A 115343-nucleotide genomic window follows, 5' to 3' on the forward strand; every position below is an offset into this window, starting at 1 on the left:
GCCTGGAAGATCTTGCCACATTGGGACTTGAACTCTACCTGGATGACTTCGGTACCGGCTACTCATCACTGTCTCAGTTACAGGACTTGCCGATCAGTACCGTAAAACTGGACCAGAGCTTTGTTCAGGGTGAGCACAAAGGCAGCCAGGCGATCATCGAGGCCACCCAAGCTATCTGTGAAAAGCTGGATCTAAAGGTTGTCGCTGAAGGCGTTGAAACCATCAACCAACTTCAGTATCTGCAAAACTGTAACTTTGATTTCTGCCAAGGTTACTACCTCGGTAAACCGATGCCATCCTACGAGCTCGAAGAGCGGAACTTCAGTCTGCTCAATGATATTCCGGTTATCCACTGATCAAAAAAGGCCTCAACAAGAGGCCTTTTTACTGGGCATTTCCGCAAGCCGAGCAACACTTTCAACTTATCATATCTCTGTTCACCAACCTTAGATAAACACCTCGTTACACAACAGTGCTCAGATTAAGCAATTGAGACATTTCATCAGCGCTGACGGGGTTGCTAAACAAGTACCCTTGCCCAATTTCACATCCAAGTTTCTGAAGCAGTTCCAATTGTTCGTGTTTCTCAACGCCTTCGGCAATAATTTTATGCCCAAGGTTATGACCCATATCGATCATAGAGTTCACCAAAAGGCGGGTTTTATGATCTGTCAGTATGTCATCAATAAAGTATTTATCGATTTTCAGGACATCAATGTTCAGGTGCTTTAAAGAAGCGACAGATGAATATCCAGTTCCGAAATCATCAATCGCCAATTTAACTCCGAGCTCCTTTAACTGTTCAAAAACAAAAAGGTTCTGTTGATTAGTCTGGACAACCCCCTCGGTAACTTCCAACTCCAAATCATCGGGCAATATTCCGGTTTTTTCGAGAACCCGCGCAATCAGCGGAACAAAGTCTTTATCTAAAAAATGACTAGGCGATATGTTTACCGCCACACGAACAGAGGTCAAACCTGAATGTTTCCAACAGGCTAGCTGCTCACAGGCAGTGTGCAGAACCCATTCGGTTAAAAGAGGAAGCATGCCGATACTTTCAGCTGTGGCAATAAAATCAACAGGGGAAACTTGTCCAAGTAGAGGATGGTACCAACGCGATAATGCTTCAACACCGACAATGTTACCGGAAGTAATGTCTACCTGCGGTTGATAAACGAGGCTTAGCTGTTGCTTTTCAATTGCCTCTCTCAGATACTGTTCGACTTTGAATCGATACTCTGCTTTAGTCGTAAGCTCTTCGTTATAAAAAGCGTAGCGGTTCTTTCCAAGCTCCTTTGCTTCGTACAGCGCGGTATCCGCAGCCTTTAACAAAGTTTGATGAGTTTCTCCGTCTAATGGGTAGTGTGCAATCCCGATACTACAAGAGGGCACTAGCTTCCTTCCCTCGAACTCGACAGGCTCTGAAATAAGCTGAAGACAACGCTGAGCAACCTTCCCAGCACAGTCATTATCTACGACCTCATTGACGATAATGCAGAACTCATCACCGCTAATACGTGCGATAAGATCAACTTCGCGGCAGGCTTGCTGCAAACGTTGTGCAACCTCTTTAAGAAGCCGATCACCGACATCGTGGCCAAGGCTATCGTTTACATTTTTAAAATTATCCAAGTCGATATAAAGTAAGCTGAATCGGAGACTATTTAGATCGAATGACTTTATCATCTTTTCGAGAGTCAAATAGAATTGAGCACGGCTTGATAATTGAGTCAGTTCATCTTTATAAGCTAACTCCCGTATCCGCTTCAGGTTATGCTCTCTCTCCATAACAATACCAGCAAGCCTTGCTGCAGATGTCAGATCACTTGACTCCTCATCATTGGGTAATGCGGGGTGGTTATAGTACATACCAAAAGCCCCTAATACTTTACCGGAAGAACTTTTAATCGGCTCTGACCAGCAACAGCGCATACCGTGAGGAGTAGCAACATGCTTTATATTGGCCCATTTAGGATCGGTTTCAATGTTTTCGACAAGCACGCGCTTGCCCGTATACGTAGATGTTCCGCACGAACCGATATTGGGGCCATTTTCGAGGCCATGTACGGCCTCGCAATATTCTTTAGGCAGACTTGGGGCACCACCGTGGAGTAGCTTGTTGCCTTCCAGCTCCAGCATCGAACATCGTATTCCTGGATGGCGCTCCTCATACAGTAACGCGATTTCATCATAGATCTCTGATGCAGGATTGCCCTTGGCAATCATCTCTAAAATTTTTGCATTACGCTTATCTAAGATTTCTGCTTTTTTTCGCTGTGTTATATCGACATGGGTGCCAATTAAACGGTGGGGATTGTCTGTCGCGTTACATTTGACCTGAAATGCCCGAGAACGGATAAAAAGATAGTGGCCATCCTTATGCCTCATACGCATTTCAACTTCAAATGACGTAACTATTCCAGATAAATAATCCTGAGCCTTTTGCAAGACTCTCACCCTATCATCAGGATGAACTATTGCTTCCCAAGTACTGAGCATATGATCTAACTCATGCTCTTCATACCCTAGCATGCTTTTCCAACGCGGCGAGTAATAGACCTCATCGGTCTGTAGATCCCAGTCCCATAAACCATCGTTGGCACTGCGCATGGCCATAGCGAAACGTTGTTCGCTATTATAAAGCTCTGCGGTTCGTTCTTCCTTAGTCAGGTGTACAGCAGTCAGTTCGGCACGTAACTTCGCGATTTCATCGAGGAGCTGAGCTTTGGATTTGCTTGGCATGCTCACAGGTCTTTTCTCACAACAACTTATCGCGAGGGTATCAGTTGAGATTCTCTGGTTCAATAAGCGAGGAAAAATCTGCCCGTCGTGGTCATATTTTGCGGGCTTTAAGCAAACTGCGGGCTGACGCCCTGCCAGATCGCGATAACCCCAGATACCGAGCACAGTACAAGCAAGGCGTAGCGTAACCATTCAGCCTTGATCAGGTGCTGAACCTTATATGCCAACCAAGTCGCCAGCAAAGGTGCCGGTAGGATCATCATGCCATATTTAAAGTGCCACCAGCTAAAATGCCCTGTTGCTGATAGGGCCATCAACGACAGCACGCAGCTAAAAGCAAAATATCCGGCCAGATTGGCTCGCAACTTACCGGCTTCAGCATGCTGCAGGACTAATGCCATCGGCGGGCCTCCGATACTCGTACTGGTTCCCATGACGCCCGACGCAAACCCAGCCCAAAACAGGGCTTTCGGCGTAGGTTTGAGCCTGACCTTCATCAAACTAATCACCACAGCAAGCAAGACTCCAATTCCAAGCACCAATGCCAATGACTCTGCAGTGATATATAACAGCAAAAATCCGGCAACAACTGTGCCCGGAATACGTCCAATAAAAGCGGCAGTTAGCCCTTTGAACGAGAGCATAGTACGGTACTGCCACATATTTATTAACGCCAGTACCAATCCGACAAGGGTAATAGTACCAGGAACAAAACGGGGCTCGAAAAAATAAACAATCGGCGCTGCAACAATAGCCATCCCAAAGCCGACAGTACTCTGTACAAAGCATCCCGCCGCCAGAGCCAAACCACAAAACACTAATGTGCTGATATCCATGAATTCCTCAATTTACCATTACCCTATCAGGCTGTTCTAGATCGCCCCTACCTTAAATGCAGTTAGGCCAGCAAGATACCAGATTGTTAGTGACAAGAATTACATTCCGTATTGTATAACATTTTTAACAATCAACGAATGGCTATTATGATAAGTATCACCTCAAAAAAATTACAATGTATAATAGTGATAATTTAATTATATAGAATGACTTATCACTTATACTTCAAAGCATATAAAGATTTACACTTTAAACAAAAGCAAATTTATTACACTAATTTATTAAACGTAAATTAATACAACTCATTGTATCGTTCACAAATTAATACCAGCAGTTATTACCTACAAGTAATTATCAAACTGTCTTAAGCCTACAAGTGTCACAAATACGCACAGTGTGTCAATTATTCGCACGTCTAACACCTATCAATAAAGTTTATAAAAACTCAGTCGATTAGCATTTGCCAAATATTATTAACGCCTTACTTTTAAATACCCCCAATCTATCACCTTGGCATTTTCATTGCTTAATCAGCCTTAACCTTATCATTGGGTTTTACAATAAAGGACGTTAACAATGAAAAGAGTCAATATAAGTTCTGTTAATGAAGACCAACCCATCCTTATTCCATCACATGTTAAGCCATTAATTACTTGCATTTGTTTATCTTTGGCTACCATGGTCTCGGCAACGGAAGAGACCCATCTCTCGGGCGCAATCTTCACGACAACGCCGGATGGCTCGATCGTCAATGAAAATGTCAGGTATGAAGGTAAAAAGTATGTCTTCCTGGATGGTGGCCCCGGGCCGAGTGCGTCTCCCTATGCCGCAGCGCTTCCCGCTGGCTACTATTATTTCCAGGTCACCGATCCTTCAGGTAAGTGCTTGCTATCAAGTAAAAAAGAGTACGCCGACGCTAATGGCGGAACCTGTTACGAGAGCAGCAAAAAAAGCGGTCAGAAAACATCAACGTTTATGGCAGAACCCCTAAAGTGCCGGCTCTTTTATTTTGACGGTAAAGGTGGTGTCGAACTTCAACATAGCACCTACACCACCAGAACCAAAGTCAAAGGCCAGTGGGTCGAAACCGTCCATGATTGCCAGCATCAGTTAGGTTCAGAGTTCACTGGAAAATATCCAGACGAATTACCTGACGGAGATACCATTCAACTATTTCCATTTGCCAACACCCCCAATAACGGCGGTGTATATAAGGCTTGGGTATCACCTAAGAGCAAAGTTCATGAAGCTTGTAAATTATATGAATATGATGACATTGGATACTTAACAGGGGAAGAAGAGCAATGTAGAGGATTCTTTGGTTTTGTTCCCCGCTGGTCAAAAACCGATAACTTCAAAGTCAACCTGGAAAAACCCGCACAGTCTTTTGATGTCGCACTGAGAAAGTTCCATGATAAAAACCTCAACTGTACGCTTGATAATTATGAAGAGTATGTCAAAAACTGGGACTACGGTGTAACACCGCCTATGAGCCCATACATGAGAAAAATCTTCACGACGGCAGAGTATGAAAAAAAACCGACTTCCTTCAGTGTCCTTGGCCAAGAATATCTAAAATGGCTCGTCGACGAGTATATGTGGGATGCATATAAATATGGAGTTTACCCATTAAATACCCCATTTACTCATTTCCCAAGCTTTGCTGATTTAAGAACTTATACTCCCTATCATATAAATGGATATGTTGTTAAAGAATTTGACAAGCCCTTTGCATGTACCCCCAATAAGTACACATACGAATATAACGTTTTATCTGGTGGGGAAGTGACAGATTACGGTTTTGTACCCGGTGATTATGGTTCTGCCAAAACCGTCAAGTATGGTGAATATGAAGATCCAGTACTATCCTTGGCCTTTGGTAATTTCGGTGTTGCAAAGCTCAAAGTCTGTAAAATTTTTGCCAACGGCAAAGAAACAAAATATGCATCTCCAATAAAAGGTTGGAAATTCTCACTTCATATTCCTAAAAATGTTCCTATTCCAAGTAACATCAATGAATATGAAAACTACGACACATTTAAACGCTTGAGTCAGGATCCTAACTTTTCTCCAATCTATAATCGGACAGTTACCAAATACGCCGATGATTATGGTTGCGCCACATTTAGTGTATTAGTACCCAATGTTGTAGACAGCAAATATGGTTACCTTGAAAAATACCGTGTAGTTGAACACCCTGCCTATGGCTGGGATATTAATGGCTATGCCAGTTATACGTTTAATGTTGAATCTAAGCTCACCTACGATAGCTATAAAAAGCCAATTATTCGTGGTGAAGTTGTCGATGTTAAAGGCTATAAAGAAAATGACTACACACCTTACGACATGCCGTACAGCTATGATCAAACTCTCTACTTCAAAAACAACTGCAAGATAGTCGCTGATTTTGATACCAAGGGTTACTGGCATAATAAAAATGGCTTAGCAGAGCTGACCTACGAAGATAAATACTATGTAAATTCACTCAAGCCATATCAGTATCCGTCAAAGTACTTCGAAGCCGGTGACGAGCCGTTTGATGGTAAGTTCTATAATGGTACATATGTTGCCGCAGCATTTAGTGCCGATGGCTACGAAGTTTGGAAAGCCGGTACCTGGCAATCAGAAATCTCTCACTTCCTGACCGACGCCAACAGCAATGCCGATGCCAACTACCACAAAGAGCAGCTTGCCCAGCAACTGTTGGCATTTATCTTCAATACACGTCATCGTCCCAACGCATACGGCCTCAGTGACTACGCCCAAATTAACACTTCTGGGGGCTACTACACTGTTGCTCAAATCAGAGATGGGGCAATTGCAGCCTGGTATGGAAACGATAGCGCTAAGATAGAGTACTACACCAAACTTCTCGATGGCTTAAACAATAATGATTATGTACAAATCATCCCTGGAGATCCGAAAGACTGTCCGAAGCCATACTTCGAGTAATGTTATATAACGACCATTTAAACCAGACAAATAGCTATTTGTCTGGTTTTCTCGGCTCTTAGAACTAAAACATTATAGCGAAACCTATACTCCTCAGAGCGTTGACAGGGCTTTGGTTAATTAGGGTAAGTTGTAATGTCCAAAAAAAAATGCACTTGTCTGCTGTACACCCAATCCAAACTGAATAACGACTTTAGAAACACCATTGAGTTTCTGGAATCTGTTGGATGGTCGTTCAGCTCCGTAGCATCAAAACACCACCAGCCAAAACTGGGGCTGGCGATTATCTCTCAAAAAAAAGCCTCAAAGAGGGTGATCACTGAATTACTCGCTTTGGGCGAGAATGTCACTTGGTTTGCTCTGGTTCCAAGTGATTTTTTATCCGATTGCGATAACCTCTATTTCATTGACTTTGTTTATAGCTTTCAAAAAATCAACACAGAACCATTTTGGGTGCATCATGAAATGCACCGTATCGCTGATATAATCGAATTAAAAAATACCGTGCTCAGAGCATCATACAACCAGCATCATTCCCAAAACCCCTTAATGCAAAAAATATACAAACATGCAAAAAAAGTGGCCGTTGCCGATGCCAGCATCATGTTATTGGGGGCATCCGGCGTGGGTAAACAGTATATTTCGACCTTTATCCATCATCACTCCCCAAGGAAAAATGGGCCTTTTATTTCATTCAACTGTGCAGGAATATCCCCGACTCTTGCTAAAGATGAATTATTTGGTCACGAAAAAGGCTCCTTCACCGGAGCAAACAAAACCCATCAGGGTATATTCGAGCGAGCCAACGGTGGCACCTTGTTACTTGATGAAATTGGCGACCTGCCTCTAGAGCTACAGGGCAATTTTTTGCACGTACTGGAGACCAATGAGATCACACGCATTGGAGGACAGAATTCACGTCCTATCAATGTACGAATAATATGCGCAACCAATATAGATTTAGAGCAGAAAATAAAAGAGAAGCAGTTCCGAGCAGATTTATATTATCGCCTAAATGTCATCACCTTACAGATTCCATCACTGGCTGAGCGGAAGGAAGATATTCTTTCGCTTGCTGACGGTTTTCTTCGTCAGTATTCACTTGGTAAACATCACCCGCCAAAGTTATCTGCAAAGGCAATCAGGGAAATAGAAGACTACAACTGGCCAGGAAATATCCGTGAACTGTCAAATGTAATACAGCGAGCCGTTCTTCTGAATGAATCGGGCCTCATTCAGCCTAGCGACTTACTGTTAAGTCTCGACTCTCACTATCGAAACAAAAACAGCCATAACCCCGAGCTCCAACAGTGTATCGAGCAAACCAAGTTTAAGGCTATAACCACAGCCTTGAGTAAAAATAAAGGTAATATTACTCAGGCTGCAAAAGAACTCGGTATATCCCGATACACCTTTTATCGGCAGATGAAATCACTGAACATCAATCAGTAATAACTGGTACACGACTTTCGCTCCCATACTCGGCGTGGATCAGAATATTACGCGGTGTGACAGGTTTGTCGCAGAAAGTGCCGACCGATACCTGATACCCGGCCTCTTCCATAAAACATGCCCGGTCATACACCAGCCACATTTCAAGCGGACGACGGAACAACTGGCGTACAAGCTCCATACGTTCTACCAGAGCAAACCGTAGCTCACCCTGATGCTGCCAGTATCCGTAGTCGATACCGTCATCAGGCAAGATCATGTTTTTCTTTTCAGCCGCCCAACGACAAAATGCAGCAAAGCCATCGTTCAGCAATGCTTTCTGCACATTGGGTACCGGCATATACTCGTCACTGCCATGCAGATGCCTCTGCAGGCTGTCAAACCCGAGGCGAAAACTCACTTCAACAAAACGCTGACGACGAACGCGCTGGCCGGCAGTGACAGTTTCCTGTAGTGGTAAACGAAGATCATGCTTGCTCAGTACCATGTCACTTTGCCGGGCAAGCTGTGATAGCGGTTGGTACGCCTTAGCTCTTATCAGGTGATAGCAACACGGTGAAATACTCACCGCCTGCCCCTGCTTGGCAGCCACCCGCTGCAGCAACGAAACATGCAAGTCACCACAAGCATGAAGCGCAACAGCGTGCTGGTGCGAACAGATATGCTGTTCACTGGCCGGATCAAACGCATCGCCATGAACAAAAGTGATCGGCAGTTTTAGCTGGCGAGCCGCCGCCTCGCCGTCTTCGCAAAGCGTTTGTTGCCACTCCAAGCTGGTTACCGACGTCTGGTGACTCGCAGCCAGCACCCGTCCGAGATGCCCTTTTCCTGCACACCATTCAAGCCAGGGCAGTTGCAAGCTCGGGAGTGCCCCGTTAAAAGCGGTGATCTGCTGCCATTTTCGGCCCGGTATTCCAACGTCCAAGCCTCTCGGCAACTCCTTTTCTTGCAGAGGCAATGAGCCAAGTTGGGCAAGCTGATACAACTCGGGGGCATCCGGGATCCATACCGCTAGCGCTTCAGCCAGAGCCTCTCCATCATCGATAAACTCAGCGATAGCTTCGTCAGTGAGTGACTGCAGCCAATGACAAAGCTCGGGATGATTTGATTGCCAGACCAATTGATTGGCAGCAAAAGGCATGAACTGCCAAAACTCACCGTTGTTCGTTAATAACTCATCAAGACGGCGGAACAAGGGGGAAAAAACGGACATGAAACTACTCTTCAGGCGAAACGGGACGATCGCGCGCTATTGTATACTAAATTATTCATTGCCACTGAAAAGAAAAGGGCTGCAACGATGCAGCCCTTAATAAGCGATTTAGAAATGCACTATCTGACCGGCAAATCCATATTGGCAAACATCGCCTCTATTTCGGAGTTTGTCTTCAGGGCTACTGCCTGATCGACCACATTTCGAGTCAGATGAGGAGCGAAACGTTCCATAAAGTCGTACATATACGTCCGCAGGAAAGTCCCCTTCTTGAAACCAATCTTGGTTGTACTGGCTTCAAAAATATGGCTGGCATCAATCGCCACCAGATCACTATCCGTTGCCGGATCCATAGCCATGCTGGCTATCACCCCAACGCCAATACCGAGACGAACATAAGTTTTGATCACATCGGCATCAGTAGCAGTGAAAACAATTCTCGGGGTCAGGCCAGAACGGTTAAAGGCACTGTCCAGCTCTGAACGCCCGGTAAAACCGAAGACATAAGTCACCAGCGAATAAGCCGCCAGATCATGAATGGTAATCTCCGACTTCTTGGCCAGTGGGTGATCCGCTTTTACCACAATAGAACGATTCCAGTGGTAACACGGCAGCATGATCATGTCCTGATACAGGTGCAGGGCTTCCGTCGCAATAGCAAAGTCCGTTGTTCCCTTAGCCACGGCATCAGCAATCTGAGATGGCGTTCCCTGATGCATATGCAGTGAGACTTTTGGATAGCGAGCCGTAAAACCCTGGATCACAGGGGGAAGCGCATAGCGGGCCTGAGTATGGGTCGTCGCAATATTCAATGTGCCCATTTCCGGGTGAGTGTGCTCACCGGCCACAGACTTAATGCTTTCGACACGCGACAGGATATCGCGTGAAATTCGGACAATATCCTGCCCGGCAGGCGTCACTTTTGTCAGGTGCTTGCCGCTACGCTCAAAAATCTGAATGCCCAGTTCGTCTTCGAGCAAACGTACCTGTTTGCTAATACCGGGTTGAGAGGTATATAGGCTCTCTGCTGTAGAAGAAACATTAAGGTTATGATTTACAACCTCAACGATATATCTTAACTGTTGTAATTTCATGGTACCGCCTAACTTTATAGTCCGTTACATCATATCAGTGCAACCATGTATTTCATCATGTTATATATTGAATCACGCTATTTTCATAGCATTTCTTTACGATTTTACCGCATGTTACCGCGTTTTTTGTCCGAAAAAATGGCCAGCTGAGATTACCCAAAGCATAAGATCATGCCAATGCCTTCCTTTTGGATAAGTAAACGCCATACGGATTATAAGAATAGCCGACAGGGGTAGCAAAATTCACTCTCGTGCTATGCCGGAATTGCCAGATAGTGTATCTTATAAGGCTCGTTCAAAATGCACGGAAGTCAGACATCTCTTATGAGTATACCTTTAATGATTGGCCTCATTGCTTTGTTGTTAATACTGATTGTTGGTTACAACGTCATCATTCAGTATCGCCAACGTTTAGAAAGCGCCAAACACCAAGAACTGGCCAAATTCATTGCCATCATCGATGCAACTGAAGAGCTTATCGGTAATGCTCATCATCTGCCATACAGTAAAGAGCTTCTGGTGTGCCTGAACCAACGCATTTTGCATGCTTTGGAAAACATGAGTGAAACCGATCCTTCAGATAAAAGTTTGCCACCGCGTATCAAAAACGTCGCGGCGCAGATTCGACAGTTGCAAGAGAACTATTCCAATAACGATATTGCCCCGTTTAAGGTTCCAAGTACTGACAAGCAAGCGATTGGTATGCTGCAACTCGTCAAACGTCTAAAAACAGTGATCAAGAATGAGCATAGCAAGGGTCGATTTGCCACTCAGGCTTTTGTTGCCGAAAATGCTCGCCTTGAAGGTATCCAGCTTCGCATCAATATTGAAAACGTGATTAAACGCGCCAATGATGCCCGAATGAAGCGCCAGTTGGGCACTGCCAAACAGCTACTGAAAAAAGGCATCGATGCCCTTGCCAGTAAAAATGATAACTACGCCAATCAGGCACGTGAAAAGCTGCAGATGCTACTCGGAGAAATCGACAGCAGTCAAAACCTCAATCATGAGCAAGAACGACAGCAGATGATTGATAAAGAGCAAGATGAACTGGATGTGTTATTCCAGCCGAAGCGGAAGTGGTAACCGACAACTCAATGCTAAAAAAGGCCGCCATAGCGGCCTTTTTTCATTAACTAGCTTAGGAAAAATCACTTATTTGATGGGCGCAACATAATTGAGCCCCTAGGGAACTAGGCCGCTAATGACTTATTCATCTTGGACTTTTTTCCGCTGTTATCTCCCTCATCCGAATGAGCCTGTTCACTCAAGACTTCAGCCAGTGTCGAACGAGACAGTCTACCCTCAACGTCACCATTAGCATTGATTACCGGTAGCGGGTGCTCGCTATCAAGGGTTTCAGGAATAACAGCTTCCAGAAGCGCATCTGTATGGACAGCAGGCACATCCTCAAGCAACGAAGGATCGATGGCATTGCTGTAATCCTTTTCTTCGACGCTTTCTAATGTTTCCTGAGTGATCACTCCTTGGTATCCCTCATCATTGATGTAGTAGCCATAATCATCTTTGGCTTTTCTCATCTCGGCAACGGCCCCACCAATCGTCTCAGACGATATACGCACGACCTGAGGTTTCATCACTGTTTCAACGGTCAGTGCGCGAGCACGATTAACATCTTTCACAAAGGCTTCGACATAGTCATCTGCCGGATGCAGCAAGATATCGACCGGCCGCCCCTGTTGCACCAATAATCCGTCACGCAGGATGGCAATTCTATCCCCGAGCCGGAGCGCCTCGTCTAAATCGTGTGTGATGAAAACAATTGTCTTATGCAGTTTTTCCTGCAGTTCGATAAGCTGATCCTGCATTTCGCTGCGGATCAGCGGGTCAAGGGCAGAAAAGGCCTCATCCATCAACAAAATATCGGCATCGGTACAGAGAGCTCTGGCGAGGCCAACACGTTGCTGCTGGCCACCGGAGAGATGGGCAGGAAAGTGCTTATCATAACCATCAAGCCCAACCATCTCGAGCCAGTACCTAGCCTGCTTTTCACGTTCTTGCTTCGCCACGCCCTGGATCAGCAGGCCATAGCCAATATTCTCAAGCACCGTACGATGGGGCATCAAACCAAATCGCTGGAAAACCATCGACATCTTATTTCGGCGAAATTGCTGCAATGCCTTTTTATCAAACGACATCACATCACTTCCCTCTACCTCTATTACACCTTCGGTCGGGTCAATCAAACGATTAAAGTGACGTATCAAGGTCGATTTTCCCGAGCCAGAAAGCCCCATTACCACAAAAATTTCGCCCGGATAAATATCCATATTGATATTATTGAGACCTACGGTATGCCCAGTTTCAGCAAGAATATCGTCTTTGGACTGACCGTCTTTAACCTGTTGCAGCACTTGGCTGGCATTCGGCCCAAAGACTTTATAGAGGTTTTTGACCCGGATTAGCGGTGTCTTTATCTCTTCACTAGCCATGATCGCTACCTCCTAGATGCTGCTGGGTACGCTTGGCATAACTCTGGGTTACCCGATCGAAAATAATAGCCAGCGCCACTATCGCCAGGCCATTGAGCAAACCTAACGTAAAGTATTGGTTAGTAATTGATTTCAGTACCGGCTGCCCCAACCCTTTTACACCGATCATAGAAGCAATTACCACCATTGCCAGTGCCATCATGATTGTCTGATTAATCCCAGCCATGATGTTAGGCAGTGCCAGCGGAAGTTGTACCCCAAGCAGACGCTGCGTTGGGCTGGCACCATATGCGGTTGCGGCCTCCAGCACCTCCTTGTCAACCAGTCGGATCCCGAGGTTGGTTAGGCGAATTACTGGAGGAATGGCATAAATGACCACCGCAATGACTCCCGGGATCTTACCGATACCGAGCAACATCACAACGGGGATCAAATAGACGAAAGCCGGCATCGTTTGCATTACATCAAGCAAAGGGGTAACCACCGACTGCACTCTATCTGAGCGAGCCATGGCAATACCGATCGGGATCCCCAAGCCTATTGCTACCAGAGTCGAGACCAGAATAATACTCATCGTCCGCATGGTATTGTCCCACATGCCAAACACACCGATCAGCACAAAGGCAACAACCACACCGAGCGTCAATTTCCAGGAACGACTGGCAACATAGGCAAGTGCCGCCAATACACCGATCACTATCCACCACGGTGTAACTAACAGTAATTTTTCAAAGCCAATAAGAAATGACAGCAAAGGATCAAAAAAAGCCTCGATACTGTCACCATATTCACGGGAAAATGCACGATAGGCACCATCCAGCGTTTTTCGAATCTCCAGTAACTGATGACGATCCAGTTGAGGAAATTCCGTTAACCAAGATTGATCAGACATAAACCTTATCCGCAAAATACAAAAAGCCCAGACAAATGCTGGGCATAAGAGCGATTACAGTTCCTTCAAGGCCTGCTTCACTTTATTTGCAACTTCAGGGCTGACCCACTGCGTCCATGTCGACTCATACTCAGTTAGAAAGTGCTCCATCGCGATATCACCGTCAGCCTGATAGTCTTCCATCCAAGCCAGCAGAGTATTCATCTGGCTGTTACTAAACGAACGGGCAGAAAGGTAAGCCAGTGCCTCAGGGGCACGTTTCGCAAACGTCTCCGTCACAACAGTATCTACCGGTGAAGGTGGGTACATTGTCGGTTTAGGATCCAGACACTCTTCTTTAGTAATACAGACCCGATAATGCTCGACATCAACACCGCTACCAAAATCAACCTTCACCATTTTATATTTGCCCAATACTGCTGTTGGCGCCCAGTAATAACCAAACCAAGGCTCCTCACGCTCGTAGGCTTTGGCAATAGATCCTGCCAGGCCGGCACCCGAACCCGGGTCAATCAACTCAAAGCCGGACTTATCCAATGCCATAGCGTGAAACAGGTTACCGGCAGTGATCTGACAGTTCCAACCTGCTGGACATCCCATAAAAGCGGATTTATCAGGGTCTTCGGGATGCTTAAATAATTTGTGATTAGCTTTGATACCAGCAATCGTTGCCAGAGTCGGATCTTTTTCGACCAGGTAAGCCGGTACCCAGAAGCCTTCTTCACCACCATCAGACAGAGTTGTACCTGCAAAACGTAAGCGTCCTTCATCGACACCGCGTTCCAACGCAGCCTTCATCGAATTACTCCACATTTCCGGCGCAATATCCGGCTCGCCCTTCTCTATCATAGAGGTACCCGTTGGCATGGTATCGCCAGGAACAAGCTCAGCATCACAGCCAAAACCGTGCTGAAGAATAAACTTATCAATACTGGCAATCAGCGTGGCGGAGTTCCAGTTCATATCCGCAATCGTCACATCACCGCATTCATTCGCAGAGGCATTAAATGAGGTAGTCGCAAGCAAAATTGTTGTTGCGAGAAGTTTTCGCATAGTCATGTCCTTATTTCGATTTCTGTTCCATCAGTCATCTAAAGATATGCGCAGCATAACATTTACGCAACACGCATATGGTTTGTATACTAAGCAATCATTAGAATCTTTGCAAAACAATCACCTTGAATAGCAAGGGCAAACAAACAACAAACACAAGCAATTGTTTAGAGCTGTAATGAATACGACCACTCACAAGGCTACCATTTTGTTAAAAGAAAATTTAAAAGCCACTTGGCTCGCGGCCATTTACAAGTTGCATAACGCTCCGCGCAACGTCGACAATTTGGTATACTTGCCGACTAAATACGGTTGCCCTTCAACCAATAACAAATTCAAGACTCAACAGTAATCAGCCCATGACCAACACTCAACGCATGATTGACGAGCTACTCTCGCCAATCAAAGATTTCCTCCAGTGCGATACCCCCGAGAGCTGGATAAAAGAAGCCAGACGACCTGAAAACCTCACCGCTTTACTTGTCGATCACTGTAACTGTGAACTCAAGGCAAGCCAGACGGCAATATGGCTAATTCGCAAATACGCGGTGGATGCCAACAGCGGAAAACAACTACTGGCATGGGCAAAGCCCTATGAAGATTTTGTCTATGGTAAAGCACGCAGTACCGAGGCTTTCCACGGCAAGAAAAACGGCCTGTCTGCCCCTCTTGTTCCCAAAGCAGACTTCGAACACGGGCAGGAGCTTATCGACAAAATGATCCGGTTAATCAAAGAGGAGTTCCATCACTTTGAGCAGGTACTGGAGATCATGGAACAGCGCGATATTCCCTACAGTAACCTGCGAGCCGGACGCTATGCCAAGGGGCTAATGAAGGCGGTACGTACCCATGAGCCTGCAACGCTGATCGATAAGTTGATTGTCGGCGCCTATATCGAAGCTCGCTCCTGCGAGCGCTTTGCCAAGTTGGCACCATACCTGGATGAGGAACTGAAGAAGTTCTATATCTCGCTGCTTCGTTCTGAAGCGCGCCATTATCAGGACTACCTAAATCTGGCAGAGCAAATTGCGGGGGAAGATATTTCCGAGCGGATAAAAGTAATAGGTACCCGAGAAGCAGAGCTTATTAGCAGCCCTGATGACAGCTTCCGCTTCCATAGCGGTATTCCAGCGATGACTGAAGCCTAATGCTCCTCACCCTTTTCAAGGGGGAAGGAACCAATGAATATTCCATAAAAAAACCGCCTTTCGGCGGTTTTTTTATTATTTCTCGGCTTTCTCTTTCTTCGGCTTCTTACGCTTGTCGGTAATTTCCCATTTACCGTCAATATAAAGACCGGTCCAGCCCGATGGCTTACCATCGATTTCAGAGCGAATGTAGTTTTCTTTTGTCTTACGGCTAAAACGAACTACAGTCGGACGACCATCCGGATCTTCGGTTGGTGCGTCAGCCAGATAAGTGAACTTCGGTGACAGGCGATCCTTGAAGCGAGCCAATTCTTCCACTAATGGTGCACGCGTTTCACGTGATTTAGGGAAAGTACTCGCCGCCATAAACAGGCCTGATGCACCGTCACGCAGAACAAAGTAAGCATCTGGATCTTGGGTACACGGAAGTTCCGGCAAGTGCACAGGATCTTCCTTCGGTGGCGCAATTTCACCGTTCTTCAAGATCTTGCGGGTGTTCTTACATTCATCGTTAGTACAGCCCATATACTTACCAAAGCGACCGTTTTTCAGCTCCATATCAGAGCCACACTTGTCACACTCGATCACAGGGCCGTCATAGCCTTTCAGCTTGAACTCGCCTTTCTCTACGATGTAACCATCACAACTTGGGTTATTACCACAAACATGTAGCTTACGCTCCTGATCAATCAGGTAGGCATCCATCGCAGTATCACACTTAGGACAGCGCTTCTTGGCACGAAGGGCAGCGGTTTCAACGTCTTCTTCAAGAACGTTAACAATACCCTCTTCGTCACCCAGGTTGATCGTTGTCTTACAACGCTCTTTTGGTGGCAGTGCATAACCAGAACAGCCAAGGAAAACACCTGTGGATGCGGTACGAATACCCATCGGGCGTTCACAGGTCGGACACTTAATATCGGTTAATACGATATTGTTCGGCTTCATGCCGCCTTCTTCCTCGTCAAGCTCTGCTTTTTCAAGCTTGGCGGTGAAGTCGCTGAAGAAGTTGTCCAGCACACCTTTCCAGTTTGCTTCGCCTTCCGCAATCTTATCCAGGTTGCCTTCCATGCGTGCGGTGAAATCGTAATCCATCAGATCGGAGAAGCTATCGTCCAGACGGTCTGAAACAATCTCACCCATTTTTTCTGCATAGAATCGACGCTGGTCAACACGCACATAACCGCGATCCTGGATCGTAGAAATGATGGATGCGTAAGTTGACGGACGGCCAATGCCTTTCTTCTCTAGCTCTTTAACCAATGCAGCTTCTGTAAAGCGCGCAGGCGGCTTGGTGAAGTGCTGCTTAGGCTCAAGCTCTTCAAGCGTTAAACTGTCGCCTACGTGAACCATAGGCAATGTTGTATCTTCAGTCTTGCCAGAAGGACGCTGTACATGTGTCCAACCTGCAAAACGCATCGTACGACCTTTGGCCTTCAGCGTGAAGTCGCCTGCCTGAACCGTGATCGTACTTGAATCATATTTCGCCGGCACCATCTGACAGGCTACAAACTGACGCCAGATCAAGTCGTATAGCTTGATCGCATCCTGTTCCATACCTTCGAGGTTTTCCGCTTGCACATCCACGCTCGACGGACGGATCGCTTCGTGCGCTTCCTGAGCATTGCCCTTGCTGCCGTAAACATTTGGCTTGGCCGGCAAGTAGTTCTCGCCGTACTCGCTGCCGATAAATTCACGGGCAGACTCTACCGCTTCCTTCGACAGGTTGGTCGAGTCGGTACGCATATAGGTAATATAACCAGCTTCATACAAACGCTGTGCCAAGCCCATCGTACGCTTAACACCGTAGCCCAGACGTGTACTTGCAGCCTGCTGCAGCGTCGAAGTGATGTAAGGTGCCGAAGGCTTGCTGCTGGTCGGGCGATCTTCACGGTCGATAACCTTGTAGGCCGCTTTTTCCAATAGCGCCTTGGCTGCCATTGTCTCGGTTTCGTTAACCGGACGGAAGGCTTTACCGGCCTGCTGGGCAACCATCAGACGCAAGGCATCTTTGCCCGCTGTCTGGGTATTGGCGTGAATGTCCCAGAACTCTTCTGGGGTAAACGCTTTGATTTCGCGCTCACGCTCAACAATCAGTTTTACCGCAACCGACTGAACACGCCCTGCAGATAGGCCACGCGCAACCTTCTTCCAAAGAAGCGGCGACACCATGAAACCCACAACGCGGTCGAGAAAGCGTCGAGCCTGCTGGGCATTCACACCATCGATGTTCAATTCACCCGGCTGTTCAAATGCCTGCTGAATTGCATTTTTGGTGATCTCGTTAAAAACCACTCGCTTGTAACGTTCATCATCGCCACCGATGATCTCACGAAGGTGCCACGCAATAGCTTCTCCCTCGCGGTCCAAATCGGTTGCCAGATAAACATAGTCTGCGTCAGCAGCCAGTTTCTGTAGTTCGTTAACTACTTTTTCTTTGCCCGGAAGCACTTCGTACTGCGCTTCCCAATCGTTATACGGGTTCACACCCATTTTGCCGATCAGCGCCTTACGCTCTTTCTCTTTTTTAATACGGGCTTTCTCTTCGGCACTCAGCCCCTTGGTAGAGGTGGCAGCTGCCTTTTTACCCGTACTACGTGCACCCGTAGGCAAATCACGGACGTGACCCACGCTTGACTTTACAATGAAGTCCTTACCCAAGTACTTATTAATGGTTTTAGCCTTGGCAGGGGACTCCACAATAACGAGAGATTTACCCATAATGACTCTATTACGTCCTCGTGCTCGCAAAACTTTAAAATAAAAACATATAGTTGCACGTTGAAAAACACAAAGTGGCACGGCAACGTTACTAGACCAATCTGATTAAGTAACTAATCACATGACGCTTTCTCTACACGAATAAAGGAGCGTTCAGGATAAGTAGTTACTTAATGTGATTGGTATTTACATATTGGGCTACAATCCAAGAAGGTCAACTGCTTTTTGACGAAAACGAACTGTTTGCTCGTCCCTTCCCCACTTGTTAACAGCTGGTTAATGCCTGCATTCACCTGAATCAACCGTAGCCTAAGTCCCCTTTTTACCACTCTTTATAGTGATAAAGTGGCTGAGGGCGCTAATCATTACCACCTCAACTCGTGTTTGACTATTAAAACCGATAAATTTTTGCCGTCGCTCACATAAATTCCCCGAATTCGGTACTTAACCACACATTCTTTAGTCATTTCTTCGGCATAACCGCAAACTTAGCAAGGGTTTGTTTTATCGTGTTAACTTCAATACACTAATTATCTTCATCGCCCGGATGCGGGCATGAAAGTGATTAATTTCTGATTCAAGAGATAACAGCATGAACGATAAAAAATCTATTTCTTCCGCCGAATTACTGATGATTGCCAACCAGCTAATTCAGGATCATGAAGCCTATTTAGAAGGTATGCGAGCAACCTCTGTCGAAGAAAAAGAAGGTGTTCTGGTGTTCAAAGGTGAGTACTTCCTCGATAGCAACGGTTTGCCGACAGAAAAGACGACCGCCGTTTTCAATATGTTCAAGTTTCTCGCCCACAAACTATCGCCAGAGTTCACGCTGAAAGGCTAAGTGCCGCCCCTAAATAAAACAGCCCCGCAAATGCGGGGCTGTGTGTTATTTCCGATGATAATCATCAAATATCAATCGTCATGGTATCTTTATTATCATCGTTTGAAGGCGGCGTACCGCGCCCCTTGGGATCCTCTCCAAACTGGTTCGGCCCCTTGGTACCGTCTAAGATACCCAGCTCAATAATAACGAAAATTGGTCCGATAATCGGCAAAAATGTCACGATAATCCACCATCCGCTCTTATTTCTATCATGCAGCCGCTTAATGTTCAGCGCCGCTGATGCCCAGAACACAAAGCCAAAAATCACCAGTGACAGTAGATTCAGAACAACATTATCACCGGTATTTTCCGGACTGGTGTAGATCACTACGGGTAGAAAAACCAACATCACCGGCAGACTATACAACCAGTAATCACGACGCCGCATCCTTCCCTGAAAAGAGAACAGTGCCCACTTCTGATTCATACTAAACCCTATACGATTGGTCGTTGGCCACGGCTGATCCATTTAAGCAGTAAACTGTCGGCCGCTTCACCCGTTGCACCAGCTAGCTTCTCAGCCAACTTCTTACGCTGCACGTAGCGAACGTTCAGTACCTCACGCTCTTTACAAGCCTGAGTAATGAAATCATCACTGGTTCCGATAGCGTCAACCAGACCCAGTTCATGCGCCTGCTTGCCAAACCAGTGCTCACCGGTTGCCACTTTGTCCAAATCAAGCTCAGGACGGTGCGCAGTAATAAAGTCTTTGAACAAATCATGCGTTTCTTCAATTTCGGTCTGAAATTTCTCTCGCGCTTTCTCGGTGTTCTCGCCAAACATGGTTAGCGTACGCTTAAACTCGCCAGCGGTAATCTGTTCAAACTCAATATCATTTTTCTTCAATAACTTATTGAAGTTTGGCAGTTGAGCTATAACCCCAATGGAACCAACAACCGCAAACGGTGCCGAGATAATATGATCCGCGACACAGGCCATCATGTAGCCACCGCTCGCGGCGACCTTGTCGACAGAAATAGTCAGCTTGATACCCGCTGATTTCAGGCGATCTAGCTGTGAGGACGCCAGGCCGTAACCGTGTACCATGCCGCCGCCCGTTTCCAGGCGCAAAAGCACTTCATCGCCTTCCATCGCAACCGCCAAAATAGCCGTCACTTCTTCACGTAGTGCCGATACTTCACGGGCATCGATACTGCCATGAAAATCGAGGACAAATAGTCGAGGTTCGCGGGTATGGGACAGATCGCCCGCTTTCGCCGCCTTCTTGATTTCGCTCTGACGAACTTTGTCTTTTTCCTTCTCCGCTTTCTTAGCCGCCTTCTCGCGCGCCTTCAGCAATGGCTTATCGAATAAATGTGACTCTAACTGGTGCACAGTCTCCTTGTATTGCTCAGTTAAATCAGTAACTTCCAGCTCACCTTTTTGCGAGCCATGACGGCCACTCAACCCTTTTGCTAAAACAAGAATACTGACAATCGCAATCACCACCGTGGCGATTTTGGCTAGGAACAGCCCATAATCAAACAAAAAATCCAATGTTGAGTCCTCATTTTGGTATTTTCTTCATTGTAACCAAGTTGCCATTGGTTCGGCTATCGTAATATACCCAAACCACTTCAAGATGCTCGTATCATAGAGGATAACTCGCCCTTTGGGAGTGATTCAGCAAGTCCATTTCTTTGTCAAATAACGTTGAAAGGGCATCACCATTCCTGCCGTCATTTTCCTTGAACTGAACTTGCTGAATTCACTCTGAATCCTGCATTTTGATATGGTTTGGGTATACAATACGAAAACTAAAAAACAAATAAGGAAGTTAGACGTGGAATATCAAATCGCTGCGGATTCTCTGAAAGATCGTGTCATTCTGGTGACAGGTGCTGGTGACGGTATTGGCCGTCAGGCAGCCATCAGCTATGCAGCTCATGGTGCCACTGTTATTTTGCTTGGCCGTACGGTGGCGAAGCTCGAAGCCGTTTACGACGAAATTGAAGCGCTTGGCTATGCGCAGCCGGCTATTATTCCTCTGGATCTGGCTGGTGCAACCAAACAAAATTATGACGACATGGTCGAGACTATCGAGAGCCAGTTTGGCCGCCTTGACGGTGTACTGCACAATGCCGGCCTGTTGGGTGTACTGAGCCCGTTCGACCAGCTTGGTGAAGACACCTTTGACGATGTCATGCAAGTGAATGTGAAGGCCCAGTTCCTGATGACGCAGGCTATCATGCCACTGGTCAAGAAAGCAGAGGATGGCCGTATTATCTTTACATCATCAACCGTCGGTCATGAAGGCCGTGCCTTCTGGGGTGCTTACTCTATCTCGAAATTTGCTACCGAAGGCATGATGCAGGTACTGGCTGACGAGATGAGCAACACCAATGTCCGCGTCAATGCCATCAATCCGGGCGGCACCCGTACTGGTATGCGTGCCAAGGCTTTCCCAGCAGAAGACACTTCCCTGCTGAAAACACCAGAGCAAATCATGCCGCTGTACCTGTACCTGATGGGCCCAGAGAGCAAGGAAGTCCACGGCCAGTGCATCGATGCACAACCGAAGCGCAAACCGGGAGCGGCTTAATCCCACCCTCGCGCTCCCCTTGAAAAGAGGGGAGACAGGGAGGGGTATCGACTCCTAGTTCAAGGAATCCAGACATAAAAAAAGCAGCCAACTGGCTGCTTTTTTAAATTCTACAAACGGCTTACTTGCGCGTACGCGGCTTGGCTGGCTTGTTCTTCAGTGGATTACGGCGATTTGCCGCATTGCCTGAAGGCTTACGTCGGCCTTGTGGCGCTGCTTCCGCATCTTTATTGCGAGAAGAAGTACGACGCTTGTCCTGGCGACCACGACGGCCACGAGGTGAATCATCATTCACACGCTCTTCATGACGACGAACTGCACGGCGGATTTGGCGAACACCTTTCTTGCGCTTCTGGCCTTCAACCGTCAGCATAGTGTTCTCTTCCGGCTTCAGTTCAACCATTTCACGCAGGTAGTTAACTTCTTTAAGCTCAAGCTCGTTCCATCCACCACGAGGCATATCTTTGGTTAGGAAGATATCACCGTAACGAACACGCTTAAGGCGGCTAACCGTTACGCCCTGAGAGTCCCATAGACGACGGACTTCGCGGTTACGACCCTCAGTCAGCATAACGTAGAACGTATGGTTCATACCTTCACCGCCGGCATAAACCACGTCTTCAAAACGCGCCATACCATCTTCCAGCTCAACACCACGAACCAGGTTTTTGACCATCTGCTCGTTGACTTCGCCAAATACACGTACCATGTATTCACGTTCAACACGGTGGCTTGGGTGCATCAGGCGGTTAGCTAGTTCACCATCAGTCGTAAATAGCAGCAGACCTGATGTGTTAGCATCCAGACGGCCAACGGAAACCCAACGACCTGATTCCAGACGTGGAAGACGGTCGAAAACGGTGCGACGACCTTCAGGATCATGACGCGTACATAACTCACCTTCCGGCTTGTTGTAGGCAAGTACACGACACACTTCTTCAGAAGGTGCGACTAGATTGATTTTATGCCCATCAATACGAACAATTGAATCATGACCATCTTCTAGACGATCGCCTAGCTTCGCTACTTTACCATCAATACTCACGCGGCCATTTTGAATCATTAATTCAAGCTCGCGACGAGAACCCTGGCCAGAACGAGCTAGCACCTTCTGTAATTTTTCACTCATTGGATAAACCTTTGTCGCCTTCACAGGCGTCGAAATATCATCAAATATACCAAACAGGCAGACACCCGATTTGCGGGATTAGCTGAACCACCTAGTATCTCGCTTTAAGCCCTCTTAAAGCGACCGGGAATTATGCCAAAAGGTTAAACTAGATACCACCGAAAAGACCGATAAGATGCGTGGCTAACGCAACTATTTTCAGCCGAAAGCACAATCAAATAAGCAACTTGATTAATACTATTCAAACGGCGATGGATCACCGGCACCAACACGCACGATTTCAGTACTATCATTGCTAAAGTCAACGACAGTCGTTGGCTGTTCACCGAGGTAACCACCATGCATGATGAGATCCACCGCGTGCTCCAGTTTGTCACGGATTTCATCCGGATCCGATTCTGCCACATCACTGTCCGGCAGGATCAGCGAGGTCGACATCAATGGCTCACCCAGTGCCTCCAGCAAGGCCAGCGCAATAGCATTGTCAGGAACACGAATACCAATCGTCTTACGCTTCGGATTCATCAGACGACGTGGCACTTCCTTGGTACCTTTAAAAATAAAGGTATAAGCACCCGGCGTATTATTGCGTAATAGGCGGTAAGCCACATTATCGACACGGGCGTAAAGTGATAATTCCGACAGGTCACGACACAACAAAGTAAAGTTGTGCTTGTCGTTAAGGCGACGGATCTGACAGATACGCTCCAGCGCCTGTTTGTTTTCTAACTGACATCCCAGCGCGTAACCAGAGTCTGTCGGGTAAACGATCACCCCACCATTACGAACAATAGCAACGGCTTGGTTAATTAAACGGTTTTGTGGTGTTTCAGGGTGAACATAAAAATACTGGCTCATTCTTCCTCCTTTGATGGTTCCGAGCTGTGCGGAACCTCTTCATCTACCCGCTTCTTTTCAACTTTCCAGTCTTGCCAGACCTCAGTCACACCTTTCGGCAACCAGAGATTGCGTCCAAGTTCGGTCCACGGAGAGGCATAATGGAAATCTGAACCTTGTGAAGCGAGTAATTTATATTCGATTGAATAGTCAGCGAGCGTGCGCCGCTCCTGCTGGGCTTGCTGCGGCTGAGCAACTTCCATTGCATCACCTTGTGCTTCAACAAACGACGTCAGCAGGCGCTTTTGCCATTTCGCTGTCATGTTGTAGCGTCCGGGGTGTGCCAATACTGCCTGGCCACCTGCAGCATGAATTGCTGCCACGGCCTCGGCGATTGAGCACCAGCTCGGCGGTACATATCCCGGATTATTGCGGGTTAGAAACTTCTTGAACACCGACTGCATATTCTTGGCGTAGCCTTCATTGACAATCCACTGCGCAAAATGGGCCCGGGTCAGGGTTGCCTCACCGGCAAGTGCCTTCGCTCCCTCAAGGGCCCCCGGCATGCGATTTTTCTCCAGCCGCTCAGCAATCAATGCAGCCCGCGCGTCACGTCGTGCTGCCTGTTCAGCAATCAAGGTTGTGATTGCCGGATGCTGCGGGTCAATATTCAAACCAACAATGTGAATATCAAAATTTCGCCAAAGTGTCGATATTTCAATACCTTTGATGAGAGTTATCGGCAAACTTTCTGCATCAATGGCCTGCTGCGCCGGTACTAGTCCTGCCACGGTATCGTGATCTGTGATCGCAAGCACGTCAACGCGTCGCTCAACGGCTCTCTTAACCAACGCTTCCGGAGTTAGACGACCATCCGATGCGGTGGTATGGCTATGTAAATCAAACAACATATATTTTATTTCTTGACTTTATTTTCATGAACTAGTTTACTAGTACGCAGTTACCCAGTAATAGAATTACAGGATATTTACATGTTACAGCAAATTCATCATCAGCTCTGCGCTTTCTTTTCTTGGTGGTGGTACTCCCTTCTACGGGTGGTGTGATTTGCTGTGCCTCAAGGCCGAACAAACACAAGCCCGCCAAGTGCGGGCTTTTTTATAGCTAAAGTTTTTCAACACAAAAAAGTCAGCACGATGCGTTTCTTATAACAGCCACATAACGCATTGATGATAAAGGAATAGCTAAATGATTATTGTACTAAAGCCAAATGCGACAGAAGAACAAGCCAAAGAAATCTTGGGCCGTATCGAAGGTGCCGGTTTAAAACCGCTCTACATGCCAGGAGTCGAGCGCATCGTACTGGGCGCATTAGGTGATGAGCGAGTACTGCAGCAACTACACCTTGACGCTTATCCATGTGTGGAAAACGTAAAGCCAATCCTGACCAAATACAAAATGGTCAGCCGCGAAGTCCAGGCTCATGACACTGTGGTACGGTTTGGCAATGCCGCCATCGGCGGCGACAAATTTGCAGTGATTGCCGGCCCTTGCTCGGTTGAATCAGAAGAGCAACTGATGGCCGTTGCCGAGGTCGTTAAACAACACGGTGCCGTTGCACTTCGCGGCGGTGCCTACAAGCCACGAACCAGTCCCTATGATTTTCAGGGCATGGGTATCGAGGGGCTGAAGCTGCTTCATCAGGCCAATCAGCAGCTGGGCCTGCCGACAGTCTCTGAAGTGATGGAGGTCAGCCAAGTTGATTCAATGTGTGAATATGTTGATTGCCTTCAGATTGGCGCCCGTAATATGCAGAACTACGCTTTATTAAAAGCTGTGGGCGAAAGCAAAAAACCGGTCTTGCTCAAACGCGGACTTTCCGCCACTATCGAAGAGCTGCTATTAGCGGCGGAGTACATCTACGATGCTGGAAATCCTAACATTATCCTGTGTGAACGTGGTATCCGCACCTATGAAACAGCAACAAGGAATACCTTGGATCTGAATGCTGTCGCTTACCTGAAACAACGTACCCACCTTCCGGTTGTTGTTGACCCAAGCCACGGCACGGGTGTTCGCGAACTGGTTATCCCACTTTCGCGTGCAGCTGCGGCAGTGGGGGCTGATGGCATCATCGTCGAGTCACACCTCAATCCGTGTGAAGCCTTGTCCGATGGACATCAGGCTCTGACAGGTCCAATGTTTGAACAGTTAATGCAAGAGCTTAAACCGTTTGTAGAAGCGGCAGGGAGAACGCTGTGAATACGACCCCACTAGGTATTGGCGAGCTGGAATTACTCAGCCTTGACGTACCTTATGTAGCGGATCCGACGGAGTTGTACTATTCCGTCTGTGGCAACCGCCCACATAACCTATTACTGGAGTCGGCCGAGATCGACTCCAAACAGGACTTAAAAAGCCTGATGCTCATCGATGCTGCGGTACGTATTGTATGCCGTGGCAAACAGGTTCGACTGGAAGCATTAACCGATAACGGACTCAACGTATTACAAACCATCGAGCAGGCTATGCCTGCCGATATTGAGACTCAACGCGAAAGCCACTGTCTAACTCTGAGCTTCCCAAGTGCCGAGCGCGCAATGGATGAAGATAGTCGCCTGCGCCAGACTTCATCGTTTGATGCGCTGCGCTTGATCCAGCATGCATTTGATACCTCAGGCCACCCTCGTGAAGCATTGTTCCTTGGCGGCCTGTTTGCCTACGATGTCGTGGCTGGCTTCGAGCCATTGCCTGAAGTTGCCGAAGATAACAAGTGTCCCGACTACCTGTTCTATATTGCCGAAACCCTGCTGGTCATCGACCACCAGCGTCGCAGAGGCAAGCTACAGGCCAGTCTTTTCGGTGGCGATGAATACACCTCGAGCTATTTTGAACTAAGCCGTCGCCTGCAGCATATCAAGGAAGCCTGTCTGGAGCCCAAACCACTGCCGGCCGCCGAATACCTTGACCAGTGCGAGCCTGAGGCTAGTGTCAGTGACGATGATTTCTGCCAGACGGTTGTCGATCTCAAACAGCATGTTATCAACGGCGATGTATTTCAGGTCGTGCCATCACGCCAATTTACCCTGCCGTGTCCATCTCCGCTGGTCGCCTACAAAGAGCTGAAAATCGGTAACCCGAGCCCGTACATGTTCTACCTGCAAGATGCCGATTTCACCCTGTTTGGCGCCTCACCAGAAAGTGCATTGAAATACTGCACTGAAAGCAACCAGGTGGAAATCTACCCAATAGCAGGCACCCGCCATCGCGGCAAGAATCCAGACGGTTCGATCAATCTGGATTTAGATGGCCGCATCGAGCTCGAACTGCGCAGCGATATGAAAGAAAACGCCGAGCATATGATGCTAGTTGATCTGGCCCGCAACGACGTCGCCCGGATCAGTGAGCCAGGCAGCCGATATGTCGCCGATCTACTGAAAGTGGACCGTTATAGCCATGTCATGCACCTGGTATCCCGTGTCGTTGGCCAACTACGCGGCGATCTGGATGCCCTGCACGCCTATCAGGCCTGCATGAACATGGGCACGCTAACCGGCGCCCCAAAAATCCGTGCGATGCAATTGATCCGTGATGTCGAGCAGCGTCGTCGCGGCAGTTACGGCGGCGCCGTTGGCTACCTGACCGGCCATGGCGATATGGATACCTGTATCGTGATCCGTTCAGCCTATGTCGAAGACGGTATGGCCAGTGTTCAGGCAGGTGCCGGCGTCGTATACGACTCGGTGCCGCAGGCCGAAGCCGACGAAACCCGCGGCAAGGCACAGGCAGTGATCACCGCGATCCGCAAGGCACACCGTGCCCCAACCCAGACAGTATAAGGAGCAAGGTGATGACAAAAGCGCATATCGTATTGCTGGATAACTTTGACTCTTTTACCTATAACCTGGTGGATCAGTTTCGCTCACTGGGCTACCCAGTCACTATCTACCGTAACAGCCTGACCGCCGAACAAATGGAGCAGGCGCTGGCAGAAAAAGATAACCCGGTGCTGGTGCTGTCTCCGGGCCCCGGCGCCCCCGCCGATGCCGGCTGTATGCCGGAACTCATCAAACAGGTCCGCGGTAAGGTACCAATGATCGGGATCTGCCTTGGCCACCAAGCCATCATCGAAGCCTACGGCGGCAAGGTCGAAGGTGCCGGTGATATTGTCCATGGCAAATCTGCCATGATGAGCCACAACGGCCATACCGTTTTTGGCGAGCTGCCGAGCCCGCTGTCGATTGCCCGCTACCATTCACTGGTTGCAACGCAGGTACCGGACAGCTTGACGACAGTCGCTGACGTTGACGGCCTGGTCATGGCTGTCACCAATGACGATGATCGCGTTTGTGGCTACCAGTTCCACCCTGAGTCTATTCTAACAACACAAGGGGCTCAGCTACTCACCAATACCTTGAACTGGGTGATGTCGACACCAAGCCGCCAGAACGAACGAGTGAAGATTTAGGGAGAAAAAAACTATGGACGCTATCATTTATACCATTGCCAACAAACTCTATGACCAGCAGGCACTGACCCAACAAGAAAGCCAGACCCTGTTTGATGCCATTATCAAGGGTGAAGTTGAGCCTATCCTGCTGTCAGCAATTCTGACCGCACTGAAGATCAAAGGAGAAACTCCGGCTGAGATTGCCGGTGCTGCCAGCGCCCTACTGGCCAATGCCAATCCGTTTCCGATCCCTGACTATGATTTTGCCGATATCGTCGGTACTGGCGGCGACGGGGCCAACACCATCAATATCTCAACCACTGCCGCCTTCGTTGCCGCAGCCTGTGGCGTCAAGGTGGCCAAACACGGTAACCGCGGGGTATCAAGCAAGTCAGGTTCATCCGATTTGCTCGACAAGTTCGGTATCAATCTGGCAATGACCCCGGAAAATGCCCGTGGGGCACTTGATGAGCTGGGCGTCTGCTTCCTGTTCGCGCCGGAATACCACGGCGGTGTTCGCCATGCAATGCCAGTACGCCAAACCCTGAAAACCCGAACGATTTTCAATGTCCTTGGCCCGCTGATTAATCCAGCCCGACCAAACATTGAACTAATGGGTGTCTATGATAAGTCACTGGTTCGTCCGATCGCTGAAACAATGGCAACCATGGGAATGAAACGTGCAGCCGTTGTTCACGGCAGCGGACTGGACGAGGTAGCGATTCACGGTGAAACCACCGTCGCCGAAATCATCAATGGCGAGATCAATGAGTACACCCTGACTCCGGCTGATTTTGGCCTGGAAGCCTACCCGCTTGAGGCGATAAAAGGTGGCGAGCCAGAAGAAAACCGCGCCATTATTACTAACATTCTGACCGGCAAAGGCACAGATGCCCAGCAAGGCGCTGTTGCCGTTAACGTGGCATTGCTGTTGCGCTTGTTCGGCAACGAAGACTTGAAAGCGAATACGCAGAAAGCCATTGACGTTATGCAGTCGGGCAAAGCATTTGAACTGGTTGATAAACTGGCATCACGAGGTTAATCATGGAAACTGTACTTGCAAAAATTGTGGCCGACAAACGTATCTGGGTGGAAGCTCGCAAGCAGCAGCAACCACTCGATAGCTTCATCAACAAACTCACTCCGAGTGATCGCAGTTTCTATGGTGCTCTCTCTGGTGAGCAGGCTGCCTTTATCCTTGAGTGCAAGAAAGCCTCGCCGTCAAAGGGCCTGATCCGCGATGACTTCGATCTTGACTATATTGCCCAGGTCTATAACGGGCATGCCAGCGCGATCTCCGTACTGACGGATGAAAAGTATTTCCAGGGCAGTTTTGATTTTCTGCCGTTGGTCCGTCGCCAGGTCAGCCAACCGGTACTGTGCAAAGACTTCATGGTCGACACCTATCAGGTATATCTGGCGCGTCATTACCAGGCTGATGCCATCCTGCTGATGCTGTCAGTGCTTAATGATGACGAATACCGAAAACTGGCAGGCGTTGCCGAAGAACTCGGCTTGGGCATTTTGACTGAAGTCAGCAACGAGCAGGAACTAGAGCGTGCCATCGCACTGCAGGCCAAAGTCGTTGGGATCAACAACCGCAACCTGCGTGACTTGAGTATCGATCTCAACCGAACCAAAGAGCTGGCACCTCGCCTGCCGGAAGGCACCATCGTGATTTCGGAATCGGGGATCTATAACAACCAACAGGTTCGTGAACTTTCCGCCTATGCCAATGGTTTCCTTATCGGCAGCTCGCTGATGGCAGAGGACAACCTGGAACTTGCCGTTCGCCGTGTTCTACTGGGAGAAAACAAGGTTTGTGGTTTAACCCACGCCGACGATGCCAGTGCAGCCTACCAAAGCGGTGCCGTCTATGGCGGCCTGATTTTTGTCTCCAGCTCACCTCGCAAAGTCGATATCGAGCAGGCTCGAATGGTTATGAGCGGCGCCCCGCTCAAATATGTCGGCGTGTTCCGCAACGCAGACCCAGAAGCCGTTGCCAAAGCCGCAAAAGCATTATCATTATCCGCGGTTCAGTTGCACGGTGATGAATCGCCAGAATACGTACAGGGACTGAAAGCACACCTACCGGCAGACTGTGAGATCTGGAAAGCGCACGGTGTCACCAATGCAATGCCTGAGTTTTCACAATGGAAGGTAGATAAGCACCTATTAGACAGCATGGTGGGTCAGCAATCAGGCGGAACAGGCAAGACCTTCGACTGGAGCCTGATCCGTGATACCGACAAACAGAACATCATGCTAGCAGGTGGTTTAAACCCGGAAAATGCCAGCGACGCAGCCAAGATCGGTTGCAAGGGATTGGATTTAAACTCTGGCGTTGAAAAAGAGCCAGGTAAAAAAGACAGAAAGAAATTGAATGCGGCATTTGCGGCAATCAGGAAGTATTAAGGATAAAAAAACTATGAGCAAACTAGAGGCCTATTTTGGCGATTTTGGCGGCCAATACGTCCCGCAGATCCTGGTACCAGCACTCGATCAACTGGAAGCTGCATTTGTCGAAGCCCAGCAAGACCCAAGTTTTCAGGAAGAGTTCATCAACCTGCTAAAAGAATATGCCGGTCGTCCAACGGCGCTGACTCTTTGCCAGAACCTGACCAAGGGAACCAATACCAAACTGTACCTAAAGCGTGAAGACTTACTGCACGGCGGTGCACACAAAACCAATCAGGTGCTTGGCCAGGCGCTGCTTGCCAAGCGGATGGGCAAAACAGAAATCATCGCCGAAACTGGTGCCGGACAACACGGTGTTGCAACAGCTCTGGCTTGTGCCCTACTGGGACTGAAATGCCGAGTCTACATGGGTGCCAAGGATGTTGAACGTCAAAGCCCGAATGTATTCCGTATGAAGCTGATGGGAGCCGAAGTGATCCCTGTACATTCTGGTTCTGCCACTCTGAAAGATGCCTGTAACGAAGCAATGCGTGACTGGTCTGCCACCTACGACACAGCCCACTACCTACTTGGTACAGCAGCCGGCCCTCATCCGTTCCCGACAATCGTGCGTGAATTCCAGCATATTATCGGTGAAGAAACCAAGGCCCAGATCCTCGAAAAAGAAGGCCGCCTGCCTGACGCAGTAATTGCCTGCGTCGGCGGTGGTTCAAATGCCATCGGTATGTTTGCCGATTTCATCGACGATGAAAGCGTTGGCCTAATTGGTGTCGAGCCGGCAGGTAAAGGCCTAGATACCAATATGCACGGTGCGCCACTGAAACACGGCAAACTGGGAATCTTCTTCGGTATGAAAGCACCGCTGATGCAAGATGAACACGGACAGGTCGAAGAGTCATACTCCGTCTCTGCCGGCCTGGACTTCCCATCCGTTGGCCCTCAGCACGCTCATCTTAATGCAATTGGCCGAGCCGAATACGGTTCTGTGACCGATGACGAAGCATTAGAGGCTTTCCAGTCACTGGCTCGCAACGAAGGAATCATTCCGGCACTGGAGTCGGCTCACGCATTAGCTTACGCACTTAAAATGATTGAAGCCGAGCCAGAAAAAGAACAACTACTCGTGGTCAACCTATCTGGTCGCGGCGACAAAGACATTTTCACCGTACACGATATTCTAGAAGCAAAGGGAGCGCTGTAATGGATCGTTATCAAGCACAATTTGACCGCCTGGCGGAAAAAAACGAGGGCGCATTTGTTCCTTTTGTCACTATCGGTGATCCGAACCCTGAGCAGTCGCTGAAAATTATCGACACCTTGGTCGAGTCAGGTGCCGATGCCCTGGAGCTGGGTATTCCGTTTTCAGATCCTCTGGCTGATGGGCCGACCATTCAGGGCGCGACGATTCGTGCACTAGAATCCGGTACCACACCGGCAATCTGCTTTGAGCTGCTTGCTAAGATCCGTGCCAAATACCCTGAAATGCCAATTGGCCTACTCATGTACGCCAACCTGGTATTTGGTGCGGGCATCGACAACTTCTATCAGAAATGTGCTGATGCTGGTGTCGATTCTGTACTGATTGCCGATGTACCGGTCAAAGAGTCGGAGGAATTTCGGGTTGCCGCTGATAAATATGGCATTCATCCTATCTTTATTGCGCCGCCAAATGCCGATGAAGCAACACTGAAAACAGTCTCTGAGTACAGTGGTGGTTATACTTACCTGCTTTCCCGCGCCGGTGTTACGGGAGCGGAAACCAAAGCGGGAATGCCAGTCAACTATTTGCTGGAAAGCCTGAAGGTTCACAACGCGCCACCAGCATTGCTTGGTTTTGGTATTTCTGAGCCTGCGCAGGTCAAAGAAGCAATCGAAGCCGGTGCTGCCGGTGCAATCTCAGGCTCGGCAGTTGTAAAAGTTATCGAGAATAATCTCGATGACAATGACGAAATGTTAAATCAAATGAGTCAGTTCATTAGTCGCATGAAGGCAGCCACTCGCTTGAGCTAATAAGGCTAGCCACATTTTCATAACCTTCAAAGCCGCACTCGCTGCGGCTTTTTTCTACCACAAAGCCACCATCGTTCAAAAACCAACCAACAACCACAACTAAACCCGTATTAGATCAAAGATATTACTATTTACCCGCCTTAAAGTAGCGAAGTTATAAATGGTAGCTTTTCTGTTACCTTGCATTTCCATGAGAAATAACAATAGAGCAAAATATCAAAACAAATGATTGATAATTATTAAAATTACGTGTAAAAACACACCCGCAAAATATTGGGTTAACATTTTCAACAATAACAACACTTAACCCTAAACAGCATTAACAAACACAACAGAGGTATCTAAGGTGTTAAAAGAAAAAGGAATATTGGGCAATATCGGCGTTCAGGTCGTCATTGCCATGTGTGTGGGTACACTTGTTGGTGCAATGATGGGGCACTCTGCCAGCATGTTTGCACCACTGGGTAGTATCTTTATCCACTTGATCAAGATGCTCGTCATCCCATTAGTTGCGGTTGCAATCATTTCTGGGGCGGCCGGGTTAGGAAGCAGCCATTCGGCAGGCAAGGTCGGTTTTGCCACGCTAGGCTTCTTTGGCTTAACCTCTGCCGTTGCCGTGACACTCGCTCTATTTATGGGTGAAGTTTTTGAACCCGGACTAGGTATTGACCTGACGGGTGTTGAAGGTATGTTCTCCAACGTTTATTCCGACAAAGGTGATCTGCCATCGTTTTGGGCTACCGTTCTTGGGATGATCCCAACCAACGTATTCCAATCTCTGAACGAAGCGAATATTCTACAAATTCTTGTGTTCTGCCTTTTCTTTGGTATCGCTTTATCTAAATTGGAACAAGAGCGCCGTGATCCGCTGATCAATGGTGTTAACTCCATTGTTGATGCCATGGTATGGATGATCAACGTCGTGATGAAGATCGCCCCGTTGGGTGTCTTCGGCCTGATGGCAGATGCCGTAGGTACGTTTGGCTTTAGCGCCCTGATGGTAGTATTTAAGCTATTCGTCGTCTACGTCGCAGCAATTCTGATTTACGGTTTTGTCTTCTATCCGCTGATGATCAAAGCATTCAGCAAGACATCACCACGTAAATTCCTTTCCGTGATGAAAAAACCGCAGGCAGTTGCACTGTCAACGGCCTCTTCAATGGCAACACTTCCTGTAACGATGGAAGCATGTGAAGAAGAACTGGGTGTAAAAAACTCAACCGCTTCATTTGTATTGCCTCTGGGCGCGACCATCAACATGAGTGGTAACGCAATCTACTACGGTCTGGTTGCTATCTTCTTCGCCCAGATGTTCAACGTTGATCTCAGCATGAGCGCCTATGTCGCGATTATCGTTACCTCTACCTTAGGTGCGGTTGGCCAGGCAGGTGTTCCTGGACCATCATTCCTGGTTGTTGCCGTATTGCTAGCAGCCGGTATTCCGATTGAAGGCCTACCACTACTATTCGCCCTTGACCGTATTTTCGATATGATCCGTACTGCGCTAAACATTACAGGTGACGCTGCATGTGCCGTAATTATCGACGACATGGTAAGCAAAAAAGCAGACCAAGTCGTTGAAGATAAAGCTCAAAACGCTTAATCAAATCAACGATTAACTAAGGGCCGCAAGCTAGATGCTTGCGGCCTTTTTTATTCTCGCTGATAGGCCAGGTTATTATTCTGTTTAGTATTATGTTGATTGGTATTATCCCTACGGAGATTAGGTATACTAATAGCAACAACCATTTTCTTCCTGTTAGGCCGATTAACAACAAGGCAGCCCTTTAATGAAACAATTGATCGATTTCATCCCGCTTATCATCTTTTTTACCTTGTATAAAATGCATGATATTTATGTTGCAACAGGCGCCTTGATTGCTGCCACCGCGGTGCAGGTGGTGCTTACCTGGTTGTTATACAAGAAAATCGAGAAAATGCAGCTCGTCACATTCGCCATGGTTGCAGTATTCGGCGGACTGACACTGTTTCTCCATGACGACAACTTCATAAAATGGAAGGTAACCATTATCTATACCCTGTTTGCCGGAGGCCTGCTCGTAAGCCAATACTTGGGCAAACCACTCATCAAAGGCATGCTCGGCAACGAAATCAACTTACCTGAAGCGGTATGGAAACGGATCAATAGCGCCTGGGTGCTGTTTTTCGTTATCTGTGCCATCTCCAATGTCTATATCGCCTTCAGCTTATCCCTAGATGTATGGGTCAATTTTAAAGTCTTTGGCTTATTAGCCTTAACTTTGATTTTTACCCTTGCCACCGGCGGATATATTTATCACCATATGCCCAAAGAAACCGATTCAGAATAGTTGTAGAAGAGTCGAAACATGACTACAGAAAATAATATCCCACGCGGACAGCTGCTGCTCCGCACCTTGGCTATGCCTGCAGACACCAATGCCAACGGCGACATCTTTGGTGGCTGGATCATGTCTCAGCTGGATTTAGCTGGTGCCATTTTGGCGAAAGAAATTTCAGGCGGACGCGTTGTTACCGTTTCCGTTGACAGCATTGCCTTCAAGGCCCCAGTCAGCGTTGGCGACGTTGTATGCTGCTACGGAGAATGCAGCCGTATCGGTAATACCTCGATGAGTATTGCTCTGGAAGTATGGGTAAAACCTGTCGCGATTGAAAGCGTAGGCGAACGTTACCGCGTTTGTGAAGCTACCTTCAATTATGTGGCGATCAACAGCGAAGGACGTCCTCGTCCGATACGAAAAGCGTAAAGCTGTCCTCACAAATAGCCCTAGCCTCTGGTTGGGGCTTTTTTTTTGCTTTAAGATAACGACCAATACCAACTACAAGTCTTTCTTTTATGTTATAGAAACGGCTTGGTCTCATTATTTCACAGGGAGAATTCAGCGAATGTGGTATGTCATTTTTTCTCAGGATGTTGAAAACAGCTTAGAGCGCCGCCTGAGTGTTCGCGAAAAGCATCTAGCCCGACTGAAAGATCTACAAGAGCAAGGTCGCCTGCTAGTGGCCGGCCCTATGCCAGCTATCGATAGCGATAATCCGGGTGAAGCTGGCTTTACGGGCTCAACAGTTATTGCCGAATTCAATTCACTGGCTGATGCCAAAGCATGGGCTGATGCAGACCCGTATATTGAAGCAGGCGTTTACGACAATGTCATCGTTAAGCCGTTCAAGAAAGTTCTGCCATAACTGGCGAACAGATATTACAAGCCGAGATTACTTATCTTATGTTAAAAAAAACGTTCGCATGCATTGCATTACTTGTGCTAGCAGGCTGTGCCTCTACCGATAAGGAAGACGCTGCTATCGCCATGGCCAAAAGCCGAGCGACAGCCATCAACAGCAAAGCACCATATGACAAAATTGACGAATATAAAATCATGAAAGCCATGGCGCGGGAAAAAACTGTCGAAATCACTATCTTATATGGTGGTGGCGGCAAGACCCCACCATCGCAAGCGGTCAAAAATGCAGCCGTTAACTATTGCAACAATGAAGAGCTCAGCCCATTGGTTAGCGAAGGCTTGAACTACAAGATAGTCGTCATGGATATGCGCGGTCGTACCATAGCGGAACAACCCGTGTATGCGGAGTACTGTGCAGAATTAGCGAACTGAATTTATAGATGAGCAATAAAAATACCGCCCAATGTCAGGCGGTATTTTTTTATCTACTGGCTTTAGCTTCTATCAAATACGAGAACTTTTAGGCCACCTTCAGGCTCAATATCTTTAAACTCCGGCGGATTATCTAAGCGTTCCGTAAAGGTTAACTCCGGCGCCTCAGCCGCCATACCATCAATCAGGAACTGGGATGATACAGAAGGATCGTTTACGCATGCCACTACCTGACCGCTTTCAGTCAGCAACTCAGGCAGACGACGCAGTATTTTCTGATAGTCTTTGGTCAGGGCAAAGCTACCCTTTTGGAATGATGGCGGATCGATGATGATCATATCGTAAGGGCCCAACTTACGGACCTTACCCCATGATTTGAACAACTCATGACCAAGGAAGCTTACCTTCTTCAAATCATGCTTGTTCAGATGGTGGTTGTCTCGCCCACGGCTAAGTGCAGCCTTCGCCATATCCAGGTTAACTACATGTTCTGCCCCACCCTCAATAGCAGCTACCGAAAAGCCGCAGGTATAGGCGAACAAATTCAATACACGCTTACCGGAAGCATTACGCATTACCCAGTCACGTCCGTAGCGCATATCAAGAAACAAGCCGTTATTTTGCTTACGACCTAGATCTAGCTTGAAAGTCAGGCCGTTTTCCACCACGTCCTGGTAGTCACGGCTCTCCCCCCACAGAATTTCCATCGGGGAACCTTGGCGGTCACGATGTTGCAGTAGCAGCGATTTTGCACCACTGTTTTGCCACGTTTCACTTTCGGTTAAAGCGATAAGCAATTGGTTCAACGCTGTCAAAAATGACTCGGAGGGCTCTTTAAACAAAGAAACCAAGACCTGGCCACCAAGCCAGTCAACAGTAAGCTGTTCCAAGCCCTGCCAGCAACGGCCACGGCCATGAAATAAGCGTCGAACTTCTGTCGGTGGTGACATTAGCTCATTCAGCAGGTGTTGTTCTAAGGTTGGTAGCGCACTCGTTTCCATAACTCTACAGCGTTAATTGAAATAAGGGCGCTATTCTAATACCAATGCCTCATACCATTCCACACAATAATACCAAACTGAATAATGATCTCGCTGATAGACCAGACCATTATTCAGTTTGGTATTGTCTCCCGCCACGAAGTGTCAGAATTCGAGGAAAATAGCCAAAACGGTATAAGTTGAGAGATCAGGCGACTAATTTTATATTTTCATCAGGAAGGCGATGACTGGCGAGGACGACATATTCTGCGGTGATACGGACTTGTCTTTGACGTTTAACGCGGGATTTGATTTTTTGACGATTACGACGAAATGACGCCAGTCCCCAAAATCGAGATTTGTTCTTTTTCTTCTTCAGTCGCATGCGAAGCGACATAGATCGGGTAAGACGCATTGTAATCCTCAGTCTAGGCATTTCCTAGACGGGTATTATATGTGATCTTTATCAACAATATAATTGCAATTGCTCAATTAAGCACCACTCAGAACAATAAAATTCAGCTTTTTACGCAGTTAGTGTAAAAAATGGCTCTTAACGCTCATTTTAATCACTCTTTTTTAACAAATATGGTTACTGGATAACCATTTATGCTTTTCAAAAAAATTATCTCTTGGAGCCCGAACGCCATTGATGATTTTGGGGCTACTTCTTATTCGGTAGCTTGGGCCATGCCAGATCCCATGGAGATTGCCATTCTCCCAAAGCGTGCTGTACTTCTGGTGTTTGCCATAACTCCCCCTGCTCAGGAGTACAAATAAACTGCTGCAACACACCCTGATATGGGAAGCGTAGCGAGAAAGCATGCAGATAACCTCGGTCAGCGGCCTCGCAACCGTAAATTTCATCACCAGTGATCCCCGATCCGACGCTGCGCAAGGCAACACGAATTTGATGGGTTTTTCCAGTATGGGGCTTACAGAGAAACAGACGACGACCATTACCACCAGCGGTAGAAAAGAACTGAGTCACGGCTGGATTTTCTTTGCTGCCTTCCAGTTTCCAGCTACTTCGACGCGAACGCGTCATGTCGCCGATCACCACGCCCTGCTTTTTCTTTGGTTTTTTTGTACCAATGGCCAGATAGAACTTCTCCACCTCGCGCTGGGCAAAATTACCTGATAGCTCTGAAGCAGCCTGTCGGTTACGACCGAGTAACAATAAGCCCGATGTCATTTTATCAAGGCGGTGAATGAGATAGAGCTTCTCATCCCCGGTCTGTTCGGCAACCGCCGTCAATAACGGCTGCTCATTATCATCTTTATGAACACTCACTCCCGGATGTTTATTGATAACCAGAAAATCGGGATGTTGATAAACCAGAGTGAACATAACCAGACACCATTGAACAAGACAAACAAACGAAACAAAAAATCGAGACGCGGAGTATATACCCAAACAACTTCAATACACAAAAGCCGCTCTAGTGAGCGGCTTTATTTATCATTCAAAGCAGTAATTGGGTATTAAGCGAAAAAAACCATCAACATCATTACCGGACAGACTACGCGTACATACCAAGGCCAAATTTTCCAGAATAGACCTTGCTCCAGCTCAGGGTAACCTTCTTTGATTTCCTGCAGCACTTTGTCACGCTTCCATACCCAACCTACCAGCAGGGCAAACAACATCCCCAGGATTGGCTGCGCATATTCAGTTGTCAGAGAAATCACCAGGCCAAACATCTCGCCGAAGTTGTAGACGATGATGCCAGAGAACAAGGTAATCAAACCACCAATCCACCACACCGCGACTTTGCGGTCTTGCTTGAGCTCTTCTGTTGCGCAGGCAACGGGGACTTCCAGCATCGAGATTGAAGATGTTAGTGCAGCAATAACCATCAACACGAAGAACAGTACGCCAATGAACAAGCCCGCGCCTCCCATCGTATCAAACATTGCCGGAAGGACACTGAATACCAGCGTATCTGATGACAGTAGCGCACCGGTATCACTGTAGATCTCAACACCATTATGCTGAGCGACAAACATCGCCGGAAGGATCAGTAGGCCAGCAATGAAGGCAACGGAAGTATCCAACAACGCCACCTGGGCGGCAGTCTTCGGCAAGTTTACATCTTTCTTTATATACGAGCCGTACACCATCATCGAACACACACCCAGCGACAATGAGAAGAATGCCTGACCCATAGCACTGACTACCAGACCGGGGTTCAAGTGAGAGAAGTCCGGTACCAGGTACATTTTCAAGCCATCGATTGCACCGTCTTGGGTCAGGATATACACCACCATCACCACAAACAGTACCAGCAGTACTGGCATTAGCCGGGTAGACCAGCGTTCGATACCGTTAGCAACACCATTGCGTACCACAAGGATTGTCAGCACCATAAAGAAGACCATCAGCGCCAGGTTACGGCTGGCACTGAATGACTCCAACCAGTTTGCAGCTGTTGTCATGCCAATCGCATCGAGGATCGGACCAACAAGGAAGCCAAATAACCAACCCGCGACAATGGCGTAAAAGCTCAGGATCATCGATACCGCAATCATACCGGCAATACCCAGTAGCGTCGCAATTCCTCGCTGCTGCGGCCATACTGCGCGTAACGACTTAATTGGGTTCGCGCTACCGTAGCGACCAATGGTCAGCTCAGCAACCAGCAATGGATATGCCAGAGCAAATACCATCAGGAGGTAAACCAACAAAAACACAGCACCACCGTTGCTTGCTGCCTGAGTCGGAAATCCCCAAATATTCCCGAGACCAACAGCAGAGCCTGCTGCTGCTAAAATAAAACCTATCCGTGAGCTGAACTGCGCTCTTGATCCACTTTCCATAAGACTTCTCTAACTAATTATGAGTACTGTTTAGTTGTTGGCTCATTTCAGGTGTAAAGTTATATGTACAACTCAAAAAGTATTAATCACACCGTCAATATTGGCAAGTAAACCAGTTTAGGAATAGAATGTGAAGCCCGCGATTCTATTTTTTGATCTACCACTACCATTTAGCCAAAAACCATCCCTTTTTGAACGTATTTTAATCAAAATCCGTCAATTTATTTCATTCTTGTTAAATTTGTTAGCAGAAGTCGCTATCAAAAGATAACGCTGGTATTCCTACCGTTTCAATGCAGAATAGAGACAATAGAATGTTTTAAAGCAGATAAGCTATTCACATGGAACAGTTTTATCAAGTACTCACTTGGGTCGCGATCTTCCTTTACTGGCTGGTTATAGCTGGTGTTACCATGCGCGTGGTATTTAAGCGTCGAGTTGTCGGTGTTTCACTGGCTTGGCTGATGATCATCTACATCATCCCAATCGGCGGCGTTTTTGCTTATCTGCTCGTCGGCGAACTTAACTTGGGCAAGAAACGGGCAGCCCGAGCACAAGAAATGTTTCAGCCATTTGCTGATTGGTTCCAGCGTCTGTATGACTGTCCCAGCCACCAGCCTCAGCAAGTCAGCCTAAGAGCCCGCCCTATCAATACATTATGTGAGAACCGCCTAGGTATTCCGGCGCTGTGTGACAACACTCTTTCCTTGCAGGACTCTCCTCATCAGATCCTACGTTCACTGATTGAAGATATTCAGCAAGCCGAGCAGAGCGTACATCTTGAGTTCTATATTTGGCATCCGGGAGGATTAGCCGATGAGGTGGCCACCGCTCTGATCATGGCAGCAAAGCGTGGAGTGTCGGTTAAAGTTCTGCTGGATGCGGCTGGCAGCATGCGCTTCTTCCGTTCCCACTGGCCAAAGCTTATGAGGCATGCCGGAGTTGAGATCACCGAGGCACTGGCAGTATCACCCTTACGTATGTTCCTACGCCGTCTTGATCTGCGCCAGCACCGAAAAATCGTAGTGATAGACAACAACATAGCTTATACCGGCTCGATGAATTTGGTCGATCCAGAATTTTTCAAGACTGATGCCGGCGTCGGACAGTGGATTGATGTCATGGTACGTGTTACCGGTCCTGCCGTCACCGTGCTTAATTGTATTCATGCTTGGGATTGGGAAGTGGAAACCGGCGAACGCTATTTACCCCCGCTCCCCGCCAATGAGCTGACCTCTCCAGCCGATAGCTCGGATATGGTTCAGGTGATCCCATCCGGCCCCGGTATGCCCGATGAAATCATCCATCAAGTGCTGCTACTGGGTATCTATCAGGCTCAGAAAAGCGTGGTCATTACCACACCATATTTTGTACCAAGCGAAAACCTGCTCCATGCTCTTGAAAGTGCAGCAGAGCGTGGCGTCAGTGTCCATATCGTGATACCTGACAGAAATGATTCCGTGATGGTTGAGTGGGCAAGTCGATCCTTCTTCACCGAGCTACTTACCGCAGGCGTTAAAATCCATCGCTTTAGTGGCGGATTACTCCATACCAAATCCGTGGTTATAGATGATAGCCACTGCCTTATCGGCACAGTAAACATTGATATGCGCAGCTTATGGCTCAACTTTGAAGTAACGCTCGCAGTCGACAACCTTGAATTTACCCAGCAGCTGAGTTGGCTTCAGCAAAGTTACATCAAAGATTCTGCCCACATCGAACTAAACGAATGGGAAAAACGTCCTGTCATTAAAAAACTGACTGAGCAATTCTTTTATATGTTTAGTCCGTTACTCTAGAACCAGTTTCTATTACTTCACTCATCCCATTACTGATAAATTAGTTATTATTAACATATCCCCTCAAAATTAGCGTGAAATGTCCCACCACTCATTTCACGCTTACTTAAGGTAAAAAAACACCGCACAATTCTGTATACAAATACTCGCGTTAATATTAATATCACCAAGCTATAAATTGATGCAATTCGCACCAATTAATACTTATTTGGCTAGTTCAATATCAGTTAAAGATTGTGGTAGCTATACCACATAGCATTTGACGATATAAAAAATTCTTCCATAACAACATAATCAATAGTCAGAAGAATAAATGAAATTACAGATAGAAAACTTAAACTCTTTTATTGCTGCAGCTGAAAATGGATCGTTCAGTGCTGCAGGGCGAGAACTAAACAAAAGCCAGGCGACTATCAGCATCGCAATCCAGAACCTTGAGATTGATCTGGGTTACGAGTTATTTGACCGTAGTAACAAATATCCCAAGCTAACGGAAAAAGGTGACAGAGTATTCAAGAATGCAAAGTTAATGATGTCGCATTACGAAGAGTTTGTCGAAAAAACCAAGTCGATATATTCAATCAATGAAGTACGCCTTAGAATGGGAATTGACCCACTGATTTGCGGGCCAGAAGTCATTGATATTTTGTGCGACTTTTCAAAAGAGTTCCCTATGGTTGAGCTATTTCTGGTACAACAGAGCAGCGGCAACCTACTCCAGGAAATAAAGCAAAACAATCTTGACCTGGCACTAGGGATCTTTCCGTTCAATGAGAAAGTAGACTGCGAGTTTATTACCGCTTTTCATATGCATAGCTCTTGGGTTGCTTCACCTGACTTTCTGGAGAACAAAGCTGAACAGCTAAGCTTCAACGATTTTTGCAACTCGCCGCTACTGCTCCCTACCGATATGTCGGGGATAGGAATCGATCAGTTAAAGTCGGCACCTCAGCTTTGGCATGTCGAAGACATCCACACTATTTTAACCTTGTGCCGCAAAGGGTTAGGGGTAACATTCCTTCCCAACTTTGTCATCGCCAACGACCTTGAACTCGGCCGACTGGAAAAAGTATCCCTGTCATTTAATCTCTTAAACAATGACCACTGGCGAACTTCCGTAATCTGGCCCAAAAACCGTCTGCTTGGCCCAGCATCAGACTGGTTACAGCAACGTTTCACCGCCATTCAACATATCTAGCCTTCACAGCTTGTCAGCCATTTAACAGCGTGAGGATAATGTGCATTTCCAGTAAAGTCACATTGTCTTTTCGCTCTTCTCTCCGATACTTTCCAAAACCTACTGACAAAACCACCTCAAACCACGAAACAACACCCCAACACACCAACCTTTCAGTTACATAAATCTCACCTCAGACACAATTAAAGAACAATGGTAAGTGAAGATTAAACATTTATTATTTCACAACTCTATGGCTGCACAAACCACCTATAGATAAACCCAATAGAACCCATTTTTTATCCCTAAAAGGTATTGCTTATGATACGCGCCGACTATTCCCTCTCCCCTTTATAAAGGATTATCACTATGATGAAGTTATACACAAACACCATGGCATTCCTATACACATTCAAAAAAGATGAGCGCGGTGTAACCGCTATTGAATATGGTTTGATTGGTGTAGCGATGGCAATGATTGTTGGTGCGGCCTTTGCCAGCGATGGTGATCTTCGAAAAAACCTTGCAGATGCTTACGATCAAATAAGCGCCTCAATCGCCAAGGTGAATACTAAAGCCTAAGTAATAATGGTTAATCCACTCCTTTTGGGAGTTATATGTATAATTCCAGCCTGTTTTGATATTTGCTCTCGCAAAATTCCAAACAGGCTGTGTGTATTTATATTGTTATTATCACTTTATATCTCTTATCAGAATGAACAGTTTGTTTACGGGATTATTAGTGGGTTAACGATTTCCATTTTTGGTTTAATATTCTTCTATTTCGGCATACTTGCCGCAGGTGACAGTAAGCTAGCGGCGGCGCTGGCCGCCGCCCTGTTACCGGGGCAACTCCTCAATGCGGTGATCCTCACTTTGTTGGCCGGAGGCGTCCTAGCTGTTTTCTATTTAATCAAAGACCGACTGATCCTGAAGAAAAAACCAGGCGAAGACCGGGGCCTGCCCTACGGCGTCGCTATCTCTTTCGGGTTTTACCTGACCATTGTTGCCAACTCTATCTAGTGTGATTGCACCATGAGCTCAAAAGTGATTTTCGTTATTGCCTTTCTGGCCGTCATTACAGGTATTTACGGGGTTGTAGACTCGCTCTTTGCGACCACAGAAAGTGCCACTCCGATTGCCATCGAACCACAGGTTCAAAGTGAAGAAACCTATATTACCCTTTGGCGTGCAAAACAAGCCCTGCATATTGGCAAGCCATTGACAGCAGAGGCGGTTGAAAGGGAGCAGGTTGCCCTCAGCGATGCTCGCTTGCTTGGCGTCAAACAGGATATCAGCTTGAACTTTAAGCCAACTACCCTGATGAATACCACAGTTAAAGCCGGTGAACTGGTCTTTCCCGAATACCAGACGACTAAAGATCAACCTGGTTACCTTGACTTACTGGTAAGCAACGGTATGACCCTCTACCCGCTGACTATCTCGTCCAGAAACCTGATCGCCGGTTACATCAAACCCGGTGACAACATTGACATCATGGCGATCAGCTCGCCAAAAACCAACCTATCGAACACCACTAGCGAACTGGATGAATTTGAGGGCGTCAAAGCTACCTTGTTGCTTGCCCAAATCAGAGTTATGTCGGTCGGCAGCGACTCGGAGGCAATCAACCCGCAGGTACGCAAAAACGGTGACAGCGAATCGACCATTGTCATTGAGGTCAAGCCGGATGATTTAGCAAAACTGGCACTGGCACAACGCACCATGTATCTCGAAATTGTTCGCAGTCAGTACTACCGCCATCAACCGGAGGCCAATGTCAGCGATGTGGTTCCCAATTACAGCGGCATTGTCGAGCTACGAGGCAACAATAAAGGCAATCTAGGAGAACTGTTCTGATGGCAGATTGCAGACTATTCATACTCATAACGAACTCGCGCTCCAGATTCTTCGCCACAGTTCGGCTACTGCTGCTTGCAGCATTGGCTCTGGTTACCTCATCATCAGCTATTGCATCAAGCCGATATATCCCGGTAAATACCGCAACCAGTATCGATTTTAAACAAGATATTGGTACAGTGTTTATCAGCCAGCCTGAAATCGCCGATTATAAGATCATCAACAAACGTACATTAGTGCTGTTTAGCAAGAACATCGGCCAGGCCCAGCTGATCGTGTATGCAAGCGACCATAACCAGTTGCTCTCACAGCTTGTTCATGTCGACATTAATCTGGCTGATATCCGCCGCCAGCTCAAGCTCTACTATCCTGATCTAGGCATTACAATCACCTCGGTCGGCGATAAGGTAGCGGTACGCGGCAAAGTCTATTCCGAAAAGCAACGTGACGATATCTACCGCCTGGTTGCCAACCTGTTAGGCCGAGAAAAAGTGACCCGCTACGGCGAAGCTGAAGACCTGCGTATCAAAAATGGCGACAACGAATTCGAAGAAATGCAGTGGGTTAACTTCCACCGCAACTATATCTGGGACGGGATCATCGAGGGGCTTGAGCTTGATCGCGTTGATCAGATCAATGTGAAGATTTCTGTTGCACAGGTTTCCAAAGAGTTCAATGAAACCCTCGGAGTTGACTGGAGCAGCATCGGCCAGGCAGCGGGCACCTTTTCCTTTCAGCAATTCAATGCCAGTGATCTGTCTACGGTGATCAGTGCCATTGGCAATGACAGCCTGGCGGAAGTATTAGCAGAGCCAAACCTCACTGTTATGTCTGGTGAAAGTGCCAGTTTCCTGGTCGGTGGCGAAGTGCCGGTTATTGTCACCAACCAGAATACCACCAACATCAGCTTCAAAGAGTTCGGCGTGAAGCTAAATCTTTCTGCGAAGGTAGAAAACGACGACAACATCCGACTGCAAATCGCTCCGGAAGTCAGCGCGATTGAAAAAACCATCAAAGCCGCCGGGATCGAAGTTCCTCAGCTCAGCACCCGCCGCGCCCTGACAACTGTCAAGCTTGCCGACGGGGAAAGCTTCATGCTGGGTGGCCTGATGAGCAGCGATGACTTTGAACAGATCAGCCGGATCCCGCTCCTAGGTGATATCCCGGTTCTGGGTGCCGCTTTCCGCAAGGCAAGTACCAAACGGATGAAAACTGAACTGATTATTATCGCCACCGTCAACTTGGTGAAGCCAGTCTCGGCGCAGGAGGTGCGGTTGCCAGTTATACATAAAACATCGACCCTGAGCCGTTTATTTAATATCTATGGCAAAAAATCAACTCAAAATCAGAAAGTAGCAGACACATTAACAATAGACATATTAGACCGCGGAGGCTTTATTCAATGATCCGACACCTTACTCTATTGGTATTGGCTTTATTACTTAGTGCCTGCGCCGACCGACCGCTCCCGGTCAAGGGAGCCGAAGCCCTGCTCTATCCGGAGCTGCACAGCATCAAAATCGATGTTAAGCGTAATGGCCAGAAGGCTACACAAAACAAGGTCAGAGAAGTTATTACCGACTATTTTCCAGCAGCGCCTGATACCGAATGGGTCATCTTATACCGACCTAAGCAACAATCTATTGCCAAAAAGGCACAACAACAACTGATTGATGCAGGTGTTTCACCCAAGCAGATCAAACGCACCGCCTCCCCAAGCCTGGGCAACGATATTGTTATCACGATTAAACAGTACCAACTGATTACGGAAGATTGCCCGACCTATCAATTTGGTCAAAGCCGACAAAAAAGCAGCTGCTTTATAGACACACTACGCATGAAACACATTGCCGCGCCAAGCCGACTTGCCGCCAAGCCTTAAGGGATCACCATGTTTGATATTGCCAAAGCAATCAGTCAGTCGACCGAAAAAGACAAGGTTCAGCAGGGCCCTTCCGGGTGCAATTTGTTTTACCAAACCAGTCACTGCAAAGAACTGATCGAAGAAGTCTTCCGTTTCGAAGGCTGGGCTGACCCCCAGTGCGTCAAAAGCACCCTGCCGCAGGATCATCTCACGGCCAAAGAACTAGAAGAGATCATCATTCTGGAGCTTAATCAGTCGACCAGTGTCGTGGAAGATGCCAAAGCCTTTGCCAGCCGCCTGCCCAATCACAAGGGAATTATTGTTATCGGACAGGAAGATGCCATAACCACCTTGCGTGGACTGAAAGATATGGGGCTGTACTACCTGTTCTGGCCGGTCAACAAGCAAGAAGCCAGTGATTTCATTCGTCATGTACATTCTAATATCGGCCGTTTTGCCGGTGTCAGCCAGAATCGAAAAGCAAAAAAAGTCGCCGTTATCGGCAGCAAAGGTGGCGTAGGAACGACTCTGATCAGTGCAGAGATTGCCTGTGAACTGGCCAGTTCCGGCACTGATACGATTCTTGTCGATCACCAATATCACACCAGCAATATTGATATCACGCTTGGACTAAAAAACTTTGAAAAGCAAAATGCCGAGAACCTCGGACTGCAATTTCACGACATGGATGAAGAAAGTGCTGCGGGATATCTACAGCCTATCAGCAATAAGCTTCGGATGCTGTCACTGGCTGGTAACCTGCCTGTAACTGATCTACTAGGCTACAGCCACAACATTATTGATCTACTGCATCGCCAGGCAAACTTTATTATCGAGGATTATTCCGGTAGTACTGATTTCAAGGTGGACATTCCTTTAGTAGTAAAACGTAACGATATTGTCATGCTAGTACTCGACCCTACGGTAGCTTCGGTCAGAAATACCCGTCGGCTTATGGAATCAATACACCAATATCGGCAATTGGAGCAAAAAGAGCTACGCCTGTTCATCTTTGTCAATTTTCATCGTCCAGAGGTGTCATTCCCGCTGAAGCTCAAAGAAATCGAAGAGCACCTGGAATGCCAGGCAGATGTCGTACTGCCATACAACGCTAAAATCGCCAGCATATTGCTGCAAGGGCAGCGCCTGCATAAACAAAATGCCAGCCTTGCTCGGCCTTTTCGCAATATTTCACGATTGATGAACGGTAAGTTGCTCGACGACAACCCGCGCAAATTATCACTGGCACGACTACTGGGTCGAGATAAAGTATGAACAACAAATCTATCTACCTAGACTTCAGAAACAAAATCTTCGAAGTCCTGGATGCGCAGGCCGTCGCCAACATGAAAAAGCCTGAGCTAGAAGCCCAGGTACAAAAGGCTATCGAGATCCTGGCCAACAATTATTCGCGCCCGATCCCCGGAGTTGTGCGTAACAGTCTAGTTAAAAACCTCATTGATGAATTGGTTGGCCTTGGACCACTGCAACCGCTGATAGAAGATGACAGCATCAGCGACATTATGGTCAATGGCTGCAACCATATTTTCTTTGAGCGCCACGGTAAAGTGCATCAGTCAGATGTCAGCTTTGTCAACGAGGAACAATTGCTGGAAATCGCCCAGCGCATTGCATTCAGAGTTGGCCGACGGATCGATGAATCCTCACCGATGGTTGATGCCCGCCTTGAAGACGGCAGTCGAGTCAATATCGTGATCCCACCAATCACCCTCGATGGTACTTCAATCTCGATCCGTAAATTCAAGGAAAGTAAAATCGGCCTTGAGGAGTTAATTGGCTTTGGTGCTATCTCTCCCGAAATGGCTCGTGTACTAATGATCGCGGCTCGCTGTCGGCTCAATATCCTGATCTCAGGTGGTACCGGATCGGGAAAAACCACCCTGCTCAATGCGATGTCGCAATATATCAGCGAAGACGAACGAATAATAACCATCGAAGATGCCGCCGAGCTCAAGCTGCAACAACCCCACGTCGTCAGGATGGAAACCCGTCCTGCCAGCACGGAAAATACCGGGGCCGTATCCCAGCGAGATTTAGTGATTAACTCTTTGCGAATGCGTCCGGATCGAATCATTGTTGGTGAGTGCCGGGGTTCTGAAGCCTTTGAAATGCTACAAGCAATGAATACAGGTCATGATGGTTCAATGTCGACTCTTCACGCCAATACACCACGTGATGCAATTGCCCGAATTGAATCGATGGTAATGATGGCTAATCTGAATCTTCCCGTGGAAGCCATTCGACGTACTATTGTCAGTGCAGCCCACCTCATTATTCAGGTAAACCGCCTGCGTGACGGCTCACGCAAGATCACCAGCATTTCCGAAGTGATCGGACTCGAAGGTGACAATGTCGTAATGGAGGAACTGTTCCGCTTCCAGCCCAACGAAAGCCAGTCGCTTGAACAGGTGTCGGGGGACTTTGTCACGTCGGGGATCATGCAGCGCTCAATTCTGATGCAGCGTGCCAGCTATTGCGGCCTTCAGGATGAGCTAATGAGTGCATTCAGGAGCCTATAATGATCCTATCACTGTCTTTGATTCTTTTCGGCATCGCCGCTTACCTGCATGTGCAAAATAAAGCCGACCTTAAAGGGCATTTTTTGCTGAAAAATGCAGAGCAGGAAGAAACGGAAAGCTTTGAAGCCATCAATATCGGCTCGCTTCATAAGGCTCCCATCTACCAGAAACTGAAGGCATCGTTCGCCCCAGCTCTGGGTATGCTTGGAAGAGGGGCTGGGCTGAAACTAGCCGTCTATTTTTCGGTGATTACCCTTAGCGCGTTTTATATTAGCACCAAGATCTTATTGCTCAATAACTACTGGCTACCATTGCTCGCGCCATGCTTTGGTTTCTTGTTCGGCTGGCAATGGCTGTTAAACAAGCGCCGCAAAGAATTCGAGCAAACCTTTCCTGACGCGCTAAATATTATGATGAGTGCGATCACCGCGGGAGAGAGTATCACCCAGTCCATCTGTTACGTCGGTAAAACCCTGGATAATCGAATTGGTCATGAATTTCACAATATGGGCGAACACCTAAAGCTGGGCGAACCGCCCGAACAGGTATTCAAACGTGCGTGCAAGAACATTCCCTACCCGACTTTTCTGTTTTTTATTGTTACCATCCGGGCCAATATGGCCCGTGGCGGTCAACTGAAAAATGTAATGGCCCGTCTGATCCGGGTACTGGTTGATTCCCGTACCCTAGAAAAGAAAAAAATGGCGATGACTTCTGAGGCTCGCCTGTCAGCTAAAATTGTTGCCATCATCCCCTTTGCCTTTATGTTCCTGCTCAACTATATCAACCCGGATAACGTCAACTTTATCCTCACCGATCCAAGCGGTCGCTACATTCTCTATTACGTATTAGGCAGTGAATTTCTCGGTTTATTTATCGTGTGGTTGCTTGTAAAGGGGGTTCGCTAATGATATGGGCAATATTACTGCTACTCATCGGCGGGGTGCTAATTGCGGCCCTATTTACGTATATCGTAAACAAGAAAATTCTTAAAAAAAATATTCAGAGTTTTCTCGATATTCGCAAGCAAACAACACTTTCGCAACTCAATAATTTCCTGGCTACCATTGGCCGGGGGCAACAGGCCGATCTGGAAAAAAAACTTGTCGATGCCGGGATCTACAACCAAAAACTCGCCAAGTATTACCTACCGGCAAAATTTGCCACTCTGTTGATCACTGGCCTTATCATTGCCCTCACCAATATGGAGTTAACTAACAAAGGTTTAGTTGGGGCTCTTTGTCTAATTGCGATTCTGGTCGTACCGGATATGTTTCTGGATCTAAAGAAAAAAGCCGTCGCCAAGAAAACTTCACGCCAGCTTCCATATATGCTGGATATGATGGCTGTCTGTATCCAAACCGGAATGACAATTGAAGCATCGCTAGGCTATCTCAGCAAAGAGCTAATGGCCTTCGATAAAGATCTCTGCTACCACATTCGCAAAACAGCAGATGCTGCCAAAGTTCAGGGGCTTGAAAAAGCACTCTATGATTTCGGTGACCGATTACCAACCCCTGAAGTACAAAGTTTTATCTTCACTCTGATTCAAAACCTGCAATACGGAACATCTATTGCCAACGTACTCAGTTCACTTGCCGAGGACATGCGCAAAATGCACGTGTTGGCCATGGAAGAAAAGATTGGCAAGCTCTCCGCCAAAATGAGTATTCCGCTGATTTTATTGATTATGTTCCCGATTGTAATCCTGATCCTCGCGCCGGGAATCATGCAAATGTCATTGGATATTGTTAATTAATGAAAAAGTTATACATTCTATTATTAACTGCCCTGTTACTTAGTGGCTGTGTTACCCAACCACTTCCAGATAAAACCGAAGCCAATCTGATTGCGGCCAAAAATTACCAGGGGCTCACTGACTACTACAAATCACAGCTGCAACATTCGCCTGATAATAAAGAATTGATGGCCAAGCTAACCGGCGCCTACTTCAAAATTCATGATTTAGAGTCGGCACAATTCTATACCCGTTATTTGCTAAAACTTGGCTATAGCAGCCCAGATTTCCTCTATCTGGCCGGTAATGTTTTTATGGCATCGGAACAGTATTCACAAGCCATAGACACTCTTATAAAAGCACAGGTCAAAGGGTATGAAAAATCTAAACTCAATATCAGTCTCGGCATTGCATACAGCAATCAGGGTGAATTTGAACTAGCACAAAATCAATTTAACATGGCACGCCTGAAGGGCCATGACGATATCACGGTCAAAAATAACTTGGCTGTGCTCTACATCGTCAAACAGCAGCCCGATGAAGCAATCCGAATTCTGACACCGGTGTATCAGGCATACCCTGATAATGACAAAGTGAAAATGAACCTTGCGGTAGCGCTCATCAAATCGAAAGACTATGTGACAGCCCGTCAGTTGCTAAAGAGTGACTATTCCGATGAAGAACTCATCCCGCTAATGCAATCAATCAAAGCGTTGTAACAGGATGACGAAAATGAAATCACTCCGGAAACAGAAAGGGGTCTTCAGTATAGAGTTTGCTCTAGGTGCGATAGTGCTATTCATGACCACGTTTGCAGTCTTCGAGATCTGCCGTTTTATCTATATTGTCAACCTGACCGAAACCGCGCTCCGGGAGTCAGCCCGTGATACGCGATTATATGAAAAGCAGCAAAGCAACTTGGATTACCAGCAGCGATTTCAGCAAATGTTCAAACAGCAAAGCACTTTATGGCACTACCTGGTTGCCCCAAAACGCTGCAACCTGGAGATTGATTACTATCAAAGCTATTCAGACTTAGTAAACAGTAATAAGGTTCCCAGCTGTAATGACTGCCCACTTGCTCAATACACGGTGACTTACCGCTATATACCTGCAATGCGTATTCCGGGGATCACTGAAAGAACCATTAAACGTTCCATGCTAATGGTTCAGGAACATGAAGGATGGGATAAAGAAAATGAGAAATAACCAACGAGGCGTCTTCGCGATTGAAATGGCCTTTGTGATGTTCTTTCTCGCTGCCTTACTGTTTTTTACCGGTGATATCGCCTACAAACTGTTCAACAGAGGTAATCTGGATCGGGCCAGCTACTCACTGGTCAATATTGCCAAAGAACGAAGCCGATTTTATGGCAAGCGATTGGAGTTAAGCCAGCAAGATGTGAATGGTCTTGAAACGATCGCCAAACGATTACTCGGTGATCGTAATCACTTTGGTTTACGAGTTGAATCCTTGATCAACGGAAAATATCAGGAATTCAATAACACCGTTGACAGCTCAACAGCCTGCTCTTCAATAGACAGCCTCACTAATCAAAAAAAAGAAGAACTGGTACCTGTCAGCTTACAAGGCAAAAAATTTCCGCTATATCAGGTCACCCTCTGTTATAGCGTCGACAATTGGTTTGACCGTTTTATGGGCAAAAATAAAAACAGTAACCTTCATTCTTCATCAGTGATCGTAGGGCGTTAATGATGACAATAATGATGCGTAAACAACGCGGCGCTGCTGGAATCTACATGGCCTTATTGCTTATTCCGCTTTTTGGCGCAATATTTCTTGCTCTGGAAGGAACGCGCTATATTCAGAAGCAGAATCGACTTGCCGACGGTGCCGAGGCTGCCGCTCTTGCGGTGACGATGGCAAACCATGGCAATACCTCGTCTTATGAAAAAGATCTTGCTGAAAAATATATTCAGTCATATGTGCGCGATATCAAGAATATCAGCCAATTAGAAGTAACTAGCAAAGAAGGCCAAACAATTATCCCTTCTTCAGAAGGGAACATTGAAAAAAACTATACCCAATACAAAGTCACGGCAAAAACCAGTCATAACTCCTGGTTTTCGAACACCTTGATCCCAAGCTTTTCACCGACTGAAACGATTGCCAACCAGGCAGTGGCGAGGAATTATCCTGAGATAGCGGGGGATATATATCTAGATATTGTATTTGCAGCTGATTTTTCAGGCTCAATGCGAAGAGACCGAATAAAAAGACTAAAAAAAGCAATCAATACAATAACAGAAAATTTATTAGAGAATGCTCCAGCAAAGAATGAAGATACAGTGAAGAATAGAGTTGCTATTGTCCCATTTAGTGACAGAACACAAGAAAAGATAGGTACAGAGCGTGTTTGTGCCACACAGCTAGCATACAGAAATGACTATGATTCTGGGCTTTCATCGACCACATACGAACAAGTTAATTGGTATTATTGGGCAGAACAATCACCTGAATACACATATGAGTGCGCTTCAGACGAAAGTAAATGTACTAATTACAGCAATAGTCATAAAGAAAACCAATCTGCAAGAAGAGCAGTATGGGGAGGGGTAGAAAATTTTAACTATATTCACTACACCAATAGTATAAAGTTTCTTTTTGATAACAAAGTCCTGAAAAACAAATTACATTTCCGTTCAAATGCAGAAAATAAACGTTTTTCAGATCTATGCAAAGGTAACTTTTGGACAGTTCCATTAACGGATAATAAAGAAAAATTTCTTACCGACCTTAAGGAAATGGAACCAAGAGGAAGGACTTCTGCTTATCAGAGCATAATACGTTCAGCTCAAATAATGAAAGAAGGGATAGTTGACAAAAAACATAATAGCAAAGAAAGTGATAACCGTAAAAGAATGATACTAATACTTACCGATGGTGAAGAATCGAAACCTAAAATCCTTAATACTTTAGTAGCAGATGGAATGTGCAATACCATTAGAAACGAATTTAATGAGCTATATATCGGAGTATTAGGTATCGGTTACAACCCCAACAATACAGGTTACAGTAACTGTGTGATAGACCCTAAAAATGACATTAAATATGTAAAAAATCTTTCTTTACTTCTTGATGAAATAAATGAGTTGATCAAAAAAGGCGCCCAGACAGATGGCACAGCCAAACTGCACTACCGCTTTACAGACTAGTTTATAGAGAACTAAAACAATGATGAAAAATCTACTGATACTAATAACATGTTTAGCCTCAACCGCCGTGAATGCCCAAACTGGCTTCAATGATTTGCTGGTAAAATACTGCGGCAAATCGAGCCACAATACCAGCCAGTCAATATCAATTGATCAGGTGACTGCTATTGGCCTTCACCGTGACGGCTATCTGAAAATCGAGAAGCAAATTCATGATCCCGAACTTCAGCTTCGACTTATCAAGCTTGCCAACAAGGTCGATATTGATACAGGCTGTATGGAATATCTTGATGCCACCAAATTGATGTCGGCGCATAAAGCACCGGAAGCTGATAATGATGAACTCATTGCAAGGGTCTATTTTGATTTTGATCGCTATACATTAACACCGGAATCACGACAAATTCTGGATGGTATTACAACACGGTTGCTCAGCCAGAAGGAAATTATCCGCATTGATGGCCATACAGACAGTACTGGAAACAAAAAGTACAATGCCCTACTTGGATTACGCCGCGCTGATAGCACCTCTGACTACCTTGTTGATAAGGGAGTGGACAAAACTCAGCTCAAGGTAATTAGCCACGGCGAAGAGCAACCACTGAAAGACAACACCACCAGCGACGGTAGAAAAGCAAATCGCCGTGTAGAAATATTACTTTAATTAGTACTGATTACTCCCTATTTACAAAAACCGCTCCTGTACCGAGCGGTTTTCGTACATCATAGCCTCATTAGAACCATCCGTTTACCTACCAACTCAGACGAAACAGCAGAATTTCCTCAAAGATTCTGTCTATATCTTACTCAACCATGAAAAAAGTGGCGGCCATCAACCAGATGATACACAACTCTTTCATTGGTTGTGCCTGGACACTAACTGATAACAACTTGCACTCATATAGCCCCGTTTATTTTCTATCACCACATGTTATTAATATATGTAGTTCAATTACGCTGCCATCAGACAATTAATTACATAAATGTATTTTATAACTTTCTAACAATAAGATAGAGAATACTATAAGTCTATTTTATACATTATGATGCTTATTCTTATCATCAAATTTATAGTCATATAACACTTTGACATATACCTGCAAAGGATTTAGTTTATGCAAAAGAATACAGAATCAGTGTTCAATTAGCATAATAACAAGTCAAAAAATACATGGTTGTGAAATCATTACAATATTGTCTTTGAAGAAGAAGTGGCAAATGAAGATCCAGCTTGAAAACATTAATTCTTTCATCGCGGCCGCTGAAACTGGCTCATTCAGTGCTGCTGGAAGAAAAATCAACAAAACACAAGCGGCGGTTAGCCAGTCAATTCAAAATCTTGAAATTGATCTTGGTTATCAACTATTTAACCGTTCAAAGAAATACCCGACGCTGACTCAAAAAGGCGAGCGTGTATATAAAAACGCCAAAGCAATGATTAACCAATACGATATTTTCATTGAGCGTTCAACAGCACTGCTTTCAGCTACTGATACCAATATTAATATCGGAATAGATCCATTAATTTGCGGCCCCCATATTCAGGACTTGCTGTTACGTTTTTCAAAGCAGTTTCCTGCTATCGAAATTACCTTGCAGCAACAGAACAGTCAGTCATTAAAAGAGCAACTCAAGAATAAGCAACTTGATATGGTATTAGGCCTTTTCCCTCTTAATGAAAAAAAAGGCTTCGATTTTACCACAGCATTCCACATCAATACCGTATGGGTTGCCTCACCCGAGTTTATTGAGTCTCACGGCTCAACCTTGACATTTGCAGATTTTTGTAATACTAAACTCTTGCTACCATGCTCCGATCTCCACATGATGGGGCTCGATGAAATTGAAACCGCCTCACATTGCTGGAATGTCGAAGATCTCAATACCCTACTCCACTTATGCAAAAAAGGAATGGGAGTAACACTCCTGCCAAATTTTGTGGTTGAGCATGACCTCAACAATGGCAACTTACAACGCATCGCTTTGGCATTTAATCAGACCGTACAAGATAGCTGGAAAGCTTCACTACTATGGGCACAGCATTCAGAATTCAGTGAGCCATTGCAATGGCTGCACGAACAAATCGTAAATGCAGACCGAGACTAATCGCTTTGCCAGCAAACTGACAACAGCCTAGTTCCCTTCGCTATGCCCAAAGCAACAAACATTTAATACTTTGGGCTCGTAACCAGTAAGTACAACATGGCCTGTTAATTGCTCTCTTTTAAGTTTAATCATTATTGGAGAGCAGCCATGAGAATACTTCGATTTTTGTTAATTCCTTTTGCATTTATAAGCTTACCTGCGCTCTCTGATATCCAGTTAACCTTTGGCGTATACACGTCAGATAAAGCAACTGCCATGGTCAAGCAGTTTCGTCCCGTTCTCAATGCGCTAGAAGCTAAAATGACAACCAAACTGGGAGAGTCTGTGCATATTAGGATGCAAATTTCAAAGAGCTATCAACAGGGGTTAGCAAATTTGGTCGAAGGTAAGGTTGATTTCGCTCGGTTTGGACCAAGTTCTTACATTTTGGCTAAACAATCGAACCCGGAGATCAAGATCTTAGCCATTGAAAATAACAAAGGAGGAAAGACTTTTAATGGGGTTATATGCGTTCATAAAAATAGCAGTATTCAATCGGCTAAAGAGTTAACTGGGAAGTCATTTGCATTTGGCGATGAAAACTCGACCATTGGCCGCTACTTATCACAAAGCTATCTTGCTGATCACTCCATCACAGCTCAAGAATTAGACTCATTCGAATACTTGGGGCGTCACGACAAAGTGGGTGCTGCCGTCGCATCAGAGCAATATGACGCAGGGGCTTTAAAAGAGAGTACTTTCAAGAAATTGATACGTAACGGTGCTCCGCTTAGAGTCATCGCCAGTTTCGAAAACATCACCAAGCCTTGGATTGCCAGTTCCTCATTAGCACCCGATGTCGTCACAAGCTTAACGACCAGCTTAATCGAGCTGGAGGATCCGAAGGCATTAAAAGCCATCAAGAAAGATGGATTTCTTCCCGGCACGGACAGTGATTATGAGAAAGTCCGTGTCGCAATGGCCGATAAGCGCTTTTTCTCTGAATAGGTCCAGCTATGGCTACTTATACCCCGTCCTTTCCTCTCTGGCTAAAGTATACCCTGATGATCACGCTGATTACTTCGGTTCTCAGCTTTGGAGCCGGGGAAATAGTTCGAGTATTCGAGAGAACGTACTTGGAAGAAAAAGTAGACCTGCAGCTAGAGAATTATTTTAACGCATTGTCTTCAACGACCATTGAAAATGTTCTAACTGAAGATATCCCCCATCTAGAAACAATACTGGAACAGGCAGCGTCACACAGCCCGGAGCTTATTTACGTACAAATCACTAATGAAGCCGGTAAACTATTAGCACGTTGGGGTGAAGCACCAAGAGCAAGTAACGGCTTGAGCGCACAGTATCAGCGCACCATAAGCCTTGAAGGTGAAGTCTTTGGCTTCATACGCCTGGCTATAAGCAAAGAGAAGTACTTAAATGAAATCAATCACCATGTCGATCTGATGCGCTACTTTTCCGCGACTTCATTACTCTTACTTGGCTGCTTTAGTTATTTCCTTACGCAATATCTACTGCTCTCTCCAATAGACAAAATTAACCGAAAATTATTATCTATTCAGAATCTTGCCCAATCCGTTGAGCCAGTTCCAGAGCAGCTATCAGAACTGGAACGACTCAACCGTTCCGTCAATACACTCCGCGAGGTGTTATTGGCGCAGAAAGAAAAAGAACATCAACTTGAAGTAGCCCGAAAACGAGCAGAGGAAGCCAATAGGAGCAAAACAGAATTCATTGCGACAATGAGCCATGAAATTCGAACCCCTATGAATGTTATCCTAGGCTCACTGGACATATTAAAAGATGAAATCCAGTCAAGCACGGCTATCCAATTAACCAATACTGCACAAAGTGCCGCCAAGCTACTACTCAGCCAACTCAACGATATATTGGATTATTCAAAGCTTGACGCAAATAAAATGATACTGAGTGACGAGCCCTTTTCTCCGGTCAGGGTAGCAGAAAATGTTATCGCACTATTTTCATCGGAGGCTGAACAAAAACAACTCTCCCTCACCCTTCATTCAGACATATCCTGTCAAACAGAGTTAATAGGTGATAAAGGAAAAATCTCACAAATACTAACTAACTTAATAGGTAATGCTCTTAAATTCACCGAAAAAGGTTGTATTACTCTCTCATTGAACAGTCAAGAAAATCGCGATAGCACGGAAATAACATTCAAACTGGAAGACAGCGGCATTGGTATTGCGAAAGATAAATTGCAGTCTATTCTCGAGCCTTTTGTTCAAAGTGATCCCTCTTTTTCCAGACGCTATGGCGGTGCAGGCATGGGGCTATCGATCAGTAGTAAACTACTCGCCTTAATGCGGAGCGAGCTAAAGGTTCAGAGTACACTCGGCGAAGGCTCCGTCTTTTCCTTTAAGTTAATCCTCCCACAAACACAACAGAAGTCTGATAGGAAAAACACAATAACCCCGACCATAAAGCAGCAATCATTGCCGATATTACTGGTCGAAGATAGTCCTTCAAACCAACTCATCGCTAAAACAATACTCGCAAGGCACGGGTTTCAGGTTGATACGGCCAATAATGGCTTAGAGGCCATTCAGGCTATCCGGAATAAAAGGTTCGCATTGATATTGATGGATTTACAAATGCCGGAAATGAATGGCTTCGATGCATGTTGTGAAATACGCAGATTTGCCAACATCAAAAAACAGATTCCAATTGTTGCTATGACAGCAAATGTTAGTAATACAGACAGGCAACAGTGCCTGTCTGTTGGTATGGATGACTTTTTAACCAAACCAATTAACAAACAGAAAATGCTCCAAGTCATCTGTTATTGGCTTGGTCGAAACCATCAAGACACGCAACCGGGCACTAACCAGCTGCTGCCATTACCTAAGAGAGCCTAACGAATGTAGACTAGCGACCAATTCGTTTGTGCAGAAGATCCAACACCAGTCTGTTGTCAGCATCACGGATTGTCGGCAGTTGGAAGCGCGCAGTACGGGTATCAGACAAGGTCACAACGCCAGAAATCAGAGTCTCTTCCATACCAGCTTCTGCAATACAGTTGCCGAATGCATCCATAATGCGTGAACCGCCCCAGAACTGACTATTTCCTTCACGGGCACAGCTATTAGCCATCAATAGCGGTACACCGTAAGTCATCGAAATAAAGTCGGTGTTGGTTTTCCACCCTTGCGGATTTGAAAACTCATCAGAAACAATATCTGCAGCAGAATTTACCGGTGCCAGCATCAACGCAGGCTTGTCCAGCATCGCCAAATGCGGCAGCGCCGGGTTCCACAGATCGGCACAAATCAGGGTATGCGTCAGCCAGCCCTTGAACGGCTCACAAGGTTCCAAATCCTGCCCTTTGCTGTACCATTTTGCTTCTTCCAGCCCACCGTAGTTAGGTAGGTTGAGCTTACGGTGCAAGTGGATCAGCTGGCCATTTTTTACCATTCCCTGGGCGTTGTAAAACTCACCCGGTGCAGCTTCTTCCACGAAACCAAAGCAAACTGCCATCTCGCCCGCCGCAGCGGCCAACTCATCCAATAACGCAGCATCGGTGGCCATCGCCACTTCCAGCGTTTTTTCCTGCAAGCTATAGCCAGTTAACGATAGTTCAGGAAAGAGCAACAACTCAACGCCTGCTGAACGCGCCCTTTCGATATAGCTCAGGTGTTTCTCAAGGTTGGTTGCAACGTCACCCAGTACCGGGGCAATCTGGGCGATACCAACTTTCAATTCATTTTTCATCATTATGATTTCATCTATTAATAAAAAGGCCAGCACTCAGGCTGGCCTTTCCTTGCCAAATTACCGCTACAACAACTTGCTCTGGGTCAGGAAGTCTTGAGCGACACGCTCAATCGAGACTCCGTCAACATCAACTCGAGCATTGAGTGTCGCCATCACTTCGTCGTTCATCAGCTTGCCAAGCGCGTTCAACTGGTCTGCTAGTTGTGGATTGACCTCCAGTGTGTCTTTGCGAACAACCGGAGTCAGCGCATAGTTCGGGAAGTGTTTGCGGTCATCTTCCAATACATAAAAGTTAAATGCTTTCACCCGGCCATCGGTCGCAAACACCATCGAGATATCAACCACCTCTTGCGCCAGCGCCTGATAGACCAGACCCGAGTTCATTTTCTTCAGGTTACGGCGTGGCAACTCAAACTGATAGGCCGCCAGCAGCGACTTCAGGCCATCAGCACGGGCAGAAAACTCAATATTGCTCGCCAGCAAAGCATCTTTACCGTCTTCAGTCTGAAGCCAGGCCATCATGTCACTAATGGTTTTCAGGCCTTTTTCCTCGGCAAACCTTTTGCGCATTGCCAGCGCATAGGTGTTGTTTGCCTTTGATGGTGTAAGCCAAATTAGACCTTTCTTCGCATCCAGCGCCTTGACTCGGCTGTAGGTTTCTTCCGGACTGAGCTTTTCGGTCACCTTGTTATAAGTGATCAGGCCGGTCCCGGTGTATTCCCAGTACAGGTCAACTTGTCCATTTTCCTGAGCGGTACGCAATACTGTAGAGCCCATACCGTCACGCTGATCGACTTCATAGCCTAGACCTTGCAGGTACTGGGCTGTCATCGAAGACATGATTAACTGCTCGGTAAAACCTTTACCTCCGACTACCAGCTTGGCGGCCACTGCCGATTGGGATAGTGCCAGCACCATAACCGCAGCCATTATACGTGTCATAAACGTCATCTCTCAGACTCCTTAGTTACGGTTCGGGTTTACACCCTTGCTGACAATCGCAAAGGTAAGCATGCCAAGCAAGATGTCGGCAATCAGGGCAAGTACCGCTGTCGGGATCGCTCCGGCCAGCATCATCGGCGTGTCGTACAAATCGATACCAGCAAAAATCAATTCGCCCAGACCTGTCCCGCCAATCTGAAACGCCAGCGGTACGGTACCAATGTTGATTGCAATCGCGGTTCGAATACCCGCCATAATCACATACAGTGCATTGGGTAATTCAACTTTCACCAATTGCTGCCACGGCGTTAGGCCAATACCGGTCGCTGCTTCTTTTAGGTGAGCTGGCACCGAGATCAAGCCTGTATAGGTGTTACGCAGAATAGGCAGGACCGATGCTATCGCCAACGCAAATACCGCCGGTTTATCACCAATTCCCATAAAGCTCATCGCCAATGCCAGTACCGCCAATGTCGGTACTGTGGTGCCGATATTGAAGATTTGCATAAAGATATCTGCATAACGACGACAAGACGGACGGCTAAGCAGTACCCCCAGCGGCACACCAACCAGTACGGCAATCGAGCCTGAGATCAGGGTCAGCTTCATATGGTGGCCAGAGAGGTACACAATTTCGTCCCAGTAAAAAATAAACTGGTCAACGAAGCCGGACGATTGCGCCCAAATGCCCACCATAAAGACGGTGAAGAACATCAGCGCGTTGAAGTAAGGACTCAGATTAATCGACTTCATCTCTTACCCCTTGGTTCGGAAACTGGCTCCCAGGTGGTGAGTAATACCACGCTGTGAAATCTCGCCACACAGGCAGCCTTGCTCATCAACCACAGCCAACCAGCTGATATCATGGGCGAACATCTTAGATACCACCGCTCGTAGGTCCTGCTCTGGCTTCATCAGGATCGGTAGGCCATCAAAATGCTCACCACACAGACCACGTTGGCTTGTTGCCACCGACTTGTTGATCACCCCAATTGGCTGGTTCAGCTTGTTGACCATCACGATCATGCCGTGGCCATACTCTTCCATCAGATGCTTGGCTTTTTCCAATGAATCCTCAGGGGCAACCCTTGGTACCTGGCGTTCCATTACCTCACCGGCGGTAGAAAGCTGCAGACGCTTCAAGGTGCGGTCGGTTCCGACAAAATCAGCAACGAAGTCTGTTGCTGGGCGCGCTAACAACTGATCCGGGCTTGAGTATTGCTCTAGTTGACCATCACGGAATATCGCGACTTTGTTGGCCATTTTCACTGCTTCATCAATATCGTGGGAAACGAACATGATGGTTTTCTGCAGCTCTTTGTTCATCTTCAGGAACTCTTCCTGAATCACATCGCGGTTGATTGGGTCAATCGCACCGAACGGCTCATCCATCAACAGGACAGGCGCATCGGCGGCTAACGCACGCACAACACCAACACGCTGCTGCTGACCACCCGACAATTCATTTGGATAGCGCTTCATAAAAGCATTCGGGTCAAGCGCAACCATGTCCAGCAACTCTTTGGCGCGATTAGTACAGCGCTTTTGATCCCAGCCCATCAGCTTGGGGATCAGAGCGATATTCTCTTCGATGGTCATGTTCGGGAACAGACCAATCTGCTGGATCACATAACCGATGTTGCGACGTAGGGTCACCGTATCAATGCCCGTGGTATCTTCACCATTGATGAAGACCTTACCCGAGGTCGGTGTCACCAGGCGGTTGATCATTTTTAATGTCGTTGTTTTACCGCAACCCGATGGACCCAGTAACACACAGATTTCACCGGTCGGAACTTCCATGTTGATATGATCGGCAGCCGTCACCACGCCTTGTGGTGTTTCGAAAATTTTTGTCAGGTTCTCAAGTTGGATCATGAAAACACCCTCTTAAATCGTAAAACGTTAGCCGTGAACTACAACGCCCTTAGGCGTGAACTTCTTCTGGATCATTGCCAGGATGGTATCGGCAAAAATGGCCAGCAAACTTACTGCCAATGCTCCCACGATCAGCTGGCGGGGATCAGACTGGCTAATGCCACGGGCAATAAACGTCCCTAAACCGCCGGCACCAATGTAAGTGGCAATGGCCATTACACCGATATTCATCACCACAGCGGTACGCACACCGGCCATGATGACAGGAATAGCCAACGGAATTTCAACCAAGCGCAAACGCTGCATATTGGTCAGGCCTATACCTCTGGCCGCTTCACGCAGAGCAGGATCGACATTGTTAATTGCGGTGTAAGTGTTTCGGATAATAGGCAGCTGAGAGTAGAGCAACACTGCTATCACCGCAGGTAAATAACCGATACCCTGGCCAATGACCGACAGTACCGGGATCATGATTCCGAACAAAGCAATAGACGGAATCGTAATAATGATGGACGCAACATACAGCACAATATTGGCTGCACGCTGATTCTGGGTAATCGCGATACCCACAGGTACCCCCATCAAAATAGCCAGGCCAACAGCAAGGCTAACTAGCGACAGGTGTTCCGCAGTACGGGACGCAATGATTTCCCAGTTGTCCAGAATGAAATTGAAAATTTCCAATTTGCACCTCTGGATGACAAGGTTAAACACAGATTGTTTTCAGGTCGCGCATTGAAGCGCTTAGATACAACCAAGGGTTATATAGACAGGGGAGTTCCCTGGCAGACATGGCGTTGAGCCATTAGCATCATTCAGCCCAGAAATCATTCTGGAGAATGAAAATTGAGAGGGGATTCTAGTGAGTTGGGAGATCGAGCTCAAGTTTTTTCCACTTTTATTTTGATCTAACCCTCTTACACATGGAGACAAACCAACAAATTACCGATTGAAATCCATTACATAAACTCATTTCCAATGAAATATCCCTCAAAGGCAGGTTATTTCAACTCTATCATTCATACTGTTTATTGATTAACATCTACACTATATGAAAACATGTACTTAAAATTCTAGTAACACTCGATAACCATTATGAGGTTTCAGGATGTCCATTAGGTTGTCATTCACTTTTGCTCGTTTTCTAGCATTGACGCTATTGTGTACCGTTTCTAACGCTGTATTGGCCTATGAAACGACCATTACTTTGGAAGGTAAAAATACGTCGGGACAGCCTGTCGAAGTCATACTCACTCGCTCGCAAATTGAACAACTCCCGCAGAGTACCCTAACAACCCACTTGCCTTGGTTCAAAGGCCAGGCCGAGTTCCAAGGTGTGAAACTCAAAACGTTACTCGAAACCTATCAACTTAAATCAAGCCAGATCACAATGGGGGCGCTAAATGACTATTCAGCGACGGTCAGCTGGAACGACATCGATAAATACGATCCCGTCGTGGCGATCAAAAAAGATGGGCAGTACCTCAGGATCCGTGACTATGGCCCATACTGGCTGGTTTTTTCTATCGACAAATATCCTGAGCTTAAACAGATGAAGTACCTGGCGAAAATGGTCTGGCAGTTGGAAACAATACAAGCGGAATAGTCTATGGTTCAAAGCAGTTTGATGACCACAAAACAAAAGCTGATGAAAAGAGTGTTGTATGTCATCACTCCCATATTGATGTTCAGTACCTTATCTGCCGTCAGTTACCTGAAGAACAATTCTGAAATTGTATCTAAAAGCCAAAATGAAGCCATCTGGTTTGTACTTCAACTCACCAAGGAGTATTCCGAGTTCATTTTCCAACTGCAGAACTACCAGTTCGGTCAAAGCGATCACAATGACATGATGATCCAATATGAAATTTTGTGGAGTCGATTCAACACTATAGTCAACAACAGCCAGGTTATGCATCTTGACCAGTTCAAGGGCACGCTCGACGAGATAAACCTGCACTTTACAAAGGTCAAAAGCCTTGAAAATATGCTACTTGAGCTGCCTTCTACCCAGAACGTAAAGCCACTTCTTGTTTCCTTCAGGGATGATTATGAAGATCTGATCATCTTCCTGAATTTCAAATTCCGGCTATCCAGTGGCGATCTCGGAGATAGAATCCAGGCCATCACCGAGACTGAAATGATTATCCGCTACCTAATCATCACGACGTTATTGATGGGTGGGCTAATGGCATTTTTACTGCTTCGAGAATCGCGCTCCCACCATAAACTAGCGATGAACGACGGCTTGACAGGCATCTACAATCGCTTGTGGTTGAACCAGAAACTGTATGCATTGGAGAGGCTTAATCAGTCTTTTACCTTCTACCTAATTGATCTCGACGGCTTTAAGCCTATTAACGATACCCTAGGTCACCATGCTGGTGATGAGCTACTGAAAAAGGTTGCTCATCGGCTGTCTCATTTGGACTCCGATACCTATCACGTTGCCCGAATGGGTGGTGATGAGTTCGCGATTATTGAACTTTGCTCGCCATCTACAAATAGTCAGGCTAACCACCCCCACTCTGACATTACCGACCTATTGACTGAGGTATTCGCTCAACCCTTTATGTTTGCCGGAGCGCTTCATCAAATCTCGGCAAGTATCGGTGTCAGTCAGTTTCCCAAACAAGCCAAATCTATTTCGGCAGTCTTGAAGCAAGCAGACTTCGCTATGTATGAAGTGAAACAGTGCGGGAAAGATGGCCTACGGCACTTCTCGTGCCGTTCAAAAGCCCCTTTCGATACACAAGAGGATCAGCCTATCATCGGCTAACTATCTTAAAATTTGGGCATAAAAAAAGCGGTCTTTCGACCGCTTTTTACTGTTTTGTATCAGCTAAGTACGACTAGGTCGTTCTTACATCGCCGCAGCGTAGATACCAGAGATCTCTTCGTGCGTCGCTTGTTTAGGGTTAGTGAAACCACAAGCATCTTTCAGCGCGTTATCAGCCAGTACAGAGATGTCTTCATCTTTCGCGCCTAGCTCTTTAAGGCCAGCAGGGATACCCACATCTTTAGACAGTACCTGAATCGCTTCCAGTGCCGCTTCTGCACCCTGCTCGGCAGTCATGCCTTCAACGTTAACACCCATTGCCTTAGCAACATCTAGCAGACGCTCAGGGCAAACCTGTGCGTTATAACGCTGAACGTGTGGTAGCAATACTGCGTTACATACACCGTGCGGAAGGTCGTAGAAACCACCTAGCTGGTGAGCCATTGCGTGTACGTAGCCTAGTGAAGCATTGTTGAATGCCATACCAGCCATGAACTGTGCGTATGCCATTTGCTCACGCGCTTCTAGGTTCTGGCCATCTTCAACTGCAGTACGTAGGTGTGCCTGAATCAATTCAATCGCTTTGATTGCAACAGCGTCAGTGATTGGTGTTGCTGCAGTAGAAACATACGCTTCGATAGCGTGAGTCAGTGCATCCATACCTGTTGCTGCTGTTAGCGATGCTGGCTTAGCAAGCATTAGTTTAGGGTCGTTAACAGACATTAGCGGTGTAGTGTTCTTGTCAACAATCGCCATCTTGATGTGACGTGCTTCATCAGTGATGATGCAGAAACGCGTCATTTCAGAAGCCGTACCCGCAGTAGTGTTAATAGCAATTAGCGGCAGCTGAGGTTTAGCTGACTGGTCAACACCTTCGTAGTCAGCGATTTTGCCACCGTTAGAAGCTACAAGTGCGATACCTTTTGCACAATCGTGCGGAGAACCACCACCTAGAGAGATTACGAAGTCACACTCATTAGCTTTTAGTAGTTCAAGACCCGCTTCAACGTTACCAATTGTTGGGTTTGGTTGTGTACCGTCAAAAACAACAGACTCAACTTCACGCTCAGCAAGCAGATCGGCAACCTGCTTAACCATACCAATTTGGCTTAGGATTTTATCAGTAACGATCAACGCTTTTTTAAAGCCTTGTGCTTTTACAGCATCTGCAGCTTCAGTTAGGCAGCCTGCCCCCATTAGGTTTACTGTAGGGATAAAAAATGCACTGCTCATGTTAATTCTCCATAATTATCAAATACTAATTACTTTAACTGACGAAGCCATCAAATTTTTTCGGCTTAACCTGTTACCTGTAATGAGTATCTCGAATACCCCATTCGGGCTAGGTGCTAATATCTAACACTGTCAAAATGTGCAACAAATTGATCTCGGACAATTTATGAAACGTGGAATTACATTGACGTTAATTTTTTTGAATTCGATCACCTTTTATCAACAAATATCGCCTTAATTGTCTACCCACAGAAACATTATCTTTCATCTGGTCATCGATATCGTCGAATAAATGCGAGGCATCGCACAAAAAAAAGCGCTGAACAATGTCAGCGCTTCTGATTAAAGACCGAGTTAAACGGTAGGTTATTCAGTCTTCGTTATTAGCGATTACATAAAATAGTTAGCTATTGGTGGACAACTATTGACGAATCCAGGCATCTTGCCATGCCGAACCAAACCCTGGCTCATAGTGAATGGCTGAATTGATATTACACCAACCACCTTCCGGATACGGACGGCACTGGTAAGTATTACCATCGCGCCCCTGTACGACAGTCTCACCCGGAACATATTGACCAATACCATCAGGGTAGACGTAGTCGAAATCCCCACCTGCCGATTGCTCTTTGATCGTGATCGGCTTCGTTTCAATCAGTTGATGCTCCGCATCTTGTTCCGCAGCATACACTTCAACCGTGAATTTGCCCGTTTGTGATGTAAACATACTCAAGGCAATTTGGCCGTTATCAACGATGTCGCTCGCAAGCGCTAGCTGGTGCCCAGTACTATCAAGCAACTTCATGTTGATCAGGTATCGTCCTTCAGAGCGAATATTGGCATTGATATAAGTCAGCCCTTCTTCATCTTGAGCATATTCTGCCTGCAAACCTTCAACATAAACCGGCTCGGGCTCAATCACATCACCATCACGAATATCAACGGCATAACTATAGTTAGCATTGGTCACAAAGACTTGATTGGCGTACAGATCACCTTGGCTATACACAACCTCACCAGAAGCCTCTTGGATACCCACTTGTGAAATAGCGCTATGCTTTTGATTCACAAGCTGTGCCAGCTCATACGACCATGCATTGATATCTTGGTTTGCCGCTGTGATCGGTAATTTTTCAAATACGACTTCGTTCCCCTGCGGCGAGAAAATACGGAACCACACCGTATCTCCAGCCTCTGCAGACACACCCGGTTTGACATATGGACCCAGTGCCGACCACTCTGGAGGCAAAGTATCCCCGTCAAACTTAATATCACTACAGTTATAGAATCCTTCACCAGCCGGATCGTCACGCTGCCAGCGAGTTACCAGAGTCGCTTCACCGCTGCGCCCTGAAGGCAGAGTGACATCCATGTAATAATAATTGCTGCCATCGACATTGATCTTTTCGATATTGCCAAATTCCTGGATCAGTTCCAGATCATCCCAACCAAGACGAGTATGGGCCGCGTTATAACCCGGTTTAGTCAAGTAAATCTGCCAGTGACTAGGGTTATGTGGCGCAGTCGCGCGGTACTTTAAGGTAAAGGTGCTACCCGACTGCATGTCTGTTCGTTGCCAATGCTGGGAGGCGACACTCATACCACTTTTGTTTTTATCACCACCGGAACAAATCAGGCCATCTTGCACAGCAGCCTTAACGGCATCCATATTGGTATAGTCTTTTACCAATGTGGCAAACTCGTTGACCTGCACAACCGGATAGGTACCCGACTCCAGAAATGAAGCCCGACAGGCTTCATTAGGGATCTGTGAGCCGTCCGATGCCCCCCAATGACCGCCACCTTCCTGGCATATCACCTGACGAGCTTTTGGAAAATCGGCCCAACCATGGGCACTTGCTTGAATTGGAACCAATGCAGCCAGTACGGAGCTTGCTGCAAAAGAAAGAGTAATTATTTTTTTCATTTTATTAGCTTCCTAATGAATGGTTGGGAAGCCAGCTAGTGGGAAACAAAATAGCCACTGCTTATACCAAGCTAAATAAATATCAAACCATTATTCATGGCTAAAATCACCAACTACTGTGTTGAAAGCCTTGTAATTAGAACCACTAGTTACTGCAACTTCCGCCTTGTATTTGGCAACTTTTCCTCATGAAAAAGTAGGTCATCTACTTATCCAACTGGGTATTAATCGCCTACTTTATTCCTATCAGGTAACCCCGCTGCCATGGATATAACAAACACATCCTATGTTATCGTTACTCTTTAGGTCGGTAGTTTTGCGCCTGATCTTTTCAGACCATTTGCCTTTAGCTGACAGGGGTATTTATAGGCATAATTCTGCAGTTATCAAAAGTCATTATTAGATTATGGAATCATCGTCCCAATACCATTAACTATATCGAAACAAACAATTACAGTAATAATTAAAACAAGATAGTAGAAGCGTTATCAATAAACCTTAATAATATAAATTCAATATATTATTAAACACCAACAATACACAGATTTAATCATTTATAACTAACCAAGAGCAATGATATATGTTTCGATGCAAACAACAAACACCAATACCAACACCATAACCTTCCAAAACCGTAATGGATTACGTTGTATTAACGGGGACTCTTTCAGCTCCCTGAGTATTTTGGGATTTGGTGTAGATAAGTCATGAATAAACTCTGAGATCACTTGATAGCGTATATCAGGAGAGGGGTGACAGACTTTTTTTAATACCAAATCTAACCAAGAAGGCAAGTCCGGTCTATTTTTTGTAGCAGAAACATATTCATAATATTGAGGCTTGCTGCCATCAAAAACCTGTGAATACCGAGTTCTGTACGGCAATTTCCCTGTCAGCATTTCATAGACAATAACACCAACAGAAAATAAGTCTGAATAAACTGTCGCCTGTTCACCAGCCAAATATTCTGGTGCAATATAGTCTGTCGCTCCAACAGGCACTTCTTCTTTTATCACAGCGGTAATTTCATCAATCCCTTCCGCCTGAGCCGTACCGAAATCAATAAAAACAGCCTTGCCATTCTCAGTTAAGATTATATTTTCAGGCTTCAAGTCACGATGAACAATGCCCATTCGCTGAAAAAACCGAATAGGCTTAACTAATTCTGCAGCAACTTGACGTACCTTTTCTAAGCTCGGCTCAGGATTATCAATCATCCATTGCCTGAGTGTTTTGCCTTCCACATAATCACAAACATGGTACAAAAACGGAGATGTATCGGCATAACGATGGATTTTCATTACCGAAGTATGGGTGATCTGTCTTCCAATCCAACCTTCTCGAATAAACCCCTGAAGATAGACAAGATCATCAGAAAAATTCGGCGATGGTGCCTTTAGTACATAGTATTTTGTGTCAAAATGACTTTTTGCCAGATAGACATGGCTTCGGGTTCCACTATGTAGGACCCTAATAATTTCATATTGATCGATCCTATTCCCTTCAACTAATACTGGAGGGATAACCCGTTGCGTCAGCTGCCGAATAACCTCTTGAAGATTCTCTTGCGGTAGCGAATCTATTTTTACCAGCAAGCAGGTTAGGTTGTCATCACTCCCCTTCTTCAACGCATACTGAACTATCAAGTGAGCAAGTTCTTCCGTCGCCAGCTCCGTTCGCGACATTAATCCCTCTAACTCTTGCTTGCTCAGCCAATCATGCAGGCCGTCTGTGGTCAGCACTAACACATCATCTACCTCGACAGGCTCCTGTTGGTAGTCGACATCAAGCCGACTATCCATTCCCAATGCCCGGGTTAAAAAGTGGCTTTTTCCTCCTTGCTTGCGGCTGTGATCCTGAGTGAGCTGGGTGAGCTTTCCGGCTCGATAACGGTAAATTCGGCTGTCACCGACATGGATCAAATGTGCGGTGTTAGATTTGACAATAACACTGCTAAACGTCGTCACGAGCCCATTGTGTCTCAGATCACTTTGCTGACCGTGATGATATAACCAACTGTTCAAGCTGGTAAGCACCTTTGCCGCCGCCTTCCTTACTCCCCAACTGTTCGGCGTACTGTAATAGTCATCAATAAACTGAGTCACACTGGTATGGCTTGCCTGCTGCCCGTTATCACTGCAACTAACGCCGTCCGCGATACAAGCCACCACCCCTTTATACTTGACCACACTATTCCGCACAGAGTACTTCACCGCAAAGGCATCCTGGTTGGCTTCCCGATAGCCAGCACTGGAAAAGCCACCTACCGAGACCTGCAGCCCCTCGGTCACAACCTCTGGTACATCCATCGTCTCTGCCATCGGCATTTCCCTATACGATATACCCAATAGACCTCAAGGAGCAGAACAAACACCTTGAGGTTGTTTGGGCAAAGGATTGCTGCCCGCTAGCGGACAGCCACATAAGCCAAACATCACCTAGCTTTTCGCCACATCAATCATAGTGACACTGCCATCATCGTTCACTTCTGCGATCTGACCTGAAGGCTCTTCCATCATCAGTAACGTGACAAAACCAAGCACAGCCGTTGCTGCTATCACATAGAAAAAGGTGCTGTAGTCCACCAGTGACAAAATTGTGAGGTAACAGACAGCACCGACGTTGCCATAAGCACCAGTCATACCGGCAATCTGCCCAGTCATTCGACGCTTAATTAAAGGTACTGTCGCAAACACTGCCCCTTCACCCGCCTGAACGAAAAACGAGCACCCCATCGCGGCAGCCACGGCTAACCATACCGGCCAGGTACCGTTCACTTGCCCCATCAGGAAGTAACCTGCAGCTAATCCGGCGGTCAGAATCAATAATGTCGGCTTACGGCCAAACCTATCAGAAATCCAGCCGCCACCGGGACGCGACATCAGGTTCATAAAGGCATAAGCCGATGCAACCATCCCAGCCATTACTGGGGTTAGCTCGAAGGTGTCAGAAAAGAACAGTGGCAACATAGATACCACAGCCAGTTCAGAGCCAAAAGTGGCAAAGTAGAGCACATTCAAAACAGCAACCTGCTTGAATTTATACTGGTGGATTTCGGCTACCGGCTCTTTGAAAATTCTCTTATTAACCTTCCACGCCTGACTCACTTCATAAATATACATTACCGCAAGTACCAGGTAGATTCCTGTTACCATGGTGGCATTGAGCATCGATACACCGCTTGGTGACAACTTCCAAGCCAGTAGTGCCAATGCGCCATACATTGGCAGTTTCATCAACAATAGCAGATAAAAATCGCCTATTGAGGTAACTTCCATAGCCCCTAGGTTCTTTGGCTTAAAGTAGGTTGATCCCTTGGGTGTATCAGTCACATTGGCATAGAAGAAATATGAAAAGATCAAACTCATAGCACCGGTGATCGCCATGGCATAACGCCAGCCGTCCTCACCTCCAAACATCACGGCGACAGTAGGCAATGTAAAAGCCGCGGCAGCTGAACCAAAGTTACCCCAGCCACCGTAAATACCCTCAGCCGTTCCCAGTTCGTTGTGCGGGAACCATTCCGATACCAAACGAATGCCGACCACAAAGCCTGCGCCAATAAGGCCTAGGGCAAAACGAGCTATCGCCGCCTGGACAAAGCTATCTGCAAAAGCAAAGACAAAACACGGAATAGAACAAATCGCCAGCAAGGCTGAATAGACAATCCGAGGGCCATATTTATCGGTCAGCATTCCAATAATGACCCGAGCAGGGATCGTAAAAGCGACATTCAAGATCAGCAGAGTCTTAATCTCAGCGCTTGTTAGACCGAGAGACTCTTTTACTGACTGTAGCAATGGTGCGAAATTAAACCACACCATAAAAGTGATAAAAAAAGCCATCCAGCTTAGGTGGAGTATTTTCATTTTTCCAGAAAATGAAAATAGGTTAAATTTTGTCTCACTCATATTTTTTCCCTGTGATATTGATAAAGTTATCTACCTAAATACAGCTAGCGCGCTTCCTTACGCTGCTATCTGTACCTGCCCATCGGCCACTCGGATCGGATAAACCGGCACCTTCACCTCCGGCTCTTCAATGCACTGGCCTGAGGTCAGCTTGTAGTGATGCTTATACAATGGCGATGCCACGACCAGCTCACCGTTGATATCTCCTATCAGGCCACGTGATAGGACATTGGCCTTCCCCATAGGGTCGTAGTTGCCAATGGCAAAAAACGTATCCGTTAATTTGTCCCAGAACAGGGCTACTTGCTGGCCATTGACCAAGGCGCATACGCCGGTATCTGGGGTGAGCTTTTCTTTATCAATAATGGTTATCCACCTAGCCATCATTACTCCTTATTGGGCTTGTAATAATTGAAAACTAAGCGCTACAGCCTGCACGTTCATACCGCTGTGGCACCTGAATACTATTCCGTAAGCTGGCTCGATTAACTGGCTTGTTTCAGCTTTTTTCGCTCTGGCTCTGTGGCCGGACGGATCTGTTCGCGCTCTTCGACAAACTGCACCGCATCATCTGCCAGCTCTGAGTTAATGAAATGCTTGAACCGGACCAACTGAGCCGGGTCTTCAATGGTGGCTTTCCACTCGCACTGATAATTAGCAAGTGTGCGTGCCATTTCTTGTTCAAGCTCGGCGGCAATACCTAGCTTATCTTCAACCACCACTTGCTTAAGGTAATCCAGCCCGCCTTCCAAATTTTCCAACCAGACAGAAGTGCGTTGCAGGCGATCTGCTGTGCGGATATAGAACATCAGGAAACGATCGATATATTGATAGAGGGTTGCTTTATCCAGATCGGTGGCCAGCAAATCGGCATGACGCGGGCGCATGCCGCCGTTACCGCAGACATACAGGCTCCAGCCACCTTCAGTAGCGATAACACCGACATCTTTGCTCTGGGCCTCAGCACATTCACGGGTACAGCCGGAAACGGCAAACTTGAGTTTATGCGGTGAGCGCAGACCCTTGTAGCGATGCTCGATATCAATCGCCAGCCCAACACTGTCATTAACACCGTAGCGGCACCAGGTACTACCGACACATGACTTCACCGTACGTACCGCCTTACCGTAGGCATGACCGGTTTCAAAGCCGGCATTGATCAGTTTTTCCCAAATAGCAGGTAATTCATGCAGCTGTGCACCAAACAGATCCACTCGCTGGCCGCCAGTGATCTTAGTGTAAAGATTAAACTCTTTGGCCACTTGGCCAAGTGCGATAAGTTTGTCAGGCGTGATCTCACCTCCGGGAACCCGAGGGACCACAGAATAGGTACCATCTTTTTGCATGTTGCCGAGGAAAATGTCATTGGTATCCTGCAAGCCTTTGTGAGGCTCTTGCAAAATGTAGTCATTCCAGTAGGACGCTAGGATGGAGCCCACTGTCGGACGACAAATATCGCAACCATGTCCCCTACCGTATTTGGCCAGTAACTGATCAAACGTCTTGATCCCGGTTGTGCGGATAATATCGCTAAGCTCCTGTCGGGTATAAGCAAAGTGCTCGCAGAGATCGCGGCACACTTCCAACCCCATATTTTCAAGCTCACCATTGACCAGCTGGGTAGCCAGCGCTGCACAGCCGCCGCAGCCCGTCGCCGCTTTGGTAATCGTTTTGATCTCGCCAAGAGTGGTAGCACCGTCCTGAACGGCCCGACAAATCTGCCCTTTAGTCACATCCAGGCATGAGCAGATCACCGCCGCTTCCGGTAATGCATCTACACCCAAAGAGACAGCACCGCCCTCTACTGGCGGCACCAGCATATTTTCAGCCGCGGCGGGTAACTCAATACCGTTGAGGTAGATCTGCAACCAACTGTCATAATCGGCTGCGTCACCAACCATCACCGCCCCCAAGAGCTTCTTGCCACACTCACTGACCACCAGCTTCTTGTAAACTTGCTCTGCCTCGTTCGAGAAACAATAGCTTTTCGCTCCCGGCGTCTTGCCATGCGCATCGCCAATACTGGCAACATCCACACCGAGCAACTTGAGCTTGGTGCTCATATCTGCCCCCGTGAAAGCCTTGTTTTCTTCGCCAAATAGATGATCGACTGCCGCTTTCGCCATCAGATATCCGGGAGCGAGCAATCCAAAGGTCCGCCCGCCCCACAAGGCACACTCACCAATGGCATAAATATCCGGATCGGACGTCTGGCAGTTATCATTAATCATGATCCCGCCTTTTTCTCCTAACACCAGATCACAGCTGCGTGCCAATTCATCCTGAGGACGGATCCCGGCAGAAAATAGAATCATGTCGGTTTCCAAAAAGCTACCATCCGCAAAATTCATTCGGTAGCGACAAGTTTGTCCCGCGACAATTTCTTGCGTGTTCATACCGGTATGAACCTTCACTCCCAGCGCTTCAATCTTACTCCGCAATACTGCTCCGCCGGCACCATCAACCTGAACAGCCATCAAGCGTGGAGAAAACTCAACTACATGTGTCTCCAGCCCTTGTTGTTTCAATGCATTTGCCGCTTCTAGCCCCAACAGGCCGCCACCAACAACAACACCGATTTTGCTTTTTTCGGCCGAGGCTGTGATCGCTTCCAAATCTTCAATGGTACGGTAGACCAAACAATGAGGAAGCGTATTCCCCGGGATCGGCGGCACAAAAGGATACGAGCCTGTTGCAAGAATTAACGTGTCATAGGCTTCAATCCGGCCCTGTTGGGTGCTGACTTTTTTAGCCTCTCGATCAATAGCGACAACTCTATCGTTGGTAAAATGCTGCACCCCATGCTGATCATAATATTCTCTCGAGGTCAGCATTAACTCATCGGCGGTTTTCCCGCTAAAGTAGCTGCTTAGCTGTACGCGGTCATACGCCAAACGCGACTCTTCACTAAAAGTGGTCACCTGGACATCGACTATTTTTTCTTGCTCGATCAGTTGATCGATAAAGTGGTGTCCGACCATTCCGTTACCGACCACAATAACTCTTTTCATAACTTCCTCCGTTAAGCGCGTAATTCTTGTGCCATCCTTGGCATCTCTTCGCGCTCTCTTTGATACTGATGCTTTTGAGGCTGAAGACTGCCTGCCAGGGCAACGACCTCACCAACCACAATCAGCGTCGGGCTTTGTAATTGTTCTTGCATTGCGACATCTGGCAGAGTGGCTAACGAAGCGGTAAATTCCCTTTGATGAGGTTGACAGCCGTTTTCAATCAGCGCCGCTGGGGTGTGGGGATCTAAACCGTGCGTGATAAGCTGGCGTGAGATTTCGCTTAAGTTGCTCAGCCCCATATAAAACACCAAGGTGTGATCCAGTTTGGCCAGCTGCGCCCAATTCAAATCAAGCTGACCATGTTGCAGGTGACCGGTGACGAAAGTGCAGCCGGTTGAAAGTCCGCGGTGAGTTAAAGGGATGCCGGCATAAGTCGTACAACCAGAAGCCGCTGTGATCCCCGGGATCACTTCGGCATCAATCCCCTGCTGGCGCAATACCAGTAGCTCTTCACTGCCGCGACCGAAAACAAAAGGGTCTCCGCCTTTAATGCGACAAATATTTACCCCCTGAAGGGCCTTATCAACCATGTACTGGTTAAGTTGATCCTGAGGCACACAATGATTATTGCGAGTTTTACCCACATAGATTTTCTTAGTCGCAGCCGGAAACAGCGCCTTGATTTCATCGCTCACCAAACGGTCAAATAAAATCAGATCAGCATTTTCGATACACTTTACGGCCCTCAATGTCAGCAGGTCAGGATCGCCAGGCCCGGCCCCTACCAAAGACACAAACCCCATCCCTGTTGTCTTCTTTTTGTCTACTTGAGTAATCATCTCAATGGTCATAGCAACCACTCCATTTACTTCCTTTGCATTAACTAAAGCGAAGATGATGCCAACCCTTCGAGATCCACCACAAATCGCCAAAACCCACCACTAAAGAGGTATTTTTTAGATGCAAACGCCAAATAGACACATAAAAACAGGGGAATTATCGACAAAAATCACCTCCCCCTGCTCTGCGCCAGTGCAGTTTGTTAACAAAACGCACAGTTAAAGTGCGAAAGCCACTCTGACAACAGAACAACCTTCTCCAAAGGCGCACAAACAAATTCAAGTTATTGATTTAAAAAAGCAAAAAAAGTTTGGCTCAGTTTGTGCTTGGCGTTTATACAAAGATTGAACAAAAGCTGAAACGGTCTTTATAGGCCTTCTATGAGATTGGTTAGGAGAAAACATGCTGCTTGGACGAGAAGATCAAAAGCCCATTCGCATTGCGGATAAAAAAGTCGTGGAATGGAAGTACACCACTTGTGGTTATTGCTCAACAGGGTGCTCCATTGAAGTGGGGATCGATGAAGAAGGAAAAGCTGTCGCCAGTCGCGGGGTCGCAGGTGCAGATGTGAACCGGGGAAAGCTGTGTATTAAAGGCATTTTTGAGCATGAGCTCTTCGAGGCAGCAGGGCGAGGCGATCAGCCTGTACTACGTGACCGCTTCCATCATGACTTCAAGGACACTTCCTGGGATCATGCGCTTGATACCATGGCCGATAAAATCAAAGCCATTCAGGAACAACATGGCCGAGATGCCTTTGCGGTGGTATCGACAGGCCAGCTATTAACAGAAGAGTTCTATACCTTAGGTAAATTGGTCAGGGGCTGCATCGGCACCAACAACTACTGCGGTAACACCACGCTCTGCATGGCCTCGGCCGTTTCCGGCTATAAACGCTCGTTCGGCTCTGATGGCCCACCAGGCTGTTATGACGATTTTTCCCATACCGGCTGCCTTATCGCCTGGGGCTCAAACCTGCCGGAACAACACCCGGTCATTTACTGGCGCCTTAAAGAAGCACGAGAGAAACGCCACTTCCCGCTGATTGTGGTGGATCCCCGTGTCACTATGCTGGCCCAGTTTGCCGACATCCACCTGCCAATTACGCCCGGCACGGATGTAGTACTGCAAAATGCCCTAATGCACGTGATCCTTGAAGAAGGCCTAGAAGATCGCGCCTATATCGAACAACATACCAACGACTTCGACCAGCTGGCAGCCTGTGTCAAAGACTATGACCCAACCACAGCGGCCAAGATCTGCGGCATTAACGAAGATACCATTCGCCATGTTGCCCGTGTTTTTGCCAAGGCCGATTCAGCCATGAGTATCTGGACCATGGGGATAAACCAGAGCACCCACGGCAGCGATGGCGTCACCGGTTGTAACAGCCTAGCGCTGCTGACCGGAAACATCGGTAAGCCCGGCGGCACCAGCCTGTCCATTACCGGCCAGTGCAATGCTATGGGCACCCGTGAATGGTCGTCCTGCTCGGGCCTGCCCGGCTACCGTTATCTGGAAAAAGAACAGGACAGGCAGGAGATTGCAGACTTCTGGGGTATTGACCCCTCGTTCTTCCCAACAAAAAGAGGGATGGCACAAACGGATATTTTCCCGGCCATTGAAAGCGGTCAAATCAAGGGATTATGGCTGGTTGCAACCAACCCGATGACCTCAATGCCCAATACGTCTCGCATCCGCAAGACACTGGAGAAACTTGATTTTTTAGTGGTACAGGATGCCTACCAAGATGTCGAAACTACCCAATATGCCCACCTTTACCTGCCAGCCGCCGTCTGGGCTGAGAAAGAAGGCTGCTTTACCAACACCGAGCGCCGGGTAAACCGTGTTACCAATGTGCTGCCGCCAAAAGGGAACAGCAAGCCGGATTTCTGGATTTTTAATCAACTTGCCAAGCGCTTCCCTAACGGCAACAAGATCCATTTCCCGGACAACACCGAAGGCGCTTTTGAAGAGATGAAGCAGTTGTCCAAAGGCACGGAACGCACGCTGGATATCTCCGGTATGAGCTATGCCAAAATCGAGCAGGCCAAAGGCATTCAGTGGCCTTGCCGCGAGGGTGAAGACGGTATGCAGGGCGATGCGCGGCTCTATACCGACGGATTTTTTCAAACTCCGAACGGTAAAGCCAACCTGATCCCCCTACCCTTTGTCGATAACAACGAACGGCCTTGCAGCGAATACCCTTTCTGGCTCAACAGCGGCCGGGTGGTCGAGCATTTTCATACCCGCACCCGTACCGGCAAGTTAGGTAACTTAAACAAATACAGCCCGACGCCATACATGGAAATGAATCCGGATGCGGCAGCCAAGCTTGGTATCCAACACCAAAGCTATGTCAGGTTGCTCTCCCGCCGAGGCGACGCGGTGGTAATGGTGCAGCTCACCCAGCGGGTGGCTCCTAACGCGGTGTTTATCCCTTTCCACTTTCACGACTGTGTTAACCGCTTGTCACTTGGCCTGTTGGATCCGCATTCACGTCAACCTGCATTTAAGCAAAGTGCTGTTCGTATTGTGCCTGTCGATCAGACGTTAGCCGCCAAGCTCAATAAACAACGCCGTGATTTTTGATTTTAGGCATAGCCAATTACATCCAGTTTTAACTTTGTAGGGAGACAGTCATGTTAAAAGTAGCCAAGAAGCTCAGGGACAGATTAGACAAGATCGGTGCCCCGGAAAAACCGGAAGTCGCCCCTGGTGTCGCCATCTTCGATGTGCGGGACGAAGAACAGGATTACGCCCGTCTGCAAGATAAAGAGGCCAAAGAGACCAACCGCTACGGCCAGAGGATCGATTTGATTGAACTGAGCGACGATACCTTACCCAAGTATCGCCCCATGATGATCAATGAAAATCCGAAAGTGGGAACAAACCCCAACCGAAACAAACAACACGGGTTTCATTTTACCGCAGATAACTGTATTGGCTGTCACGCCTGTGAAGCCGCCTGTAGTGAAAAAAATGACAATCCCGCCCATATCAGTTTTCGTAATGTCGGTTATGTTGAAAGCGGCAGTTATCCCGACTACCGCCGGATAAATATTTCAATGGCCTGCAACCATTGCGACGATCCTGTTTGTCTCAAAGGTTGTCCGACCCGAGCCTATACCAAGCATGCGGAATACGGTGCCGTACTGCAGGATCCTGAAACCTGCTTTGGCTGTGGCTACTGCACCTGGGTTTGCCCCTATAATGCGCCGCAGCTAGACCCAATTCAGGGGCGAGTATCGAAATGCAATATGTGTGTCGATCGCCTTGAAGAAGGCCTGAAACCAGCGTGTGTCTCTGCCTGCTTGGGCAATGCGCTCAACTTTGGCGTAATCGAAAATACCCCGGAGAACCGAGAGCAGTGCAAAACGGAGATCCCTGGCTTTCCATCACCGGAAATCACCCACCCGAATATCCGTTTCCAGCAAACCAACAGCACCCAGAATGAGATGACGCGAACCGATTCCATGCCGCTCAAATACCACAAACAGGAAGACGGTACATTCCGCTCTGTGGTTGATGAAAAAGCCGGTAAAGAGACAGCATGGAACATCAAGCGTTTAAGCTCTCGGGAAAACCCTCTGGTTTTCTTTACCTTGCTAACCCAGGGAGCAATGGGCGCCTTTGCCTTGCTGTTTTTTGCCAAAGCCTTTGCCGTATCCAGCTTAGCTAGCCTGTTCAATACAGGGACGGAGCTGGCACTGTTGGCGCTACTTCTTGCCATGCAAGCTGGCGGACTCTTACTTTCAACTATGCACTTGGGGAAACCATGGCGTTTCTATCGCGGCTTTAATAACTTGCGCTTTTCACCCGTCAGCCGCGAGGCCTTCGGTGTGGCCCTGTTCTTTACCTTTATGGCCTCTTACAGTGCCTGCACGGCATTAAACTTATTGGTTGACCTAAAAGTTATTAATTGGCTTGGCCAGATTTTTGGCTCTCTTGCAGTGTTCAGCGCGGCATGCGGCCTGTACTTTATGTACCGCAGCTACCGGATCAAGGCCCGTCCTTTCTGGGATCACTGGCAAACAGCCTGCTCTTTTGCTGGTTCAGCACTCACCATTGGCCCAATGGTGTTAGCACTAGTGAGCATACTTGGCAACAACGACTTATATCCGATGCTTAACCTGCTTACGCCGATCGTTATCCTTGGGTTGCTGGTAGAAGGTGCCGGTTTATGGTTCCACGCTCGCCATATGAACCAGGAACAAGGTGAAGGGGCTGCCTCGCACTATGTGCAATGTACAACGTTCGGGAAAACCTACTTAACCCGTAATGGCTTACTGACTGCAAACATCCTCGGCCTGCTACTGCTAAATACATGGTCACCGTCAGGCTATACTGCTCTGCTTTGGTTATTGCCGATGATGTCTGTTGTTGCCACAGCGCTAGTTAGTCGCGCTCTGTTCTATATTCTGGTGATCCCCACCACGATGCCAGGTGCGTTTTTCTGGAAGAACAAAGGCTTTGAGCAGCACGCTAAAGATGTCGGCCTGGCCGATATGCCGCAGACCGGTGTTGTGGCTGACTCTCATTAACCAGCTCAGTAACAAATAGAAATAGCCATGCCACCAGCATCGTTGCAGAAGCATGGCTTTTTATTACCCTAAAGCAATTAACATCTATACCCAAGTAACCTCAAGATGCTGATAATTATTGATTTACCACCTTTGAATGCACAAATTATTACAATTCAAAACACGTAAGCACTCTGCAAGCATATATTTGCCACAGCGTTAATTGCCTGTTCAGCCACCCCAGTATTTAATATACAAAACATGAAACTCTGCCAAGCCAAAAAAATTCCTTTAGAGAATATTAAATGACAAAAGATCTGAACCTACTCCGTTTATTAATCGTACTCAATGAAGAGCGACAAACAATTCTAGCCGCCAAGCGGATGAACCTAAGCCAACCAACAATCAGCGTCATGCTAAAAAAACTTCGCGATCAGTTTAACGACCCGTTATTTGTCCGCGACAGGAATCAACTTGAACCGACGGTTAAATGCCGACAGTTATTACAACAAGTTCCCGTGCTTCTTGAGCAACTTGATGCACTATATGTTGACAAAGACAACTGGGACATCAGCAAGGTTAATGGTGAGATTAATCTTCTATTTTCGCCACCGCTGATGAGCGTCCTGGCTGCACCTATTGTCAGCAAGCTGACTGAACTTGCTCCTAATGTCACCGTACAATGCTACCAGTGGGGATATAATGCGATCGCAGATCTTGAAGCCAAAAAAGCCAGTTGGGGGATCGGTTACCTGCCGATAGAAACCAATAAGAACATCATTCAAAAAGATATTGGTTCAGATCAAATGATCCTTATCATGCGAAAAGGGCATCCGCTATCATCAAATATACTAGAGGAAATTCTTCAGTACCCATTGTGCATTAACATCGTTCCGGGTGTTAGTGAACCATCTCGAACTGAAATGCTCATTAAGAAATATAATCTGAATAAGCATGTCAATGTCCGAACCAGTGATATTAGCATGATGCTACACCTGCTAAACGAGAGTAATTACATTGGTGTTGTATCCAAACATAATTACCCGTTCCTAAATCAACACTACCGATTTGAATATATGCCTGAATTAATAAAAGCAGATACGGCATCTCGTCCTTTGGCATTATTTACCCATCAAAGAAATCGTAACGAACCACTGACTAAGTGGTTACATGATGAAGCCAAGAAAATTATGTCATCAATGCCAGAACCGGCGTATTAAATGACGTAATAGACGCTATTCAACACCTTTCCTCCTTGCTGCGATAGTCTAATCCCAAGGAGGAACCCACCATGCTTAAACCTACATTCAGCAAAATTTCCTTAGCCGTCTTACTCGCTTCTTGCAGCCTTGCGCAGGCTAATTTTGCCCACGCCAATACACAACAAAATCAAATTGCGATTGAAACCAATCAAGCACTCGCCAATGAGACCTATACCCTTGGGGTAAATGCGTATTTATGGGGCTCGACTCTGGTGCGAATGGAGCAAATTTCCCGCCAGTATACTGATTTGTCACAGACTCAAGCCGATACTAGCTACCGCGGCCCGCTTAACCAATTCGGCCATGCCCGCCGCCTCAGCTCTCCGGCAGATACGGACATGCCGACCGCCAACCGCGATACGCTCTATTCCAGTGCCATCCTCGACTTGAGCCAGGAACCACTTGTACTTTCCGTTCCTGATGTTACTGACCGGTATTTTGTCATCAACATGTTCGACATGTGGCATAACCTGTTCCAGTACGTCGGTACCCGCGAAACCGGCAGCCTTGCCAAGCAGTTCCTGATTGTCCCTCCGGGCTGGAAGGACGACGGTACGACACCGCGCAACCTCAACATCATCGAATCACCGACCTCGAAAGTCTGGTTATGGGGCCGTACCCAGGTCTTTGGTGAGCAAGACTATGCTGCAGCCAATACGATTCAGGATAAGTACACCCTGACACCACTGAGCGTATACAGCGGCCAAGCCAAGAAACCAGTTAAGTTCAAGTCGCTGCCGCCAAGACCAGGCAAAACGGACGATCCGCTACGCTTCTTTGTCGAGCTTGGCGAGTACCTCAAAGCCAACCCTCTTCCAGAACGCCAACAAGCACTTGCTGGCCAGTTCGCAAAAATTGGACTAACGACCGACCAAGGTTTCGATCGCTCGGCCGTTACGACTGCAATGAAGAAAACACTGATCAAAGCCATCGAAGACGGCCAGAAAATTGTCAGTGCCCAGGCGGCTAATCCAGGTAACCTGGAAATGAAAGACGGCTGGGTCTACACCTTTGCACTCGACAGCTTTGGTGATGACAATGCAATGCGTTCACTGATTGCCCACCCCTATCTGGGCGGTCAGGGCCCCAAAGAAGCCATCTATCCAATGGCAGCAACCGATGCCAAAGGCGTACCGCTAAACGGCCAAAATGACTACACCATGAAGTTCGACGGTGAACCGCCAGTGGGCTCGTTCTGGTCGGTCACCGTTTATGACGCCAAGTCCAAGCTATTGGTCGATAACGAAATCGACCGCTACAACATCAACGATCTAACCGACATCAACAAGAACAAAGACGGTTCGTTCGAGATCCATTTCTCAAGCGACAAGCCAAAAGGCAGCGAGGCTCAAAACTGGCTACCGACACCGGATGGACCTTTCTATGTCCTCGCTCGACTCTATATCCCATCAAAAGAAGTACTGGATATGAGCTGGACCGTTCCGGGTCTGAAAAAAACCAACTAAAAACAGCCCTTTGCTAGTCACTACAACTAAGGAACACTTATGACCTCTAAAATGACCAAGTCATTATTGGCGCTAGCCGTGTCATCTGCAGCCACTTTCAACGTCATGGCAGCCCCAGAGCAACCGAACATTGTGATGATCATGCTCGACGATGTTGCGCCGATGGACATCTCGGCCTACCACCGTGGTTTGGGCGCCGTCGAAACACCGAACATCGACCGTATTGCCGAACGCGGCATGATGATTTCCGATTACTATGCCCAAGGCAGTTCTACTGCCGGTCGCTCCGCCTTCATCACTGGCCAATATCCAATACGAACCGGTTTGACTTCGGTAGGCCAGCCGGGTTCTATCCGTGGTTTACAGCAGGAAGATCCAACCCTAGCGACCATGCTAAAAGCCAAGGGCTACGATACCGTCCATGTCGGTAAGAGCCACTTAGGTGACCGCAACAGCATGTTGCCGACAGTCAACGGCTTCGATGAATTTATCGGCTTTCTGTATCACTTAAATGTGATGGAAATGCCTGAGCAGCCGGAATACCCGAAAGATCCGAATTTCATCGGTCTTCCGCGTAATGTGATCCACACTATCGCCACAGACACATTTGATAAAACCGAAGACCCGCGTTTTGGCGTGGTCGGCAAACAGAAGATCACCGACAAAGGTCCATTGGGGGCCAAGCGGATGATGACCATAGACCAGGAGTTCAATAACTTTGCCATCGACTGGATAGACCGCCAGCAAAAAGCGACTCCGGATAAACCGTTCTTTATGTGGTACAACCCAGCGCGGATGCACCAGAAAACCCATGTTCAAGATGCTTACCTGGGCTCTAGCCAGACCACGTTCTACTACGATGCGGTTAAAGAGGTGGATGATCAAATCGGTCGACTGTTAGACAAACTGGAAGCAACTGGCGAGATGGACAACACCATCGTGATGTTCACCTCTGATAACGGGGTAAACCTGGATCACTGGCCAGATAGCGGCGCGGCGTCATTCCGTGGCCAGAAGGGCACCACCTATGACGGCGGCTTCCGGGTACCGATGCTGGTGAGCTGGCCTGCGAAGATCCCACAGGGCGAGTACACCGACGGCCTGATGAGTGCTGAAGACTGGGTCCCGACTCTGATGGCCGCAGCAGGTGATACAACCATTAAAGAGCGATTGCTCAAAGGCACCAAGCTCAACGGTAAAGAATACAAAGTACATCTGGATGGTTACAACCAGCTGGATATGTTGACTAAAGGCGCACCGAGTAACCGTCATGACTTCTTCTACTACAACGAAAATAGCTTAAATGCTTTCCGAGTTGATGAGTGGAAAGTGCATTTGAAAACCAAGACCGAATGGGCGGCACCGGCTGAAGAGTCGCCTCTGGGTATTCTGATGAACATCAAGGCGGATCCTTATGAGCGTTCTATCGATACTCGTGGCTGGTTTCTGTGGATGAAGGAAAAGACGTGGGTGCTTCCTAAGTTGCAGAAACACATGATTCAACACCAGAAATCACTGAAGGCCTTCCCTCCTCGTCAAACAAACGGTGGCATCGGCATGGCCGATAAAACGGTGGTTGCCAAGTAACTTAGTCGCTCATTGTGGTGGAAAAGGTGCAGTCATTTCTGCACCTTTTCATCTGCAAGGCTGATATTGCTAACAGAGAAATAAACAGAAAACTAAAAATCGATAACATATATCGATTTAATAATGTAATTGCTCAATCAAACAACTACCTAACATTATTTAACACCTTTATGTAGAGAGTATCTAAAACACGTTCAATTATTACTTCTCATAAAACCAAACTCTAAACATAGAAATCAAACCTCACATATTTATATTATATGAGACTAGGCGCTTCCAATGAAAAATATATCAAAACCATTAATAACCTTACCTATATTAATTTCACTTTCTCCCTATGCCTTCGCTGAAGATAATATTCAAGATATGTCTGACCCACTCTCAGTTTATACCCAGGCGGGTCTTGGCTATACCGACAAAGGGCTGAACGTTAAAATTGGCCGCTCATATGACACAGGTATTGAAAACACGGCAGGGATGAATGTTTTTGAGCTCAAGGGAATTGGTGGAGAGTCGCTGGGCTGGAATGGTAGTTCACGAGAAAATAACAATGATAGTCCGAGCTTGATTCGCTTTCGTAATTTCCAGGCCAACATAAAAAATGGCCAAGCAAAGCAAATTGATATCAATTATGACCTAAACAATGAAATGGGAACGGCATCCTACAGCTTCATACAAGCACTTCCCCAAATTGGCCCATTCAACTTCTTCCCTCTCGCAGGGGTTGGGGCTTCATTTGGCAACAATGTCGTCGGTGATGACGGCGAAACTATCAGCGGTTATTCCATCCCAGGGACTTTCATTGTCGCCGGTACTTACGCAAAACTCGCTTTGACCGAAAAGATCTGGCTGAACTACAATCCAATGTGGAAGAAGACACTATCAGGTTCAGACACTTATAAAGATCATGGCTTTGAAGATAATAATAATGTGTTAGCGCATGAGTTCGCGGCCTCTTATCAGATCAACCCTCGATTCAACGTCCGATATTTTGCCAACTGGAGCGAAAATACTAACTTCAGCGATGGCAGTCATCGTATTGAGTTTAACTACCAGTTTTAAATTCTCCTTTGAATTAAGTTAGGAGAGTTTAGTTAAATAAAAACCTGCATTATTAAAATGCAGGTTTTTACCAAATAACTCGTTAATAATCTGACGAGCAAACTCAGTTAATTATTAAAATGACACATTCACCATAACACCAAAAAACTGATTACTATTATCAAACTCCCCAGTCATAAACTTTCCGTCTATTTCAGGCTTTCCATAATCCACATAACTGTAATAACCATTCACCGTTATCCGTTGACTCCAGTGATAAGTCGCACCGATACTATAGCGATACTGCTCATCCACTGGTAAGTCAGCCGACTGTAACTGCAGATCATCAAGCGGAGAACTGGCATAGCCAACACCACCTTCCAGACGCCAGGCTGGCGTCACTTGGTATCGAGCACCGACCGCCGCGGTCCAAACATCATCAAAGCCACGCTGGATCTGACCTATTTCATTGTCATTAATATCGATCCGGGTTGAATCGTTTTCACTCCACTCTTCAAACCCAAGGCTCCAGACTAGGCTCAAAGGTTGGTTTAGCTGATGTAATCCAGACAATTCAAGCTGGGCCGGATTGACAATGTTGAGTCCAACCTCCCCCTTAAAGCCAGCCGAACTATTCACCATTCCCGTTAAATCATGCTTCATCCGAGAGCGGTAGCTCAGTCCTAAGCGATGGCTATCATTCAGTTGATACATCAAGCCCAAATTAAAACCTAACGCTATCGAGTCTGTCTCAATGTCTATATTCTCTCGTGCTAAAGATTGTTCAAAAGACGCGTAGTCCATCTGAATTCCCGCACCGACAGACAACTTGTCATTAACCTGGAAGGAAATGGCAGGATTCAACTGCATCACACTAAATTGCAAGTTATTGAGCTCAATCTGACCGGCATAAGTCGTACCATAATCAAGCGTACTACCACCTGTCGCGACTAAGCTTAAACCGACATGAAGCTGGTCTGAAATAGGCTCGACAAAGTACATTGAACCGTAAGGCTGAAAGCCACCCGCGTTACCGCTGCTCAATACATCAGAACGATCGTCATGGTAGCGAATATTCAGATCCATACCGGCCATATTCACCGACAATGAACGCTTGTCGAGGTAACTCATACCAGCAGGATTTGAATAGGCAACAGAGGCATTTTCAGCGACAGCTGCCCCACCCGCCCCTGCGGTACTCACGCTCATTTGGCTCATTTCAGGCACCAACGTACCTGCAGCCTGCACGCCAAAACTCCCCAGTACCAAGGAACTAAGCATGGTTAACTGTATATTTCGTTTCATTTCATACCTACTCAAAAGAAGAAGGAGAGTTATCTCCCCTCCTTGTAACGCAACATTACTGCTTAATTACCTGCGGGAGCGGATATTCATTATCTAAAACTGCCAGAGTAGGCTCATATAGACGCATATGAAGATAGAAATCGTCTTGTGGTGCCGGTAACCAATTACATGAAGTATCTGTTGGACGCGAATACTGAATACAAATAGATAAGGTGCCATCGTTGTTATAAGTCAGCTCATCATTACGGTTGGTAGAAATCGAATAGCGATCGATTTCATTCGGCACCATGAACAGATCATTCGCGTCATACATAGTCAGTGACCAGAATGCCTCGGCCGGCGCATCAGCAGGCATGGTCATACGGTAGTTATTCCGACCTGATAATTGTTGACCCTCAGAGTCGGTATAACGGTTCGGGTACAGTGCGCGCTCCGGGACGTTCAGGCCAGCAGCACGCAGGTTAATACTGGCACGGCTCAGGTAGTCGTTACCGTAACGGCCACCTTCAAACATCATTGACCAACCATTGTTTAGGGTACCAATACTGCGCCCCGCATAATGAATGATTTCCTGGGATGACTTGATCGCACGAAGAAGCCCTTTTTTCTGAGCTTCGGTCAGATCATTGGGATTAAACGGCTTATCTGTGCCGATATTGATGTATTTAAACTGATCAACAATAGCTGCATCTTCCGGTAATGGGTTTTCGCGGATTTCTTTATCGATCAGGCTAAACCATTCCAAGCCTTCCGGCCTTGCCATTGGTGGAATGCCACCTTTTGCCTGACCTAGCTCAACCACACCGTGCGGCTTGCCATATTCAGACAGCGGGTAATTAATAAAGCCATCATGTACTTTCAGTGCCGCAGGCAGATCTTTTTTGCCAGCAACACCGGTACGCTGGATATACCAAACTTTTGGTGTACGAGACTCAATCACTCCGTCGATTCCGGCAGGAGTCTCCCCCTTCCAGCCTTTTTTCACTAGCAAAAACTTACTGCCTTCTTTACCGGCATTTTGTTGAATCAAATCATTGACTGAATCTGAATAAGCATCAAGTAACTGAACGATAAAATAACGATCATCAGTTCGAGGGATCTCAATGACCATAGGGCCAGACAGGTTAAGGTCAATATGCGATTGAGAATACAGGGTATCGTTGTTAACCGTTGGTACAATTTTATGTTGAGGACCGGACAATATCCGCGTTTTGCCCATCTCATTTATCGGTGCCATCGCATTATTCATCGGTTCATCCACCGATGTCGATGTTTGTCTTACCTGAGCAACAGTTAAAGGTCCAGTGCCATAAATAAACGCCTGCATACCAAGGTTATATGCTAACTCTTCTTCGGCGTTCATTACGTTACTTGCCATGGCAGGAGCCATCGTCGAACCCACCATTGCAACAATGGCGGTAGAGAATAATGTTTTTTTCATAAACAAGCCTAGTTAGTAGAACGATTGATTCAACCAATCCAGCTTACCAAATATATAAACATTAAATTTTAATAACCACTATTAGAAATTCAAATTGACCAAGCCAGAATACAAAACCAGAATTTAACCGTTAAAAAACAACACATTAAGAAACAAGCAAAGAGTAAGCCTGGGTATTATTATACAGCGACAAATTATGAGGATTGTTATTGTTTCAATCGATTGTTATTTTCCTCGTAAATATTGAATCAACTGATGAGGTCATATGACATCGGCATCTCTTCCATTTAGTCTTTTTATTAAAGCTGAGAGCGCAAAGTGTAACTTGGACTGTTATTACTGCTATTACCTGCAAAGGGAAGGGAAGCAACATTCCAGCATGTCGGAACAGACTCTGGAACTAATAATTAAAAACCATATCCAGTCACAGCCGGAGAAATCCGAGCAGGTTGATTTCATCTGGCACGGCGGCGAACCAATGCTGCGTGGCCTGGAGTTCTATCAAAAGGCCGTCAAGCTCCAGCAAAAACATAGGGAAAATCGTCGTATCCTCAACACCATCCAGACCAATGGTACCCTCATCAACCAACGCTGGGCTTCATTTTTTAAACAGCACCAGTTTATGGTCGGCATCAGCATCGACGGGCCGAACCTGCTGAACGACATCGCCCGGATCGACAAGCAAGGCAACTCCTCCTTTGAGCGTACTATGCGCGGCCTTCAGCATCTCAGGGATCAGCAGGTTGAGTTCAACACCCTGACGGTGATCAACAACAAAACATACAGGCACGGCAAGGCCATCTATCAGTTCCTGAAGGAACATGGCAGCGGCTACATGCAGTTCCAACCCTGTATCGACCACGAACTCGACCGACGCTCAGGCTATGACTGGAGCCTGACTGGCCAGCAGTGGGGGCAGTTTCTCTGCGAAACGTTCGATGAATGGTGCAAGGAGGATATTGGCAAGATATATGTCCAGTTCTTTGAAAACTGCCTGATGGTGTTGATTGGATACCCGAGCCAGATGTGCCATCACAGCCCGACTTGTGGACAGCAGCTCATGGCCGAGTCCAACGGCGATATATATAGCTGTGATCACTTTGGTTTTGACAATTACAAGCTGGGCAATGCCAACAATAGCCGCCTGAACAAGCTGGTGAGCTCGCCACAGCAACTCAAGTTTGGCCAAGACAAATGGGACGCCTTGAGCCAAAAATGTCAGTCCTGTGATTTCCTGCAGCTCTGCTACGGCGGCTGCCCTAAAAACAGACTGGCCAGCACCTCCGACGGGGAACCGGTGAACGTGCTCTGCCAAGGCTATGATATCTTCTTCCGCTATGCCCTGCCGAGGCTGCTCAAAATGACCGATGCCATGCGCCAGGGCCATTCCCCGGCCCATTATCAGCTCTTATAGCAGCAGACCGTATATTCAAATAGAAAAAGCCCTGGGCAGTCGTTGCCCAGGGCTTTTTTCAATGCTTCTCTACTTCTCTAACCGTCGGTTAGAAACTCAGATCCGCCAGCGTTTCTCCCAGCCATTCGGACCGTTCCCAGCGCACGCGGATCATAGTTATGGCTCTAGGGTGCAGTCCATTTAAAGTCATTATCTATTTCTGGGTCGCTTTATTTCTGCAAGACTTTTAAACAGTTTTATATTCAGCGTAAAGTTTATTACTTTTTCAAATTTACCTTATTAAGATAGTTCAATCAGATTATATTGTTCATGATTAATGGCATCGTTATAATTATAAGCGCACAGAGTGTTATGTATCACTCTTTAAATTTCATTCTTTTACTTTAAAGCGAATAGGTTGATGGATCATCAAAACCTAGATGCTTAACTGTAAATAATGATGCCGACAGCTAATGTTTATAAGCTCTCCAGCTTATTTCGCTGCAACTTATTAAGTTGCAGCTTTTTTTCTAAAGACAAAACACCTCAAATGCCAGAGCATTACCATAGCTCTATTTATCGCCCTTTCTACAATTACAGCCCGAACAAGCGCAAGTAGATATTCCCCATTCGACGAACTTATATATGAATATCATCAATAGCTAACATAGCAACGATAAATCAACCAAAAGAGAAAGTTAGGACTATATTAATAAACAAGGGCTTGCCGCCGAGCACAGCCAAGATTAATCGGTATTTTTTGGAGTAAACAAGGAGCTGTGCATGTTTCAGCAATACGTTCACCAAAGCACCCAGAAAGTTCATGAAATACTGCAACTGGCAGTGAACGAACTGCTTAACCTGCATTTGTATACGCTGACCTCCGACTTTATTCTGCTGGGTTTGTTACTTCAGGATAAATCTGAAGCCCTGGATATTCTGTCGTCCTTGCTGCCTGATCACGCCGCCAAACGCAAAGCGATGATGGATTTAATCTATCAGCAGCATCCACCCCAGCAAAACATCAACATCGAAAAGGTCACAACGGCTCCAGATGCCGATAAAACCCTTGAACTTGCCAGCCAGGAAGCCAACCGTATCGGTGATACGTATATCAGTACCGACATTTTACTGGTCGCACTATTTGACGATTTGTCCGGCCCTGCAGCCAAGATCCTGAAAACAACCGGATTAACCCAAAACAAAGTGCGCGCGGAATTACTGAAGAAGCGTGAAGGCAATATTATTACCACCGCCGATGCTGAAAGCCGGGTTAACGTCCTAAAGGAGTTTACGGTAGACCTGACCGAGCAAGCGTTAAAAGGGGAGCTTGATCCGGTGATCGGACGCGAAGAGGAAATGCGGCGGGTAATCCAGACTCTCTCCCGGCGCAAAAAGAACAACCCGGTGCTGATGGGTGAAGCCGGTGTCGGAAAAACCGTGATCGTAGAAGGTATCGCCCAGCGGATGGCCGAAGCGGACGTACCGGAAACCTTGCTCAATAAGCGCATATTATCTCTGGATATGGCACAGATAGTCGCGGGATCCAATATGCGCGGGGAGTTTGAACAACGATTGATCAGCGTGCGAGATGCGATCATCGAGGCCGAAGGGCGCATTATTCTTTTCATTGATGAACTGCACACGGTGGTGGGGAGTGGAGCAACACCTGGCGGGTTAGATGCCCCCTCACTGCTCAAGACAGCACTGGCAAAAGGCAGCCTGCAAGTCATTGGAGCCGACACTACCGATGAATACCGCAAGTATGTCGAATCAGACAAGGCGCTGGAGCGCCGCTTCCAGCCCATATTGGTCAAAGAACCCACGGTCGAAGAAACGGTACAAATCTTAGAAGGCATATCCCCAAAGTACGAAAAACATCATCAAATCAGCTACGACAGCGAGGCGTTGCAAGCTGCCGCGCGCTTGTCGGAACGCTATATCGCTGATAGAAACTTGCCGGACAAAGCTGTTGACCTGCTTGATGAAGCCGGCGCCCAGAAACGCCTGCAGTTTATCGCCATGCCGACCAAACTGCGTAAACTGGAAAAACAGCGTCAACGCCTACTGAGTAAAAAGCAGGCCGCTTTTGATCAACAGGATTATGAAACCGCGGCCTCTCATCAAATGGAACTGAGTAAGATTCTGGAAGAGCTCGATGCAGAGCGGCAGGCATGGCAGCAAACCATCGCCAACACCACAAAGGTCGTCACCGCCGAAGATATTGCCGAAGTCGTCGCAAAGTGGACAAGCATTCCCGTGGCAAGAATGGTTGAATCAGAAGCCGATAAACTTGGCCACATGGAAACGAATTTGCATAAACGTATTGCCGGTCAGGATGATGCCATTCGAGCCGTCTCCCATGCAATTCGACGCAACCGTGCCGGCATTTCCGAATCGAAACGCCCTATCGGCTCCTTTCTGTTCCTAGGGCCAACCGGCTCGGGAAAAACCGCTTTGGCAAAAGCACTAACCGAGTTTTTGCTCGATGACGAGACACGGATAATCCAACTGGATATGTCGGAATATATGGAACGCCACGAAGTGTCAAAAATGATTGGCGCGCCTCCCGGTTATATTGGCTATGGCGAAGGCGGACAGTTGACGGAAAAAGTTCGTCGGGCGCCCTACTCGGTTGTCCTGCTTGATGAAATTGAAAAAGCCCATCCGGATGTGTTCAATATGTTATTGCAGATCCTTGAAGATGGACACCTGACGGATGCCCAGGGCAGAAAAGTCTCGTTCCGCAATACGGTGATCATCGGCACTTCTAATCTGGGAGTCGAAACTTTGGGGCCCGAGCGAAAACAAATCGGATTCATGTACTCGGTCACTCCCAGCTATGAAGAAGCCAAGCGCAATGTACTGCAAGAGGTCAAACGCTTCTTCAAGCCAGAGTTTTTAAACCGCCTTGACGACATCATCGTGTTTCACTTTCTTGAACGCAATCATGTCCTGTTAATCGCCCACATGATGATAGCCGAGCTGAAAACACGCCTTGAGGAGAAAGAAATCACCCTCATCGTCGATGAAGCAGTGATCGACAAATTGGCAACTGATGGATTTGATATTAATTTTGGAGCCCGTCCCTTACGCCGCGAGATAGAAAAACAACTGGAAAACCCGCTAGCGTCGTATCTCATCAACCAGGGCGGCAAAACCCAATGCGTCGTTGATGTCACGCTGGAAAGCCAAGAGATCTGTTTTCATGTTAACGGCGAGACAGTGATTAAAGGTCTGGATGTTCAGTAGACTCGACTTTATGACCATCATCCATGTAAGAATTTATATCACATAGTGTCTTTCGCTACGGTACCGAAGATAAGACCAACAAAGAATGATTAAGCAAAGTACTTCCACATCACCAAACAAGCGCCTCAAAACTCTCAACAAATCCGCAACGAGATTACCACAACTTACAAGCTGTAAAAGGCGTGAAGCGAGTAACGAACTAGGTTAGCTATATAAAGAAAGGAAACAGACTTCTAAAGCAAATTAAGGTAAGCTATATCGAATTACGATTTGAACGACAAAACTATTGATTGCATTGCAATGCAATGCTTAATAGTTGAAAATAACTGTAATCTAGCAATAAGTGGCAGCCATTTTGCTCAAAGCATAGGAAATGATTTTGAAAAATAGTGCATTAATAGGGTTTACAGGTTTTGTTGGCAGTACCTTGTTAAAACAAACCAGTTTTGAACATTTGTATCGTTCAACAAATATCGATGAAATTCGAAATAACATTTTTGATACAGTTGTTTGCGCGGGAGCACCCGCTCAAAAATGGTTAGCTAATAAAGACCCCAAAAATGATAAAGCTATTTTGGATAACTTGATAGACCAGTTATCTACTATTAAGTGTAAGAAATTCATTCTTATTAGTACTGTTGATGTTTTTAGTACCCCAAATGAAGTAGATGAAAACTCACCTATTATTGAAAATGGTTTACACGCTTACGGATTACATCGAAGACAATTGGAAAAATTTGTAATAAAAAATTTTGATGACTACCTAATTATAAGACTACCAGGGCTTGTTGGCCCAGGGTTAAAGAAAAACGTTATTTTTGATTTTTTAAATAACAATAATATTGATGCAATTGAAAGTCGTGGAATTTTCCAGTTTTACCCTATGGTTAATTTATGGTCAGATATACAAATTGCCATCAAAGCTAATCTAAAAATAGTCCATCTTACATCTGAGCCTATCGTAGTTAGTGATATTGCAGAAGAAGGATTTGGGCTTTCATTCAAAAATGAAATTCATAAAACCACAGCAAAATATAACATGAAAACCTGTTATTCTAAACTGTATTCCGGAATAAAAGGATATCAATACAGTAAGAAAGAAACACTTATTGCTATACGTGCTTACGCTCAATCTGAAGCTAAAAAGGTAGTAGGATGAACATTTCAATTTCCAATATCGCTTGGGATAAAAGAAACGACGATGAAGTTTCTTCAATTTTAAAAAAATACGATCTAAAGCATATTGATATTGCTCCTACAAAATATTTTCCAAGTCCAAGCATGTCAACGGATTCTGATATCTTTTCCGTCAAAGAATATTGGGACAAACAAGGAATCAGTATAATTGGTATGCAATCTCTCTTATTCGGCACTCAAGGATTAAATGTTTTTTCTGATGCTGAGAATCAAGATAAGATGCTATCTCATTTATCTTCTATTTGTCACATCGGTAAATTATTAGACGCTAAAAAATTAGTTTTCGGTTCACCTAGGAATAGAGACAGATCTCTCCTAAATGATGATGAAACACGAATAATTGCAATCGATTTTTTTAATCGACTAGGTGATATAGCAGAAGAAAATAACGTCATTATTTGTTTAGAGCCAAACCCAACCTGCTATAATTCAAACTTTATGGTTGATAGTTTAGAAACTGCATCAGTTGTTAAATCAATAAATCACTCTCATATCAAAATGCAGTTAGATGTAGGAGCTATGTACATAAACAATGAAGATCCTAATATTATCATCCCTGATGTATGCAATCTTGTCGGTCATATCCATATTAGTGAACCCCAACTATCAGCAATAAATGCACATAATGAATATCATCATAAAGTTGCACCATTATTGTCTCAATTTTTACCAGAAAAAGATATCACAATAGAAATGCTTACATCTAGTGAAACTCAGTCATCTCATGAAATTAATAATAGCATTGAGTTTGTTATTCAAACATATAAAGAAATGGTCGCATGATGAAGTGGTTAATATTAATTGTTGGTGTGCTATCGAATGCATCAGCAAGCGCTTTAATTAAGGTAGCCATGACACCACCAAGGAAGCTTCAATCTTTTTCTGACCCGATGTCTCTTCTACAAAATTGGCCTCTTTGGTTGGGCCTGTTTCTTTATGGAACGGCTTTTGTTTTATATGCACTAGCATTAACACGCCTACCTTTAAATGTCGCACATCCAATTTTAACAAGTGGCTCAATCGCAATAGTTGCGTTATTTTCATCGTTCTTTTTTGGTGAACAATTATCAATTATCAATATGATGGGAATCGTTCTTATTATAGCTGGTGTTTTTGCATTAACTTTAAACTAGTGTTACTGAAAGACAAAATGAATATAGATATTGCTATTATTGGTGGTGGTTTTTTTGGATTATATATCGCAGAGTATTTCTCACGTATAGGAAAAAAAGTACTTATCATAGAAAAAGAGCAAGATGCCATGCAAAGAGCATCATATATTAATCAAGCAAGAGTTCACAATGGTTATCATTATCCACGTAGTATATTAACAGCATTAAGATCTCGAATGTCTTTCCCCCGCTTTGTCGACGAATTTAAAGAATGTATTGACGACGAGTTTGACAAATATTACATGATAGCAAACAGATTAGGGAAAGTAACACCAAATCAATTTCATAAGTTTTGTGAACGTATCGGTGCACCTTGTGATCCAGCTCCAGATCATATCAAAAAGCTTACGAACCCAAGAATGATAGACGGGATTTTTTCAACTAAAGAGTACGCTTTCGATTCAACTATTCTAAAACAGACTATGCTCGACCGCCTACAGAATGCAGGAGGGAAGATTCTATTTAATCATCAAGTTCATAAAATAAATTACGATGAATCAAAAAGAAACTTAAACTTAACAGTCTCATGCAATGATAACTACATAACAATTTCAGCGAAACAGGTTTTTAACTGTACTTATTCAATGTTGAACTCTGTCCTATCAGAGTCAAAATTAGAACTAATTCCACTACGTCATGAAATGACTGAGATGTGTATTGTTGATGTACCATCTGAATTAAAAAATGTTGGTATTACAGTTATGTGTGGCCCTTTTTTTTCCACTATGCCATTCCCTTCAAAAAATGCACATTCTTTTAGTCATGTCAGATATACACCTCACTACGAATGGAATGATAGAGACGGAGCGCGATATATTGATGCTCATAAGCATTTCAATGAAGCAGACAGACGTTCAGCATGGAAGAAAATGAAGTATGACGCACAACGTTATATTCCAATATTAAACGAGCTTCAATATCAAGAGTCCATATGGGAAGTAAAAACTATTTTACCTCGAAGTGACTCTGATGACTCTCGTCCTATTTTATTTAGAGAAAATTATCTATACCCTGGATTTCATTGTGTCATGGGAGGTAAAATTGACAATGTTTATGATGCAATTGAAACTATTAATAAGCTAGGATTGAATAAATGATTAAACAAGATACATTTGTTTCTGTTGTCTTGGTTAGTGAGAATCAGGCAGAAAAACTAACAGATTACATTTCTAGGTTAGAGCCTTATTTAAAGGGTCTTTACTCTGATTATGAAATTGTTGTTATTGATCAAAACTCCTCAGATAATACTGAAGAGCTACTCGATTCAACCCTATCTAATTATCAATCTATTCGTTATATAAAATTAGCACAAACTGTTTCTTCTGATGTAGCCCTAGCTGCTGGTATTGAAAACTCTATTGGTGATTTTGTTATCAACATTAATCTTGAGTTAGATCCAGTTTCACTTATTGATAGGTTTATCTCTGATGGTAAAGCTGGAAATGATATTATCATTGGAGTTTCAGAATCGACTACCTCCACGACCTATAAATTTATAAGGAATATATCAGACAAACTCATTCATTCAATTGGTTACACTCTACCAGCTAACTCAACGGGCTCTTTCTGTTTAAGCAGAAGAGCGGTAAATGCAATTACAGAGTCAGGTAGATTTTATTGTAAATTACACATGAGGATTGCAAATATAGGTTACAATATTAAACCAATATCCTATGATTTAACCAGTAGATGTGAAAATAAAAGAATCATAAATGGTGTTAAGGAAACAATTCACCATATGATTTTTAACTCAACGAAACCATTACGTTGGATGAGTATGCTTGGTGTTTTTGGCAGTTTTATGGCTTTCGTTTTTGCGTGTTATAGCCTTATTGTAAATATAATTAATGACAATGTAACTGCTGGATGGACAACTACAATCTTATTTATGTCATTTTTGTTTGCGATCTTATTTACGATGCTTGCCTTTTTTGGTGAATATTTATCTCGACTTCTTAATGATCGAAGTGAGCATAAAGAATATAACGTAGTCTTTGAGAAAAACAGCTCTGTTATGTTAGAAAACAATCGCCACAACGTTATTTTTTCATCTCTCATTGATGATAAAAACTTAACCAAAACGAGAAGAGACAAGTAATGAAAAAGCCTACACATTATCATATTCCACATTATGAAGAGCGATTTTCATCTGAAAAAAAGTTCGATTACTGCGTTGCCATATTTGTGATTAATGAAGGAAATAAACTTCATAAACAGCTTGATAGAATGAAAGCTATCAATATTAATGCTGACATCATTATATCTGATGGAGATAGTAGTGATGGTTCAACTGATATAGATTTATTAAAAAGTAAAGGGGTTAATTCTCTTCTTGTAAAAAAAGAAGTTGGAAAGCTTGGCTCACAAATGAGAATTGCATTTTCATGGGCTTTAGAGCGTGGATATAAAGGAATTGTTGTCATCGATGGAAATAATAAAGATAGTGTAGAAAATATAAATGATTTCATAATTAAACTTGAAGATGGTTATGACCATATACAGGGTTCTAGATTTATTCCTGGTGGAAAAGCTGTAAACACACCATTATCTCGCCTTATTGGTTTAAAAACACTTCATGTACCATTAATTAGGTTCGCTGCTGGCTTTAATTACACAGACACAACTAACGGTTTTAGAGCATATAGCTCTAAGTTACTTACTGATAATAAAATGGCAATATTTAGAGATGTATTTACTGGATATGAATTACATTATTATTTAGCCATTAATGCCGCTAAATTAGGTTTTAATTGCATTGAAATCCCTGTAACACGAGTCTATCCAAAAGGTAAGATCCCCACTAAGATTAGTCCTATTAGAGGTAACCTTAATGTAATTAAGACTTTACTATTCACCTGTATTGGCGGCTTTAATGTTAAATAAATCAATAACAACCACATTATTAGTGTTGTTTTTTATTTCATCATTTCCTTTAGTCCAAAGATCACCTTGGATTGATGAAAGTATGCTATTAAGTAATATTATTTATATTACTGATTTTTGGGATTACCTATCCCCTCTACCTTTATATATGCAAGCACAGCCTGTTATAGTTTCTTGGTTTCATGAATCAATAGCCTATTTCACGGGTATGAACTTCACACACCTTAGAATTATAACCTTACTAGTTTCAATATTATCACTCTTTCCTTTTTACTTTCACTTCAAGGAAAAAAGCGAAATATCAAATATCATATTTTTGCTACTCTTAGGTGCTATAGTAACTAAGTATGGCTATTATTCAACAGAATTAAAACAATATGCATTTGAGTTTATTTCCACTCTTCTAGCTATTTATGCCATTATATCGTTCTTTAAATCTAAAAGTTTAAATCGTTCATGCCTGCTTTTAGCTATTGCAACACCATTAGGCATATCTAATATTATTCCTATAACAATTATATTTTCATATATTGTCCTTACTTCCGCCTTAAATAAAGACATAAAGAAATCAGATATTTTTGTATCAATATTTTTTATCCTTTGGGTTTTTGTTAATTATATTCTCATAAGCCACATTACAGACTCTCAAATAAATAACAATTCAGTTTATCAAAGTAAAGGTCTTATTGATGATTTAAGTGTATTATTTTCATCTTTTATTGGTATTTATGGTCAGTATTTTTATTATATCTCTGTATTTTGTACATTCTATGGTTTAATCGGATATAAAAACAAAGATACCAACTTTCACCTTTCCGTGATATTCACATTTACAATATGTATCGTTACAATTTTAAAAGTTATAGGCTTATTCCCAGTAATATATCCTCGACACTTATATTGGTTATTGCCATTTAGCCTAATTATTAACACTTATAGTATATCAAATATTCTTAGAAACAAATTCAGCTTATTCTCAATTGTTACATTTGTCATGTTACTAACTCTCTTCATACAAAACACACAAAAAATAATGAAGAATGGCTTAGAGCACACAAGTAATAAAAAATTAATTAGTTTTATTAAAGACAACAACATATCTAACAATAACTTTATACTATACCCTCATTCTAGTAGTGTTATTTATTATTACTCAAGCTTTGATAATGAAATTAGAGACATTGACTTCAAGGGTGTATATCTACAAAAGTCAGAAATGGACAAACTAGACATTAAAGATGGTATTAATAAATCGTTGTCATATTACGAACCTAACAAATCAAACTACTATGTAATATCACACTTAAATGTAAACGCAAAACATGGACTAGCTAATAAGAGAAGTAAAATGATCTTGAAAGCATTTAAAGACCATAATATAAATTATAAGTTGGCATTCAGAAGTATTAACGTTGCTGTGTACAAATTAGATCACCTTTAAACTTTAATTTAAACAAAGGAAAGGTAGTAACATTTAGTCATGCAGCCTAATTTATACTTTAAAAGTAAATTTAGGCTGCATAATCTAGATTCTTTTTTATTGCCAACTCACTTATAATTTATCCAGCATTTCTTTGCGGACTCTTCGATACGTTATGCCGGCCGATGCCATATTAAAACCAATCCATCCCCAATTTAGCAGCATCATCAGGCCAATACTTGCCGTAACGGGTGGGAAGCACAGTGAAGCAACGATACTGAGCATTGCTAGCTGATATAAGCGGAACTGGATCTTAATTTGTTGCCGGCTGATCAAACTGTAGTGATCAGGCAGCAGCATCATTGCGTTAGGTTTACTCATCGCAATGGGTTGGAGATGCAAGCTAATCAGAAAAGGAACAATTTTGAGCAGCATTCCCTGAATCACCCCCAGGATAAACCCCATCCCTATAAGCAGTGCAATAAAGACCTCTACTTTTCCCTGCCAGTGAATTGGTATCAGTGGCAGCGCAATCATCAGCAGACAACCACAAATCAGACATGAATACGCCCATTGCCAATAGCTGACAACGGTATCTGGCAGTTTGCGCTTGCGCTGTCGTAGACGGTGCAACCCTACCGCGGCATACAAGATGGCGACACCGGCAATCAAAGCGCTGCTGTAATAGAGGCTAAACTGGAACAGCGTTGCAACGGCAATGGAGACAAGGCCAGCGACCAACACCAAAGGCAGAGCAATTCGCCAGTGCCGGGGGAATTCAGGGGTGACATGAAACATCGGAATGACCTGAAAGCTCACTGCCATGATCAGCAATAATACCCAGCCGAAGATCCCGGTACTCGCGTGGAAGTGAGTCAGGTTTTTACCAGTGATCGGATAATAACCCCAAAGATACCCTACCAGCAGTAACAACCCTGCCAACAACACCAAAGCAAGCGCCAAGCCTGCTAGAAGAATGGGCACTCTGGTCTGCTGGCCACCCGCTTTCCGAAATAGCACTCCCAACAACGAAATAATGAAATATCCCAGACTCAGCGCCAATAAAACGAAGCTAGCAGCAAAAGTTGGCCACCCAAAAAAGCCCACACTCAAGGCTAGGGTTCCGAGTATGAGGCCCGCTTGCATCAAGACTAAGGGTACAGGGGGTATCGAGATTGGCGCACCACATAACACCGGCATGATTTGAAACAGCGAACCAATCATGATCATCGCCATCATGCCTATCGCCACAAGGTGGGTGATCGCCAGGGAGGCGGGCAGCCAACGCCCCAGCCAGATGTATTCCCCCTGCCAAATCAGCAAACCAGCGGCGATTACAGCAAAAAACGGCGCGGTCAGGTAAAAGCGAAGCGGGACATCCAAACGTGGGATAGTCTCGAAATTCAGCCCTGTCAGTCTCATTTCGATGCCTCGTTTAATTGTTTAAGCGCGACTTGATCACCTTGGTGCCAAATCCAAATATGGTGCTTCCCTTCACTTTCTTTGCTATGGCGATAATCAAACTGCTGCTGGGTAAGGATGGCAAACAACGGCACGGGTTCACGCCGATGCTTAACATGCAGCAACTGGCCTGACTGCAAGGTGGAGAGTGTCTGGCAGATCTTATGCATTGGTTGAGGCGGTTCAAGATCACTGACATCAAGAATGATTATAGAATCCATAAGATCTGCTTCCTTAATTAGGATGCGGAGGCGTTTGGCTTGGCTTCCATCTGAGCAACAATATCCTGACCATTTGCCAGATGCGCATCCGACATCGGGTAAAGGATTTGCTCTTCTTTCATATTATGTTGTTGAATCAGCAGCATGGTACTTTCCACAATCCCCATTGCGCGCTCGGTGGCCTGCTCGCTAATCGCCTGCTGCATCTGTTCAAATAAAGAGCGAACTTGGGCATGTTCCTGGCGCATCACCATCGTTGGGCCCGAGGTCATACCCGTTTGCGCTTCAAACTCAGGAAATAGGATCTCTTCTTCCAGATCAAAATGATGTAAGGTTTCGGCTTCAAACTGGCCCCATGCGGTGCGAAATTCAGTCCAGTTTCCTTCTGCCAACGGCCCTTCTGCCTCAACTAACAGATGATCACAGCTTCTGTGATGTTGAGTCATATAATCATTGATGTTAGCCATATGCGCCTCGCGTGTAGTGGTATAGAACTACAAAAAGTAGTGTTTTATAGTACGAGTGATCCTATACCATAAAAGATGCATATAAAAGACACCTTTCAAAAATAGAAGCTGTATCTTGATCAATATCAGTATTGACCAGGAACTTGAAAAACTCTTATAAGCCAAGTCAATTGTCATGAATGACGTGTCTGATTGCTTTTCAGGCTAAAACTGAAAGGGATGCAGAAGTATACTCAAAAGCTACAAGCTTGGTTTGATAACAACAAATCGAATGAAGTTAGCTACTAACGAAAAGTCATGGTCAGTAAATATTCCCCCCCTCATAATAGTTCATTGAAGTGCTAACACAAAAAGGACTACAAGAATATTTCACCAAGTAGTCCTCATCATTATTACTGTTTAAACAGTCAAGCAATACCTACAAATTAAGACACGCGGAAACGGCTCATCATCGACTGTAGATTGGCGGCCAGCTGACTCAATTCAATACTTGCCTGAGCGGTTTGATTAGCCCCTGTCGCAACTTCGGTTGAAGACTGGTGAATACTCTCGATATTACGGCCTAACTCTTCGGTAACGGAGTCCTGCTCGCTGCATGCACTCGCAATTTGCAGACTCATATCGGCAATTTGCGCCACGGTCTGTTCAATACTCTGAATTGTTTCACCTGTATTCTGGCTCTGCGTAACACATTGCTCGATCATGCTACAACTCTCTGTCGTTGCCTCTTTGGCTTCGCTGGCACTTTTCTGCAGCTTATCGATAATCGAAACAATTTCACCGGTAGAGTCTTGGGTACGACCCGCCAAAGTACGGACTTCATCAGCTACAACGGCAAAACCACGACCTTGCTCACCGGCGCGCGCAGCCTCAATCGCAGCATTAAGTGCCAGCAGGTTGGTTTGCTCGGCAATATCGCGGATGACATCGACAACCATACTGATATTCGTAGACTCTTTTTCCAGCAGCTCGACCAGTACACCTGCATTTTCAATCTCCTGAGATACACGCAAAATCGATTCAATGCTTTGTTGTACATCCTTACTGCCTAACTTGGCTTCATCGTTCGCCGATGTTGCTGAAACAGAGGCAACTTCTGTATTGTTGGCAACATCTGCCACAGTGGCCTTCATCTGATCCATCGCAGTAACCACCATTGTGATCTCATCTTGCTGTTGCTTCATCCCTTGCGATGATTGTTCAGAAACAGCACTCACTTCTTCAACGGCCGTACTCAGCTGGGTAACTGCTGCAACAATTTCCTCAACAAGTGCCCGCAGGTTATCCTGCATCTTGACACTGGAATCAGCCAGCATCCCCAACTCATCATTACCTATTTCGTCACGTTTCAGAAAATGGGTTAAATTACCTGCTGCAATTTCACCTGACAGCATCATTACTTGGTTCAGCGGCAGACAAATCTGGCGAGTAAGGAACAGATTCATTATCACCATAAAGACCACCAGAGCGATGATGCAAGAGAGCGTGATGGTACTTACGCGATCAGTACTCGCCAGCATCTCGGTACGGTTATTAGTCACAAAGCCAAGATTAAGTTCTCGCAAGCCATCCAGTGCAATCATCAGCTCATTAAACTGGCCGTATGTGTTAACAAGTAACCTTTCCGCTTTATCAACATCGCCATTGGTAGCAGCTGACTCGAAGCTATCAATAACATCAACATAGCATTCCCAAGCATCGCTAATCCGCATAAAGACCTGGCGCTCATGATCAGATGCCACAGTTGCCCCATAATCTTCCAGCATTTTTTCAATACGATGATTGCCCTGCTGAGCCCGTTGGAGCGTATTGCGCATTGCTACGATATCGTTGCGATGTGTCAAAGTGAAAAACTGGGTGGTCCGATTACTCGTAATTTCATATTTCAACTCTTCAACCGACAATACGCTAGGCAGCGTTGAATCAGTAAAATTTAATACCCCCTCTCGAACCAACTTCAGTTCGCTCATTAAAAATACGCCAAATGCGATAATAATCGCAGCGATAGCAGCAAAAACAACCGCAATTTTCTTTCCAATCGATAAGTTTTTATATGTCATTGTTAAACAATTAACCTTTTGTATTTTTGTGTTTTTATTACATTTTGTGTGACAAGCACTTCAGTACTAATAAGGATATACTGAAAGTTAAAACGATAATTCAGGCACTTTAAAATTAACTATGTTATGTATAATACAAATGTAACCTATGGCAGATTGATAACAGACATAGGTTCATAAACAACCTAAAGGATGTAAACAGAGTCAAAAAGTTACTGGCTATTAATTATATATAATAAAATTTGCGGCATTATAAATATGTAGCCACCCATTAACAATGGCATCTATTATAAAAATAAACATTAATAATTCATGTCACGCTTAATAAATATTAATGAAAAATATCCTAAAATAACTTCAATATATTTTGGTATATTAAATAATCATTCTAAATTACAGCAAAAATAGTAAACGATGTAACACGAGGTGTTCTGGTTGTTACCTTACACTTGTTCACCCTCAATTATCATAAAAGATAAAACGAACAAGCCACAGTATTTCTACGTGCCTTTCGGGTGGGGCGGAGCGCTCTGAATATTTAGGGATTCTCAAATCACATTTGATTACGCCCCAAACGACGAAAGCCCAGCATAAATGCTGGGCTTTCTGAATATGGCGGAGAGATAGGGATTTGAACCCTAGATACGCTACAAACGTATGCCGGTTTTCAAGACCGGTGCTTTCAACCACTCAGCCATCTCTCCAAATTTTGTCATCTTAAAAGATGATGGCGGTGAGGGAGGGATTCGAACCCTCGATACGTTGCCGTATACACACTTTCCAGGCGTGCTCCTTCAGCCACTCGGACACCTCACCACATTGTTGTTTGACGCTGTGCGTCTCAACGGCGGCTAATGTAATGGCTTAGCGCATTAGGGTCAAGTGCTTTTCTCAAAAACATTCACGACTGCTGACGAATAGATCAAATCGTTCCATTCTTAGTCCAATCGCTTGTTTTTATTCACTGCTACACTTCTAACAATGCGCACCTTCTGGCTCATTGCTCCTTATGTTCCATACTAAAGGTCATCTATGAAAATATGGCAGTCGTTCCTATTGTTTCTTCTGTTGGTGCTGTCAGCCTGGACTTCAACAGCCTATGAAGAGACAGATCCACGCCTGCAGCAACTAGAGAAAAAAATTGAAGCTCTCCAGCAGCAGAGCAAAACACCAGAAATTATCAAAACACTTGATACCCTTTCGCAGGCAAAAAGCCAGCTAGAAAAAACCACGGAATTTAACCGGCAAACCCAGCAATACCGAGATCTTATTACCAATTTTAATGAGCAAACTGAAGAACTTGCCACTCAGATAGCGGCCTTTTCGACTACCGAATTCCCAGATTTTAATGACTGGGATCAAGATGAGCTGACAGTGAAGATCGCCGAGCAAGACAACAAGCTAGACCAGCTCGAGCAGATCCGCAGTAATGACAAAAACGATTTGCAGGCCATCGAACAAGGTATTGATGAGTTTTCATACCTCTCCGAGCAATTGCGGGACAAAATAAAAAAAACGGAAAGCCAGTTAAAACATGAGCAGGAGCAACCCGAGAACGAGGATGCCCTACTCACCCTGGAGATTGCCCATCAGTTCTATGTCAGCCAGCTATATACCCTTGAGGCGAAGCAGCTTAGCGCAGGTAACCGGCGCACGCTGGCGAAACAGCGTATTCACCTCAGTAACCTGGAAATCGAAGCTCGCCAGGCCTACCGCAACAACCTCCAGCGAAGACTCACCCGGGTATTGCGCACCGATAACGCACAGGCAACTAAAGATAGTGGAGAAATTCAGCAAGACGTTGAGGGCCAGCCCAAGGCGTTAACCCGCCTGCTTAAAGCAAACAAACGCTATACCACGGCCTTGGCTAACCTCTCAAGCAAAACCGAGCAGGTACAGCAACAGCAACAAACAGCTTCTGAGCACACCGACATTGTTAACAAGACAGCGGATGACCTGGAAACCATGGCTGAGTGGCTAAAACTCAGCCCAGCCTTTAGCGAAAACCTCAACACCCGGATGAACCGGCTACCGGCCAATCCCCCTATCGAAGCGTTAGACAGGGATATTGCCCAAAACCAGATACAAAAATACGAGTATCAACAACAATACGATTCGCTGGACGAACAGGCGCAACAACCACGAACTCAAGCTCTAACGCCAGAACAGCAACAAAAAGAGCAAACGCTAATTGAAACAAACCTCATTCTGCTCGATAAACTGATCGACCATTCAGACACTCTGATTTACCAGCAAGCAACACTGAAAGTCGCTTATGAAAATCTCAATACCAACCTGAACGATCTCAGAAGCCAAGCCAAGAAACGACTTTTCTGGGCGCCGAATACCAATCGCCTGAGCCTGAGCCTAATCATCAATACATGGGAAAAACTAAAATGGTTTTTCTCTCCCTTTCAATGGTTCAACCTGATAAAGGTTCCCACCGTTGTTGATAATATTAAGCTCATTTTTTCCATAGGCTTAATTGGCTTTATCATCATCACACTGAACTGGGTGAGAAAGCATTGGAAAAAATACCTAGATACCACCAGCCAGATGATTGGCAAGGTGACTCAAGATAAATTTCGCTTTAGTTTTTTCAATATCCTTGCTTCCTTCATCCTTGCTTGGCCTTTTCCTTTTATCGTCGGCCTTATCGGACTATTGCTGAGTGCCGCCTGGCAATATCCTTTCATCCACCATTTGGGCCAAGCACTGGCCGTTCCTATGGCGTTGGCCGTGTTTTGTTTCATGCGCGAACTCGTCCGCGCCAATGGCTTGTTTATTAGCCATTTTGGGTGGGACTCTCAGCTGGTTCATAGCTCGTTCGCGCACTACCGGCAACTACTGTGGATCTACTTACCGATGATGGTCATTCAGGATTTTGCCTCTCTCTACAGTGATATTGATGTCAGTGCCACCTTGGGTAGACTCGCCTTCATTATCAGCAATCTGGCCGTCAGCTATTTCCTCTGGCGGTTATACCATGAAAAAATTCCCATGACCTATGGTGAGCTCCCCGAGGGAAAGGCGCATATTGGCCACCACCTGTTTTGGTGGACCTTGATTATCATCCCCCAGCTCCTCAACTACACGGCACTTCAAGGCTACCTTACTTCATCACAGACGGTGATGAACAAGCTGGAGGTATCAGCAGTACTTGGGGTGATCACCCTACTCGTTTACTACCTGATCAAGCGCCTGATGTTGCTCCAGAAAAGGCGTCTGGCCTTTGACCGAGCCAAAGCGAAGCGACAGGAGATCCTCGCCCAACGGCTGGCTGAGCTGGAAGAAGAAAAAGAAGACAGCTTCAGCAGCAGTGAAATGCAGATTGAAGTAGAAGAACCGGTCGTAGACTTAGATAAGATCAGTGCCCAGTCACTGCGTTTGCTTCGTTCTCTACTGCTACTGATTTATCTGGCTCTGTTATCCATTGTCTGGTCAGATTTTTACCAAGCCATCACTTTCCTGGAAGATGTCACCTTATGGGATGTAACCAGCACCATCGATGGAATTGACGAACTCAGCTCAATCTCCCTGAAGAGTGTCCTGCTGGCTATTCTGGCTTTCTGGCTAACTGCGATTATTGCCCGAGATATGCCTGGTGCAATGGAACTGCTGATCCTGCAACATCTCGACTTGTCGCCCGGAACAGGGTATGCCATCACCTCGCTCACTCGGTATGTGGCTATTTTTATGGGAATTGTGATTGGCTCGGGATTAATCGGCTTCGACTGGTCAAAAATGCAATGGCTGGTTGCCGCTCTCGGGGTTGGATTGGGTTTTGGTATGCAGGAAATCTTTGCCAACTTCATTTCCGGATTGATCATTTTATTTGAAAAGCCAATCAGAATTGGCGATACCGTGACGATCCGTCAGTTGACAGGCGTAGTGGCAGTCATTAAAACTCGGGCGACGACAATTGTTGACTGGGACCGAAAGGAAGTTATTGTACCCAACAAGGCATTTGTGACCGAGCAGTTTATAAACTGGTCGCTATCCGATCCGATTACCCGGGTAACGATTTCTATCAGCGTTAAATACCTTGCTGACAGTGAACTGGTAACCCAATTGCTATTTGAGGCCGCCGAGGAATGCGATCTTGTGTTGGACAATCCTGCTCCAGAAGTGTTTTTCCTGACTCTTACCGCCGACAGTCAGAACTTCGAGGTGCGGGCCTATGCGGCAGAAACCGGCCATCGGCTTAGCTTGACCCACGATTTACATACGCGGATCAAAAACAAGTTTATCCAGCATAATATAACCATTGCCCATCCGCAGCTGGAAATCACCATCAAGGACAAGCAAGCCCACCCCTTGTGCCAGTGACATCAATGGTTATGATCGAGAATTGCCTGGGGGATCTCCGAAAGCGACAGGCTGCGCTCAACTGCCCCACGCCTGACAGCTTCTTTAGGCATACCATAGACCACACAGCTGGCTTCATCCTGCGCCAAAGTCATCGCACCGGCCTGCCGCATCTCCAACATGCCTTTTACTCCGTCATCTCCCATTCCGGTCATGATGATCCCCAACGCATTTTCACTTGCTGATTGCGCTACCGAGCGAAATAGCACATCAACGGAAGGACGGTGACGACTCACTAAAGGGCCATCGATGACCTCCACATGATACTGTGCTCCGCTACGCTTGAGCAGCATGTGTTTGCCACCTGGAGCAATCAGGGCCTGGCCGGGAAGCACTCGCATTTTATGTTTCGCTTCCTTAACACTAATATCGCACAAGCTATCTAGCCGCTGTGAAAAGGCGGCGGTAAACTTCTCCGGCATATGCTGAACCACGACAATTCCCGGCGAAAGACGCGGCAAGGCCTTTAACACCACTTCCAATGCCTGAGTCCCGCCCGTGGACGTACCGATTGCAACAATTTGCTCAGTGGTTTTCAGGCGGGAGACCTTTCCTGCGGCTAACACTGTATCAGCACTCAATTTGGGTTTAACTTTCAGGTTTGATGCCTTTATCGGCTGAAGAGGTCTAAGATTCGCCTTGCTGGCCGCTTTAACAGCATTGATCAATACTTTTGCTGAATCATGAAGGAAGCCCTTCAACCCCACCTTGGGCTTGGTAATGATCTCAACCGCACCGGCTGAAATTGCCTGCATGGTGGTTTCTGCACCTTTTTCCGTCAAGGTCGAACAGATCACCACGGGAGTCGGCCGTTCAGCCATGATTTTTTTAAGAAAAGAGATCCCATCCATCCGAGGCATCTCAATATCGAGGACAATTACATCAGGCCACTGCATCCGCATTCGAGTCATCGCAAATAGGGGATCAGCGACGGCACCACAAACTTCTATTTCGCTGTCGGTCTTCAATACAGAAGAAACTACCTGACGAACAACAGCAGAATCATCAACTACCATTACCTTGATTGTTTTTCTTTTCATATGACCTACCTACAATCGCTTTTCAGGAAGCAGGCTCCGAAATACCTTTCGTCCATGATGCTTGCCAACTAAAAATCTGTATTCGTTCAATGAATGTTATTTACGTCATTCCTTTGATAGATACTGGGTTTAATCAGACGCAGCTGATCACTAATACCGGTAATCGTCTCCGAATGACCCACCAATAAATATCCCCCGGGTTTAAGCTGGGACAAAACTCGCAAAACTACATCCCGCTTAGTTTCGGCCGAAAAATAGATAAGAACATTGCGTAATAAAATTAAATCAAACAGGCCCAAATTTGGCAGTGGGCCATTAAGGTTGATCTGCTTGAAATGAACATGCTGACGAAGCTGGTTGTTGATTAAAAATGTCCCTTGGTGGGAACGAACCCCTCTCAGGCAATATTGCTTCAAGTAGCGAACAGGAACTTCGTTCTGTCTCGATATTGAATATTGCCCGCGACAAGCATTGGCCAATACGTTCGAGTTAATATCTGAGCCGAGTACAGTCCAGTCACCGTCTCCACCAAAGCTATCTGCCAATAGCATAGCCAGACTGTACGGCTCCTCACCCGTAGAGCACACTGCACTCCAGCAGCGCAACGGCTCTTGCGATGATCGCCCATCCAATAAATGCGTTTTGATAAACCGAAAATGTTTCGGCTCCCTGAAGAAGTGAGTTTCATTGGTGGTCAGCTGATCGACCACTACCTGCAACTCCCCCGCCGGTGCATTTTCCATCAGTAGCCGATAGTATTCAGCAAAGCTATTCAGAGAATAGTGCCTGAGCCGGCAGGCTAACCTCGTCACCACCAAATTTTTTTTGTGGTCACCCAGTGTGATGCCAGCCAGGTCATAAATTAACTGCTGAAACTGGGCAAACTCCCTGTTGGAAATAGCATCCTTAGCCAATAATCCGCCAGGCTTGTTCAGAGCTACACTATTACACTCCATGGCGTTCCCCCATTCTGCGCCACACCCTAGCCTTTCTTAATAATCACCTTGTAGCCATGAGCTGACTACAAGGCGTTCCACTGCTTAAAAAAGACTTTAAAAACAAACATTAAAAAGCTTCAAAGTCCTCCTCTATCAGCTCTTGATGCTTGTTTTCCTGCTTTCTTGCTGGTTTCTTGGCCATCAACACTTGCGGAGGCTGTGGGTGATTTCCGGCAACATGCAATACATGAGAGCCAGGCATTTCAGCTTGCTGCTCGTCGATTTTGAAGAAGCTCATCAGCTGCTGTAACTGTTCAGCCTGAGCACTCATTTCCTCAGCCGTCGAAGCCAACTCTTCCGAAGAAGAGGCATTCTGCTGGGTCACCTGATCCATTTGCCCCATTGCCACACTGATCTGGGTAACACCACTTGCCTGCTCATCCGACGTCGCCGCAATCTCCTGCACCAGCTCTGCGGTTTTGGTGATGCTAGGAACAATTTCATCCAGCAACCGTCCGGCTTGCTCGGCCACCTGAACACTACTTCCGGCCTGATTGCTGATCTCCTGCGCAGCAACCTGACTACGTTCGGCAAGCTTGCGCACCTCCGCAGCCACCACGGCAAACCCTTTGCCATGCTCACCGGCCCTTGCGGCTTCTATCGCGGCATTCAAGGCCAATAAATTGGTTTGATAGGCAATGTCTTCAATGATGCTGATTTTTTCAGCAATCTCTTTCATCGCGGTGACCGTTTCACCAACAGCACGCCCCCCTTCCATCGCCTGGGTCGATGCCTTGGTCGCGCGATCATCCGTGATTTTGGCATTTTCAGCATTCTGCTGTACCGACGCGGCAATCTGTTCCTGAGACGCACTGGTTTCCTCTACGCTGGCCGCCTGCTCACTGGCAGCCTGACTCAGCGACTGCGCCGTCGCACTGATTTCTTCAGAGGCGCTGGCAAGGCCGTTGGCATTGCTGTTTACATCACCGACAATCTGACGCAGCCTGTTGCTCATATGTCCCATTCGCTGTAACAGCTGGCCGGTTTCATCTTTGCTGTTCGTTTCGATCCGGCTATTCAGATCCCCGTTGGCCATTGACTCAGCCACCTGCAGTGCCGTGGCCAGAGGACGGGTGATCGTCGAAGCAACAACCATAGCCACCAGCACAATCAACACAATGGTAACCGCAATAACCAGACCGACCATCATAAGCAGACTATTAATCGGCTCATTGACCTCGGCTTCATCAATCTCGGCTAATAAAGCCCAGTGCGTATCCCCAACATTTACTCGGGTGTAAGCAGATAAAACCCTATTACCGTTATAGTCTTTAACCCGGTCAATCCCAGTCTCACCAGCTAGTGCGGCATTACTGGCCTGGGTATCGACACCATTTCGCTCAACCGTCCCGGCAAAAGATGCCATGACCGAGCGCCCTTCCCTGTCAAGAAACGAGTCGGACCGCATCCGCTTATCCATCCCGACCAGATAAGTTTCACCGGTTTCCCCCATACCGGCACGTTGCTGCATGATCGTATTAATAGCTTCCAACGGCAACTGAATCGCTACCACCAGCTTGATCTCGCCATTCACAATCAGAGGCTGTGCGATAAACGCAGCCGGTTCACCATTACTTGGGGCGTAGGGGGCAAAATCGACCACACCATACTGCCGGCTCTGAAGCACCTGGCGAACCAATTGACCTAGGTTAGAGTCCGCATATTTACCATCTAGCATATTGCTCTGATAGTCCGCTTCATGGCTGACGCTATAAAAGACTTCTCCCTTCGGATGGATCAGGAAGAGATCATAGTAACCATACATCTGACTGTAGTTAGCCAGAAAATCGGTCGCTTCACCGGCCACTTTGCTGGTAAAGGCTTCTTCCAGGTCAATAGTTGAGATCAGTGCCCAGCTCAGTCCATGGATTTTCAGCGGAGAAGCCGATACCAGCATGAGCCTTCCACTGTTATCGGCATAGATATCACCAACCGACTTGCCGGCCAGCGCCTGTTCCATAAACGGCTCACTCACCGGCATACCAATCTGTTGCTTGGTACCGTCACTCTTTACAAGGTTACTCCGTAGGGCGACACTACCATCTTGCTTGCCGGCCAAATACGTTTCCACCGTCTCCCCGAGGTTGTCCTCTCGCTGCATAATGGCATCGATACCCTCCGTCGGTATCTGCAAGATGAGCACACCTGCTAACGCGTCATCCTTGATTACAGGAGCACCAATAAAGGCCGACTGTTGGTTGTTTGACGGGGCATAGGGAGCAAAATCTTCAATTGCGACCGCGGATTGTGCCTTGCTGAAAAGGTGACCGATACCACTGTCTCGCAGCGTACCTGTTTTAATGTTCTGACCGAGGTCCGATTCCTGGGCAACCGAGTAGACGACCTCGCCATCAACATTCACCAGGAACAGATCATAGAAGCCATAATGCTCTTTGTAGCGAGTCAACCATGCTCCATACTGGCTATTTACGGCCTGCCAGTCCTCGCCACCTACTTGCATACCTTCAATTCGATAGGCGGCATCAAACCCCGACAGGGCCTCTGATACTGTGTCATTTTCCGCAAGAATGGTAATGTCATGCTCTAACATCTGAAAATACCCTTCGATCTGGGCACGCTTGCTCTCTTTTGCTGCATAGAGCTTATTCAGTGTATTAGTACGCAGGTTATCAATAGTATCGACAAGGACCCCAACATCGCCCTGGCGCTCCGCAAAGTAATTTTCTATCTGAGACTTTTTCACTTCACGCATTGCGATCAACTGATCATTGGATTCAATCGTCAACGCATCTGCAGCCGCTTTAACGGCAATAAATACAACAATCGCTAATGGAATAAGACTGACCAGCAAAAACAGGCCGATCAACTTGGGTCTCATCCTGATGTCACTAAAACGGAGCATAACGCCTCCCTGGAATATTCCGGTTATTAGTAATTTATTTTTGCAACGACTCTAGAGATGAAAGTTCATCGACCGACAGCACGTGGCTAACATTTAGCAAAACAATGAATTCATCATTCACTTTTCCCATCCCCTGGATAAAGTCTGTGCGGAGCTTGGCACCGAAGCTGGGAGCCGGTTCGATATCGGTCAACAAAATATCAAGCACTTCACTCACGGCATCAACGACAACGCCAATTTCAAGCCTTTCTTCTTCACTTTCCACTTCAATAATCACAATACAGCTGCGCTTGGTCACCGGGGTAGTTGGCCAGCCAAAACGTATCGCCAAATCAATAATGGGGACCACATTGCCCCGAACATTTATCACCCCGCGGACAAAATCAGGAACCATAGGCACCTTTGTCAGCTGTCCATACTCAATGATCTCCTTGATCGGGTGGATATTGATGGCAAACAGCTCATCACGCAGTAAAAATGTCAAAAACTGCTGCTGTTCCGATGATCCATCCACCTCTTTACCCTCCTGAGTTCTGGACGATGCCAGGCTTACGCTTTGCGTCATAACACACCCCCTTCCAAAATGCTGCCTCTGTTAGCTTAGGCTCGTCAGCGATACTTCCTGCTATCGCGACTCCGCTCCCTATGGCACCGTTTCCTCATTTCCCATATACCAAGATGAGCGCTGCTCTTCTGCTTCACGGATCAAGGCTGGCACATCGAGGATCATCGCCACCTCACCACTGCCAAGGATTGTTGATCCACTGATCCCACTTAGCTGCGAGAATATCTTGCTCAGCGGCTTGATCACGGTTTGCAGCTCACCTTGCAGCTGATCAACCACAAACCCTGCTTTTTGCTCTCCACTCTGTACTACAACAATATTTCGCTGTTTGACTTCGATATAGCTTTCTTGAAATTGCTTTTGCAGGTTAATAAAAGGCAGGATTTCCCCCCGTAGGTTGACATAATTGCCATTTTTACTGAGCTGCTCGCTGTATTCGATACACTCCACAACAGCATCCAGGGGAATAACATAGGTGGCTTTCCCAACCCCAACCGCAAAACCATCAATAATTGAAAGCGTTAGGGGTAAGCGCAAACGCAGCAGTGAGCCTTCCCCTTTTTGACTTTCCACTTCAATGCTGCCTTGTAGTGCTTCAATATTGCGCTTAACCACATCCATGCCTACGCCTCTGCCCGAG

The 115343-nt window shown here is 46.1% G+C and carries 94 protein-coding genes, 2 tRNA genes, 1 pseudogene, 1 riboswitch and 1 other annotated feature (2 of these 99 running past the window's edge); of the genes and pseudogenes, 56 read left to right on the forward strand and 41 right to left on the reverse strand.

Features of this window, described 5'->3' with window-relative positions:
• Positions 1-356, forward strand: partial view of a putative bifunctional diguanylate cyclase/phosphodiesterase gene (locus tag MD588_RS01005; RefSeq protein WP_265694897.1) — the end only. It extends 1609 nt beyond the left edge of the window; the window shows 356 of its 1965 coding nt (coding positions 1610-1965); its start codon lies off the left edge, out of view; its stop codon occupies positions 354-356.
• A 106-nt stretch (positions 357-462) separates the two neighbouring features.
• On the opposite strand, the gene MD588_RS01010 is transcribed toward MD588_RS01005, so the two are convergent.
• Both MD588_RS01010 and MD588_RS01015 read right to left on the reverse strand, forming a co-directional pair.
• Positions 463-2742 carry a bifunctional diguanylate cyclase/phosphodiesterase gene (locus tag MD588_RS01010; RefSeq protein WP_265694898.1) on the reverse strand — a complete coding sequence of 760 codons (2280 nt, stop codon included), beginning with the start codon at positions 2740-2742 and terminating at the stop codon, positions 463-465.
• 107 nt (positions 2743-2849) lie between these two features.
• Complete coding sequence (locus MD588_RS01015; protein ID WP_265694899.1) at positions 2850-3578, reverse strand: sulfite exporter TauE/SafE family protein; 729 nt, start codon at positions 3576-3578, stop codon at positions 2850-2852.
• Between the two features lie 577 nt (positions 3579-4155).
• Between MD588_RS01015 and MD588_RS01020 the strand changes: the two genes are divergently transcribed.
• Both MD588_RS01020 and MD588_RS01025 read left to right on the forward strand, forming a co-directional pair.
• Complete coding sequence (locus tag MD588_RS01020; RefSeq protein ID WP_265694900.1) at positions 4156-6531, forward strand: hypothetical protein; 2376 nt, start codon at positions 4156-4158, stop codon at positions 6529-6531.
• 135 nt (positions 6532-6666) lie between these two features.
• A complete protein-coding gene (locus tag MD588_RS01025) occupies positions 6667-7983 on the forward strand; it encodes a sigma-54 interaction domain-containing protein (protein WP_265694901.1) in 1317 nt (438 codons plus the stop codon).
• Here the strand turns inward: MD588_RS01025 and MD588_RS01030 are convergent.
• Together MD588_RS01030 and cysB are read right to left on the reverse strand one after the other, a co-directional pair.
• Entirely contained in the window at positions 7973-9196 is a 1224-nt protein-coding gene (locus MD588_RS01030; protein WP_265694902.1) for a methyltransferase, read from the reverse strand. The genes MD588_RS01025 and MD588_RS01030 overlap by 11 nt on opposite strands.
• Positions 9197-9315: 119 nt before the next feature.
• Complete coding sequence (cysB, locus tag MD588_RS01035; protein WP_265694903.1) at positions 9316-10290, reverse strand: HTH-type transcriptional regulator CysB; 975 nt, start codon at positions 10288-10290, stop codon at positions 9316-9318.
• Positions 10291-10614: 324 nt separating this feature from the next.
• Here cysB and MD588_RS01040 point away from each other — a divergent pair, with 324 nt between their 5' ends.
• Positions 10615-11376 (forward strand): DNA repair protein, encoded by a 762-nt coding sequence (locus tag MD588_RS01040; protein ID WP_265694904.1) that lies wholly within the window; start codon positions 10615-10617, stop codon positions 11374-11376.
• 107 nt (positions 11377-11483) lie between these two features.
• On the opposite strand, the gene MD588_RS01045 is transcribed toward MD588_RS01040, so the two are convergent.
• The 3 genes from MD588_RS01045 to MD588_RS01055 are packed head-to-tail and all read right to left on the reverse strand — an operon-like array spanning position 11484 to position 14688.
• A complete protein-coding gene (locus MD588_RS01045) occupies positions 11484-12743 on the reverse strand; it encodes a quaternary amine ABC transporter ATP-binding protein (protein WP_265694905.1) in 1260 nt (419 codons plus the stop codon).
• Positions 12736-13635: an ABC transporter permease gene (locus MD588_RS01050; protein ID WP_265694906.1), complete on the reverse strand. Its 900-nt coding sequence runs from the start codon at positions 13633-13635 to the stop codon at positions 12736-12738. The genes MD588_RS01045 and MD588_RS01050 overlap by 8 nt, the downstream gene beginning before the upstream one ends.
• 54 nt (positions 13636-13689) lie before the next feature.
• Positions 13690-14688: an ABC transporter substrate-binding protein gene (locus MD588_RS01055; protein ID WP_265694907.1), complete on the reverse strand. Its 999-nt coding sequence runs from the start codon at positions 14686-14688 to the stop codon at positions 13690-13692.
• Between the two features lie 359 nt (positions 14689-15047).
• On the opposite strand from MD588_RS01055, the gene miaE reads away from it, so the two are divergent.
• Positions 15048-15836: a tRNA isopentenyl-2-thiomethyl-A-37 hydroxylase MiaE gene (gene miaE / locus MD588_RS01060; protein ID WP_265694908.1), complete on the forward strand. Its 789-nt coding sequence runs from the start codon at positions 15048-15050 to the stop codon at positions 15834-15836.
• A gap of 75 nt (positions 15837-15911) precedes the next feature.
• On the opposite strand, the gene topA is transcribed toward miaE, so the two are convergent.
• Complete coding sequence (gene topA / locus MD588_RS01065) at positions 15912-18557, reverse strand: type I DNA topoisomerase (protein WP_265694909.1); 2646 nt, start codon at positions 18555-18557, stop codon at positions 15912-15914.
• A 592-nt stretch (positions 18558-19149) separates the two neighbouring features.
• Here topA and MD588_RS01070 point away from each other — a divergent pair.
• Positions 19150-19398 carry a YciN family protein gene (locus MD588_RS01070; protein WP_265694910.1) on the forward strand — a complete coding sequence of 83 codons (249 nt, stop codon included), beginning with the start codon at positions 19150-19152 and terminating at the stop codon, positions 19396-19398.
• A 64-nt stretch (positions 19399-19462) separates the two neighbouring features.
• Here the strand turns inward: MD588_RS01070 and MD588_RS01075 are convergent, their stop codons facing one another.
• Both MD588_RS01075 and sohB read right to left on the reverse strand, forming a co-directional pair.
• On the reverse strand, positions 19463-19867 hold the full coding sequence (locus tag MD588_RS01075) for a DUF805 domain-containing protein (RefSeq protein ID WP_265694911.1): 405 nt from the start codon (positions 19865-19867) through the stop codon (positions 19463-19465).
• An 8-nt stretch (positions 19868-19875) separates the two neighbouring features.
• Entirely contained in the window at positions 19876-20937 is a 1062-nt protein-coding gene (gene sohB / locus MD588_RS01080; protein ID WP_265694912.1) for a protease SohB, read from the reverse strand.
• 286 nt (positions 20938-21223) lie between these two features.
• Here sohB and MD588_RS01085 point away from each other — a divergent pair, with 286 nt between their 5' ends.
• Positions 21224-21982: a YciK family oxidoreductase gene (locus MD588_RS01085; protein ID WP_265694913.1), complete on the forward strand. Its 759-nt coding sequence runs from the start codon at positions 21224-21226 to the stop codon at positions 21980-21982.
• Positions 21983-22103: 121 nt separating this feature from the next.
• On the opposite strand, the gene rluB is transcribed toward MD588_RS01085, so the two are convergent.
• The 3 genes from rluB to rnm form a co-directional block, all read right to left on the reverse strand.
• A complete protein-coding gene (gene rluB / locus MD588_RS01090; RefSeq protein ID WP_265694914.1) occupies positions 22104-23111 on the reverse strand; it encodes a 23S rRNA pseudouridine(2605) synthase RluB in 1008 nt (335 codons plus the stop codon).
• Positions 23112-23348: 237 nt separating this feature from the next.
• Positions 23349-23969, reverse strand: a complete 621-nt coding sequence (locus MD588_RS01095) for an L-threonylcarbamoyladenylate synthase (protein WP_265694915.1) — start codon at positions 23967-23969, stop codon at positions 23349-23351.
• The gene (gene rnm, locus MD588_RS01100; RefSeq protein WP_265694916.1) at positions 23966-24859 is read right to left on the reverse strand and encodes an RNase RNM; all 894 of its coding nucleotides are present in this window, start codon (positions 24857-24859) and stop codon (positions 23966-23968) included. The genes MD588_RS01095 and rnm overlap by 4 nt, the downstream gene beginning before the upstream one ends.
• A gap of 117 nt (positions 24860-24976) precedes the next feature.
• Positions 24977-25071 (forward strand) — a sequence feature (Trp leader region).
• Between the two features lie 86 nt (positions 25072-25157).
• On the opposite strand from rnm, the gene MD588_RS01105 reads away from it, so the two are divergent.
• From MD588_RS01105 to gspS2, 12 genes are all read left to right on the forward strand, one after another.
• A complete protein-coding gene (locus tag MD588_RS01105) occupies positions 25158-26171 on the forward strand; it encodes a bifunctional 3-deoxy-7-phosphoheptulonate synthase/chorismate mutase (protein ID WP_265694917.1) in 1014 nt (337 codons plus the stop codon).
• Complete coding sequence (locus MD588_RS01110; RefSeq protein WP_265694918.1) at positions 26168-27748, forward strand: anthranilate synthase component 1; 1581 nt, start codon at positions 26168-26170, stop codon at positions 27746-27748. Before MD588_RS01105 ends, MD588_RS01110 begins: the two co-directional genes overlap by 4 nt.
• A gap of 11 nt (positions 27749-27759) precedes the next feature.
• Entirely contained in the window at positions 27760-28377 is a 618-nt protein-coding gene (locus MD588_RS01115; RefSeq protein WP_265694919.1) for an aminodeoxychorismate/anthranilate synthase component II, read from the forward strand.
• 13 nt (positions 28378-28390) lie between these two features.
• On the forward strand, positions 28391-29401 hold the full coding sequence (gene trpD / locus MD588_RS01120) for an anthranilate phosphoribosyltransferase (RefSeq protein WP_265694920.1): 1011 nt from the start codon (positions 28391-28393) through the stop codon (positions 29399-29401).
• Between the two features lie 2 nt (positions 29402-29403).
• Positions 29404-30774 (forward strand): bifunctional indole-3-glycerol-phosphate synthase TrpC/phosphoribosylanthranilate isomerase TrpF, encoded by a 1371-nt coding sequence (trpCF, locus tag MD588_RS01125; protein WP_265694921.1) that lies wholly within the window; start codon positions 29404-29406, stop codon positions 30772-30774.
• 13 nt (positions 30775-30787) lie between these two features.
• Positions 30788-31978, forward strand: coding sequence for a tryptophan synthase subunit beta (trpB, locus tag MD588_RS01130; protein ID WP_265694922.1), 1191 nt, complete (start codon positions 30788-30790; stop codon positions 31976-31978).
• Complete coding sequence (trpA, locus tag MD588_RS01135; protein WP_265694923.1) at positions 31978-32787, forward strand: tryptophan synthase subunit alpha; 810 nt, start codon at positions 31978-31980, stop codon at positions 32785-32787. Before trpB ends, trpA begins: the two co-directional genes overlap by 1 nt.
• 346 nt (positions 32788-33133) lie before the next feature.
• Positions 33134-34390 (forward strand): dicarboxylate/amino acid:cation symporter, encoded by a 1257-nt coding sequence (locus MD588_RS01140; RefSeq protein WP_265694924.1) that lies wholly within the window; start codon positions 33134-33136, stop codon positions 34388-34390.
• A gap of 187 nt (positions 34391-34577) precedes the next feature.
• A complete protein-coding gene (locus MD588_RS01145; RefSeq protein ID WP_265694925.1) occupies positions 34578-35117 on the forward strand; it encodes a septation protein A in 540 nt (179 codons plus the stop codon).
• An 18-nt stretch (positions 35118-35135) separates the two neighbouring features.
• Positions 35136-35534 (forward strand): acyl-CoA thioester hydrolase YciA, encoded by a 399-nt coding sequence (gene yciA, locus MD588_RS01150; RefSeq protein WP_265694926.1) that lies wholly within the window; start codon positions 35136-35138, stop codon positions 35532-35534.
• Between the two features lie 139 nt (positions 35535-35673).
• Positions 35674-35973 (forward strand): YciI family protein, encoded by a 300-nt coding sequence (locus MD588_RS01155; protein WP_265694927.1) that lies wholly within the window; start codon positions 35674-35676, stop codon positions 35971-35973.
• A 38-nt stretch (positions 35974-36011) separates the two neighbouring features.
• On the forward strand, positions 36012-36401 hold the full coding sequence (gene gspS2, locus MD588_RS01160) for a type II secretion system pilot lipoprotein GspS-beta (protein WP_265694928.1): 390 nt from the start codon (positions 36012-36014) through the stop codon (positions 36399-36401).
• 62 nt (positions 36402-36463) lie between these two features.
• On the opposite strand, the gene MD588_RS01165 is transcribed toward gspS2, so the two are convergent.
• The 3 genes from MD588_RS01165 to MD588_RS01175 form a co-directional block, all read right to left on the reverse strand.
• Positions 36464-37402, reverse strand: coding sequence for a class I SAM-dependent methyltransferase (locus MD588_RS01165; protein ID WP_265694929.1), 939 nt, complete (start codon positions 37400-37402; stop codon positions 36464-36466).
• 643 nt (positions 37403-38045) lie between these two features.
• Positions 38046-38732 (reverse strand): TIGR01621 family pseudouridine synthase, encoded by a 687-nt coding sequence (locus MD588_RS01170; protein ID WP_265694930.1) that lies wholly within the window; start codon positions 38730-38732, stop codon positions 38046-38048.
• A 134-nt stretch (positions 38733-38866) separates the two neighbouring features.
• The gene (locus MD588_RS01175; protein ID WP_265694931.1) at positions 38867-40201 is read right to left on the reverse strand and encodes a sodium-dependent transporter; all 1335 of its coding nucleotides are present in this window, start codon (positions 40199-40201) and stop codon (positions 38867-38869) included.
• A 341-nt stretch (positions 40202-40542) separates the two neighbouring features.
• On the opposite strand from MD588_RS01175, the gene cls reads away from it, so the two are divergent.
• The 19 genes from cls (at position 40543) to MD588_RS01270 (ending at position 59341) form a co-directional block, all read left to right on the forward strand.
• Positions 40543-42000, forward strand: coding sequence for a cardiolipin synthase (gene cls, locus MD588_RS01180; RefSeq protein ID WP_265694932.1), 1458 nt, complete (start codon positions 40543-40545; stop codon positions 41998-42000).
• Between the two features lie 313 nt (positions 42001-42313).
• Positions 42314-43198: a LysR family transcriptional regulator gene (locus MD588_RS01185; RefSeq protein WP_265694933.1), complete on the forward strand. Its 885-nt coding sequence runs from the start codon at positions 42314-42316 to the stop codon at positions 43196-43198.
• A gap of 348 nt (positions 43199-43546) precedes the next feature.
• Complete coding sequence (locus MD588_RS01190; RefSeq protein WP_265694934.1) at positions 43547-43759, forward strand: Flp family type IVb pilin; 213 nt, start codon at positions 43547-43549, stop codon at positions 43757-43759.
• A 6-nt stretch (positions 43760-43765) separates the two neighbouring features.
• Entirely contained in the window at positions 43766-44200 is a 435-nt protein-coding gene (locus MD588_RS01195) for an A24 family peptidase (RefSeq protein ID WP_265694935.1), read from the forward strand.
• Between the two features lie 12 nt (positions 44201-44212).
• Positions 44213-45037: a Flp pilus assembly protein CpaB gene (gene cpaB / locus MD588_RS01200; RefSeq protein ID WP_265694936.1), complete on the forward strand. Its 825-nt coding sequence runs from the start codon at positions 44213-44215 to the stop codon at positions 45035-45037.
• Positions 45037-46443 carry a type II and III secretion system protein family protein gene (locus MD588_RS01205; protein WP_265694937.1) on the forward strand — a complete coding sequence of 469 codons (1407 nt, stop codon included), beginning with the start codon at positions 45037-45039 and terminating at the stop codon, positions 46441-46443. The genes cpaB and MD588_RS01205 overlap by 1 nt, the downstream gene beginning before the upstream one ends.
• The gene (locus tag MD588_RS01210) at positions 46440-46919 is read left to right on the forward strand and encodes a hypothetical protein (RefSeq protein ID WP_265694938.1); all 480 of its coding nucleotides are present in this window, start codon (positions 46440-46442) and stop codon (positions 46917-46919) included. Before MD588_RS01205 ends, MD588_RS01210 begins: the two co-directional genes overlap by 4 nt.
• 9 nt (positions 46920-46928) lie before the next feature.
• On the forward strand, positions 46929-48176 hold the full coding sequence (locus MD588_RS01215; RefSeq protein WP_265694939.1) for an AAA family ATPase: 1248 nt from the start codon (positions 46929-46931) through the stop codon (positions 48174-48176).
• Entirely contained in the window at positions 48173-49441 is a 1269-nt protein-coding gene (locus tag MD588_RS01220) for a CpaF family protein (RefSeq protein ID WP_265694940.1), read from the forward strand. Before MD588_RS01215 ends, MD588_RS01220 begins: the two co-directional genes overlap by 4 nt.
• Before the next feature lie 2 nt (positions 49442-49443).
• Positions 49444-50349 (forward strand): type II secretion system F family protein, encoded by a 906-nt coding sequence (locus MD588_RS01225; protein WP_407676532.1) that lies wholly within the window; start codon positions 49444-49446, stop codon positions 50347-50349.
• The gene (locus tag MD588_RS01230; RefSeq protein WP_265694942.1) at positions 50349-51200 is read left to right on the forward strand and encodes a type II secretion system F family protein; all 852 of its coding nucleotides are present in this window, start codon (positions 50349-50351) and stop codon (positions 51198-51200) included. The genes MD588_RS01225 and MD588_RS01230 overlap by 1 nt, the downstream gene beginning before the upstream one ends.
• A complete protein-coding gene (locus MD588_RS01235; protein WP_265694943.1) occupies positions 51200-51898 on the forward strand; it encodes a tetratricopeptide repeat protein in 699 nt (232 codons plus the stop codon). The genes MD588_RS01230 and MD588_RS01235 overlap by 1 nt, the downstream gene beginning before the upstream one ends.
• Before the next feature lie 13 nt (positions 51899-51911).
• Complete coding sequence (locus MD588_RS01240) at positions 51912-52388, forward strand: TadE/TadG family type IV pilus assembly protein (protein ID WP_265694944.1); 477 nt, start codon at positions 51912-51914, stop codon at positions 52386-52388.
• The gene (gene tadF, locus MD588_RS01245; protein WP_265694945.1) at positions 52378-52893 is read left to right on the forward strand and encodes a tight adherence pilus pseudopilin TadF; all 516 of its coding nucleotides are present in this window, start codon (positions 52378-52380) and stop codon (positions 52891-52893) included. Before MD588_RS01240 ends, tadF begins: the two co-directional genes overlap by 11 nt.
• Before the next feature lie 11 nt (positions 52894-52904).
• Complete coding sequence (locus MD588_RS01250; protein ID WP_265694946.1) at positions 52905-54356, forward strand: VWA domain-containing protein; 1452 nt, start codon at positions 52905-52907, stop codon at positions 54354-54356.
• Between the two features lie 19 nt (positions 54357-54375).
• Complete coding sequence (locus MD588_RS01255) at positions 54376-55020, forward strand: OmpA family protein (RefSeq protein ID WP_265694947.1); 645 nt, start codon at positions 54376-54378, stop codon at positions 55018-55020.
• A 554-nt stretch (positions 55021-55574) separates the two neighbouring features.
• Complete coding sequence (locus MD588_RS01260) at positions 55575-56462, forward strand: LysR family transcriptional regulator (protein ID WP_265694948.1); 888 nt, start codon at positions 55575-55577, stop codon at positions 56460-56462.
• Positions 56463-56609: 147 nt separating this feature from the next.
• A complete protein-coding gene (locus MD588_RS01265) occupies positions 56610-57449 on the forward strand; it encodes a PhnD/SsuA/transferrin family substrate-binding protein (protein ID WP_265694949.1) in 840 nt (279 codons plus the stop codon).
• A 56-nt stretch (positions 57450-57505) separates the two neighbouring features.
• The gene (locus MD588_RS01270) at positions 57506-59341 is read left to right on the forward strand and encodes a response regulator (RefSeq protein ID WP_265694950.1); all 1836 of its coding nucleotides are present in this window, start codon (positions 57506-57508) and stop codon (positions 59339-59341) included.
• Positions 59342-59351: 10 nt separating this feature from the next.
• Here the strand turns inward: MD588_RS01270 and MD588_RS01275 are convergent, their stop codons facing one another.
• From MD588_RS01275 to MD588_RS01295, 5 genes are all read right to left on the reverse strand, one after another.
• Entirely contained in the window at positions 59352-60197 is an 846-nt protein-coding gene (locus tag MD588_RS01275; protein ID WP_265694951.1) for a nitrilase-related carbon-nitrogen hydrolase, read from the reverse strand.
• A 63-nt stretch (positions 60198-60260) separates the two neighbouring features.
• Positions 60261-61148 carry a glycine betaine ABC transporter substrate-binding protein gene (locus tag MD588_RS01280; protein WP_265694952.1) on the reverse strand — a complete coding sequence of 296 codons (888 nt, stop codon included), beginning with the start codon at positions 61146-61148 and terminating at the stop codon, positions 60261-60263.
• Positions 61149-61160: 12 nt separating this feature from the next.
• Positions 61161-61892, reverse strand: a complete 732-nt coding sequence (locus tag MD588_RS01285; RefSeq protein ID WP_265694953.1) for an ABC transporter permease — start codon at positions 61890-61892, stop codon at positions 61161-61163.
• 3 nt (positions 61893-61895) lie between these two features.
• Positions 61896-63017 (reverse strand): ABC transporter ATP-binding protein, encoded by a 1122-nt coding sequence (locus MD588_RS01290; RefSeq protein ID WP_265694954.1) that lies wholly within the window; start codon positions 63015-63017, stop codon positions 61896-61898.
• A gap of 27 nt (positions 63018-63044) precedes the next feature.
• On the reverse strand, positions 63045-63701 hold the full coding sequence (locus MD588_RS01295; protein ID WP_265694955.1) for an ABC transporter permease: 657 nt from the start codon (positions 63699-63701) through the stop codon (positions 63045-63047).
• Between the two features lie 424 nt (positions 63702-64125).
• Between MD588_RS01295 and MD588_RS01300 the strand changes: the two genes are divergently transcribed.
• A complete protein-coding gene (locus tag MD588_RS01300) occupies positions 64126-64623 on the forward strand; it encodes a molybdopterin-dependent oxidoreductase (protein ID WP_265694956.1) in 498 nt (165 codons plus the stop codon).
• A gap of 21 nt (positions 64624-64644) precedes the next feature.
• On the forward strand, positions 64645-65796 hold the full coding sequence (locus MD588_RS01305) for a GGDEF domain-containing protein (protein WP_265694957.1): 1152 nt from the start codon (positions 64645-64647) through the stop codon (positions 65794-65796).
• Positions 65797-65880: 84 nt separating this feature from the next.
• On the opposite strand, the gene yiaY is transcribed toward MD588_RS01305, so the two are convergent.
• The 7 genes from yiaY to cobA all read right to left on the reverse strand — a co-directional run bounded on the left by yiaY (position 65881) and on the right by cobA (position 76729).
• Positions 65881-67029 (reverse strand): L-threonine dehydrogenase, encoded by a 1149-nt coding sequence (gene yiaY / locus MD588_RS01310; RefSeq protein WP_265694958.1) that lies wholly within the window; start codon positions 67027-67029, stop codon positions 65881-65883.
• Positions 67030-67450: 421 nt separating this feature from the next.
• Positions 67451-68956: a lytic polysaccharide monooxygenase gene (locus MD588_RS01315; RefSeq protein WP_265694959.1), complete on the reverse strand. Its 1506-nt coding sequence runs from the start codon at positions 68954-68956 to the stop codon at positions 67451-67453.
• Positions 68957-69202: 246 nt separating this feature from the next.
• Positions 69203-69311, reverse strand: a riboswitch (cyclic di-GMP riboswitch).
• Positions 69312-69516: 205 nt separating this feature from the next.
• Entirely contained in the window at positions 69517-71277 is a 1761-nt protein-coding gene (locus tag MD588_RS01320; RefSeq protein ID WP_265694960.1) for a bifunctional protein-serine/threonine kinase/phosphatase, read from the reverse strand.
• Between the two features lie 117 nt (positions 71278-71394).
• Entirely contained in the window at positions 71395-72867 is a 1473-nt protein-coding gene (locus MD588_RS01325; protein ID WP_265694961.1) for a NarK family nitrate/nitrite MFS transporter, read from the reverse strand.
• A 57-nt stretch (positions 72868-72924) separates the two neighbouring features.
• Positions 72925-73251 carry a nitrite reductase small subunit NirD gene (gene nirD, locus MD588_RS01330; RefSeq protein ID WP_265694962.1) on the reverse strand — a complete coding sequence of 109 codons (327 nt, stop codon included), beginning with the start codon at positions 73249-73251 and terminating at the stop codon, positions 72925-72927.
• A gap of 101 nt (positions 73252-73352) precedes the next feature.
• Positions 73353-75878 carry a nitrite reductase large subunit NirB gene (gene nirB, locus MD588_RS01335; protein WP_265694963.1) on the reverse strand — a complete coding sequence of 842 codons (2526 nt, stop codon included), beginning with the start codon at positions 75876-75878 and terminating at the stop codon, positions 73353-73355.
• 11 nt (positions 75879-75889) lie between these two features.
• The gene (cobA, locus tag MD588_RS01340) at positions 75890-76729 is read right to left on the reverse strand and encodes a uroporphyrinogen-III C-methyltransferase (protein WP_265694964.1); all 840 of its coding nucleotides are present in this window, start codon (positions 76727-76729) and stop codon (positions 75890-75892) included.
• Between the two features lie 391 nt (positions 76730-77120).
• Here cobA and MD588_RS01345 point away from each other — a divergent pair, with 391 nt between their 5' ends.
• The 6 genes from MD588_RS01345 (at position 77121) to MD588_RS01370 (ending at position 86618) form a co-directional block, all read left to right on the forward strand.
• Positions 77121-79310, forward strand: coding sequence for a molybdopterin oxidoreductase family protein (locus MD588_RS01345; RefSeq protein WP_265694965.1), 2190 nt, complete (start codon positions 77121-77123; stop codon positions 79308-79310).
• Between the two features lie 50 nt (positions 79311-79360).
• The gene (locus tag MD588_RS01350) at positions 79361-81262 is read left to right on the forward strand and encodes a DmsC/YnfH family molybdoenzyme membrane anchor subunit (RefSeq protein ID WP_265694966.1); all 1902 of its coding nucleotides are present in this window, start codon (positions 79361-79363) and stop codon (positions 81260-81262) included.
• Positions 81263-81546: 284 nt separating this feature from the next.
• Entirely contained in the window at positions 81547-82461 is a 915-nt protein-coding gene (locus tag MD588_RS01355; RefSeq protein ID WP_265694967.1) for a LysR family transcriptional regulator, read from the forward strand.
• A 71-nt stretch (positions 82462-82532) separates the two neighbouring features.
• Entirely contained in the window at positions 82533-83969 is a 1437-nt protein-coding gene (locus MD588_RS01360) for a DUF1254 domain-containing protein (protein WP_265694968.1), read from the forward strand.
• Positions 83970-84008: 39 nt separating this feature from the next.
• Entirely contained in the window at positions 84009-85556 is a 1548-nt protein-coding gene (locus MD588_RS01365; protein WP_265694969.1) for a sulfatase-like hydrolase/transferase, read from the forward strand.
• 279 nt (positions 85557-85835) lie between these two features.
• Positions 85836-86618 carry a hypothetical protein gene (locus MD588_RS01370; RefSeq protein WP_265694970.1) on the forward strand — a complete coding sequence of 261 codons (783 nt, stop codon included), beginning with the start codon at positions 85836-85838 and terminating at the stop codon, positions 86616-86618.
• 114 nt (positions 86619-86732) lie between these two features.
• On the opposite strand, the gene MD588_RS01375 is transcribed toward MD588_RS01370, so the two are convergent.
• Both MD588_RS01375 and MD588_RS01380 read right to left on the reverse strand, forming a co-directional pair.
• Entirely contained in the window at positions 86733-87902 is a 1170-nt protein-coding gene (locus tag MD588_RS01375; protein WP_265694971.1) for an OmpP1/FadL family transporter, read from the reverse strand.
• Between the two features lie 55 nt (positions 87903-87957).
• Complete coding sequence (locus tag MD588_RS01380) at positions 87958-89343, reverse strand: DUF1254 domain-containing protein (protein ID WP_265694972.1); 1386 nt, start codon at positions 89341-89343, stop codon at positions 87958-87960.
• Between the two features lie 265 nt (positions 89344-89608).
• Between MD588_RS01380 and MD588_RS01385 the strand changes: the two genes are divergently transcribed.
• From MD588_RS01385 to MD588_RS01425, 9 genes are all read left to right on the forward strand, one after another.
• Complete coding sequence (locus tag MD588_RS01385; protein WP_265694973.1) at positions 89609-90757, forward strand: anaerobic sulfatase maturase; 1149 nt, start codon at positions 89609-89611, stop codon at positions 90755-90757.
• Between the two features lie 762 nt (positions 90758-91519).
• A complete protein-coding gene (locus MD588_RS01390) occupies positions 91520-93988 on the forward strand; it encodes an ATP-dependent Clp protease ATP-binding subunit (protein ID WP_265694974.1) in 2469 nt (822 codons plus the stop codon).
• 376 nt (positions 93989-94364) lie between these two features.
• On the forward strand, positions 94365-95147 hold the full coding sequence (locus tag MD588_RS01395; RefSeq protein WP_265695175.1) for an NAD-dependent epimerase/dehydratase family protein: 783 nt from the start codon (positions 94365-94367) through the stop codon (positions 95145-95147).
• Positions 95144-95968 (forward strand): sugar phosphate isomerase/epimerase family protein, encoded by an 825-nt coding sequence (locus MD588_RS01400; protein WP_265694975.1) that lies wholly within the window; start codon positions 95144-95146, stop codon positions 95966-95968. Before MD588_RS01395 ends, MD588_RS01400 begins: the two co-directional genes overlap by 4 nt.
• On the forward strand, positions 95965-96318 hold the full coding sequence (locus tag MD588_RS01405; RefSeq protein WP_265694976.1) for a DMT family transporter: 354 nt from the start codon (positions 95965-95967) through the stop codon (positions 96316-96318). The genes MD588_RS01400 and MD588_RS01405 overlap by 4 nt, the downstream gene beginning before the upstream one ends.
• A 17-nt stretch (positions 96319-96335) precedes the next feature.
• Positions 96336-97454 carry an FAD-dependent oxidoreductase gene (locus MD588_RS01410; protein WP_265694977.1) on the forward strand — a complete coding sequence of 373 codons (1119 nt, stop codon included), beginning with the start codon at positions 96336-96338 and terminating at the stop codon, positions 97452-97454.
• Positions 97451-98455: a glycosyltransferase gene (locus MD588_RS01415; RefSeq protein ID WP_265694978.1), complete on the forward strand. Its 1005-nt coding sequence runs from the start codon at positions 97451-97453 to the stop codon at positions 98453-98455. Before MD588_RS01410 ends, MD588_RS01415 begins: the two co-directional genes overlap by 4 nt.
• Complete coding sequence (locus tag MD588_RS01420; RefSeq protein WP_265694979.1) at positions 98455-99240, forward strand: glycosyltransferase family protein; 786 nt, start codon at positions 98455-98457, stop codon at positions 99238-99240. The genes MD588_RS01415 and MD588_RS01420 overlap by 1 nt, the downstream gene beginning before the upstream one ends.
• Positions 99230-100681: a hypothetical protein gene (locus MD588_RS01425; protein ID WP_265694980.1), complete on the forward strand. Its 1452-nt coding sequence runs from the start codon at positions 99230-99232 to the stop codon at positions 100679-100681. Before MD588_RS01420 ends, MD588_RS01425 begins: the two co-directional genes overlap by 11 nt.
• Before the next feature lie 111 nt (positions 100682-100792).
• On the opposite strand, the gene MD588_RS01430 is transcribed toward MD588_RS01425, so the two are convergent.
• From MD588_RS01430 to MD588_RS01455, 6 genes are all read right to left on the reverse strand, one after another.
• A complete protein-coding gene (locus MD588_RS01430; protein WP_265694981.1) occupies positions 100793-102082 on the reverse strand; it encodes a hypothetical protein in 1290 nt (429 codons plus the stop codon).
• A complete protein-coding gene (locus MD588_RS01435) occupies positions 102079-102342 on the reverse strand; it encodes a DUF2249 domain-containing protein (RefSeq protein ID WP_265694982.1) in 264 nt (87 codons plus the stop codon). Before MD588_RS01435 ends, MD588_RS01430 begins: the two co-directional genes overlap by 4 nt.
• Positions 102343-102359: 17 nt before the next feature.
• Positions 102360-102809 (reverse strand): hemerythrin domain-containing protein, encoded by a 450-nt coding sequence (locus MD588_RS01440; RefSeq protein ID WP_265694983.1) that lies wholly within the window; start codon positions 102807-102809, stop codon positions 102360-102362.
• A 425-nt stretch (positions 102810-103234) separates the two neighbouring features.
• A complete protein-coding gene (locus MD588_RS01445) occupies positions 103235-104869 on the reverse strand; it encodes a methyl-accepting chemotaxis protein (RefSeq protein ID WP_265694984.1) in 1635 nt (544 codons plus the stop codon).
• 613 nt (positions 104870-105482) lie between these two features.
• Positions 105483-105573, reverse strand: a tRNA-Ser gene (locus tag MD588_RS01450).
• A 24-nt stretch (positions 105574-105597) separates the two neighbouring features.
• Positions 105598-105685: transfer RNA gene (locus MD588_RS01455), tRNA-Ser, on the reverse strand.
• A 216-nt stretch (positions 105686-105901) separates the two neighbouring features.
• Between MD588_RS01455 and mscM the strand changes: the two genes are divergently transcribed.
• Positions 105902-109198 (forward strand): miniconductance mechanosensitive channel MscM, encoded by a 3297-nt coding sequence (gene mscM, locus MD588_RS01460; RefSeq protein ID WP_265694985.1) that lies wholly within the window; start codon positions 105902-105904, stop codon positions 109196-109198.
• 2 nt (positions 109199-109200) lie between these two features.
• On the opposite strand, the gene MD588_RS01465 is transcribed toward mscM, so the two are convergent.
• The 5 genes and pseudogenes from MD588_RS01465 to MD588_RS01485 all read right to left on the reverse strand — a co-directional run.
• Positions 109201-110277, reverse strand: a complete 1077-nt coding sequence (locus tag MD588_RS01465) for a protein-glutamate methylesterase/protein-glutamine glutaminase (protein ID WP_265694986.1) — start codon at positions 110275-110277, stop codon at positions 109201-109203.
• An 86-nt stretch (positions 110278-110363) separates the two neighbouring features.
• Positions 110364-111233, reverse strand: a complete 870-nt coding sequence (locus MD588_RS01470) for a CheR family methyltransferase (RefSeq protein WP_265694987.1) — start codon at positions 111231-111233, stop codon at positions 110364-110366.
• Between the two features lie 109 nt (positions 111234-111342).
• A pseudogene (locus tag MD588_RS26090) lies at positions 111343-113121 on the reverse strand (methyl-accepting chemotaxis protein); the annotation flags it as partial.
• A 1051-nt stretch (positions 113122-114172) separates the two neighbouring features.
• On the reverse strand, positions 114173-114703 hold the full coding sequence (locus MD588_RS01480) for a chemotaxis protein CheW (RefSeq protein ID WP_265694989.1): 531 nt from the start codon (positions 114701-114703) through the stop codon (positions 114173-114175).
• Between the two features lie 78 nt (positions 114704-114781).
• On the reverse strand, positions 114782-115343 hold the 3' portion of the coding sequence (locus MD588_RS01485; RefSeq protein ID WP_265694990.1) for a chemotaxis protein CheA. Its footprint extends 1664 nt past the window's final position; the window shows 562 of its 2226 coding nt (coding positions 1665-2226); its start codon lies off the right edge, out of view; it ends in the stop codon at positions 114782-114784.

This window comes from Photobacterium obscurum (assembly GCF_026191635.1).
Classification (GTDB): Bacteria; Pseudomonadota; Gammaproteobacteria; order Enterobacterales; family Vibrionaceae; genus Photobacterium; species Photobacterium obscurum.

Coding starts and splice junctions, on each gene's coding strand:
- MD588_RS01010 (WP_265694898.1), bottom strand. CDS start 2,742: ATGCCAAGCAAATCCAAAGCTCAGCTCCTCGATGAAATCGCGAAGTTA.
- MD588_RS01055 (WP_265694907.1), bottom strand. CDS start 14,688: ATGCGAAAACTTCTCGCAACAACAATTTTGCTTGCGACTACCTCATTT.
- MD588_RS01240 (WP_265694944.1), top strand. CDS start 51,912: ATGAAATCACTCCGGAAACAGAAAGGGGTCTTCAGTATAGAGTTTGCT.
- cysB (WP_265694903.1), bottom strand. CDS start 10,290: ATGAAATTACAACAGTTAAGATATATCGTTGAGGTTGTAAATCATAAC.
- MD588_RS01030 (WP_265694902.1), bottom strand. CDS start 9,196: ATGTCCGTTTTTTCCCCCTTGTTCCGCCGTCTTGATGAGTTATTAACG.
- MD588_RS01415 (WP_265694978.1), top strand. CDS start 97,451: ATGATTAAACAAGATACATTTGTTTCTGTTGTCTTGGTTAGTGAGAAT.
- MD588_RS01015 (WP_265694899.1), bottom strand. CDS start 3,578: ATGGATATCAGCACATTAGTGTTTTGTGGTTTGGCTCTGGCGGCGGGA.
- MD588_RS01355 (WP_265694967.1), top strand. CDS start 81,547: ATGACAAAAGATCTGAACCTACTCCGTTTATTAATCGTACTCAATGAA.
- miaE (WP_265694908.1), top strand. CDS start 15,048: ATGACCAACACTCAACGCATGATTGACGAGCTACTCTCGCCAATCAAA.
- MD588_RS01105 (WP_265694917.1), top strand. CDS start 25,158: ATGATTATTGTACTAAAGCCAAATGCGACAGAAGAACAAGCCAAAGAA.
- MD588_RS01025 (WP_265694901.1), top strand. CDS start 6,667: ATGTCCAAAAAAAAATGCACTTGTCTGCTGTACACCCAATCCAAACTG.
- MD588_RS01365 (WP_265694969.1), top strand. CDS start 84,009: ATGACCTCTAAAATGACCAAGTCATTATTGGCGCTAGCCGTGTCATCT.
- yciA (WP_265694926.1), top strand. CDS start 35,136: ATGACTACAGAAAATAATATCCCACGCGGACAGCTGCTGCTCCGCACC.
- MD588_RS01265 (WP_265694949.1), top strand. CDS start 56,610: ATGAGAATACTTCGATTTTTGTTAATTCCTTTTGCATTTATAAGCTTA.
- trpB (WP_265694922.1), top strand. CDS start 30,788: ATGAGCAAACTAGAGGCCTATTTTGGCGATTTTGGCGGCCAATACGTC.
- MD588_RS01360 (WP_265694968.1), top strand. CDS start 82,533: ATGCTTAAACCTACATTCAGCAAAATTTCCTTAGCCGTCTTACTCGCT.
- MD588_RS01230 (WP_265694942.1), top strand. CDS start 50,349: ATGATATGGGCAATATTACTGCTACTCATCGGCGGGGTGCTAATTGCG.
- cpaB (WP_265694936.1), top strand. CDS start 44,213: ATGAGCTCAAAAGTGATTTTCGTTATTGCCTTTCTGGCCGTCATTACA.
- tadF (WP_265694945.1), top strand. CDS start 52,378: ATGAGAAATAACCAACGAGGCGTCTTCGCGATTGAAATGGCCTTTGTG.
- MD588_RS01350 (WP_265694966.1), top strand. CDS start 79,361: ATGTTAAAAGTAGCCAAGAAGCTCAGGGACAGATTAGACAAGATCGGT.
- MD588_RS01385 (WP_265694973.1), top strand. CDS start 89,609: ATGACATCGGCATCTCTTCCATTTAGTCTTTTTATTAAAGCTGAGAGC.
- topA (WP_265694909.1), bottom strand. CDS start 18,557: ATGGGTAAATCTCTCGTTATTGTGGAGTCCCCTGCCAAGGCTAAAACC.
- MD588_RS01375 (WP_265694971.1), bottom strand. CDS start 87,902: ATGAAACGAAATATACAGTTAACCATGCTTAGTTCCTTGGTACTGGGG.
- MD588_RS01075 (WP_265694911.1), bottom strand. CDS start 19,867: ATGAATCAGAAGTGGGCACTGTTCTCTTTTCAGGGAAGGATGCGGCGT.
- MD588_RS01320 (WP_265694960.1), bottom strand. CDS start 71,277: ATGGCAGAGACGATGGATGTACCAGAGGTTGTGACCGAGGGGCTGCAG.
- MD588_RS01345 (WP_265694965.1), top strand. CDS start 77,121: ATGCTGCTTGGACGAGAAGATCAAAAGCCCATTCGCATTGCGGATAAA.
- MD588_RS01195 (WP_265694935.1), top strand. CDS start 43,766: ATGGTTAATCCACTCCTTTTGGGAGTTATATGTATAATTCCAGCCTGT.
- MD588_RS01185 (WP_265694933.1), top strand. CDS start 42,314: ATGAAATTACAGATAGAAAACTTAAACTCTTTTATTGCTGCAGCTGAA.
- MD588_RS01290 (WP_265694954.1), bottom strand. CDS start 63,017: ATGATCCAACTTGAGAACCTGACAAAAATTTTCGAAACACCACAAGGC.
- MD588_RS01095 (WP_265694915.1), bottom strand. CDS start 23,969: ATGAGCCAGTATTTTTATGTTCACCCTGAAACACCACAAAACCGTTTA.
- trpCF (WP_265694921.1), top strand. CDS start 29,404: ATGGAAACTGTACTTGCAAAAATTGTGGCCGACAAACGTATCTGGGTG.
- MD588_RS01285 (WP_265694953.1), bottom strand. CDS start 61,892: ATGAAGTCGATTAATCTGAGTCCTTACTTCAACGCGCTGATGTTCTTC.
- MD588_RS01235 (WP_265694943.1), top strand. CDS start 51,200: ATGAAAAAGTTATACATTCTATTATTAACTGCCCTGTTACTTAGTGGC.
- MD588_RS01155 (WP_265694927.1), top strand. CDS start 35,674: ATGTGGTATGTCATTTTTTCTCAGGATGTTGAAAACAGCTTAGAGCGC.
- MD588_RS01170 (WP_265694930.1), bottom strand. CDS start 38,732: ATGTTCACTCTGGTTTATCAACATCCCGATTTTCTGGTTATCAATAAA.
- MD588_RS01255 (WP_265694947.1), top strand. CDS start 54,376: ATGATGAAAAATCTACTGATACTAATAACATGTTTAGCCTCAACCGCC.
- MD588_RS01300 (WP_265694956.1), top strand. CDS start 64,126: ATGTCCATTAGGTTGTCATTCACTTTTGCTCGTTTTCTAGCATTGACG.
- MD588_RS01050 (WP_265694906.1), bottom strand. CDS start 13,635: ATGTCTGATCAATCTTGGTTAACGGAATTTCCTCAACTGGATCGTCAT.
- MD588_RS01390 (WP_265694974.1), top strand. CDS start 91,520: ATGTTTCAGCAATACGTTCACCAAAGCACCCAGAAAGTTCATGAAATA.
- MD588_RS01045 (WP_265694905.1), bottom strand. CDS start 12,743: ATGGCTAGTGAAGAGATAAAGACACCGCTAATCCGGGTCAAAAACCTC.
- MD588_RS01465 (WP_265694986.1), bottom strand. CDS start 110,277: ATGAAAAGAAAAACAATCAAGGTAATGGTAGTTGATGATTCTGCTGTT.
- MD588_RS01380 (WP_265694972.1), bottom strand. CDS start 89,343: ATGAAAAAAACATTATTCTCTACCGCCATTGTTGCAATGGTGGGTTCG.
- MD588_RS01435 (WP_265694982.1), bottom strand. CDS start 102,342: ATGGATTCTATAATCATTCTTGATGTCAGTGATCTTGAACCGCCTCAA.
- MD588_RS01315 (WP_265694959.1), bottom strand. CDS start 68,956: ATGAAAAAAATAATTACTCTTTCTTTTGCAGCAAGCTCCGTACTGGCT.
- trpA (WP_265694923.1), top strand. CDS start 31,978: ATGGATCGTTATCAAGCACAATTTGACCGCCTGGCGGAAAAAAACGAG.
- MD588_RS01145 (WP_265694925.1), top strand. CDS start 34,578: ATGAAACAATTGATCGATTTCATCCCGCTTATCATCTTTTTTACCTTG.
- MD588_RS01210 (WP_265694938.1), top strand. CDS start 46,440: ATGATCCGACACCTTACTCTATTGGTATTGGCTTTATTACTTAGTGCC.
- MD588_RS01400 (WP_265694975.1), top strand. CDS start 95,144: ATGAACATTTCAATTTCCAATATCGCTTGGGATAAAAGAAACGACGAT.
- MD588_RS01305 (WP_265694957.1), top strand. CDS start 64,645: ATGACCACAAAACAAAAGCTGATGAAAAGAGTGTTGTATGTCATCACT.
- MD588_RS01325 (WP_265694961.1), bottom strand. CDS start 72,867: ATGAGTGAGACAAAATTTAACCTATTTTCATTTTCTGGAAAAATGAAA.
- MD588_RS01480 (WP_265694989.1), bottom strand. CDS start 114,703: ATGACGCAAAGCGTAAGCCTGGCATCGTCCAGAACTCAGGAGGGTAAA.
- MD588_RS01040 (WP_265694904.1), top strand. CDS start 10,615: ATGAGTATACCTTTAATGATTGGCCTCATTGCTTTGTTGTTAATACTG.
- nirB (WP_265694963.1), bottom strand. CDS start 75,878: ATGAAAAGAGTTATTGTGGTCGGTAACGGAATGGTCGGACACCACTTT.
- cobA (WP_265694964.1), bottom strand. CDS start 76,729: ATGACCATTGAGATGATTACTCAAGTAGACAAAAAGAAGACAACAGGG.
- MD588_RS01280 (WP_265694952.1), bottom strand. CDS start 61,148: ATGACGTTTATGACACGTATAATGGCTGCGGTTATGGTGCTGGCACTA.
- MD588_RS01115 (WP_265694919.1), top strand. CDS start 27,760: ATGACAAAAGCGCATATCGTATTGCTGGATAACTTTGACTCTTTTACC.
- MD588_RS01205 (WP_265694937.1), top strand. CDS start 45,037: ATGGCAGATTGCAGACTATTCATACTCATAACGAACTCGCGCTCCAGA.
- MD588_RS01430 (WP_265694981.1), bottom strand. CDS start 102,082: ATGAGACTGACAGGGCTGAATTTCGAGACTATCCCACGTTTGGATGTC.
- cls (WP_265694932.1), top strand. CDS start 40,543: ATGGAACAGTTTTATCAAGTACTCACTTGGGTCGCGATCTTCCTTTAC.
- nirD (WP_265694962.1), bottom strand. CDS start 73,251: ATGGCTAGGTGGATAACCATTATTGATAAAGAAAAGCTCACCCCAGAT.
- MD588_RS01260 (WP_265694948.1), top strand. CDS start 55,575: ATGAAGATCCAGCTTGAAAACATTAATTCTTTCATCGCGGCCGCTGAA.
- MD588_RS01410 (WP_265694977.1), top strand. CDS start 96,336: ATGAATATAGATATTGCTATTATTGGTGGTGGTTTTTTTGGATTATAT.
- MD588_RS01270 (WP_265694950.1), top strand. CDS start 57,506: ATGATCACGCTGATTACTTCGGTTCTCAGCTTTGGAGCCGGGGAAATA.
- MD588_RS01470 (WP_265694987.1), bottom strand. CDS start 111,233: ATGGAGTGTAATAGTGTAGCTCTGAACAAGCCTGGCGGATTATTGGCT.
- MD588_RS01250 (WP_265694946.1), top strand. CDS start 52,905: ATGATGCGTAAACAACGCGGCGCTGCTGGAATCTACATGGCCTTATTG.
- yiaY (WP_265694958.1), bottom strand. CDS start 67,029: ATGAGCAGTGCATTTTTTATCCCTACAGTAAACCTAATGGGGGCAGGC.
- MD588_RS01440 (WP_265694983.1), bottom strand. CDS start 102,809: ATGGCTAACATCAATGATTATATGACTCAACATCACAGAAGCTGTGAT.
- MD588_RS01420 (WP_265694979.1), top strand. CDS start 98,455: ATGAAAAAGCCTACACATTATCATATTCCACATTATGAAGAGCGATTT.
- MD588_RS01020 (WP_265694900.1), top strand. CDS start 4,156: ATGAAAAGAGTCAATATAAGTTCTGTTAATGAAGACCAACCCATCCTT.
- rluB (WP_265694914.1), bottom strand. CDS start 23,111: ATGAGTGAAAAATTACAGAAGGTGCTAGCTCGTTCTGGCCAGGGTTCT.
- MD588_RS01220 (WP_265694940.1), top strand. CDS start 48,173: ATGAACAACAAATCTATCTACCTAGACTTCAGAAACAAAATCTTCGAA.
- MD588_RS01275 (WP_265694951.1), bottom strand. CDS start 60,197: ATGATGAAAAATGAATTGAAAGTTGGTATCGCCCAGATTGCCCCGGTA.
- MD588_RS01175 (WP_265694931.1), bottom strand. CDS start 40,201: ATGGAAAGTGGATCAAGAGCGCAGTTCAGCTCACGGATAGGTTTTATT.
- MD588_RS01215 (WP_265694939.1), top strand. CDS start 46,929: ATGTTTGATATTGCCAAAGCAATCAGTCAGTCGACCGAAAAAGACAAG.
- mscM (WP_265694985.1), top strand. CDS start 105,902: ATGAAAATATGGCAGTCGTTCCTATTGTTTCTTCTGTTGGTGCTGTCA.
- gspS2 (WP_265694928.1), top strand. CDS start 36,012: ATGTTAAAAAAAACGTTCGCATGCATTGCATTACTTGTGCTAGCAGGC.
- MD588_RS01425 (WP_265694980.1), top strand. CDS start 99,230: ATGTTAAATAAATCAATAACAACCACATTATTAGTGTTGTTTTTTATT.
- MD588_RS01070 (WP_265694910.1), top strand. CDS start 19,150: ATGAACGATAAAAAATCTATTTCTTCCGCCGAATTACTGATGATTGCC.
- MD588_RS01165 (WP_265694929.1), bottom strand. CDS start 37,402: ATGGAAACGAGTGCGCTACCAACCTTAGAACAACACCTGCTGAATGAG.
- MD588_RS01370 (WP_265694970.1), top strand. CDS start 85,836: ATGAAAAATATATCAAAACCATTAATAACCTTACCTATATTAATTTCA.
- rnm (WP_265694916.1), bottom strand. CDS start 24,859: ATGTTGTTTGATTTACATAGCCATACCACCGCATCGGATGGTCGTCTA.
- MD588_RS01445 (WP_265694984.1), bottom strand. CDS start 104,869: ATGACATATAAAAACTTATCGATTGGAAAGAAAATTGCGGTTGTTTTT.
- MD588_RS01190 (WP_265694934.1), top strand. CDS start 43,547: ATGATGAAGTTATACACAAACACCATGGCATTCCTATACACATTCAAA.
- MD588_RS01405 (WP_265694976.1), top strand. CDS start 95,965: ATGATGAAGTGGTTAATATTAATTGTTGGTGTGCTATCGAATGCATCA.
- trpD (WP_265694920.1), top strand. CDS start 28,391: ATGGACGCTATCATTTATACCATTGCCAACAAACTCTATGACCAGCAG.